General features: G+C 73.6%; 100 protein-coding genes, 1 tRNA gene and 1 pseudogene (1 of these 102 running past the window's edge). 78 read left to right on the top strand and 24 right to left on the bottom strand.

Annotated elements, in window-relative coordinates:
• Both J4557_RS32555 and J4557_RS32550 read left to right on the top strand, forming a co-directional pair.
• Positions 1-1733, top strand: partial view of an ABC transporter ATP-binding protein gene (locus J4557_RS32555; RefSeq protein ID WP_307800339.1) — the 3' portion only. The gene continues 253 nt to the left of window position 1, outside the view; the window shows 1733 of its 1986 coding nt (coding positions 254-1986); its start codon lies off the left edge, out of view; it ends in the stop codon at positions 1731-1733.
• The gene (locus J4557_RS32550) at positions 1730-2260 is read left to right on the top strand and encodes a S26 family signal peptidase (RefSeq protein ID WP_208270595.1); all 531 of its coding nucleotides are present in this window, start codon (positions 1730-1732) and stop codon (positions 2258-2260) included. The genes J4557_RS32555 and J4557_RS32550 overlap by 4 nt, the downstream gene beginning before the upstream one ends.
• On the opposite strand, the gene J4557_RS32545 is transcribed toward J4557_RS32550, so the two are convergent.
• Entirely contained in the window at positions 2223-2798 is a 576-nt protein-coding gene (locus tag J4557_RS32545) for a TetR/AcrR family transcriptional regulator (protein WP_208270594.1), read from the bottom strand. The two genes, J4557_RS32550 and J4557_RS32545, sit on opposite strands and share 38 nt — an antisense overlap.
• A 112-nt stretch (positions 2799-2910) precedes the next feature.
• On the opposite strand from J4557_RS32545, the gene J4557_RS32540 reads away from it, so the two are divergent.
• From J4557_RS32540 to J4557_RS32530, 3 genes are all read left to right on the top strand, one after another.
• Positions 2911-3375: a PaaI family thioesterase gene (locus tag J4557_RS32540; RefSeq protein ID WP_208270593.1), complete on the top strand. Its 465-nt coding sequence runs from the start codon at positions 2911-2913 to the stop codon at positions 3373-3375.
• A 32-nt stretch (positions 3376-3407) separates the two neighbouring features.
• Positions 3408-4073, top strand: coding sequence for an enoyl-CoA hydratase-related protein (locus tag J4557_RS32535; protein WP_208270592.1), 666 nt, complete (start codon positions 3408-3410; stop codon positions 4071-4073).
• Between the two features lie 115 nt (positions 4074-4188).
• Positions 4189-5238, top strand: coding sequence for an LLM class F420-dependent oxidoreductase (locus J4557_RS32530; RefSeq protein ID WP_208270591.1), 1050 nt, complete (start codon positions 4189-4191; stop codon positions 5236-5238).
• 80 nt (positions 5239-5318) lie between these two features.
• On the opposite strand, the gene J4557_RS32525 is transcribed toward J4557_RS32530, so the two are convergent.
• Positions 5319-6836, bottom strand: a complete 1518-nt coding sequence (locus tag J4557_RS32525) for a flavin monoamine oxidase family protein (protein WP_208270590.1) — start codon at positions 6834-6836, stop codon at positions 5319-5321.
• A gap of 170 nt (positions 6837-7006) precedes the next feature.
• Here J4557_RS32525 and J4557_RS32520 point away from each other — a divergent pair, with 170 nt between their 5' ends.
• The 6 genes from J4557_RS32520 (at position 7007) to J4557_RS32495 (ending at position 11873) form a co-directional block, all read left to right on the top strand.
• Positions 7007-8110: a M24 family metallopeptidase gene (locus J4557_RS32520; protein ID WP_243776681.1), complete on the top strand. Its 1104-nt coding sequence runs from the start codon at positions 7007-7009 to the stop codon at positions 8108-8110.
• Between the two features lie 42 nt (positions 8111-8152).
• Positions 8153-8710: an elongation factor P gene (gene efp, locus J4557_RS32515; protein WP_208270589.1), complete on the top strand. Its 558-nt coding sequence runs from the start codon at positions 8153-8155 to the stop codon at positions 8708-8710.
• Positions 8710-9126: a transcription antitermination factor NusB gene (gene nusB / locus J4557_RS32510; RefSeq protein ID WP_208270588.1), complete on the top strand. Its 417-nt coding sequence runs from the start codon at positions 8710-8712 to the stop codon at positions 9124-9126. The genes efp and nusB overlap by 1 nt, the downstream gene beginning before the upstream one ends.
• 58 nt (positions 9127-9184) lie before the next feature.
• Entirely contained in the window at positions 9185-9970 is a 786-nt protein-coding gene (locus J4557_RS32505; RefSeq protein ID WP_208270587.1) for a methyltransferase domain-containing protein, read from the top strand.
• A 100-nt stretch (positions 9971-10070) separates the two neighbouring features.
• Positions 10071-11336 (top strand): DNA polymerase IV, encoded by a 1266-nt coding sequence (locus J4557_RS32500; protein WP_208270586.1) that lies wholly within the window; start codon positions 10071-10073, stop codon positions 11334-11336.
• Positions 11337-11483: 147 nt separating this feature from the next.
• A complete protein-coding gene (locus J4557_RS32495) occupies positions 11484-11873 on the top strand; it encodes an SCO2097 family morphological protein (protein ID WP_208270585.1) in 390 nt (129 codons plus the stop codon).
• A gap of 44 nt (positions 11874-11917) precedes the next feature.
• Here the strand turns inward: J4557_RS32495 and J4557_RS32490 are convergent, their stop codons facing one another.
• The 3 genes from J4557_RS32490 to J4557_RS32480 are packed head-to-tail and all read right to left on the bottom strand — an operon-like array spanning position 11918 to position 16918.
• A complete protein-coding gene (locus J4557_RS32490; protein WP_243776680.1) occupies positions 11918-14395 on the bottom strand; it encodes a transglutaminaseTgpA domain-containing protein in 2478 nt (825 codons plus the stop codon).
• A complete protein-coding gene (locus tag J4557_RS32485) occupies positions 14392-15873 on the bottom strand; it encodes a DUF58 domain-containing protein (RefSeq protein WP_208270584.1) in 1482 nt (493 codons plus the stop codon). Before J4557_RS32485 ends, J4557_RS32490 begins: the two co-directional genes overlap by 4 nt.
• Before the next feature lie 4 nt (positions 15874-15877).
• Positions 15878-16918 (bottom strand): AAA family ATPase, encoded by a 1041-nt coding sequence (locus J4557_RS32480; protein ID WP_208270655.1) that lies wholly within the window; start codon positions 16916-16918, stop codon positions 15878-15880.
• A gap of 523 nt (positions 16919-17441) precedes the next feature.
• Between J4557_RS32480 and mraZ the strand changes: the two genes are divergently transcribed.
• From mraZ to J4557_RS32385, 19 genes are all read left to right on the top strand, one after another.
• Positions 17442-17873: a division/cell wall cluster transcriptional repressor MraZ gene (gene mraZ / locus J4557_RS32475; RefSeq protein WP_190868956.1), complete on the top strand. Its 432-nt coding sequence runs from the start codon at positions 17442-17444 to the stop codon at positions 17871-17873.
• Positions 17874-18159: 286 nt separating this feature from the next.
• Positions 18160-19101: a 16S rRNA (cytosine(1402)-N(4))-methyltransferase RsmH gene (gene rsmH / locus J4557_RS32470; RefSeq protein WP_372442557.1), complete on the top strand. Its 942-nt coding sequence runs from the start codon at positions 18160-18162 to the stop codon at positions 19099-19101.
• On the top strand, positions 19098-20024 hold the full coding sequence (ftsL, locus tag J4557_RS32465; protein WP_208270582.1) for a cell division protein FtsL: 927 nt from the start codon (positions 19098-19100) through the stop codon (positions 20022-20024). Before rsmH ends, ftsL begins: the two co-directional genes overlap by 4 nt.
• A gap of 619 nt (positions 20025-20643) precedes the next feature.
• On the top strand, positions 20644-22356 hold the full coding sequence (locus J4557_RS32460) for a peptidoglycan D,D-transpeptidase FtsI family protein (protein WP_486303372.1): 1713 nt from the start codon (positions 20644-20646) through the stop codon (positions 22354-22356).
• Positions 22357-22437: 81 nt separating this feature from the next.
• Positions 22438-23958, top strand: coding sequence for a UDP-N-acetylmuramoyl-L-alanyl-D-glutamate--2,6-diaminopimelate ligase (locus J4557_RS32455; RefSeq protein ID WP_208270580.1), 1521 nt, complete (start codon positions 22438-22440; stop codon positions 23956-23958).
• Between the two features lie 18 nt (positions 23959-23976).
• The gene (locus J4557_RS32450) at positions 23977-25371 is read left to right on the top strand and encodes a UDP-N-acetylmuramoyl-tripeptide--D-alanyl-D-alanine ligase (RefSeq protein WP_208270579.1); all 1395 of its coding nucleotides are present in this window, start codon (positions 23977-23979) and stop codon (positions 25369-25371) included.
• On the top strand, positions 25368-26426 hold the full coding sequence (gene mraY / locus J4557_RS32445; RefSeq protein WP_208270578.1) for a phospho-N-acetylmuramoyl-pentapeptide-transferase: 1059 nt from the start codon (positions 25368-25370) through the stop codon (positions 26424-26426). The genes J4557_RS32450 and mraY overlap by 4 nt, the downstream gene beginning before the upstream one ends.
• Positions 26408-27838 (top strand): UDP-N-acetylmuramoyl-L-alanine--D-glutamate ligase, encoded by a 1431-nt coding sequence (gene murD, locus J4557_RS32440; RefSeq protein WP_208270577.1) that lies wholly within the window; start codon positions 26408-26410, stop codon positions 27836-27838. The genes mraY and murD overlap by 19 nt, the downstream gene beginning before the upstream one ends.
• Positions 27835-29094, top strand: a complete 1260-nt coding sequence (gene ftsW / locus J4557_RS32435) for a putative lipid II flippase FtsW (protein WP_208270576.1) — start codon at positions 27835-27837, stop codon at positions 29092-29094. The genes murD and ftsW overlap by 4 nt, the downstream gene beginning before the upstream one ends.
• A 123-nt stretch (positions 29095-29217) precedes the next feature.
• Positions 29218-30312, top strand: coding sequence for an undecaprenyldiphospho-muramoylpentapeptide beta-N-acetylglucosaminyltransferase (gene murG, locus J4557_RS32430; protein WP_208270575.1), 1095 nt, complete (start codon positions 29218-29220; stop codon positions 30310-30312).
• A complete protein-coding gene (gene murC / locus J4557_RS32425; RefSeq protein WP_208270574.1) occupies positions 30309-31730 on the top strand; it encodes a UDP-N-acetylmuramate--L-alanine ligase in 1422 nt (473 codons plus the stop codon). Before murG ends, murC begins: the two co-directional genes overlap by 4 nt.
• Before the next feature lie 99 nt (positions 31731-31829).
• Entirely contained in the window at positions 31830-32588 is a 759-nt protein-coding gene (locus tag J4557_RS32420; protein ID WP_208270573.1) for a cell division protein FtsQ/DivIB, read from the top strand.
• Positions 32589-33039: 451 nt separating this feature from the next.
• The gene (ftsZ, locus tag J4557_RS32415) at positions 33040-34536 is read left to right on the top strand and encodes a cell division protein FtsZ (RefSeq protein WP_208270572.1); all 1497 of its coding nucleotides are present in this window, start codon (positions 33040-33042) and stop codon (positions 34534-34536) included.
• Positions 34533-35294, top strand: coding sequence for a peptidoglycan editing factor PgeF (pgeF, locus tag J4557_RS32410; RefSeq protein WP_208270571.1), 762 nt, complete (start codon positions 34533-34535; stop codon positions 35292-35294). Before ftsZ ends, pgeF begins: the two co-directional genes overlap by 4 nt.
• The gene (locus tag J4557_RS32405) at positions 35291-36022 is read left to right on the top strand and encodes a YggS family pyridoxal phosphate-dependent enzyme (RefSeq protein ID WP_208270570.1); all 732 of its coding nucleotides are present in this window, start codon (positions 35291-35293) and stop codon (positions 36020-36022) included. The genes pgeF and J4557_RS32405 overlap by 4 nt, the downstream gene beginning before the upstream one ends.
• A gap of 104 nt (positions 36023-36126) precedes the next feature.
• Positions 36127-36663, top strand: coding sequence for a cell division protein SepF (locus J4557_RS32400; RefSeq protein WP_190862283.1), 537 nt, complete (start codon positions 36127-36129; stop codon positions 36661-36663).
• 21 nt (positions 36664-36684) lie between these two features.
• Positions 36685-36969: a YggT family protein gene (locus tag J4557_RS32395; protein ID WP_151547235.1), complete on the top strand. Its 285-nt coding sequence runs from the start codon at positions 36685-36687 to the stop codon at positions 36967-36969.
• A 49-nt stretch (positions 36970-37018) separates the two neighbouring features.
• Complete coding sequence (locus J4557_RS32390; protein ID WP_208270569.1) at positions 37019-37951, top strand: DivIVA domain-containing protein; 933 nt, start codon at positions 37019-37021, stop codon at positions 37949-37951.
• Between the two features lie 139 nt (positions 37952-38090).
• The gene (locus tag J4557_RS32385) at positions 38091-39530 is read left to right on the top strand and encodes a hypothetical protein (protein WP_208270568.1); all 1440 of its coding nucleotides are present in this window, start codon (positions 38091-38093) and stop codon (positions 39528-39530) included.
• Between the two features lie 93 nt (positions 39531-39623).
• Here J4557_RS32385 and J4557_RS32380 read toward each other — a convergent pair whose 3' ends face one another.
• Both J4557_RS32380 and ileS read right to left on the bottom strand, forming a co-directional pair.
• Positions 39624-40403, bottom strand: a complete 780-nt coding sequence (locus J4557_RS32380) for a DUF1707 SHOCT-like domain-containing protein (protein WP_307800334.1) — start codon at positions 40401-40403, stop codon at positions 39624-39626.
• Positions 40404-40580: 177 nt separating this feature from the next.
• Complete coding sequence (gene ileS / locus J4557_RS32375; protein ID WP_208270567.1) at positions 40581-43757, bottom strand: isoleucine--tRNA ligase; 3177 nt, start codon at positions 43755-43757, stop codon at positions 40581-40583.
• 884 nt (positions 43758-44641) lie between these two features.
• On the opposite strand from ileS, the gene J4557_RS50010 reads away from it, so the two are divergent.
• The 3 genes from J4557_RS50010 (at position 44642) to J4557_RS32360 (ending at position 46691) form a co-directional block, all read left to right on the top strand.
• Positions 44642-45022: a TraR/DksA family transcriptional regulator gene (locus tag J4557_RS50010; protein WP_243776698.1), complete on the top strand. Its 381-nt coding sequence runs from the start codon at positions 44642-44644 to the stop codon at positions 45020-45022.
• 68 nt (positions 45023-45090) lie between these two features.
• Complete coding sequence (gene lspA, locus J4557_RS32365; RefSeq protein WP_307800333.1) at positions 45091-45756, top strand: signal peptidase II; 666 nt, start codon at positions 45091-45093, stop codon at positions 45754-45756.
• Complete coding sequence (locus tag J4557_RS32360) at positions 45756-46691, top strand: RluA family pseudouridine synthase (protein WP_208270565.1); 936 nt, start codon at positions 45756-45758, stop codon at positions 46689-46691. Before lspA ends, J4557_RS32360 begins: the two co-directional genes overlap by 1 nt.
• Positions 46692-46741: 50 nt before the next feature.
• On the opposite strand, the gene J4557_RS32355 is transcribed toward J4557_RS32360, so the two are convergent.
• Entirely contained in the window at positions 46742-47146 is a 405-nt protein-coding gene (locus J4557_RS32355; RefSeq protein WP_208270564.1) for a chorismate mutase, read from the bottom strand.
• A 475-nt stretch (positions 47147-47621) separates the two neighbouring features.
• Between J4557_RS32355 and dnaE the strand changes: the two genes are divergently transcribed.
• On the top strand, positions 47622-51152 hold the full coding sequence (dnaE, locus tag J4557_RS32350) for a DNA polymerase III subunit alpha (RefSeq protein ID WP_208270653.1): 3531 nt from the start codon (positions 47622-47624) through the stop codon (positions 51150-51152).
• 88 nt (positions 51153-51240) lie between these two features.
• On the opposite strand, the gene J4557_RS32345 is transcribed toward dnaE, so the two are convergent.
• A complete protein-coding gene (locus J4557_RS32345; protein WP_208270563.1) occupies positions 51241-51951 on the bottom strand; it encodes a DUF6882 domain-containing protein in 711 nt (236 codons plus the stop codon).
• A 141-nt stretch (positions 51952-52092) separates the two neighbouring features.
• On the opposite strand from J4557_RS32345, the gene J4557_RS32340 reads away from it, so the two are divergent.
• Positions 52093-52695, top strand: a complete 603-nt coding sequence (locus J4557_RS32340) for a hypothetical protein (protein WP_307800332.1) — start codon at positions 52093-52095, stop codon at positions 52693-52695.
• Here J4557_RS32340 and ybaK read toward each other — a convergent pair.
• The gene (ybaK, locus tag J4557_RS32335) at positions 52579-53091 is read right to left on the bottom strand and encodes a Cys-tRNA(Pro) deacylase (protein WP_208270562.1); all 513 of its coding nucleotides are present in this window, start codon (positions 53089-53091) and stop codon (positions 52579-52581) included. The two genes, J4557_RS32340 and ybaK, sit on opposite strands and share 117 nt — an antisense overlap.
• Positions 53092-53173: 82 nt before the next feature.
• Entirely contained in the window at positions 53174-53836 is a 663-nt protein-coding gene (locus J4557_RS32330; protein ID WP_208270561.1) for an LON peptidase substrate-binding domain-containing protein, read from the bottom strand.
• Between the two features lie 190 nt (positions 53837-54026).
• Here J4557_RS32330 and J4557_RS32325 point away from each other — a divergent pair, with 190 nt between their 5' ends.
• From J4557_RS32325 to J4557_RS32285, 9 genes are all read left to right on the top strand, one after another.
• On the top strand, positions 54027-54845 hold the full coding sequence (locus J4557_RS32325; RefSeq protein ID WP_208270560.1) for a PhzF family phenazine biosynthesis protein: 819 nt from the start codon (positions 54027-54029) through the stop codon (positions 54843-54845).
• A gap of 91 nt (positions 54846-54936) precedes the next feature.
• Positions 54937-56244, top strand: a complete 1308-nt coding sequence (gene hisD, locus J4557_RS32320) for a histidinol dehydrogenase (protein WP_208270559.1) — start codon at positions 54937-54939, stop codon at positions 56242-56244.
• Entirely contained in the window at positions 56241-57341 is a 1101-nt protein-coding gene (locus J4557_RS32315; protein ID WP_208270558.1) for a histidinol-phosphate transaminase, read from the top strand. Before hisD ends, J4557_RS32315 begins: the two co-directional genes overlap by 4 nt.
• Positions 57338-57931 (top strand): imidazoleglycerol-phosphate dehydratase HisB, encoded by a 594-nt coding sequence (gene hisB / locus J4557_RS32310; RefSeq protein ID WP_190862312.1) that lies wholly within the window; start codon positions 57338-57340, stop codon positions 57929-57931. Before J4557_RS32315 ends, hisB begins: the two co-directional genes overlap by 4 nt.
• Positions 57932-57933: 2 nt before the next feature.
• Positions 57934-58104, top strand: a complete 171-nt coding sequence (locus J4557_RS32305) for a CG2302 family histidine operon protein (protein ID WP_208270557.1) — start codon at positions 57934-57936, stop codon at positions 58102-58104.
• Positions 58101-58739, top strand: a complete 639-nt coding sequence (hisH, locus tag J4557_RS32300; RefSeq protein WP_208270556.1) for an imidazole glycerol phosphate synthase subunit HisH — start codon at positions 58101-58103, stop codon at positions 58737-58739. Before J4557_RS32305 ends, hisH begins: the two co-directional genes overlap by 4 nt.
• A gap of 52 nt (positions 58740-58791) precedes the next feature.
• Positions 58792-59547: a bifunctional 1-(5-phosphoribosyl)-5-((5-phosphoribosylamino)methylideneamino)imidazole-4-carboxamide isomerase/phosphoribosylanthranilate isomerase PriA gene (gene priA / locus J4557_RS32295; RefSeq protein WP_208270555.1), complete on the top strand. Its 756-nt coding sequence runs from the start codon at positions 58792-58794 to the stop codon at positions 59545-59547.
• Positions 59548-59563: 16 nt separating this feature from the next.
• Positions 59564-60340 carry an imidazole glycerol phosphate synthase subunit HisF gene (gene hisF / locus J4557_RS32290; protein WP_208270554.1) on the top strand — a complete coding sequence of 259 codons (777 nt, stop codon included), beginning with the start codon at positions 59564-59566 and terminating at the stop codon, positions 60338-60340.
• A 32-nt stretch (positions 60341-60372) separates the two neighbouring features.
• Complete coding sequence (locus tag J4557_RS32285; RefSeq protein WP_208270553.1) at positions 60373-61233, top strand: ATP-grasp domain-containing protein; 861 nt, start codon at positions 60373-60375, stop codon at positions 61231-61233.
• Between the two features lie 4 nt (positions 61234-61237).
• Here J4557_RS32285 and J4557_RS32280 read toward each other — a convergent pair whose 3' ends face one another.
• The gene (locus tag J4557_RS32280; RefSeq protein WP_208270552.1) at positions 61238-62941 is read right to left on the bottom strand and encodes a CocE/NonD family hydrolase; all 1704 of its coding nucleotides are present in this window, start codon (positions 62939-62941) and stop codon (positions 61238-61240) included.
• Positions 62942-63101: 160 nt separating this feature from the next.
• Here J4557_RS32280 and J4557_RS32275 point away from each other — a divergent pair, with 160 nt between their 5' ends.
• A complete protein-coding gene (locus J4557_RS32275) occupies positions 63102-63782 on the top strand; it encodes a hypothetical protein (RefSeq protein ID WP_208270551.1) in 681 nt (226 codons plus the stop codon).
• A 13-nt stretch (positions 63783-63795) separates the two neighbouring features.
• Here J4557_RS32275 and J4557_RS32270 read toward each other — a convergent pair whose 3' ends face one another.
• On the bottom strand, positions 63796-64950 hold the full coding sequence (locus J4557_RS32270; RefSeq protein WP_208270550.1) for an acyl-CoA dehydrogenase family protein: 1155 nt from the start codon (positions 64948-64950) through the stop codon (positions 63796-63798).
• A gap of 137 nt (positions 64951-65087) precedes the next feature.
• A complete protein-coding gene (locus J4557_RS32265) occupies positions 65088-66263 on the bottom strand; it encodes a winged helix DNA-binding domain-containing protein (protein WP_208270549.1) in 1176 nt (391 codons plus the stop codon).
• Positions 66264-66341: 78 nt separating this feature from the next.
• Here J4557_RS32265 and J4557_RS32260 point away from each other — a divergent pair, with 78 nt between their 5' ends.
• A complete protein-coding gene (locus J4557_RS32260; protein ID WP_208270548.1) occupies positions 66342-66914 on the top strand; it encodes a phosphorylase family protein in 573 nt (190 codons plus the stop codon).
• Positions 66915-66936: 22 nt separating this feature from the next.
• On the opposite strand, the gene J4557_RS32255 is transcribed toward J4557_RS32260, so the two are convergent.
• The 4 genes from J4557_RS32255 to J4557_RS32240 all read right to left on the bottom strand — a co-directional run bounded on the left by J4557_RS32255 (position 66937) and on the right by J4557_RS32240 (position 72705).
• Positions 66937-67386, bottom strand: coding sequence for a hypothetical protein (locus J4557_RS32255; RefSeq protein ID WP_208270547.1), 450 nt, complete (start codon positions 67384-67386; stop codon positions 66937-66939).
• 75 nt (positions 67387-67461) lie between these two features.
• Positions 67462-68715 (bottom strand): hypothetical protein, encoded by a 1254-nt coding sequence (locus J4557_RS32250; RefSeq protein ID WP_307800330.1) that lies wholly within the window; start codon positions 68713-68715, stop codon positions 67462-67464.
• A 415-nt stretch (positions 68716-69130) separates the two neighbouring features.
• On the bottom strand, positions 69131-70912 hold the full coding sequence (locus J4557_RS32245) for an ABC transporter ATP-binding protein (RefSeq protein ID WP_208270546.1): 1782 nt from the start codon (positions 70910-70912) through the stop codon (positions 69131-69133).
• Positions 70909-72705, bottom strand: a complete 1797-nt coding sequence (locus J4557_RS32240) for an ABC transporter ATP-binding protein (RefSeq protein ID WP_208270650.1) — start codon at positions 72703-72705, stop codon at positions 70909-70911. Before J4557_RS32240 ends, J4557_RS32245 begins: the two co-directional genes overlap by 4 nt.
• Positions 72706-72895: 190 nt before the next feature.
• On the opposite strand from J4557_RS32240, the gene J4557_RS32235 reads away from it, so the two are divergent.
• The 19 genes from J4557_RS32235 to J4557_RS32145 all read left to right on the top strand — a co-directional run bounded on the left by J4557_RS32235 (position 72896) and on the right by J4557_RS32145 (position 93634).
• Positions 72896-73576 carry a TIGR03085 family metal-binding protein gene (locus J4557_RS32235; protein ID WP_208270545.1) on the top strand — a complete coding sequence of 227 codons (681 nt, stop codon included), beginning with the start codon at positions 72896-72898 and terminating at the stop codon, positions 73574-73576.
• Between the two features lie 252 nt (positions 73577-73828).
• Positions 73829-74035 carry a cold-shock protein gene (locus J4557_RS32230; protein ID WP_018657218.1) on the top strand — a complete coding sequence of 69 codons (207 nt, stop codon included), beginning with the start codon at positions 73829-73831 and terminating at the stop codon, positions 74033-74035.
• Positions 74036-74151: 116 nt separating this feature from the next.
• On the top strand, positions 74152-74535 hold the full coding sequence (gene hisI / locus J4557_RS32225; protein WP_208270544.1) for a phosphoribosyl-AMP cyclohydrolase: 384 nt from the start codon (positions 74152-74154) through the stop codon (positions 74533-74535).
• Entirely contained in the window at positions 74532-75239 is a 708-nt protein-coding gene (locus J4557_RS32220) for a TIGR02234 family membrane protein (protein WP_208270543.1), read from the top strand. The genes hisI and J4557_RS32220 overlap by 4 nt, the downstream gene beginning before the upstream one ends.
• On the top strand, positions 75236-75895 hold the full coding sequence (locus tag J4557_RS32215; protein ID WP_208270542.1) for a response regulator transcription factor: 660 nt from the start codon (positions 75236-75238) through the stop codon (positions 75893-75895). The genes J4557_RS32220 and J4557_RS32215 overlap by 4 nt, the downstream gene beginning before the upstream one ends.
• 34 nt (positions 75896-75929) lie before the next feature.
• Positions 75930-76385: a DUF2752 domain-containing protein gene (locus J4557_RS32210; RefSeq protein ID WP_307800329.1), complete on the top strand. Its 456-nt coding sequence runs from the start codon at positions 75930-75932 to the stop codon at positions 76383-76385.
• Positions 76386-76519: 134 nt separating this feature from the next.
• Positions 76520-77326, top strand: a complete 807-nt coding sequence (trpC, locus tag J4557_RS32205) for an indole-3-glycerol phosphate synthase TrpC (RefSeq protein WP_208270541.1) — start codon at positions 76520-76522, stop codon at positions 77324-77326.
• Positions 77327-77459: 133 nt separating this feature from the next.
• A complete protein-coding gene (trpB, locus tag J4557_RS32200; RefSeq protein ID WP_208270540.1) occupies positions 77460-78692 on the top strand; it encodes a tryptophan synthase subunit beta in 1233 nt (410 codons plus the stop codon).
• Positions 78689-79501 (top strand): tryptophan synthase subunit alpha, encoded by an 813-nt coding sequence (gene trpA / locus J4557_RS32195; protein WP_208270539.1) that lies wholly within the window; start codon positions 78689-78691, stop codon positions 79499-79501. Before trpB ends, trpA begins: the two co-directional genes overlap by 4 nt.
• Positions 79502-79679: 178 nt before the next feature.
• Positions 79680-80168 carry a vitamin K epoxide reductase family protein gene (locus J4557_RS32190; RefSeq protein ID WP_208270538.1) on the top strand — a complete coding sequence of 163 codons (489 nt, stop codon included), beginning with the start codon at positions 79680-79682 and terminating at the stop codon, positions 80166-80168.
• A 57-nt stretch (positions 80169-80225) separates the two neighbouring features.
• Positions 80226-81005, top strand: a complete 780-nt coding sequence (locus tag J4557_RS32185) for a DsbA family protein (RefSeq protein WP_208270537.1) — start codon at positions 80226-80228, stop codon at positions 81003-81005.
• A gap of 113 nt (positions 81006-81118) precedes the next feature.
• Positions 81119-81931, top strand: coding sequence for a DsbA family protein (locus J4557_RS32180; RefSeq protein WP_307800328.1), 813 nt, complete (start codon positions 81119-81121; stop codon positions 81929-81931).
• Positions 81932-82037: 106 nt separating this feature from the next.
• Positions 82038-83516 (top strand): prolipoprotein diacylglyceryl transferase, encoded by a 1479-nt coding sequence (gene lgt, locus J4557_RS32175; protein ID WP_208270536.1) that lies wholly within the window; start codon positions 82038-82040, stop codon positions 83514-83516.
• 9 nt (positions 83517-83525) lie between these two features.
• Positions 83526-84263, top strand: a complete 738-nt coding sequence (locus J4557_RS32170) for a VIT1/CCC1 transporter family protein (protein WP_243776679.1) — start codon at positions 83526-83528, stop codon at positions 84261-84263.
• Positions 84264-84377: 114 nt separating this feature from the next.
• Positions 84378-85175, top strand: a complete 798-nt coding sequence (locus tag J4557_RS32165; protein WP_208270535.1) for a hypothetical protein — start codon at positions 84378-84380, stop codon at positions 85173-85175.
• 33 nt (positions 85176-85208) lie between these two features.
• Positions 85209-86561 (top strand): chromosomal replication initiator protein DnaA, encoded by a 1353-nt coding sequence (locus J4557_RS32160; RefSeq protein ID WP_208270534.1) that lies wholly within the window; start codon positions 85209-85211, stop codon positions 86559-86561.
• Between the two features lie 386 nt (positions 86562-86947).
• Positions 86948-91504 (top strand): glutamate synthase large subunit, encoded by a 4557-nt coding sequence (gene gltB, locus J4557_RS32155; RefSeq protein ID WP_208270533.1) that lies wholly within the window; start codon positions 86948-86950, stop codon positions 91502-91504.
• A 17-nt stretch (positions 91505-91521) separates the two neighbouring features.
• Positions 91522-92985: a glutamate synthase subunit beta gene (locus J4557_RS32150; RefSeq protein ID WP_208270532.1), complete on the top strand. Its 1464-nt coding sequence runs from the start codon at positions 91522-91524 to the stop codon at positions 92983-92985.
• A gap of 73 nt (positions 92986-93058) precedes the next feature.
• Positions 93059-93634, top strand: a complete 576-nt coding sequence (locus J4557_RS32145; RefSeq protein ID WP_208270531.1) for a GNAT family N-acetyltransferase — start codon at positions 93059-93061, stop codon at positions 93632-93634.
• A 41-nt stretch (positions 93635-93675) separates the two neighbouring features.
• Here the strand turns inward: J4557_RS32145 and J4557_RS32140 are convergent, their stop codons facing one another.
• A complete protein-coding gene (locus tag J4557_RS32140) occupies positions 93676-95103 on the bottom strand; it encodes a pyridoxal phosphate-dependent decarboxylase family protein (RefSeq protein WP_208270530.1) in 1428 nt (475 codons plus the stop codon).
• A 205-nt stretch (positions 95104-95308) separates the two neighbouring features.
• Between J4557_RS32140 and J4557_RS32135 the strand changes: the two genes are divergently transcribed.
• Positions 95309-96169 (top strand): hypothetical protein, encoded by an 861-nt coding sequence (locus tag J4557_RS32135; protein ID WP_208270529.1) that lies wholly within the window; start codon positions 95309-95311, stop codon positions 96167-96169.
• Positions 96170-96235: 66 nt separating this feature from the next.
• On the opposite strand, the gene J4557_RS51160 is transcribed toward J4557_RS32135, so the two are convergent.
• On the bottom strand, positions 96236-96943 hold the full coding sequence (locus J4557_RS51160; RefSeq protein WP_208270528.1) for a DUF6597 domain-containing transcriptional factor: 708 nt from the start codon (positions 96941-96943) through the stop codon (positions 96236-96238).
• A gap of 65 nt (positions 96944-97008) precedes the next feature.
• Here J4557_RS51160 and J4557_RS32125 point away from each other — a divergent pair, with 65 nt between their 5' ends.
• Both J4557_RS32125 and pyk read left to right on the top strand, forming a co-directional pair.
• The gene (locus J4557_RS32125; protein ID WP_208270527.1) at positions 97009-97563 is read left to right on the top strand and encodes a type 1 glutamine amidotransferase domain-containing protein; all 555 of its coding nucleotides are present in this window, start codon (positions 97009-97011) and stop codon (positions 97561-97563) included.
• Between the two features lie 108 nt (positions 97564-97671).
• A complete protein-coding gene (gene pyk / locus J4557_RS32120; RefSeq protein WP_208270526.1) occupies positions 97672-99090 on the top strand; it encodes a pyruvate kinase in 1419 nt (472 codons plus the stop codon).
• 116 nt (positions 99091-99206) lie between these two features.
• On the opposite strand, the gene J4557_RS32115 is transcribed toward pyk, so the two are convergent.
• Positions 99207-100061 carry a transcriptional regulator gene (locus J4557_RS32115; protein WP_208270525.1) on the bottom strand — a complete coding sequence of 285 codons (855 nt, stop codon included), beginning with the start codon at positions 100059-100061 and terminating at the stop codon, positions 99207-99209.
• A gap of 227 nt (positions 100062-100288) precedes the next feature.
• Positions 100289-100362 (bottom strand) — tRNA-Leu (locus tag J4557_RS32110).
• Positions 100363-100487: 125 nt separating this feature from the next.
• On the opposite strand from J4557_RS32110, the gene J4557_RS32105 reads away from it, so the two are divergent.
• The 6 genes from J4557_RS32105 to J4557_RS32080 all read left to right on the top strand — a co-directional run bounded on the left by J4557_RS32105 (position 100488) and on the right by J4557_RS32080 (position 106412).
• Positions 100488-101090 carry an ANTAR domain-containing response regulator gene (locus J4557_RS32105; protein WP_208270524.1) on the top strand — a complete coding sequence of 201 codons (603 nt, stop codon included), beginning with the start codon at positions 100488-100490 and terminating at the stop codon, positions 101088-101090.
• Positions 101091-101377: 287 nt separating this feature from the next.
• Complete coding sequence (locus tag J4557_RS32100) at positions 101378-102544, top strand: branched-chain amino acid ABC transporter substrate-binding protein (protein ID WP_243776678.1); 1167 nt, start codon at positions 101378-101380, stop codon at positions 102542-102544.
• A 95-nt stretch (positions 102545-102639) separates the two neighbouring features.
• On the top strand, positions 102640-103608 hold the full coding sequence (locus J4557_RS32095; RefSeq protein WP_190862396.1) for a branched-chain amino acid ABC transporter permease: 969 nt from the start codon (positions 102640-102642) through the stop codon (positions 103606-103608).
• Positions 103605-104762, top strand: coding sequence for a branched-chain amino acid ABC transporter permease (locus J4557_RS32090; RefSeq protein ID WP_208270523.1), 1158 nt, complete (start codon positions 103605-103607; stop codon positions 104760-104762). The genes J4557_RS32095 and J4557_RS32090 overlap by 4 nt, the downstream gene beginning before the upstream one ends.
• Positions 104759-105568 carry an ABC transporter ATP-binding protein gene (locus J4557_RS32085; RefSeq protein ID WP_208270522.1) on the top strand — a complete coding sequence of 270 codons (810 nt, stop codon included), beginning with the start codon at positions 104759-104761 and terminating at the stop codon, positions 105566-105568. Before J4557_RS32090 ends, J4557_RS32085 begins: the two co-directional genes overlap by 4 nt.
• Entirely contained in the window at positions 105558-106412 is an 855-nt protein-coding gene (locus J4557_RS32080; RefSeq protein WP_208270521.1) for an ABC transporter ATP-binding protein, read from the top strand. The genes J4557_RS32085 and J4557_RS32080 overlap by 11 nt, the downstream gene beginning before the upstream one ends.
• Positions 106413-106455: 43 nt before the next feature.
• Here J4557_RS32080 and J4557_RS32075 read toward each other — a convergent pair whose 3' ends face one another.
• Positions 106456-107013 (bottom strand): DUF4352 domain-containing protein, encoded by a 558-nt coding sequence (locus J4557_RS32075; protein WP_208270520.1) that lies wholly within the window; start codon positions 107011-107013, stop codon positions 106456-106458.
• 290 nt (positions 107014-107303) lie between these two features.
• Positions 107304-107687, bottom strand: coding sequence for a PaaI family thioesterase (locus tag J4557_RS32070; RefSeq protein WP_208270645.1), 384 nt, complete (start codon positions 107685-107687; stop codon positions 107304-107306).
• Positions 107688-107795: 108 nt separating this feature from the next.
• Here J4557_RS32070 and polA point away from each other — a divergent pair, with 108 nt between their 5' ends.
• From polA to J4557_RS32050, 4 genes and pseudogenes are all read left to right on the top strand, one after another.
• Entirely contained in the window at positions 107796-110486 is a 2691-nt protein-coding gene (polA, locus tag J4557_RS32065) for a DNA polymerase I (protein ID WP_208270519.1), read from the top strand.
• Between the two features lie 446 nt (positions 110487-110932).
• Positions 110933-112030: a polysaccharide deacetylase family protein gene (locus J4557_RS32060; RefSeq protein ID WP_307800327.1), complete on the top strand. Its 1098-nt coding sequence runs from the start codon at positions 110933-110935 to the stop codon at positions 112028-112030.
• A 244-nt stretch (positions 112031-112274) separates the two neighbouring features.
• On the top strand, positions 112275-113756 hold the full coding sequence (rpsA, locus tag J4557_RS32055; RefSeq protein WP_208270517.1) for a 30S ribosomal protein S1: 1482 nt from the start codon (positions 112275-112277) through the stop codon (positions 113754-113756).
• Positions 113757-114110: 354 nt separating this feature from the next.
• A pseudogene (locus J4557_RS32050) lies at positions 114111-115343 on the top strand (endonuclease/exonuclease/phosphatase family protein); the annotation flags it as partial.

Here is a 115343-nt window from a genome sequence, read left to right as displayed (position 1 = left end):
TGGGCATCGCGATGGCCTCGTCCTCGGCCGTCGCCGCCTACGCGCAGGGACGCGCCCGGCGCGCCGTCGGCCTGCTCTCGCAGGACCGGCTGTTCGGCGCGGTCAACCGGATGAACGGGCTGGCGCGCCTGGAGGAGCCGCGGTTCCACGACCGGCTGCGGCTGGCCCAGCAGTCCGCCGAGAACGCCCCGGACCAGCTCGTCCAGATGGGCCTGACGACCCTGCGCGGCTCCCTGGGCGTCACCGGGTTCCTGGGCACGCTGATCGCGATCAACCCGGTCATGGCGGGCGCCGCGCTCGCCGCCGCCGCGCCCGCGATGGCCGCCCACCTGGCGCTCGGCCGGCGGCGGGCGGGGATGCTGTGGCGGATCAGCCCCGGCCTGCGGCGCAAGCTCTTCTACCAGATGCTGCTGACCGACCTGCAGGCCGCCAAGGAGGTCCGCCTGTTCGGCCTGGGGGGATTCCTGCACGGCCGGATGCTCACCGAGCTGCGCGCCGCCAACGACGCCGAGGACCGGCTGGAGCGGGGCGTGGTGCGCGTCCAGGTCCTCCTCGCCGCCCTCGGCGCGCTGCTGGCCGCCGTCGGCCTCCTCTGGGCCGTGCACGCCGCGGCCCAGAAGACGATCAGCGTCGGCGACGTGTCGGTCTTCATCGGCGCCCTCGCCGGGCTCCAGTCCGGGCTCGGCTCGCTGGTGCAGGGCGTCGCGATGGGGCACCAGTCCGCCCTGGTCTTCCACCACTTCCTCACGGTGGTCGGGAGCGAGGACGACCTCGCCGCGCCCTCCCGGCCCCGCCGGCTCGCGCCGCTGGCCCACGCCATCGAACTGCGCGACGTCTGGTTCCGCTACAGCGAGGACGCGCCGTGGGTGCTGCGCGGCCTCGACCTGACGATCCCGCACGGCACCAGCCTGGCCGTGGTCGGGCTCAACGGCGCGGGCAAGAGCACGCTCGTCAAGCTGCTCTGCCGGTTCTACGACCCGCAGCGCGGCGCCGTCCTGTGGGACGGGGTGGACGTCCGCGACGTCCCCGTCGAGGAGCTGCGCCGGCGGATCGGGGCGGTGTTCCAGGACTACATGGACTACGACCTCACCGCCGCCGAGAACATCGGGCTCGGGGACCTGGAGGCGATCGACGACGCGGAGCGGATCCGCGCCGCCGCCGAACGCGCGGGCGTCCACGAGACCGTCGAGCGGCTGCCGGCCGGCTACGCGACGATGCTGAGCCGGCTGTTCCACGCCGGCGACGAGGAGGACGGCGACGGTGAGGCCGCGCGGGCGCACGGCGTCCACCTCTCCGGCGGGCAGTGGCAGCGCCTCGCGCTGGCGCGCGGGCTGATGCGCCGGGGCCGCGACCTGATGATCCTGGACGAGCCCAGCTCCGGCCTCGACGCCGAGGCCGAGGCGGCGGTGCACGACCGGCTGCGGGAACTGCGCGCGGGCTCCACCAGCGTCCTGGTCTCCCACCGGCTGAGCGCCGTCCGCCGCGCGGACCGGATCGTCGTCGTGCAGGACGGCCGGATCCTGGAGAGCGGCGACCACGCCTCCCTCATCGCGTCGCCGGACGGGGTCTACGCCACGCTCTTCGGCCGGCAGGCGGAGGGCTACCGGGAGGACCCGGCGCCCGAGCCCGGCGACGGCGGGCCGCCGCCGGGCGAGAGCGGTGCGGCGACGGGCGAGAGCGGTGCGGCCATGGGCGAGAGCGGTGCGGCGCCGACCACGGTGGCCGCCGGATGAGCCAGGCCGCGGGCTGGGCCGTCGCCGCGGCCCTGGCGGCCGGGGCGGTGGTCGGGGCCGTGCTGGCGGCCCGGCTGCTGCTGTCCACCGTCACCGTCCGGGGCGGCAGCATGACCCCGACCCTGGAGCACGGCGACGTGCTGCTGGTGCTGCGCCACCGCCGCAGGGCCCGGCCCGGCCGGATCGTGGTCGTCCAGCGGCCCGACCGGCGCACGGGGTGGGACGGGCCGCCCGACCCGTCCGGTGCCGGCGGGTGGTACGTCAAGCGGGTCGTCGCGGCGGCCGGCGACCCGGTCCCGGCCTGGGTGCCGGGGGACGGGTCCGGCCGCGTCCCGCCGGGCATGCTGGTGCTGCGCGGCGACCACCCCCGCTCGGAGGACTCCAAGCAGTGGGGCCCGTGCCCGGCGGACCGGATGTACGGGGTGGTGCTGATGCGGCTGCGCGCCGCGGGCGGGCGGGCCGCCGCCCCGCCGGCGCCCGTGCCGGGAGCTAGTCGTCCTGGACGGCGTTCCTCGTCATCTCCTTGAGCTCGGTGACGACGTCGTCGAGGGGCGCGACGTCGCGGTGGGCGCGGCAGAGGATCGTGGCGCCCTCGACCGCGGCGACGATGAGGCGGGCGAGGCGCGCGGCGCGGTCGTCGGGGACGCCGGCGTTGCCGAGGCCGGTGGCGAGGGTGTCCTGCCAGCGGTCGAACGCGGCCGCGGCGGCGGAGGCCAGCTGCGGGGCGTCGTCGTGGCTCTCCACGGTGACGGCGACGACGGGGCAGCCGGCCCGGAACTCGCTCTTGATCAGCACCTGCCGCCACCAGCCGACGAAGGCGTCCACGGCGGACGCGGCGTCGCCGCCCTCGGTGGCGGCGAGGATGCCCGCGTTGAGGAACTCGCCGGCGTAGCGGACGGCCTCCTCGGCGAGCTGCGCCTTGCCGTCGGGGAAGTGGTGGTAGATCGACCCGCGCGGCGCGCCGCTGTGCGCGATGACGTCGCGGAACCCGGTGCCGCTGTAGCCGCGCTCGCGGAAGAGGTAGGCCGCGCTGCGCACCATGCGTTCCCGGCTGTCGGTGCCCATGTACCGATTATGACATTCATCATAAGCTTCTCGCATTGACCATGACGACCGTCATAGCCCACGGTGCTTATGACGGACGTCATACCGGGCGTCACGGGGAGGGAGCGGAGCGATGGCGGGCACGGCGACCACGCCGACGACGGCGGGCCTCGAGCAGCTGAAGGCCCTGATCAACAAGGGCGCCGAGGAGGGGTACGGCATCGGCGCGCTGCTCGGCATGGCGGCGGAGGAGCTGGAGCCGGGGCGGGTCGTCTTCTCGCTCGCGCCGCGCACCGATTTCAGCAACCCGCTCGGCACCGTGCACGGCGGCGTGCTGTCCACGCTGCTGGACTCGGCGATGGGCTGCGCGGTGCACACCTCGCTGCCCGAGGGCGCCGGCTACACGACGCTGGAGCTGAAGGTCAACTTCGTCCGCGCGGTCCCGCTGGAGGGTGGCAGGCTGACCTGCGAGGGAACGACGGTCCATGTCGGACGGAAGATCGCGACCGCCGAGGGGCGGATCGCGGACCAGGACGGCAGGCTCGTCGCGCACGGCACCACGACCTGCATGATCTTCCCGCCGGCTACCGACCAGTAGGGTCTGCTCAGGCACCGACGAAGGAGACCAGCGTGATCGACCTGCGGCGCGACGGCGACGTCCACATCCTGCGCTTCGACGACGGCGAGAACCGGTTCGGCCCCGACTTCCTCAGCGCCGTCGAGGCCGCGCTCGACACGGTCGAGAAGGCCGAGGGTCCCCGGGCCCTGGTCACCACCGGGACCGGCAAGTTCTACTCCAACGGCCTCGACCTCGAGTGGCTGGGCGCCCACAGCGACCAGTTCGAGTCCTATCTGAGCCGCATCCACGCCCTGTACGCGCGGCTGCTGGAACTGCCGATGCCCACGGTCGCCGCCGTCAACGGGCACGCGTTCGCGGGCGGCGGCATGCTGGCCCTCGCCCACGACTTCGCCGTCATGCGCTCCGACCGGGGCTACTTCTGCCTGCCCGAGGTCGACCTGGGCATGACGTTCACGCCGGGGATGAACGCGCTGATCGGCGCGCGGCTCCCCGGGCGCACCGCGCACGAGGCGATGACCACGGGCCGCCGGTACGACGCCGAGCAGGCGATGGCGGCCGGGATCGTCCAGCGGACGGCGGACGAGGCGGGCGTGCTGCCCGCGGCGCTGGAGCTGGCCGGGTCGCTGGCCGGCAAGGACGGCCGGGTGGTCGGCAAGATCCGCGCGGACCTGTACCGGCCCGTGCTGGAGGCCCTGCGCGGCCCGGCGCTCGGCTAGCACGGCACCGGGCCCGGCGGGGCGGTCCCGCGGCGGCGGGCCCTCGCCCGGGCGGGCGGCGCGGAGTAGGTTACGTTCGACTGGAATCTGATTCGGTTTAGGAAGGGACGCCCGGATGCGCATCGGGATGGGGCTCAACTACGCGGGCAGCGGGTTCAAGGACACCGTCGAGGAGCTGGCCGACTTCGAGAAGGCCGGCCTCGACATCGTCTACGTGCCGGAGGCCTACAGCTTCGACGCGGTCAGCCAGATGGGGTACATCGCGGCCAAGACCGAGCGGCTGGAGATCGGCTCCGGCATCCTGAACATCTACTCCCGCACGCCCACCGCGATCGCGCAGACCGCCGCCGGCCTGGACTACGTCTCCGACGGCCGCTTCACGCTCGGCATCGGCGCGTCCGGCCCGCAGGTCATCGAGGGCTTCCACGGCGTCCCCTACACCGCGCCCCTCGGCCGCACCCGCGAGATCATCGAGATCTGCCGCAAGGTGTGGCGGCGCGAGCGCGTCCAGCACGAGGGCAAGCACTACACGCTGCCGCTGCCCCCCGAGCGGGGCACCGGCCTCGGCAAGGCGCTCAAGCTCATCAACCACCCGGTGCGCGCCGAGATCCCGATCATGGTCGCCGCGATCGGCCCGAAGAACGTCGAGCTCACCGCCGAGATCGCCGACGGCTGGGAGCCGATCTTCTACATGCCGGAGAAGGCCGCCGACGTCTGGGGCGCCTCGCTCGCCGCCGGCAGGGCCAAGCGCGACCCGTCCCTCGGCGAGCTGGACGTCGTCGGCCAGGCCGCGCTCGCCATCGGCGACGACGTGCAGGGCTTCCTGGAGTTCGGCCGCCCGATGGCCGCGCTCTACATCGGCGGCATGGGCGCCAAGGGCAAGAACTTCTACAACGACCTCGCCCGCCGGTACGGCTTCGAGAAGGAGGCCGAGGAGATCCAGGACCTCTACCTCGACGGCAAGAAGGACGAGGCCGCCGCGAAGGTCCCGCAGGAGCTGCTGGAGAAGATGTCGCTGATCGGCTCCGAGGGCCACGTCCGCGAGCGGCTCGCCGCGATGAAGGAGTCCGGCATCACCACGCTGAACGTGTCGCCGATCGCCGGCGACCACAAGGGCCGCATCGCCCTCATCGAGAAGGTCAAGCAGATGGCCGCCGACCTCTGACCCCTCCGTTGGCCCGCGGCGGGCCGTCGTCGTGCGCGCCGCCGTGACGACGGCCCACCGCGGGTCAACGTGCTCGGCGGTCAGAGGGAGGCGTCGACCTCCCTGGCGACGCGCTCGCCGGAGCGGACCGCGCCGTCCATGTAGCCGGTCCAGTAGTCGGACGTCTCCGTGCCCGCCCAGTGGATCGGCCCGCACGGCGCCCGCAGCGCCTCGCCGAAGCCGGTGAGGACGCCGGGCGGTGCGATGCCGACCGGCCCGCCGCCGCTCCACGTCTCGTTGTCCCAGCGCTGGAACGCCGTCCGCACCGGGCTCTTGGCCTTGTCGCCGAAGAAGGTCGCGAACGAGGCGAGGCCCGCGGCCCGCACCTCGTCCTCCGAGGCGCCGTCCAGCCTGCGGATGTTGGCCTGGTTCATGAAGCCCATCATGATCCCGCGCGACCCGTCCGGCGGGCTGTTGTCGAACGTCGCGTCGATCGCCCCGCTGTCGGAGACGGCCTGCCCGGTCAGGCCGTCCGCGCGCCAGAACGGGGTGTCGTAGACGGCGACGAACTTGCAGACCGAGCCCATCGGGTAGCGCTGCATCAGCTGCGCGCGGCTCGCGGGCAGCGCCGGCGAGAAGGCGATCTTCCCGGCGATGGCCGGGGACATCGCGACGACGGCCCGCTTGGCCGTCACCGTGAGCCCGTCGGCCGCGACGGTGACGCCGCCGCCGTCCGTGGAGATCGACCGGACCGGCGTGTCGTAGTGGACGATGTCGCCGAGCTTGGCGGCCAGCCGGACGGGGACCTCCTGCGACCCGCCGACGAACCGGGACTCCTGCCCGCCGCCCTTCGTGTCGATGAGGCGGTCGACCGAGCCGGGGTTGCCCTCGTTGCCCGCCGACGCGATGTAGTTCAGGACGTACAGCAGCGACACGTCCTGCGAGCGCACCGACATCGTCGAGCTGATGAACTCGTCCATCAGGAACCGCGCGCCGCTGCTCAGCGAGTTGGACCGGGACCAGGTGTAGAAGGTCTGCGCGTCCCACTCCTCGGCCTTGGCGGCCTTCCACGGCTGCCCGACCGGGACGTCCTTGGCCATGCCGCCGAGCTTGAGCAGCGCCACCTCGAGGTCGACCACGCCCCAGTCGGGCGGGACCGCTCCCAGGACGCCGTCGGTGGCGTACAGGGACCGCTTGCCGTCGCGGTAGTAGACGTTCTGGCCGGTGTTGTAGGTCGGGTACGTGGCGACGCCCATGTCCTTGGCGAGCGCGGCGATGCGGTCCTGGGTCGGGCCGATGAACTCGGCGCCGCCCTCGCTGGTGGTGCCGTCGCCGAGCGGCATGCCGTACACGCGGCCTCCGGGCCGCTCGCGGGCCTCCAGGACGATCACGGACCGCCCGGCGGCGACCAGGTCGCGGGCGGCGGCGAGGCCGGACAGGCCGGCGCCGACGACCACCACGTCGGCGGCGGCGTTCTGGGCGGCGGGGGCGGCGGGGGCGGTGGCGGGCCGGGTGACGGTCCGCGCGGCGGCGGCGGGCGCCGCGGCGGCGGAGACCACGGCTCCGGCGGCGGTGAGCGCGCCCGTTCCGAGCAATCTGCGGCGGCTGACTCGGGTCAAGGGGAATCCCTCCAGGGACGTCCGGTGCGGGGGGACGGGGCGGGATGGAACGATCACTCGCGCGGCAACCTAGGCCACCCCCGGCCCGGAAGTCGAGTGATTCTCATGTTCTGTGACCGCGTCGAGACGGGCCGCGCGACCCGGGGACCGCGTGCTCTAGAGTCCTGCCCATGGGGGATGCGCACATGGACGGGACGCACGAGGACGGGCGCGCGGCGCGGCGCCGTCGGCTGGCCGCGCTCGTCGCCGAGGCGGGCGCCGACGCGATCCTCGTCACCAGGCTCGTCAACGTCCGCTACCTCACCGGCCTCGACAGCTCCAACGCCGCGCTGCTCGTCCCGGCCGACGGCCCCGCGGTGCTCGCCACCGACGGCCGGTACGCCGGCACGGCCGCCGAGGTCTGCCCCGAACTGGAGACCCTCGTCGAGCGGCGGACCGCCGAGGCGCTCACCACCCGCGCGGCCGCCTCCGGCCACCGCGTCCTCGGCTTCGAACCGCACGGCCTCACCGTCGAGCGGCACGCCGGGCTCGCCGAGGCCGCCGACATCCCGCTGCGCCCGCTCGGCCACCTCGTCGAGGACCTGCGCCGGGTCAAGGACGAGGAGGAGATCGGCCTGCTGCGGGAGGCGTGCGCCATCACCGACCGCGCCTTCGAGTCCGTCCTCCCGGAGATCCGCGCCGGCGTCACCGAGCGCGCGGTCGCGATCGCCCTCGAACGCGCCATGGTCGACTTCGGCGCCGAGGGCCCCGCGTTCGACTCCATCGTCGCGTCCGGGCCGAACGGCGCCGTGCCGCACCACCGCCCCGGCGGCCGCGAGCTGCAGCCCGGCGACCTCGTCACCCTCGACTTCGGCGCGCGCTACGGCGGCTACCACGCCGACATGACCCGCACCGTCGCGGTCGGCGAACCCGCCGGCTGGCAGCGCGACCTGTACGACCTGGTCCTGCGCGCGCAGCTCGCCTCGATCGCCGCCGCCCGCCCCGGCGCCGAGACCAGGGACGTCGACGCCGCCGCGCGCGGCCTCATCGAGGACGCCGGCCACGGCGAGGCGTTCACCCACGGGCTCGGGCACGGTGTCGGCCTGGAGATCCACGAGGCACCGCTCATGGGGTACGACAGGACCGGTAAGCTGATGGATCGAGTTCCGATCACCGCGGAGCCGGGGGTGTACCTGGCGGGCCGGGGCGGAGTCCGCATCGAGGACACCTTGGTCGTCCGCCCGGGCGGCCCGGAGCTCCTCACCACAACGACGAAGGACCTGCTCGTACTCTGACGTCCGATCAGCGAGCGGGCCCGCGACCGGGAGAACAACGCAGTGGCGACGACGAACGACCTCAAGAACGGCATGACGCTGAACCTCGACGGCCAGCTGTGGACCGTCCAGGAGTTCCAGCACGTCAAGCCCGGCAAGGGCGGCGCGTTCGTCCGCACCAAGCTCAAGAACGTGCTGTCGGGCAAGGTCGTCGACAAGACCTTCAACGCCGGCACCAAGGTCGACGTGGCGAGCGTGGACAAGCGCGAGATGCAGTACCTCTACCGCGAGGGCGAGGACTTCATCTTCATGGACACCGAGACCTACGACCAGCCGCGCATCCCCGCGGCCACGGTGGGCGACGCCGCGAACTACCTGCTGCCCGAGCAGAACGCCGTGATCGCGTTCAACAACGAGAACCCGCTCTACGTCGAGCTGCCCGCCGCCGTGGTGCTGGAGATCACCGAGACCGAGCCGGGCCTGCAGGGCGACCGCTCCACCGGCGGCAGCAAGCCCGCCACGCTGGAGACCGGCGCGCAGATCCAGGTGCCGCTGTTCATCACCACCGGCGAGAAGGTCAAGGTCGACACCCGCTCCGGCGAGTACCTCGGCCGCGGCTGATGAGCGCACGGACCAAGGCCCGCAAGCTCGCCCTCGACATCCTCTTCGCGGCGGAGCTGCGCGAGGAGCAGCCGACGGCGGTGCTGGCGGCGCGGGGCCGTCCGAACCAGGACGAGCTCTCGGAGTACCCGCACGCGGTGCGGCTGATCGAGGGCGTCCAGGAGCACCGGGAGCGGATCGACGAGCTGATCGCCACCTACGCGACCGGCTGGACGCTGGAGCGGATGCCGGTCGTCGACCGCAACATCCTGCGGATGGGCGCGTACGAGCTGCTGTGGGTGGAGGACGTCCCGGACGGCGTCGCGGTGAGCGAGGCGGTCGGCCTCGCGACCGAGCTGTCCACCGACGAGTCGCCGCGGTTCGTCAACGGCCTCCTGTCCCGCCTTCAGCAGCTCAAGCCCTCCCTTTCGCTCTGACGGGCGAATGGCCGCCTGGCGCCCGCCCGACTGCGGCGGGCGGCTAGGGTGGGCGGGGATGAACGACGTTAGCGGAGCGGCCGTGGCCGGCCGGCAACAGAAGCGGGTGCGCGGGAGCAGCCGCGTGCGCAGCGCGGTCCTGTGGGACGCGCTGCGCACCGTCCTCGACCGCATCGCCCCCGAGGCCGGCCGGAGCGACGTCGTGGACGTGGGCGGCGGCACCGGCGGGTTCGCGGTGCCGCTCGCCGAGCTCGGCCACCGGGTCACGGTCGTGGACGCCAACCCGGACGCGCTGGCCGCGCTGGAGCGCCGCGCCGCCGAGTCCGGGGTGCGGGTCAGGGCCGTCCAGGGCGACGCGGTCGACCTGCCGGACCTGCTGGGCGCCGGCGCCGCCGACCTGGTGCTGTGCCACAGCGTGCTGGAGTACGTCGACGACCCCGGCGCGGCGATGGCCGCGCTGACCGCCGCCGTCCGCCCGGGCGGGTCGGTGAGCGTGCTGGTGGCCGGGCAGGTCGCCGCCGCGCTGCACCGCGCCCTGTCCGGCCACTTCGACGACGCGCGCCGGGTGCTGACGGACGTGTCCGGGCGGTGGGGCGAGGGCGACCGGATGCCCCGCCGGTTCACCCGGGAGACGCTGTCGGCGCTGGTGCGCGGCGCGGGCCTGCGGGTCGCCGAGCTGCACGGCGTGCGGATCTTCGCCGACCTGGTGCCGAGCGGGATGCTGGACGGCGACGCCGACTCCGCGGAGGCGCTGATCGCGCTGGAGTCCGTCGCGGCGGTGCACCCCGTGCTGCGCGACCTGGCCGCGCAGCTGCACCTGGTGGCCGACAAGCCGGCCGGGTAGACCACGTGAGCGGAGCGAACCAGCGAGCACAGCGGCGGAGCCCGCGCATGGCCGAGCCGCCGGGCGGGGCAGGCTCCGAGCCGCCGGGCGGGGAGGCCGCGTGAGCCGCAAGCAGCAGCTGCACCGGCCCGGTCCGCAGCCGGGACCGCCCGCCGACGACACCGGCTGCTCGATCCTGCACGTGGACATGGATGCGTTCTTCGTCAGCGTCGAGCTGCTGGAGCGGCCGGAGCTGCGGGGCCGCCCGGTGGTGGTGGGCGGCGCGGGGCCGCGCGGCGTGGTGTCCGCGGCGTCGTACGAGGCCCGGAAGTTCGGCGTGCACTCGGCGATGCCGATGTCGCGGGCGCGGCGGCTGTGCCCGCAGGCGGTGGTGCTGCCGGTCAGCCACGGCAAGTACGGGCGGGTCTCGGAGGCGGTCTTCGAGATCTTCCGCTCGGTCACGCCGCTGGTGGAGGGCCTGTCGCTGGACGAGGCGTTCCTGGACGTGGCGGGCGCGGGCCGGCGCCTCGGGCGCCCGGCGGAGATCGCCCGGATGATCCGCGAGCAGGTCCGGGCGCAGCAGGGCATCACCTGCTCGGTCGGCGTCGCGAGCACCAAGTTCGTCGCCAAGCTCGCCTCGACCCGCTGCAAGCCGGACGGCCTGCTCGTCGTCCCCGCCGACGGCGTCGAGGACTTCCTGCACCCGCTGCCCGTCGCGTCCCTGTGGGGCGTGGGGGAGCGGACGGAGCAGACGCTGACCCGGCTCGGGCTACGCACGGTCGGGCAGCTCGCGCGGATCCCCGTGACGACGCTCCAGCGCGAGCTGGGCAACGCGATGGGCGCGCACCTGCACGAGCTGGCGTGGGGCCGTGACCCGCGCGAGGTCGTCCCGCACACGCCCGACAAGAGCATCGGCGCGGAGGAGACGTTCGACACCGACGTCGACGACCCGGAGGTGATCCGCCGGGAGCTGCTGCGGCTGGCCGAGAAGGTCGGCGCGCGGCTGCGCGCGTCGGGGAACGCGGGACGCACGGTGAGCGTCAAACTCCGGATGGCGAACTTCAAGACGATCACCCGGGCGCGGACGCTCCGCGAGCCCACCGATCTCGCCCGTGTGATCTATGTCACAGCCTGCGAGCTCTATGAGGGGGCCGGGCTGGAACGGGTACGACTCCGTCTGGTCGGGGTGCGGGTCGAGAACCTGTGCCCCGCCGGCGAGGCCCCCCGTCAGCTCGCCTTCGACGAGCCGGAACGCGGCTGGCGCGAGGCCGAGCGCGCGATGGACCAGGTGGCGAACCGGTTCGGCCGCGGTGCCGTCCGGCCCGCCGCCCTGGTCGAGCGCGCGCACGACGGTGACGCACGCGACGGCAGGGACGGGAGACGATGAGAGAAGGCGGTGAGCTGACCGGTATGGGGCCCTGGACCCGCCGTTCGCTTTCGTACGCCGGTGAGTGCTCGTATTCTGGGCATATCACCGTTGACGTTCCCGTCCCGCATCGGATACCCCGCCGCGGGGCTGTCGTTGGGAGGCGCCGTGCCGCTGTCTGAGCACGAACAGCGCATGCTCGAGCAGATCGAGCAGGCGCTGTACGCCGAGGATCCGAAGTTCGCGCACGCCGTCCGGTCGACCAACCCTCAGGTGCACTACAAGCGCCGCATCATCAAGGCCGCCCTCGGGTTCGTCCTCGGTGTCTGCGCGCTGATGGCCGGGCTCGTCATCAACGCCGGGACCGCGACCATCGCGGTCAGCGTGGCGGGCTTCCTGCTCATGGTGGTCTGCTGCGTATGGGCCCTCACGAGCTGGAAGCGGATGGCCGGCATCGGGAACGAGCCCGCGCGGCGCGGCCGCCAGGCCCGCCCCGCGAAGGCCGGCTTCATGGAGCGCATGGAGGAGCGCTGGCGCCGCCGCACCGAGGGCGAGTGAACCGGCCCGACCACGCCTGAACGGCGCCGCGGGCCTGCGAGGCCCTAGCGGCGCCGCATGCGGTTGGGGAGATCGTTGAGCCGGTCCGCCAGGTCGGCCGCGCGGGTGCCGGTGCCGAGCACCGCGGACCGCGCCTGCGCCATCGCCGACGGCGGGAAGACCCGGGCCCGCCAGCGGGCCCGGCGGCCCACGGACGCGGCGAACGCCGCGCGGACGGTCCGCACGTCGGCGCGCAGCCGCTCGGGCGGCTCCGCGGCCCGGGTCCGCGCGTAGCGGGCCAGCTCCTCGGCGCGGGCGATGCGGCCGAGCGCCTCCGCCGGCACCGGGTCCAGTTCCAGCAGCTCGCCGAGCCGCCGCGCCGCCGCGCGCGGCGAGTCGCTCGGCCGCCACTCCAGCCCGTGGTCGAGGGCGTCGGCGCGCATCTCCCGCCACGCCGCGTGCGCGGCGCCGCCCCCGTCGGGGACGCCGCCGGGCGCGCCGCCGCGGCCGTCCGGCCGGGGATCCTCACCGCGCCCGCGCGGCCGCGGTGACAGCGCGGCCCAGCGGCGCCGCCGGGTCAGCGCCCGCAGCACCATCGGGACCGCGAGGAGCAGCAGCACGAGCACCCCGCCCGCGATCCACGGCGCGGCCGACATCCCGCCGTTCCCGGAGTCCCGCTGCGCGAGCCCGCCCTGCGGGCCGGTGTCGTTGCGGTGCGGCGCGGCCTGCGGCGAGGCGGACGACCGGTCCGGCCCCGAGGTCGCCGACGGGGTCGGCAGCGCGTCGTCGCCCTGGCGACCGCCGCCGCCCGCCGGCTGGCTGTAGGCCGGCGTCACCGCCGTGCCCTGCCCGGCCGGGCCGGCGGGCGTCGGCTCGAACCGCACCCACCCCGACCCCTCGAAGTACAGTTCGGGCCACGCGTGCGCGTCCCGCGACCGCACCACCCACGTCCCCGGCTGCGTCTCCGTGCCGGAGGTGTAGCCCATCGCGACGCGCGACGGGATGCCGAGGATCCGCGCCATCAGCGCCATCGACGCGGCGAACTGCTCGCAGTACCCGCGCTTGCTGCGCAGCAGGAAGTCGACGAGGTCGTTGCCGTGCTGCGGCGCCGGCGTCGACAGGTCGTAGGTGAACCCGCCGGTCAGGGTGAACCAGCGCTGCAGCTTCACCGCCTGCGCCCGCGCGGTCGCCGCGCCCGCCGTCACGTTCTGCGCGAGCGTCCTGACCTGCTGCGGGATGTTCTTCGGGACGGCGGTGTAGTGGGAGACGACGTCCGCCGGGTACCCGACGGCGGCGGACAGGTCCGCCGCGTCCGGGTCGGCGCGCAGGCTCTTGACGGTGTAGGTGCGGCCGCCGGCCGAGTCGCTCAGCGAGTAGATCATCAGCGACTGCCGGTGCACCCGCCAGTCGCCCTTGATCGACACCCGGGTCGGCGCGTACGGCACCGGCAGGAAGGTCATGTCGCGGACGTCGCCGCTCACCCTCACCTGGGTCGTCACCTCGTGCACCGGGGCGATGCTCAGCCCGGGCGGCGGCGGCAGCGTCCGCCCCGACAGCCGGTCCGCGGCGCTGCTGCTCAGCCGGCTGTAGGTCCACCGGTCGCCGTCGAACCGGTCGAGGGCGTACAGGCGCAGGTAGTCCGGGCCGTCCGGGTCGTCGGTCCGGTAGGTGAGGACGATCGAGTCGTCCAGCCGGGTCAGCTCCCGCTTCAGGCTGACGAGCGGGTCCGGCGTCGTGACCGTCTGGGTGCCGCCCTGGCCGCGGCCGCCGCCGCCCATGCCGAACACGCCGCGCGGGTGGACGCCCGGGATCGCCATCGGCAGCAGCACCGCGATCGCCACCGAGCCGACCGCGATCCGCCGCCCGCTCGCCGCCCGCCGGCCGCCGTCGGTGTGGACGCGCTGGCCGCCCGGCGGCTCCGCTCCGGCCAGCGGCAGCTCCCCGCCGTGCCGGTGGACGGTGACCGCCCGGCCCCAGCCGCCGACCTGCTCGCGGGCGTCCGCCATCAGCAGGCCGAGGAAGCCGAGCGCGCCGACGCCGAACGCCAGCCATCCGACGCCGTCCTGGCGGACCGCCGCGGGCACGCTGTACATCGCCAGCAGCGGCAGCCCGGCCGGCGCCGCCCGGCGCAGCCGCACCGCCAGCAGGTCGACCAGCACGGCGACGACGCCGACCCCGGCCGCGACCAGCAGCCCGATCCCGGACACCAGCGGCACCGGCGCCGCGTACCGGTTCGCGGCGTTCCAGCCGTCCCCGGCCAGGTCGACGAGGTGCGACAGCGAACCCGGCGACGGGACGAACCCGAGCCACGCCTCGCCCGCCGCGTACGCCGCGGTCAGGTACAGCAGCAGCGCCGCCAGCCCGAACAGCGGGTCCAGCACCGCCGGCAGCCGCAGCCGGCGCGCGAGGAGCCCGCCGCAGGCCGCCGCCAGCACCGCGGCGACGCCGGTCCAGAACCATCTGCCGCTGGCGAACAGCGGGTACAGGCCGATCGAGCAGGCCAGCGTCGCGACCGCGGCCACGACCGTCATCCGGATCCTCATGCCGCGCCTCCGGTGGCGTCCGCCGCCTCGTCCTTCTTCCCGTCCTCTCCCGCGTCCTCTCCCGCGCCGGCGTCCGCGGGCGTCCCGCCGGGCTCGTCCCGTCCGGCGGCGCCGCGCGGGGCGGAGCCGCCCTGACCGGCCGCCGACCACGCCTCGGCCAGATCGGCCGCGGACCGGACGACCAGCACCCGCCATCCCCCCGCGCGCAGCAGCCCGGCGGCGGCCTCCGGCGCCAGCGGCGCGTCGTCCGCGTCCCCGGAGCGCGGCTCCGGGGCCCGCCCGCCCGCACTGCGCGCCCCCGGCACCCGCGGCCGGGCGATCCGCGCGCGGTGGCCGGTCTCGGACGCGCCGTTCCGGCCGGCGGGGGAGGCGTCGAGCAGCACCGCGAGCCGGGAGCCCGCGCCGCGGCGCGTCGCCGCGACCCGGTGCGCCTCCTCGGCGGTCAGCGCGCCGAACACCGCCGTGACGAGCCCGTCGCCCTCCCGGCCCTGCCCGGGCGCGCCGCCCAGCGCCGCGAGGCCGGGCGTCAGCGACGCGCCCTTGGACCGCCGCGCCACCGCCAGCGCCTCCAGCAGCAGCCCCTCGAACGCCCCGTCGAACGACGCCGCCGCCGACAGCGCCTCGCCCTCGTCGGTCACGAACCGCAGGTTCATCCCCGTCCGGCCGAGATGCACCCCGATCGACGCGGCGACCGACACGGCCTGCTCGAACGAGCCGCCCGGGCCGTCGCCCCAGTGCGCGCTGCGCCGGGTGTCCAGGAACAGCGTCCCGCTGCTCTGGAAGTGCTGCTCCTCGCGCCGCACCATCAGCTCGCCGTGCCGGGCCGTCGACCGCCAGTGCACCCGCCGCAGGTCGTCGCCGTGCCGGTACTCGCGCGGCGCGACGTCGTCCTCGCCCGCCGCCGACACCGCGCGGGCCAGGCTCTCGCCGCCGCCGCCCCACGCGCCGCTCAGCCGGGTCGCGGGCAGCGGCACGATCGCCGGGGTGACGGTGAGGGTGTCGGCCATGCTGAACGAGCGGACCAGCTCCACCATCCCGAACGGGTCGGCCAGCCGGACTGTCAGCGGCCCCACCCGGAAGCGGCCGCGCACGTCGGACCGGATCCGGTAGCCGAGCTCCCGCGAGCCCTGCGACTCGATCCGGTCCAGCACGAACCGCGCCCGCCCGCCGAGCGCGTACGGCACCCGGTCCTCCACCAGCAGCAGCCCGCTCGGCAGCCGCGACACGTTCTCCAGCCGCAGGTCGACGCGGGTCTCGTGGCCGACCGGCAGCCGCGGCGGCTCCAGCCGCCGCGCGCACGCCAGCCGGTAGCGGGTCCGCGACACCGCCAGCGTCGACAGCAGCGGCAGCACCAGCACCAGGATCCCGGCGCGCAGCAGGTCCCGCTCGCCGAGCACGAACGCGCACACGATGGCCGTCGCGCCGGCGGCCACGAAGGACCGCCCGCGCGTGGTCAGCCCGGCCAGCGCCCGCCTCAACCGGTCACTTCCCGGGTGAGGGCACCGGCAGGCGGCGCACCAGGTCGGCGACCACCTGCTCGGGGCGCCGCCGCTCCACCTGCGCCTCCGCGGTCGGCAGCAGCCGGTGCGCCAGGACCGGGACGGCCAGCTCCTGCACGTCGTCCGGCAGCACGTAGTCGCGCTCGTCGAGCGCCGCGTACGCCCGCGCCGCCCGGACCAGGTGAAGGGTGGCGCGGGGGGAGGCGCCGAGCCGCAGCTCCGGGTGCTTGCGGGTCGCGGTGACCAGGTCGATCGCGTACTGCCGCACCGATGAAGCGACGTGCTGGCGCCGGACCACCTCGATCAGGTCGCGGACGTCGGAGGCGTGCGCGACCGGGGTGAGCCGGTCCAGCGGCGACGACCCGCCGTGCGCGTCGAGCATCTCCAGCTCGGCCGCCGGGTCGGGGTACCCCATCGAGATCCGCGCGGTGAACCGGTCGCGCTGCGCCTCCGGCAGCGGGTAGGTGCCCTCCATCTCGACGGGGTTCTGCGTGGAGATCACCATGAACGGGGGCTCCAGCGCGTAGGTGGTGCCGTCGACCGTGACCTGGCGCTCCTCCATGCACTCCAGCAGCGCCGACTGCGTCTTCGGCGACGCCCGGTTGATCTCGTCGCCGACCACGATGTTGGCGAACACCGGGCCCGGCTTGAACTCGAACTCGCGCAGCTCCTGGTTGTAGGCGCTGACCCCCGTGATGTCGCTGGGCAGCAGGTCCGGCGTGAACTGCACCCGCCGCACCGAGCAGTCGACCGAGCGGGCGAGGGCCTTGGCCAGCATCGTCTTGCCGACGCCGGGCACGTCCTCGATCAGCAGGTGCCCCTCGGCGAGCAGCACGGTCAGCGCCAGCCGCACCGCCTTCGGCTTGCCCTCGATCACCGACTCGACGGCGTCCCGGATCCGGTCGGCGATCCGCGCGAGGGCGGCCAGGTCGCGGGCGGAGCCCTCGCGTCCCGCCGGCCCCTCCGCCCCGCCGCCCGCGCTGCCGGGCCGGGCGGGGCGCGATGCCGGGGGGTCGGTCTCCATGAACGACTCGCCGTGCGTGCCTACTGCCACCAAACCCTCCTCAGCCGTCCGGCCGCGTGGTGTTCTCGAAGGCCCCTGACGGAGCCCGCCCCCCGGGACCGGGGGCCCGTCTCCTCGCGACCGGTGCGGCGCCCTGTGCGCCCGCCCAACCGACAGTACGTCGTCGGAGGGCCCGCCGCGATGTTCATGTGGAACGCGAGCCCATTGTGCTCCACAGGGATCACCACCACAGCCCCACCGCGCCCACCACTTCCCCCCACCCGCCCTTCCAACCCCTCCCGCGCGCCCTCTCCGCGGCCCCCTGGAGGCGGCGCGGCGGAACCGTTCCGGCGGGACCCCGCGGCGGACGGCTCGCAGGGGGCGCCCGCCGCCCCCCACTCTGCCCCACCCCGTCTGACCTGCGGATTTCTCGACGATCTTCCTGCGTGAGAGGCGTTTTCCTTGTTGACGGTGGGGAAGAGTGGAGTAGAGTGGGGCGCCGTGGGGAGCAGTAGCGCCTCATGCGGCGCGGGAGGTGGGGCCGGTGTTCCTCGGCACCCATTCACCGCGCCTCGACGACAAGGGACGACTGTTCCTGCCGGCGAAGTACCGCGAGGAGCTGTCGGGGGGATTGGTGATCACGAAGGGCCAGGAACGCTGCCTGTACGTCTTCCCCATGGCGGAGTTCCAGCGCATCACCGAGGCTCTGCGTGCCGCGCCGGTCACCGAGAAGGCGGTCCGCGCCTACAGCCGGGTCTTCTTCGCCAGCGCCTCCGACGAGGTCCCCGACAAGCAGGGCCGCGTCACGATCCCGCCGCCGCTGCGCGCCTACGCGGGGCTCACCCGCGACTGCGCGGTCATCGGCGCCAACACGCGTCTGGAGATCTGGGACGCCCAGGCCTGGGAGTCCTACCTCGAGCAGGAGGAGCAGGCGTTCTCCGACGTCTCGGAGGAGGTGTTGCCAGGGATCCTCTAGACGACCCGTCGGTCCGTTGACCGGCACCGGCCCACGTTCGGCCAGGTCTCCAGCCGCTCTCCGAGCCAGCTGGCGCAGCTTCCCCGGCGCCAGACGGCGACCCCCCGCGGTAACGCGGTGATCTTCCTCAGGGCAGCGGATGGGGACCTGGCCGGGCGAGGCCGCCGCCGGGGGCGGAAAGGTCCGGACCGGCGATGCCACACAGTCCGCGAGCGAGGTGGCAGTACCAGGGGGGTGAACCATGGACGTGGGAGACCACGCGGCCGAGGCCGGTCACGTACCGGTCATGCTCGGTCGCGTTCTGGAACTCCTCGCCCCCGCCGTGGCCGCGGCCCGCGACGCCGGGCGCGCGCCCCGCTACCTCGACGCCACCCTCGGCATGGGCGGCCACGCCGAGGCCATGCTCCGGGCCCACCCGGACCTGCGGCTCATCGGCCTCGACCGCGACACCACCGCGCTGGAGCGCTCCGCGCGCCGGCTCGCCCCCTTCGGCGACCGGGTCGTCCTGGAGCACGCCGTCTACGACGAGATCCCCGGCGTCCTCGCGCGGCTCGGCGTCCCGTCCGTGGACGCCGTGCTGTTCGACCTCGGCGTCTCCTCCCCGCAGCTCGACGAGGCCGACCGCGGCTTCGCCTACTCCTACGACGCGCCCCTCGACATGCGGATGGACCGCACCCAGACGCTCACCGCGGCGGAGGTCGTCAACGGCTACCCGCCCGCCGAGCTCGCCCGCATCCTGCGCGAGTACGGCGAGGAGCGGTTCGCCCAGCGCATCGCCGCGGCGATCGTCCGCGAGCGCGAGCGCGCCCCGCTCGACTCCACCAGGCGGCTCGCCGACCTGGTCCGCACCTCCATCCCGGCCGCGACCCGGCGCACCGGCGGCAACCCGGCCAAACGGACGTTCCAGGCGCTGCGCATCGAGGTGAACGGCGAGCTGGACATCTGGCGGCGGGCGCTGCCCGCCGCCCTGGACGCGCTCCCGGTCGGCGGCCGGGTCGCCGTCCTCAGCTACCACTCGCTGGAGGACCGCATCACCAAGCGGGTCCTCGCCGCCGAGGCGGCCGACACCACCCCGCCGGAGCTGCCCGTCCCGCTGCCCGAGCACGAGCCGAGGTTCCGGCTCCTGACGCGCGGGGCCGAGCTGGCGTCCGACGAGGAGACCACGACCAACCCAAGGGCCGGATCGGTGCGGATGCGCGCCGCCGAGCGGGTCCGGGAGGCGACATGACGACGACGAGCCGACGCCCGCCGGCCACCGCGCCCGCCAGGAACGCGCCGAAGAAGGCCGCGCCCGGTAGGAGGAGGCCCGACCCGGACCGCCCGGAGGACGACGCCACGGGCCGCGCCGCCGCGCCGCCGCGCCGCCCGGCGAAGGGCACGGCGGCCAAGAGCCCCGCGAAGAGCCCGGCGAAGAGTCCCGAGAAGAGCCAGGGGAAGGGCGCGCGGGCCGCGACCGCCCCGGTCAAGGGCCGGCCGCGCAAGGGCGCCCCGCCCGAGCCCGCCGCGCCGAAGCGGGCGCCGGCGAGGAAGGCCCCGCCGAAGGAGGAGCCGGGCGGCAAGGCGCGGGCGGAGGGCCGGGCGCGCCGCGAGTCCCGGCCGGTCCGGCGCTCGGCCGCCGTCCCGCCGCGCGCCCCGTTCGTGCTGCTCATCATCGCGCTGCTCGGCGGCGCCCTGGTGAGCCTGCTGCTGCTCAACACCGTCCTGGCCAAGGACGCCTTCACGCTGAGCAAGCTGGAGCAGCAGAACAAGGAGCTCGACCAGCAGGGCCAGGAGCTCCAGGCGCAGAACGAGGAGGAGAACTCCCCGCAGAACCTCGCGCGGAAGGCCGAGGCGCAGGGGATGGTCCAGAACAAGTACCCGCGGTTCTACTTCCCCGGCACCGGCAGGACGAGCGCCGGGGGGCTGCGGCCCGTTCCGGAGGCGGCCACCGCTTCGGCCGGCGCCGCGGCCGTCCTCGGCGTGCCCGGCACGGTGGTGCCCGGCGACGGCGTCCCGGAGCCGTCCGGCGCGAACGGCTCCGGCGGCCCGGCGCGCAACGGCTCCGCGCAGGGGAACGGCTCGCCGCAGGGCAACGGCTCGCCGCAGGGCGGCACGGCGGCGCGAGGGACCGGGGCCGCGCACGGCGCCGGGACGGGGAGCGGCCGGCCGTGACGCGGGGCAGCGGCCATGACGGTGCCGGCGCCGAGGGGCGGGGGACGCGGTGACGAAGGGACCGGGACGCGGGGCCGCGGGGCCGCCGCCCGGCCGGAAACGCGGTCCCCGGGGCTCGGCGGGGGACGACAAGAGCGGCCCGGGCGCGGCGCGCGCGTCCGGGCGTCAGACGGGGAACCCGCCGGCGGGACGGGCGGACGCGGCGGGACGGCCGGGCAAGAAGGGCGGTCCCGCCGCCCGCCGCCCCGCCCGTGGCGGCACGGTCCCGCAGCCGCGCAAGGGGACCGGTAAGAAGGACGCGGAGAAGAAGCCGGCCGGCAAGGGCGCGACCGCCAGGAGCGCCTCCGGCAAGGCGACCTCCGGAAAGGCAACCGCGGGCAAGGCGACCACGGGCAAGGGCGGCTCCGGGAGGACCGGTTCCGGAAGGGGCGGGGCGTCCGCGAAGAGCCGGACGGCCGCGTTCCGCACGACCGCGCCCACCGCGCGGCCGGGCGGCCCGTCCCGGACGGGCGGGACGCGCCGCGACGGACCCCGCGGGCCGCGCCCCGGCGGCGGCTCCGGGCGCCGCCCGCCGCGGCCCCCGCGCCGCCCGCGCGTCCCCTTCCACCGCCGCGACCCGATGAAGCGCCTGAACGCCGGGCTGCTGGTCGTGGCGTTCGTGCTGTCGCTGTTCGCGGGGCGCCTCGTCCAGCTCCAGACGATCGAGTCCGGCAAGTACAGCGAGCAGGCGATGGACCAGCGGCTGCGGAAGCTGAAGCTGCCCGCCGTCCGCGGCGCGATCACCGACGCGCAGGGCCGGCCGCTCGCCATGACGGTGGAGGCCCGCGCGATCACCGCCGACCCGTACGTCATCAAGCCGGAGAAGCGGCAGGCGATCGTCAACGCGCTCGCCCCGACCCTCGGGCTGGACCCGGACGCGGTGCTGAAGGCGATCAGCAAGAAGGGCACCCAGTTCGTCTACCTGGCGCACGGCGTCACCCCGGACCAGGCGCGCCTCATCACGTCCTGGAACTTCCAGGGCATCGGGACTCTGCCGGAATATCGCCGCGATTATCCCAACGGTTCGCTGGGCGCGGGCGTCATAGGTTTCGTGAACGGTGCGGGACAGGGCGCCGCCGGCCTTGAGAGCACGCAGAACGCCGTGCTGTCCGGCAAGGACGGCTGGCAGCGCGTGGAGATCAGCCTCGAGGGCCAGCACATCCCCATGGGCGAGGACCAGAAGCAGCCGCCCGTGCCCGGCCGCGGCGTCCGCCTCACCCTCCAGCGGGACCTCCAGTTCGAGGCGCAGGAGGAGATCGAGAAGCAGGTCAAGGCCACCGGCGCGCGCAGCGGCACCGCCATCGTGATGGACCCGCGCACCGGGAGGCTGCTGGCGATGGCGTCGGCGCCCGGCTACGACCCGAACCACGTCACCAAGGGCGACCGCGACGTGTGGGGCAGCCCGGTGGTGCAGGACGCCTACGAGCCGGGCAGCACCGGCAAGGTCGTCACCGCGGCGGCCGTCATGGAGCACGGCGGGGTCACCCCGCAGACGCCCTTCAGCGTCCCCGACAGGATCCGCAAGTACAACGTGGTGTTCCACGACTCCGAGCCGCACGGCGTGGAGAACCTGACGTTCGCCGGGGTGCTGGCCAAGTCGAGCAACGTCGGCACCATCCTCGCCAGCCAGACCATCACCGAGGAGCGGCTCTACCAGACGCTGCGGGACTTCGGGTTCGGCCAGAAGACCGGCCTGCCGCTGCCGGGGGAGACGGCGGGGCTGCTCAACCCGCCGTCGAAGTGGTCGGGCACCGACCGCTACCCGATCGCGTTCGGGCAGACGGTGTCGGTCAACGCCGTGCAGATGGCGAGCGTCTACGCGACCATCGCCAACGGCGGCGTCCGCGTCGCGCCGAACCTGATCGCCGGGACGGTCGGCGCGAACGACAGGTTCACCCCGGCGCCCGCGCCGGAGCAGAAGCGGGTGATCAGCGAGGGCACGGCACGGCAGATCAGCGACATGCTGGAGGGCGTCACCACGCCCGAGGGCACCGCGCCGAAAGCGCAGATCAAGGGCTACCGGGTCGCGGGCAAGACCGGCACGGCGCAGCGCTTCGACGCGGGCTGCGGATGCTACAAGGGGTACACGGCGTCGTTCGCCGGGTTCGCGCCCGCCGACGACCCGCGGCTCGTCGTACAGGTCGTCCTGCAGGATCCCAAGCGGGGCAGCCACTATGGTGGCGACGTCGCCGCGCCCGTGTTCCGCGACGTGATGAGCTTCGCGCTGCAGTCCGAGAAGATCCCGCCGACGGGGAGCAAATCGCCGATCATCAAGATCTACGCCCGAGACTGACCGCAGCGAGTACCCTCACTCGCCGTGAGTCCACCATCCGTTCACCAGCGTTCCCGTCCCACCGGCACCGAAAGAACCGCCATGCGTCCGACCACCACTCAGGCCCGTCCGCTGGACGGGCTCGCGGCGACTCTCGGGATCGGACGGGGCGACTGGAGGGACACGGAGGTCACCGGGATCACGCACGACTCGCGGGCGGTGCGGCCCGGCGACGTGTACGCGGCGCTGCCCGGCGCCCGCACCCACGGCGCCGCGTTCTCCGCGCAGGCCGCCGAGGCGGGCGCGGTCGCGATCCTCACCGACGCCGCGGGCCGGGACCGGGCCGCCGCGACCGGCCTGCCCGTCCTGGTGGTCGCGGACGCGCGGGCGCGGCTCGGCGACGCGGCCGCCTGGGTGTACGGGGAGCCGGGACGCGACATCACGCTCATCGGCGTCACCGGCACCAGCGGCAAGAGCACCACGGCGTTCCTGGTCGAGGCCGGGCTGCACGCCGCGGGCATCACGACCGGGCTGGTCGGCGGCGTGGAGATCCGGGTCGCCGACGAGCGGGTGCCGAGCGCGCTGACCACCCCCGAGGCGACGGACCTGCACGCTCTGCTGGCGATGATGCGCGAGCGCGGCGTCGGCGCCGCGGCGATGGAGGTGTCGAGCCACGCGCTCGTGCAGGGGCGGGTCGGCGGCGCGCACTACGAGGTCGCCGTCTTCACCAACCTGTCCCAGGACCACCTGGACTACCACCCGACCATGCAGGACTACTTCCTGGCGAAGGCCCGGCTGTTCACGCCGGAGTACGCGCGGATCGGCGTGGTGAACCTCGACGACCACTACGGCCGCGAGCTGCTGGGGATCGCCTCGATCCCGATGACGACGTTCTCGGCGTCCGGCGACCCGGCGGCGGACTGGCGGGCCGAGGACGTGCGGGTGGGCGCGGACGGCAGCGTGTTCCGCGTCGTCGGGCCGGGCGGCGTCGAGGCCGACGCCTCGGTGCGGCTCGCCGGGCCGTTCAACGTCGCCAACGCGCTCGCCGCGATCGTCGCGCTGGTCGAGGCGGGGCTGGGGCTGCCCGCGGCGGTGCGCGGCGTCGCGTCGCTGGAGGGCGTCCCCGGACGGCTGGAGCGGATCGACGAGGGCCAGGACTTCGTCGCGCTCGTCGACTACTCGCACAAGCCCGGCGCCGTCGAGGCGGTGCTGACCGCGCTGCGCCCCGTCACCGAGGGGTCCCTCGCGGTGGTGCTCGGCTGCGGCGGCGACCGCGACCGCGGCAAGCGCCCGCTGATGGGCGAGGCGGCGGCGCGGCTGGCCGACATGGCGTATTTCACCAACGACAACCCGCGGTCCGAAGATCCGCTCGCCATCCTCGCCGCTATGGTCGAGGGCGGGCTCAAGGTGCCGCAGCGGCACCGGGCGCACATCGTCGTGGAACCCGACCGCGCCGCCGCCATCGCACTGGCGGTCGGCCGGGCGCGCCGCGGCGACGTCCTCGTCGTCGCGGGCAAGGGCCACGAGCAGGGCCAGTACGCGGCCGGCGAGGTGCAGCCGTTCGACGACCGCGAGGTCGTCCGGGAGGCGCTGCGGCGTGCCGCGCCTCGGGAAGAGAAGTAGAGGGGACGGGACGCAGGCGTGATCCCACTTCCGCTGTCGACGATCGCGGAGATCACGGGGGGCACCGTTGACGGGGCGCCCCCGGACGCCGTGGCCGGCGGCCCCGTGGTCATCGACTCCCGCGCGGTGGAGCCCGGGGCGCTGTTCGCGGCGTTCAAGGGCGAGCACGCGGACGGGCACGACTACGCCGCCGCCGCGCTCGCGGCCGGGGCGGCCGCGGTGCTGGCGCAGCGCCCGGTGGGCGGCCCGGCCGTGCTGGTCGACGACGTGAAGGAGGCGCTCGGCCGGCTCGCGCGGGGCGTCCTGGAGCGGCTGCCGGACACGACGGTCGTCGCGGTCACCGGGTCGGCGGGCAAGACCTCCACCAAGGACCTGATCGCGCAGCTCGTCGGGCGGGCGGGGCCGACGGTGTGGCCGCCGGGCTCGTTCAACAACGAGATCGGGCTGCCGCTGACGGTGCTGCGCGCCGGCGCCGAGACGCGGTACCTGGTGCTGGAGATGGGCGCCCGCGGCGTCGGCCACATCGCCTACCTGACCGGGATCGCGCGTCCCGACGTCGGCGTGGTGCTGAACGTCGGCACCGCGCACATGGGCGAGTTCGGCAGCCGCGAGGCGATCGCGCGGGCCAAGGGCGAGATGGTCGAGGCGCTGCGCCCGGACGGCACCGCCGTGCTCAACGCCGACGACCCCCTGGTGAGCGCCATGGCGTCGCGCACCGCCGGGGAGGTCGTGACGTTCGGCCGGTCGGACGGCGCGGCCGTCCGCGCGGTGGACGAGGCGCTCGACGAGCAGGGCCGCGCCCGGTTCACGCTGGTGACGCCGGAGGGCTCGGCGCCGGTCGCGCTGCGGCTGTACGGTTCGCACGCGGTCGCGAACGCGCTGGCGGCCGCCGCGGCGGCGCGCGCCGCCGGGCTGCCGGTCGACGAGATCGCCGCGGGGCTGTCGGAGGCGGAGCCGGCCAGCCGGTGGCGGATGGAGGTCACCGAGCGGGCCGACGGGGTGACGGTGGTCAACGACGCCTACAACGCCAACCCCGACTCGACGCGGGCCGCGATCGACGTGCTCGCGCACATGGCCCGCGGCCGGCGCGCGTACGCGGTACTGGGTGAAATGGCCGAACTGGGAGGTTCGTCCGCCGCAGAACATGCCAGGATCGGGCGGCACGCCGCGCGCAGCGGGCTGGACGGCCTCGTCGTCGTCGGCGCGAACGCGGCGGCGATGGCCGAAGGTGCCGCGGAGGTGGCGTCATGGACGGGAGAGTGCGTGCAGGTGGATGACGTCGGCGCGGCGGTGGCCGCGCTCAGCGAGCGGCTCGCGCCGCGGGACGTCGTGCTGGTGAAGGGGTCCCGGGTGGCCGGGCTGGAACGGGTCGCCGAGGCGCTGCTGGCGCCGGACGGGCGGGCCGGTCGATGACCAACATCATCATCGCGGCCGGGTTCGCGCTGGTGTTCGTCATGGTGGGCACCCCCGTGTGGATCCGGATCGTCAACCGGCTCGGCTACGGCCAGATGATCCGGGACGAGGGCCCCGAGGCCCACCTCACCAAGCGCGGCACCCCGACCATGGGCGGCACCGTCTTCATCGTCGGGTCGCTCGTGGGATACGCGCTCGCGCACCTGGTCACCGGAGAGGCCCCGACGATCTCCGGCGTGCTGGTGCTGTTCCTGATGACGGGCCTGGGGTTCGTCGGCTTCGTCGACGACTTCATCAAGGTGTTCAAGCAGCGCAGCCTCGGCCTGCGCAGCGGCGCCAAGATGCTCGGCATCATCCTCGTCGGGGTGGTCTTCGCGGTCGCCTCGCTGAACTTCCCCAACGGCTACGACATCACCCCCGCCGACCCCCACCTGTCCTTCCTGCGCGACTTCGGCCCCTCGATCGGCCCCTACCTGTTCGTCGTCTGGGCACTGCTGCTGATCGCGGCGATGTCGAACGGCGTGAACCTCACCGACGGCCTGGACGGCCTCGCCGCCGGCCCCGCCGGCATGGTGCTGGCCGCCTACGTGATCATCGGCAACTGGCAGCTGCGCAACTCCTGCATGGCCTCGCTCGTCCCCAACTGCTACAACGTCCGCGACCCCCTGGACCTCGCGGTCGTGGCCGCGGCCGTGCTCGGCGGCGTGTTCGGCTTCCTGTGGTGGAACGCCCCCCCGGCGAAGATCTTCATGGGCGACACCGGCTCGCTGGCCCTCGGCGGCGTGCTGGTCGGCCTCGCGATCCTCACCCGCACCCAGTTCCTGCTGGCCATCCTCTGCGGCCTGATCGTGATGATCACCCTCTCGGTGATCATCCAGGTCGGCGGCTTCAAGATGACCAAGAAACGGGTGTTCAAGATGGCTCCGCTGCAGCACCACTTCGAGCTGTCCGGCTGGGCCGAGACCACCATCGTCGTGCGGTTCTGGCTGATGTCGGCGCTGTTCGTCGCGATGGGGCTCGGCATCTTCTACCTGGAATGGATGCCCAAGAAGTGACAGTGAGTCCCTGGGACGGCCTCGCCGTCTGCGTCGCCGGGCTCGGCGTGTCCGGACGGGCCGCCGCACGCGTGCTCGCCGCGCGGGGCGCCCGCGTCACGGCCGTCGACGCGCGCGACGGCGACGAGCAGCGCGCGCAGGCCGCCGAGCTGGAGGACCGCGGCGTCGCGGTCCGGCTCGGCGACGGCGAGACCCTCCCGGAGGGCACCGGCCTGGTCGTCACCTCGCCGGGATGGAAGCCGGACGCGCCGCTGCTCGCGGCGGCCGCCGCGGCCGGCGTCGAGATCATCGGCGAGGTGGAGCTGGCCTGGCGGCTGCGGCCGGAGGGCGCCGCGCCGTGGCTGGCCATCACCGGCACCGACGGCAAGACGACCGTCGTCCGGATGCTGGCGTGCATGCTGACGGCGGCGGGGCACAAGGCCCTCGCCGTCGGGAACGTCGGGACGCCGATCGTCGAGGCCGTCGCCGAGCCCTACGACGTGCTGGCGGTGGAGCTGTCGAGCTACCAGCTGCACTGGTCGAGCTCGCTGGCGCCGCTGGCGGCGACCGTGCTGAACATCGCGCCCGACCATCTCGACTGGCACGGCTCCATGGACGCCTACGTCGGCGCCAAGGCGAAGATCTTCGCGCCGGGCACCGTCGCGGTCTACAACGCCGACGACGACACCTCCACGGCGCTCGCCGAGCGCGCCGAGGGCGTCGAGCGGCGCGCCGGGTTCACGCTGCGGGTGCCGCGCCCCGGCGAGCTCGGCGTCGTCGAGGAGCTGCTGGTCGACCGCGCCTTCACCGCCGACCCGGCGGCCGAGGCCGCCGAACTCGCCGCGCTGGCGGACGTCCGCCCGTTCGCGCCGCACAACGTCGCCAACGCGCTCGCGGCGGCCGGGCTGGCGCGGGCCTTCGGGGTGCCGCCCGAGGCCGTCCGGGAGGGGCTGCGCTCGTTCGTGCCCGACCCGCACCGCATCCAGCACGTCGCCGACGTCGGCGGCGTCGCCTACGTCAACGACTCCAAGGCGACCCAGCCGCACGCGGCCGCCGCGTCCCTGGCCGCCTACGAGTCCATCGTGTGGATCGCCGGCGGGCTCCTCAAGGGCCTGGACGTCGACGACCTGGTGCGCACCTGCGCCGGCCGGCTGCGCGGCGTCGTGCTGATGGGCCGCGACCGGCACCGGATCGCCGAGGCACTCGTGCGACACGCCGCCGATGTCCCGGTCGTCGACGTCGCCGACACCGACACTGGGGCCATGGACCGCGTCGTCACCGAAGCAGCCGGGCTCGCCCGTCCCGGCGACACCGTGCTGCTCGCCCCCGTCGGGGCCTCCTTCGACATGTTCGCCAACTACCCCGCCCGCGGCGAGGCGTTCATCGCCGCGGTGGAACGCCTCGCCGCCGCCGGAGACCCGCAGGCGTCATGACCACCGCCGTACCGGCCGAAGAGGAACGGACGCGCCGGGCGGGCCCGCGCGAGCAGGTGGTCGCCGCGGTCGGGCTGCTCGACCGCCCCCTCACCTCCTACTACCTGGTGCTGAGCTGCTCGGTGATGCTGCTGGCGCTCGGCCTGACCATGGTGCTGTCGGCGTCGTCGGTCAAGCAGCTGCAGGAGACCGGGTCCGCCTACACGCTGTTCCAGAAGCAGGCCGTGTGGATGGTGATCGGGCTGCCGCTGATGTGGATGGCGTCCCGGCTGCCGGTGCGGACGTTCCGCGCGCTGGCCTACCCGCTGCTGCTGCTGTCGATCGTCGCGCTGGCGATGGTGCTGGTCCCCGGCCTCGGCCGCAGCGCGGGCGGCGCCACCCGCTGGATCGACCTCGGGCCCGTCCAGATCCAGCCGTCGGAGCCCGCCAAGCTCGCGCTGGTGCTGTGGGGCGCCGACCTGCTGGCCCGCAAGGAGCGGCTCGGCCAGCTCACCGAGTGGCGGCCGCTGCTGGTGCCGCTGCTGCCCGGCGCGGGGGTGCTGGTGCTGCTGGTGATGCTCGGCAACGACCTCGGCACCACCCTCGTCCTGCTGACCATCTTCCTGGCGCTGCTGTGGGTGGTCGGCGCGCCGGGACGGCTGTTCGTCGGCATCGCCGGCCTGGTCTGCCTGCTGGTGTCGATCCTGATCATCGTCGAGCCGTACCGGATGCAGCGGCTCACCGGCTTCCTCGACCCGGCCGGCAACCGGTTGACCAGCAACTACCAGGGCATCCAGGGGTTGTTCGCGGTCGCCTCCGGGGGGCTGTTCGGCACCGGGCTCGGGGAGGGGCGCGCCAAGTGGGACTACCTGCCGCACGCCGAGACCGACTTCATCTTCGCGATCGTCGGCGAGGAGTTCGGGCTGGTCGGCACCCTCGTCGTGCTCGGCCTGTTCGGCCTGCTGGCCTACGCGGGGCTGCGCATCGCCCGCCGCGTGAAGGACCCGTTCACCCGGCTCGCCGCCGCCGGCGCGACCGCCTGGCTGGTCGTCCAGGCCATCGTCAACATCGGCGCCGTGATCGGGGTGCTGCCGATCACCGGCATCCCGCTTCCGCTGGTCTCCTACGGCGGCTCCGCGCTCATTCCGACCCTGATCGCGCTCGGGATGCTGCTGGCGTTCGCCAAACGCGAGCCCGGCGCGCGGCAAGCACTGTCCGCACGCGGCCCCGGACCGGTCGTGAGGGCTCTAAGCTGGCTGGGACTGGCACGGCGCTGAAATCCCCCCGCCGGGGTGCCGGCGACCCGGCGTCCGCCACCCGCACGCGCCGAGTGCGGGACGGACGGCACGCGAGCGGACGGCACCCGACACGTCGAACACGCTGAGGAGTTGTCAACGAGCATGAGGGTTGTCCTGGCCGGCGGCGGCACCGCCGGACACATCGAGCCCGCCCTGGCTCTCGCCGACGCGCTGCGCCGCAACGACCCCAACACGGGGATCGTCTGCCTCGGCACCGAGCGGGGCCTGGAGACCCGGCTGGTCCCGCAGCGCGGCTACGAGCTCGCGCTGATCCCGCCGGTCCCGCTGCCGCGCACGCTGACCCCGCAGCTGCTGTCGGTCCCGGGACGGCTGCGCGGCGCGATCAACGCGGCGGCGAACGTCCTCGACCAGGCCAGGGCCGACATCCTGGTCGGGTTCGGCGGCTACGTCGCGACCCCCGGCTACCTGGCCGCGCGCAAGCGCAAGGTCCCGATCATCGTGCACGAGGCCAATCCGAAGCCGGGCCTGGCCAACAAGCTCGGCGCCCGCTTCACCGACCACGTCGCGGTCTCGCACCAGGACTCGCCGCTCCCGAACGCCACCTTCGTCGGCATCCCGCTGCGCCGCGAGATCGCGTCCCTGGACCGGCTGGCGATGGGCGACAAGGCCCGCTCCTACTTCGGCCTGCTGCCCGACCTGCCGACCCTGCTGATCTTCGGCGGGTCGCAGGGCGCCCGCTCCCTCAACCAGGCCGCGGTGGCCGCCGCGCCGTACTTCCGGCAGGCCGGCATCCAGGTGCTGCACATCGTCGGGCCGAAGAACACCGAGGAGCCGGAGCCGGCGCAGGGCGGCCCGCAGTACGTCACCATCCCGTACTGCGACCGGATGGACCTGGCCTACGCCGCCGCCGACATGGCGATGTGCCGGGCCGGCGCGATGACCTGCGCGGAGCTGGCCGCGGTCGCGCTCCCCGCGGTGTACGTGCCGCTGCCGATCGGCAACGGCGAGCAGCGGCTGAACGCCGAGCCGATCGTCGCGGCGGGCGGCGGCATGCTGGTGGACAACGCCGAGCTGTCGCCGGACTGGATCGCCCGGAACCTGCTGCCGGTGCTGGCCGACCCGGGCCGGGTCGCGCACATGTCCGAGGCGGCCGGGCGGATGGGCCGCCGGGACGCCGACGTCGCGCTGGCCCGGATGGTGTACGACGTGGTCCGCGCGGCGGGCGCCGCCCGATGAGCCTGATCGACCCGGGCGAGGTCGTCCCGGCCGGCGAGCTCGGCCGGGTCCACTTCATCGCCATCGGCGGGGCCGGGATGTCCGGCATCGCGCGGATCATGCTGCGCCGCGGCATCGCCGTGTCCGGCAGCGATGCGCGCGACTCCGAGCTGCTCGGCCAGCTCGGCGACCTCGGCGCGAAGGTGTTCGTCGGGCACGACGCCGCGCACGTCGGCGACGCCGACACGGTCGTGGTGTCCACGGCGATCCGCGAGGCCAACCCCGAGCTGGTCGCCGCCCGCGAGCGCGGGCTGCGGGTGCTGCACCGCTCGGCGGCGCTCGCCTCGCTGATGGAGGGGCGGCGCGCCGTCGCCGTCGCGGGGACGCACGGCAAGACCACCACGACGTCGATGCTGACGGTCGCGCTGCAGCACGCGGGCGCCGACCCGTCCTACTGCATCGGCGGTCAGCTCGTCACCACGGGGCTCGGCGCCGACGAGGGCACGGGGGACGTGTTCGTCGCCGAGGCCGACGAGAGCGACGGCTCGTTCCTCATGTACACGCCGCACATCGCGGTCGTCACCAACGTCGAGGCCGACCACCTCGACAACTACGGCGGCTTCGAGATGGTGAAGGAGAACTTCGCCCGGTTCGTCGACCGGATCGAGCCGGGCGGGACGCTCGTCGCCGGCGCCGACGACCCGGTCGCCATGGAGCTGGCCGAGCACGCGCGGGCGCGGGGGCTGACCGTCCGGACGTACGGGGAGGCGGACGGCGCCGACCTGCGGGTGACCGGGTTCACCCCGCGCGGCCTCGGCTCCCGCTTCCGGATCGAGGGCGCCGGCGAGGTGGCGCTCGGCGTCCCGGGCCGGCACAACGCGCTCAACGCCGCGGCGGTCGTCGCGGTCGCGCAGGCGCTCGGGGTCGACGGCGCGGCGGTGCGGGAGGGGCTCGCCGCGTTCGGCGGCGCCATGCGGCGGCTGGAGCGCAAGGGCGAGGCGGGCGGCGTCGAGGTGTTCGACAGCTACGCCCACCATCCGACCGAGCTGACCGCCGACCTTGAGGCCACTCGCGACTACCTGGGGGAGAAGGCCGCGTCCGGCGGCGCCCCGGGGCGCATCGTCGCGGTGTTCCAGCCGCACCTGTACAGCCGCACCCGGTTCTTCGCCGCGGAGTTCGGCGCCGCGCTCGGCATGGCCGACGTCGCGGTCGTGCTGGACGTCTACGGCGCCCGCGAGGACCCGGAGCCCGGCGTGACGGGCGCGCTCGTCGCCGACGCCGTCCCGGCCGGGACCGAGACCGTCTACGCGCCCGTCCGGGACGAGGTCCCCGGCCTGGCCGCCTCGCTCGCCCGCCCCGGCGACGTGGTGATCACGCTGGGCGCGGGCGACGTGACCGCGCTCGGCCCGCTGGTGCTGGAGCGGCTCGCGTCCCGCTGACGAGCGGGCCGGGCCGCCGCCGGGGGACACGCCGCCGGGGGACACGCCGCCGCGCGGGCGTTCGGCGCCGCGCGGCCCGATCACTGTCAAGCTGGGGTCATGACCGAGGCGCGGACGGACCAACCGGAGAGCGGGACCGGGGACCCGGCCGGACCGGAGCCCGCCGCCGACCGGCCCCGCGGGGGCCGCTGGAAAGTGATCTTCGTCGCGCTGCTGGTGCTCGGCGCCCTGGCCGCGGTCGGCTGGGTGCTGCTCGGCTCGAAGCTGCTGGTGGTGCGGCACGTGGAGGTGAGCGGCGCCGCGCTCGCGCCGCGCGACCGGATCGCCGCCGCCGCCGGGATCCGCCTCGGCGTCCCGATGGCCCGGCTGGACACCGGGGAGGTCAGGGCGCGGGTGGAGCGGCTCCGCGAGGTGGAGTCCGCCGAGGTCAGGCGGGACTGGCCCGCGACGGTCCGGATCGTCGTCCGGGAGCGCGTCCCGGTGGCGGTGCTGGAGCGCGGCGGCCGCTACGAGCGCCTCGACCGGCACGGGGTGACCGTGGCGGACGGGGTGTCGCGCCCGGCCGGGCTCCCGGAGCTGACCGTCTCCTCGCCCGGGCCGTCGGACCCGGCGACGCTCGCGGCCCTCAAGGTGCTCACCGGGCTGCCGGACCGGCTGCGCGGCCGGGTCGCGGAGGTGGAGGCGGCCGATCCCGGGTCGGTGGAGCTGCGCATGAAGGGCGGGCTGACGGTGACGTGGGGCCCGCCGGAGCGTGCGGCGGAGAAGATCCGGCTGCTGGACTCGGTGGAGCGCACCGCGTCGGGGCGGTCCCTGCACGCCGTCGACGTCAGCTCGCCGGAGGTCCTGATCACGCGGTGATCCGCTGGTCGGGGCGGCCGAAAGTCGAGCCGTTCGGCTCCGGTGCGTGTGTCGGGGCGATTCCGGGCGGCCGATGGGGCACGCTGGAACGGTCGGCCGGAGTTCGGCCGGCCGGGACGGACCGGAGGGCGGGCGGCGGTGCACTGAGCGGCAGGCGGCGGACACGTCCGTCGCCAACCAGGGCAAACCCGTGCCCAGTGCGACACGCCGGTGGAGTTCGGGGGAGGTTAGTTGACCCTGGCGGTAAGGCCGCCCTACTGTCCGTATCAGTCCTCAGGTTGACATAACTGTAAGCCTCAAGTTGAGGGTGAGGGTTGAGGGTGGATCGGATCGACGGTCGGTTCCGCCCACGGCCCGCGCAGAAAAAGCGCACAGGTCAGGAAACTCCGCGGCGGACGGTCGGCAGACCGGACCGGCGGGTCGGATAGAGCGAGCGGAAAGGCCCCTCGTCGTGGCAGCACCGCAGAACTACCTCGCGGTCATCAAGGTCGTCGGTATCGGCGGCGGCGGCGTCAACGCCGTCAACCGGATGATCGAGGAGGGACTCAAGGGCGTCGAGTTCATCGCGATCAACACGGACGCCCAGGCGCTGCTGATGAGTGACGCCGACGTGAAGCTGGACGTGGGCCGCGAGCTCACCCGGGGCCTCGGCGCCGGAGCGAACCCGGACGTCGGCCGCAAGGCCGCCGAGGACCACCGGGAGGAGATCGAGGAGGTCCTCAAGGGGGCCGACATGGTCTTCGTCACCGCCGGAGAGGGCGGCGGCACCGGCACCGGCGGCGCGCCCGTGGTCGCCAACATCGCCCGGTCGCTCGGCGCCCTGACGATCGGCGTGGTCACCCGCCCGTTCAGCTTCGAGGGCAAGCGCCGCGCGATGCAGGCCGAGGCCGGCATCGAGACGCTGCGCGACGAGGTCGACACCCTCATCGTGATCCCCAACGACCGGCTGCTGTCGATCTCCGACCGGCAGGTCAGCGTGCTGGACGCGTTCAAGGCCGCCGACCAGGTGCTCCTGTCCGGTGTCCAGGGCATCACCGACCTGATCACCACCCCGGGCCTGATCAACCTGGACTTCGCCGACGTCAAGTCCGTCATGTCCGGCGCCGGCTCGGCGCTGATGGGCATCGGCTCGGCGCGCGGCGACGACCGCAGCGTCGCCGCCGCGGAGATGGCGATCTCCAGCCCGCTGCTGGAGGCCAGCATCGACGGCGCGCACGGCGTGCTGCTGTCCATCTCCGGCGGCTCCGACCTCGGCCTGTTCGAGATCAACGAGGCGGCGCAGCTCGTCTCGAACGCGGCGGCCCCGGACGCCAACATCATCTTCGGCGCGGTCATCGACGACGCGCTCGGCGACGAGGTGCGGGTCACCGTGATCGCGGCGGGGTTCGACGAGGGACGCCCTGCCCGGCCGGCCCCTGAGCCGGAGACCAAGCGCGCCGCCCCGCCGCCCCGCCCGGTGCCGCCGCCCGCCGCGCCGCCGGCGCCGTCCAATCCGATCCCGAGCCGGGTCGGCCGGTCCGACACCGGTCCGCAGCCCGCGCCGCAGCAGTCGGTCGCGCAGGCCGCCGCCGCGCCGCAGCAGTCCACGCCGCTCGCCGCGCCCGTCCCGGCGCCCGCGCCCCGGCCCGAGGCCGAGCGCTCCCCGGGACCGGCCGGCGACGACCGGGCCGGCGGCCGCGGCGGATCGCCTCCCGGCGACCCGTCCCGTTCCGAGCCCGCCCGCGCCGAGTCGCAGCCGTCCTCCCCGCCGGCGCAGCACGCCGACCGCGACCAGGGCTCCGCCGACTCCGGCTCGCGCGCCCCCGCGCCGCGCCCGTCCGCCGAGTCGTCCCCCTCGCGGGTCCACGCCGGTGAGAACGACGGTGGCCCGGCCCCCGCCGGGGGACGCCGCCGTCCGGTCGTGTTCGACGAGGACGACGACCTCGACGTGCCCGACTTCCTGAAGTGATCACCACCGTCGCCCTGGGCGACGGCGTCGGCGCCGCCTTCACCGGGCGGTCCGGCGGCGTGAGCACGGCCCCCTACGACTCCCTCAACCTCGGCGGAGCGGTCGGCGACGACCCGGCCGCCGTCACCGCCAACCGGCGGCGCGCCGCCGCCGAGCTCGGCGTCGACCCCGCGCGCACCGTCTGGATGCGGCAGGTGCACGGCGCCGACGTCGCGTTCGTCACCGCCCCCGCCGACGCCGGCGACCACGGCCCGGTCGACGCGATCGTCACCACCGTCCCCGGCCTGGTCCTCGCGGTGCTCGTCGCCGACTGCGCCCCCGTCCTGCTGGCCGACCCCGCCGCGGGCGTGGCCGGCGCGGCCCACTCCGGCCGGCCCGGCACCGCCGCCGGCGTCGTCCCCGCGCTGGTGAAGGCGATGTGCGAGCGCGGCGCCGACCCCGCCCGCATCCGCGCCGCGATCGGCCCCGCCGCGTGCGGCGGCTGCTACGAGGTGCCCGCGGAGATGCGCGACGAGGTCGCCGCCGTGGTGCCCGCCGCGCACGCGACGACCGCCAAGGGCACCCCGGGCCTCGACATCCGCGCCGGGATCGCCGCGCAGCTCGCGGCGAGCGGGGTGGACGACGTCCGTATCGATCCGCGCTGCACCATCGAGGCCCCCGGCCTCTTCTCCTACCGCCGCGACGGCCGCACCGGCCGGTTCGCCGGATTCGTCTGGCTCGAGGACGAAGGTCGCCCCTCCTGGCGAGGTGGCGCGTGACCTCCGGTGGGACGAGCGGCGCTCCGCGCCCGGACGAGCGGCGCGCGGAGATCGCCGAGAGCCTCGGGGAGGTCCGCGGCCGGATCGCCGCCGCCTGCGCCGCCGCCGGGCGCGACCCCGCCGAGCTCACCCTGATCGCGGTGACCAAGACCTTCCCCGCCTCGGACGTGCGGCTGCTGGCCGGACTCGGCCTCACCGAGGTCGGCGAGAACCGCGACCAGGAGGCGCGGCCGAAGGCGGCCGAATGCGCCGACCTCCCGCTCACCTGGCACTTCGTCGGCCGGCTCCAGACCAACAAGGCGCGCGCGGTCGCGTCCTACGCCGACGTCGTGCACTCGGTCGACCGGTCCCGGCTGGTCACCGCGCTGTCGGACGCCGCCGCCCGGTCCGGCCGCACGTTGCGCTGCCTCGTCCAGGTCTCGCTCGACGAGGCCGAGCACCGCGGCGGCGCCGCCCCGGCCGAGGTCCCCGCGCTCGCCGACGCGATCGCCGCGGCCGAGGGCCTGGAGCTGGGCGGGCTGATGGCCGTCGCGCCGCTCGGCGCCGACCCGCTGCCCGCCTTCGAGCGGCTCGCCGCCGTCGCGGCGCGATTGCGGCGGAACCATCCGGACGCCCGGATCGTCTCTGCGGGCATGAGCGGTGATCTGGAGCAGGCGATCGCGTGCGGCGCGACACACCTGCGGATCGGTACGGCGTTGCTCGGCGGCCGACGGGCAATCGTCAGGTAATGTCCCGGGAGTGGTACCTGCCGGAACGCGGGCCCACGTAGACGGATCGGTCCAGCGGTGCCGGAGGCGCCGGGGTGCCGCGGCCACAGGACACGGAGGGGCGTATGGCCAGCGCGATGCGCAAGATGGCGGTCTACCTCGGCCTGGTGGAGGACGACCGCTACGACGACAAGTACGGCGACGAGTACGACTACGAGCCCTACGACGACGAGACCGACCCCGGTCAGGGGCGCCGTCGCGAGGACGAATCCGGCGGTCAGCTTACCCGAGCCGAGGAGACCGCGGACCGGGAACGCGATCATCACGCGGTGTCACCGCCCGAGCGACGCTCCGTGGCTCTCTACGAGTCCGGTACCACCGACCTTGCGCGCATCACTACGCTGCACCCTAGGACCTACAACGAGGCGAGGACCATCGGGGAGCACTTCCGTGAGGGCACACCGGTGATCATGAATCTGACCGAGATGGTCGACAGCGACGCCAAACGGCTCGTCGACTTCGCGGCGGGTCTCGTGTTCGGCCTGCACGGGAGCATCGAGCGTGTTACGAACAAGGTGTTCCTCCTCTCACCGGCCAACGTGGAGGTGACCGCGGAGGACAAGGCCCGGATGGCAGAACGAGGGTTCTTCAACCAAAGCTGACAGCCACATGCGAGAGTGTCCGTGAACATCGTTGGACAGGTGCTGACGTACCTCCTGTACATCTTCCTGCTGTTCCTGATCGGCAGGCTGATCCTGGAGGTGCTGCAGTCGTTCGCCAGGCAGTGGCGTCCCAGAGGGGTGGTGCTCGTGATCGCCGAGGCGACCTACACCATCACCGATCCGCCGCTGAAGCTGCTGAGGCGTTTCATCCCTCCCATACGGCTGGGTAACGTGGCGCTGGACCTCAGTTTCACCTTCCTCATCTTTGTGGTGTGGGTCTTGATCATCTTCGTGCAGAGGCTCTGATCGGATACCGTCCTTTGGGACAGACTCCAAGCGCGCCAAGGAGACGAACATGCCGCTGACACCCGCCGATGTGCGGAACAAGCAGTTCAGTACCACCAGGCTGAGGCCGGGGTACGACGAGGAGGAGGTGGACGCCTTCCTCGACGAGGTCGAGGCCGAGCTCGACCGCCTCATCCAGGAGAACGAGGAGCTGCGGGCCAAGCTCGCCGAGTGCCTCCGTGGCAAGGTCCCCGCCATGGCCGCCCCCATCGTGGAGCCCAAGCCGGACGTTCAGAAGATCCCGGAGCCTCCCCGCCCCGAGCCGCAGCCGCAGCCCGAGCCGGAGCCCGTCCCCCTCGGCCTCGGCATGGCGCCGGCGCCCACGGGCGAGGACAACATGGACACCGCCGCGCGCGTGCTGGCGCTGGCGCAGCAGACCGCCGACCAGGCGATCGCCGACGCCCGCCGCGAGGCCGACGAGACGCTCGGCCGCGCCCGCCGCGAGGCCGAGGAGATCCTCGGCAAGGCCCGCCGGCAGGCCGACCAGATCGTCAGCGAGGCCCGGTCCCGCGCCGAGGCCCTCGACCGCGACGCCCAGGAGCGCCACCGCCAGGTCATGGGCTCGCTCGTGCAGCAGCGCGAGGAGCTCGAGCGCGAGGTCGACAACCTGCGCGCCTTCGAGCGCGAGTACCGCAGCCGCCTGAAGGTCTACCTGGAGGGCCAGCTGCGCGACCTGGAGGCCGGCAGCACCGAGACCGGCGCGTTCGCCGCCGTCCCGGGCGCGGCGCCCTCGATGGCGCAGCCGCCGGCGCCGCAGCCCGCGCCGCAGCCGGGCCCGCAGAACCCGCTGCCGCACGGCGAGAACCGCAACGGCGGAGCCGGCTCCAACCCCGCCGGGCCGACCTTCCCGTCGCCCGCCGAGCACACCCAGCAGGTGCAGCACTCGGCGACCGGCGCGTTCCACTCCGGCGGCGGTGACAACCCGCCGCACGAGAGGCGCTGACGCGGGCACCGCAGGCGATAGTGTCGTTCCGATCGCCGCGCCGAGGATGGCATCGCCGCCGTCCCGGCGGCGTCGGCGTGACACCTGGGCCTGAAGGGCGGCCCGGAGCCGAGCGGTCCGAACGAGGGGGAGAGACCCTGTGATCATCCTGAGTGGCGTTCTCGTGGTGGCGGCGATCGCCCTGCTGGTTGCGGGAATCGTCGCCGGCAACGGAGACAGCGCACAGGTCTTCGGCCTGGACGCGCTGGTGGTGATCTACATCTCGATCGCCGTCAGCATCGTCTCCGCGCTGTGCCTGGCCATCGGGGTGTTCCTGCGCCGCAAGGAGCTCTTCGGCACCGGGGCCCCCAGCACGCCGGCCAGGAAGGGCAGGAAGGCCAAGCGCCCGCGGCCGGCTCCGCCGGTGCCCGCGGCCAAGAGCGCGTCCGGCGCCCCCGCGGCGACCCGGCCGGCCCTGGACGCCCCGGCCGATCCCGACGACGAGGTCGAGATCCCCGTTCAGCCCGTCGACGTGCCCGACGACGCCCTGGTGTTCGTCGTGCGCGGACGGAAGCGCTACCACCTCGACACGTGCCGGCAGCTCGCCGGGCGCGACACCGAGGAGCTCACCTACGCCGAGGCCAAGGAGGAGGGGTTCAGCCCCTGCACCGCCTGCATGCCCGACACCGCACTGGCGGCGCGCGCCGCGGCGTCGGGACCCGGGTCACCTGACCCGGGCAGGACGGTCGCGGACGGCCCCGACCTCACCAAGCCCGGCATGGAGCGCTCCGCGGCCGGTTCGGAGGGCGGCCTGGCGGGGCTGGCCAAGCCCGCGCACGCCGCTCCCTCCGCACCGCACCCCGCGCCCGCGGCCTTCGGCCCGACGACGGAGATCCCCCGCGTCCCGGAGCCGGGCGGGCCCGAGCACGACCGCCCGTCGGCCGGGCGCCACGAGGAGGCGCCGTCCGGCCGCGTGCCGTCCGCCTGGTCGTCCTCGCCCGCCGATCCCGACCCGGAGCCGGAGAGCGCCCCCGCCTCGTTCCGCAGCCCCGCCGGGCCGACGCTGACGGACATCCCCGTCGCCGGCCTGCCACCGCGGGAGCCCGAGCCGGCCGAGGAGCCCGCCGGCGAGGCGCAGGCGGCCGAGACGCCCGAGCCGCCGGCGCGTGAGCCGGAGCCGGAGCGGGAGGTCGCCCACGAGGACGAGAGGCCCGCCGCGGCCGGATCCGGGCCGACCGACGTGACCACCGACTTCGGCTCCGACCCGCTCAACCTGGGCGAGGCGGCCGCTCCGCGTCCCCGCGACGCCGACGACGCGGCCGTCCCGGCTCCGGCCGAGCCCGCCGCGGACGAGCAGCCCGCCGACGACGACTTCGACGAGCCCGCCGAGCCAGCCGAGACCGCGGACGCCGACGACGACGGCCCGCAGGTCCGCATCCTCAGCGGCACGAAGCGCTACCACCGCACCGACTGCGCGCTCATCGAGGACATCGGCGACGAGGCGGACGACCTGGAGGCGCTGTCGCGCGCCGAGGCCAAGGCCCGCGGCTGCACCCCGTGCCTCGTCTGCCAGCCCGACCGGGAGCACGCGCGGGACTGACGTCCCGGCACCTTCCCGCGCCCGCCGCGAGACGGGCCCGCCCGGCGGCGTGGCCGCCGTCCGGTGCCCGCCCCCGTCGTCCGGGGGCGGGCGTCAGCGGTGGCGGCGGCGTTCGGCGCGGAGCTCGCGGAGGCGGTCGCGGCGCTCGTCGCGGCGGCGGTGCACGTCCGAGTGGCGCTCCAGCATCCGCTCGTGGTGCTCCTCCATCCGCTCCAGGTGCCGCCGGTGGCGTTCCAGGTGCCGGTCGCGCCGGGAGGGCCGCTCGCCGGCCTCGCGGCGGTGCACGTTGATCCCGCCGAAGATCACCATGCCGGTGAGCCTGATCAGCGGCGCGTCCGGGTCGGTGACGTCGTCGGGCAGGTCGGCGCCGCCGAACACCATCGCGGCGGAGCTGGTCACCCGCACGCCGGGCGGCACCGTGATGTCGATGCCGCCGAAGAGGCAGCTGACGTTCACGGTGACCTCGCCCTGGCTCAGGACGGCCTGGCGGAAGTCCAGGTCGACGCCGCCGAACACGCACGAGACGTTGGTGGTCGGCTCGACGAGCCAGCGTCCCCGGCGGGTCACCCCGCTGAAGACCGCCACGAGGTTGGGCGACTGCGGGACGGGCGGCGGCAGCGGCGCCTCGTCCTTGTGCAGCCGCACCTTGGGCCGCGGCGCCTGCTCGGACGGCAGGTCGGCGAGGAGCGGGTCGAGGTCGGCGTAGGTCTTGGCCCGGTAGACGGCGTCGATGCGCTCGGCGTGCTCCTCCGGCGTGATGCGCCCCTCCGCGAGGGCCTCGCGCAGACGGTCGGCGACCTGGTCGCGGTCGGCGTCCGAGGCGCGCATGCGCGCGGGGGAACCGGGCTCGGAGGGCTGCTCGGGAAGGTTCACGGGACCATCATCGCAAACGCGACAACCCAAACGCGATGTGTCGCGAAAACGCGCGACGGCCGGCGGGCCGTTTCCCCGGGCGGCTTCGGCGGAGCCGGGGAAACGCCCGCCGGCCGTGACGGGAGTTCCAGGAGCACGGCCCCCTGGCGCGGCCTTCCGACCGCGCCAGGGGATCCGCTAGGATTTGCGGAGCCAGTACGTCAGGCCGAGCTCGTCGTCCCGGCCCGCGGTGAGACCCTCGGGGCGGCCTTCGGTGACGGACGTGGCGAGGACCTCGGCGCCGACCTCGTCGCCGTGGGCGCGCAGCGCCTCGGCGAGGTCGTCTCCAGCGGCCTGCCACCACAGCTCGATGCGGTCGGTGACGTCCAGCCCGGCGGCCTTGCGGGCCTCCTGGACGAGCCGGACGGCCTCCCGGACGAGCCCGGCGCGGCGCAGCTCGGCGGTGACGGTGAGGTCGAGGGCGATGGTCTCGCCCGCGGCGCTCTCCACGGCCCAGCCGCTGCGCGGCCGTTCGGTGACGATGACGTCGCCGGGGGACAGGCTCACCGCGCCGACGCCCTCGGCGTCGACCTCGGCGGCGCCGGTGTCGCGCAGCGCGTGCACGAGCGCGGCGGGGTCGGCGGAGGTGACGGCCTTGGCGACCTTGGGGGTGTCCTTGGCGTACCGCTTGCCGAGCTCCCGGAAGTTCGGCTTGACCTCGTACTCGACGAGGTCGCCGCCGATCGAGGACAGCTCCTCGAACGCCTGGACGTTCAGCTCCTCGGCGATCTGGGCGCGCAGCTGCTCGGGCAGCCCCGCCCACCCGGCGGCGCCGACGAGGGCGCGGCCGAGCGGCTGGCGGGTGCGGACGCCGCTGGCGGCGCGCGCGGACCGGCCGAGCTCGACCAGCCGCCGGACGAGCGCCATCTGGGCGCCGAGGTCGGCGTCGAGGAGGTCCTCGTCCACGGTGGGCCAGTCGGCGAGGTGCACCGACTCGGGGCCGCCCTCGGGCCGGATGACGTCCCACACGTGGTCGGTGATGAACGGCACCATCGGCGCCATCAGCCGGGTGAGGGTCTCCAGGCACTCGTAGAGCGTCGCGAACGCCGCGGCGCCCTCGGCCGTCTCGGGGCCCTCCCAGAAGCGGCGGCGGGACCGCCGGACGTACCAGTTGGACAGGTCGTCGACGAACTCGGCGAGGCGGCGCCCGGCCCGGGCGGTGTCGAACTGCTCCAGCGACGCGTCCACCTCCCGGACGGTGCGGTGCAGCTCGGCGAGCGCCCAGCGGTCCAGCAGGGGGCGGTCGGCGGGCGCGGGGGCCTCACCGAGCCGGTCCGGCGTCCACGCCTTCCCCTGCGCCTGCGCCGCGTTCGCGTACAGGACGAAGAAGGAGGCGGTGTTCCAGTAGGTCAGCAGGACCTTGCGGACGATCTCCTCCAGGGGGCCGGGGCCGACCCGGCGGGACGCCCACGGCAGGCCGCTGGCGAGCATGAACCAGCGCACCGCGTCGGCGCCGTGCTGGTCCATCAGCGGGATGGGCCGCAGCACGTTGCCGAGGTGCTTGCTCATCTTCCGGCCGTCCTCGGCGAGGATCAGCCCCAGGCACAGGACGTTCTCGTAGGACGACCGGTCGAACACCAGCGTCCCGATGGCCATCAGGGAGTAGAACCAGCCGCGGGTCTGGTCCTGCGCCTCGCAGATGTACTGGGCGGGGTAGGCGTTCTCGAAGACGTCGTTGTTGCGGTGCGGCGCACCCCACTGGGCGAACGGCATGGAGCCCGAGTCGTACCAGGCGTCGATGACGTCCGGGACGCGGCGGGCCTCGGTGCCGCACTGCGGGCACGGGAACGTGACGTCGTCGACGTAGGGGCGGTGCGGGTCGAGCGAGGACATGTCGCTCCCGGCCAGCTCGCCCAGTTCCTTGAGGGAGCCGACGCAGGTGATGTGGTCCTCGTCGGCGCCGCACACCCACAGCGGCAGGGGCGTGCCCCAGTAGCGGCTGCGGGACAGCGACCAGTCGACGTTGTTGCGCAGCCACTCGCCGTACCGGCCCGTCTTGACGGTCTCGGGGAACCAGTTCGTCTTCTCGTTCTCCTCGAGCAGCCGGTCCTTGATCTGCGTGGTGCGGATGTACCAGGCGGGGAGCGCGTAGTACAGCAGGGGCGTGTGGCAGCGCCAGCAGTGCGGGTAGCTGTGCTCGAAGTGGCCGCCGCGGTAGAGCAGCCCGCGCGCGCGCAGGTCGTCGGTGAGCGGCTCGTCGGCGTCCTTGAAGAACTTGTTCCCGACGAGGGGCACCTCGCGCAGGAAGCGGCCGTCCGGCCCGATCGGGTTGACGATCGGCATGCCGTAGTTCTTGCAGACGGTCATGTCGTCCGCGCCGAACGCGGGCGCCTGGTGGACGAGCCCGGTGCCGTCCTCGACGGTCACGTAGTCGCCGAGCACGACGTAGTGCGCGTCCGGGATGTCGACGAGCTCGAACGGCCGCCGGTAGGTGGTGCGCTCCAGCTCGCGGCCCTGGTAGGTCGCGAGGCGCTCGGCCCCCTCGCCGAGGACCTGGTCGACGAGCGGCTCGGCCACCACGAGGATCTCGTCCGACCCGGCGGGGCGGGCGGCGACGTAGGTGACGTCCGGGTGGACGGCCACGGCGGTGTTGGACACCAGCGTCCACGGCGTCGTCGTCCAGATCAGCAGCGCGGCGCCCATCTCGGCGAGGGGACCGGACGTGACGGGCATCCGCACGTACACCGACGGGCTCGACACCGTCTCGTACCCGCCGGGCTGGCCCAGCTCGTGGTCGGACAGGCCCGTGCCGCAGCGCGGGCAGTACGGGGTGATGCGGAAGTCGCGGAACAGCAGGCCCTTGTCGAAGACCTGCTTCAGGGACCACCAGACGGCCTCGACGTACTCGGGGTCCATCGTCCGGTACGCCTGGTCGGTGTTGACCCAGTACCCCATGCGCTCGGTCATCTCTTCGAACGCGTCCACGTGGCGCAGGACCGATTCGCGGCAGCGGTCGTTGAACTCCGCGACGCCGTACTCCTCGATGTCCTTCTTGCCGGTGAGGCCGAGCTCCTTCTCCACGGCGACCTCGACGGGCAGGCCGTGGCAGTCCCAGCCGGCCTTCCGGGGGACGTGGTAGCCCTTCATGGTCTTGAAGCGCGGGAAGATGTCCTTGAACACGCGCGCCTCGACGTGGTGGACGCCGGGCATGCCGTTCGCGGTGGGCGGGCCCTCGTAGAAGACCCAGGGGGTCCCGGACGCGGTGCGCTCCAGGGACCGCTCGAAGACCTTGCTCTCCCGCCAGCGGCGCAGCATGTCCCGCTCCATGGCGGGCAGATCGACCTGCGCGGGCAGCGGCCGGAAACTACGGCTCACTTCGAGGGACCTCCGGATCGACGCGTGAACCTGCACGTGGACCGGAGGGACGAGACGCCTGCCCGGACCGGCCGAGCGGGGACCCGCGGTACCACCCTCCTTGACCGCGCGGCCCGGTCGCCCGGACATGCGCGGCCCGCTTCGTTCGAGTCTCGGCTGCCGGGTCTACTGGGCCTCGGACGGGGGACGCCCGGGACGGTTCTTCCGGCGGCTCCGGGGTGATCAGGCCGCCGGGCTCGCCCCCGGGCTCGCACCGTCCCCGGGTCGCTCATGGCCGCGTTCGGCGGCAGGTGTCCCCATCAGCGCCTGCCACAAGACTGCTGCCCCGACTCTAACGCACGCGGCCACCGTCCTCTTCCCGCCGGCCCGTCCCGCGGGGGCTCGCCGGTGCCTGACCCCGGTGATGAGCTTCCTTTGCGATCTCCTGCTATTCAGTGGAGTTTCCTTGTGAGCGGGCCCCGGGCATAAGCGGTCGGTAACCGACCCAGGGTGTTTACCCGGCCCGCGAAAGGGGACTTATGCTGCCCGCACTGCCTGTCGAGGCGATCAGCGCTGAGGAGGCCACCATGGCCGGCGCGGGAAAGGGCACGGTGCCCTCCGGGGAGACGGTGCCGTCCGGCGAGACGGGGTCCTCCGCGAGGACGGCGCCCGCCGGCAAGAAGGGCCGGAGCGCGCGGCAGGGCTCGGCGAAGGCGCCCGCGGCCGAGAAGCCGGGGGGGACGGCGGCCGCGGCCAGGTCCGCCGGCGGCTCCCGGGCGGCCAAGCCCGCGGCCAAGCCCACCGCCAAGCCCACCGCCAAGCGCGCCGCGGGGAAGGCCCCGGCGGGTTCTGGCAAGGCCGCCGGGACGGGCGGGGGCAAGGCAGTCGCGGCGAAGGCCGCGGACCTGCCCGTCCGCGCGGGCGAGGGGCACTGGACGGCCGAGGAGCTCGCCGAGGTGCGGGCCGGCCTGGAGGAGCAGATCGTCACGCTGCGCGAGGAGATCGCGGCGTCCGCGGTGCAGATCGCCGAGGGCGACATCAGCGAGGGCGCCGGCGACGACCAGGCCGACGCGGGCGCCAAGACCTACGAGCGCGAGCACGAGCTGGCGCTCGCATACAATTCACAGGACCTTCTGGCCCAGATCGAGCGGGCCGTCCAGCGAATGGAAGCCGGCACGTACGGGATCTGCGAGTCGTGCGTCGAACCGATCGGCAAGGCGCGCCTCCAGGTCTTCCCGCGTGCGACCCTGTGTGTGACATGCAAACAACGCGAGGAACGTCGCTGAGCGACCAAACGAACCCTGACGGAGGGGCCGGGGAATCCACGGGATCTCCCCGGCCGCGCCGCGTCGGCGTGCTGATCGCCGTGGCCCTGGCCGCGCTCGCCGCCGACATCGTGTCCAAGACCATCGTGGTGGCCACGCTGCAGGACCGGGCGCCGGTCCGGCTGCTCGGCGGGCTGCTCACGCTGCGCGAGACCCGCAACAGCGGTGCAGCGTTCTCGATCGGCACCGGCTACACGATCGTCTTCACCGTGATCGCCTGCGGCGTGGTGGTGGCGATCCTGCGGACGGCCCGCAACCTGCGCAGCCTGCCCTGGGCGGTCTGCCTGGGGCTGCTGCTCGGCGGCGCGATCGGCAACCTGCTCGACCGGCTGTTCCGTGCCCCGGCCCCGCTGAAGGGCCACGTCGTCGACTGGATCGAGTTCCCGCACTACCCGGTGTTCAACCTGGCGGACTCGGCCATCGTCTGCGGCGGCGTGCTGGCCGTCGTCCTCGCGGCGCGCGGCCTCCAGATCGACGGGACGCGCCTGACCGGCAAGGACGGCGACGGCGACGGGGACGGGGAGCCGGACGGGCCCTCCGCCGAGCCGCCCGCCGTCGAGGAGCCCCCCGCGGCGAGGGACGCGAAGGCGCCCGAGGCCGCGCCGCGCGACGGCGGCGAAGCGCCCGCGCAGGACGGCACCGCCTCCCCGGCGGGCGGGGACGAGGACGTCCCGGCGCGCGAGGAGAAGCCCTGATGGGCGGTGAGGCGCGCAGCCTCCACGTGCCGGACGGACTGGAGGGCGAGCGGGTCGACGCCGCGCTGGCCCGGCTGTTCGGGCTGTCGCGGGGCGGGGCCGCCGACATCATCGCCGCCGGCGACGTCCTGCTGGACGGCCGGGAGGTGGCGACCAAGTCCGAGCGGGTGCAGGCCGGCGCCTGGCTGGAGGTGACGCTGCCGCCGCCCCCGGCGCCGCCCGCGGCGGTCGCCGAGCCCGTGCGCGGCATGGGGATCCTCTACGAGGACGACGACATCGTCGTGGTGAACAAGCCGGTCGGGGTGGCCGCCCATCCGACGACCGGCTGGACGGGCCCGACCGTCCTCGGCGGGCTCCTCGGCGCCGGGCACACGATCGCGACCAGCGGCGCGTCCGAGCGGCAGGGGATCGTCCACCGGCTGGACGCCAACACCACCGGAGCGATGGTGGTGGCCAAGAGCGAGGTCGCCTACTCGCGGCTCAAGCGGGCGTTCAAGGAGCGCCGCATCGACAAGCGCTACCAGGCGCTCGTGCAGGGCCACCCGGACCCGTTCCGCGGGACGGTGGACGCGCCGATCGACCGGCACCCGTCGGGCGACGGCCGGTTCGCGGTCGTGGCGGGCGGCAAGCCGTCGGTGACGCACTACGACACGGTGGAGGCGTTCCGCGCCGCCACGCTGCTGGACATCGACCTGGAGACGGGCCGGACGCACCAGATCCGCGTGCACATGTCGGCGATCCGGCATCCCTGCGCGGGCGACATGGCCTACGGCGCCGACCCGACCCTCGCCGAGCGGCTCGGCCTGCGCCGGCAGTGGCTGCACGCCGTCCGGCTGGGCTTCGAGCACCCGACGCGGGGCGACTGGGTGCAGTTCGAGAGCCCGTACCCCGACGACCTGGCCCGCGCCCTGGAGATCGTCTCCGACGAGTCCTGACCGGCGGCCCGGGGCGCGCTCCCGGCGCGCCCCGGCCCCGCGGTCGGCGGTCAGCGGTCGGCCGCGGCCAGGCCGGCCTCGATGACCGCGCTCATGATCTTCGCGAGGCGGTCGCGGCCGAGGGAGGGGGCGTGCTCGGCCATCGCGTCGACGATCGCGCGCTCCCGGTCCGGGTCGCGGCCCGCGAACCCGCCGACGGGCTTGAGCCGCTGGACGAGGGCGGCGACGGCGGCGCGGCGCTCCAAAAGCACCGCCAGCGCCGCGTCCAGCCCGTCGATCGCCGCGCGCGCCTCCGCCACCGTCGCCAGGTCCTCGACGGACGGCAGCGGCACGCGCAGCAGCGGGGCGGCCGCCTCGGCGGGCGCGCCGGACGGCCCGCGGGCCGGGCAGGACGGCACGGAGGCGTCAGGGGCGTCGGGGGCGTCGCCGGTGGCGTCGATGACCTGGTCGTGCATGTCGGTCTCCCTTCTCGCGGCGGCCGCGCCGCGCAGGGGGTTCCGTGCCCGGGGCCGCGTCCAATGCGAAAGGCGGAGCCCGAGTGGGTCTCCGCCTTGGCCGGCTCCGGGGTCGTCGCTCAGGTCGTCGTGCCGACCGGCTCGCCCGGAGCCGGCCGCGTAAACCCGAAATGGCGACGTTCCACGCGACGATGATACGGCGGGACGCCCCGCGCCGGTCAAATCCCGGACCTCCGTCTCGCGTCCCGAGACGGCTCCGAAGGGGTGGGGCGGGCGTCGCCCCGGGTGCCGGACGTGACGCGGGAGACGGTGGGCGAGTCGGGGAGCGGACGGCCCCCGGACGGGGTTAGGCTCTCAGGACCGCGTCATCCCGGCGACCGCCGGGGCGGCGTTCTTCCCCCGGGACCGATACCGCGACCACGTGCGGGCCACGCACGTGGGCGGTCGCATGCGAGCATCAGGAGGCGCAGCGGGCATGGCCGACTCTTTCGTTCACCTGCATGTTCATACCGAGTACTCCATGCTCGACGGAGCCGCCCGGTTGAAGCAGATGTTCGAGGAGGTCGGGCGGCAGAAGATGCCGGCGATCGCGATGACCGACCACGGCAACATGCACGGGGCCTACGACTTCCACAAGCAGGCCACCGCCGTCGGCGTCACCCCGATCATCGGCATCGAGGCGTACATGGCGCCCGAGTCCCGCTTCCACAAGAAGAAGGTCCAGTGGGGCGAGCCGAGCCAGAAGCGCGACGACGTCTCCGGCGGCGGCCTGATCAACCACATGACGCTGTGGGCGCGGAACAAGGCCGGCCTGCACAACCTGTTCAAGCTGTCGAGCCGCGCCTACACCGAGGGCTTCGTCTTCAAGTACGCGCGGATGGACGAGGAGCTGCTCGCCGAGCACGCCGAGGGCGTGATGGGCACGACCGGCTGCCCGTCCGGCAAGATCCAGACCCGGCTGCGGCTCGGCCAGTTCGACGAGGCGCTCAAGGCCGCCGCGACCTTCCAGGACATCCTCGGCAAGGACAACTACTTCCTCGAGCTGATGGACCACGGGCTGGACATCGAGCGCCGCGTCCGCGACGGCCTCATCGAGATCAGCAAGAGGCTGAACATCCCGCCGCTCGTCACCAACGACTCGCACTACACCCACGAGTCCGAGGCGACCGCCCACGACGCGCTGCTGTGCGTGCAGGTCGGCAAGCAGCTCGCCGACCCCGACCGGTTCCGGTTCGACGGGTCCGGCTACTACCTCAAGACCGCCGACGAGATGCGCGGCATCGACTCGTCGGACATCTGGGCCGAGGGCTGCCGCAACACGCTGCTGCTCGCCGAGAAGGTCGACCCCGCCGGGATGTTCGAGCACCGCGACCTCAGCCCGCGCTTCCCCGTCCCCGAGGGGGAGACCGAGGAGAGCTGGTTCCGCAAGGAGGTCTGGAAGGGCCTGGAGCGGCGCTTCCCCGACGGCCTGCCCGAGGGGTACAAGGAGCAGGCCGAGTACGAGATGGGCGTCATCCTCGGCAAGGGGTACCCGTCCTACTTCCTCGTCGTCGCCGACTTCATCATGTGGGCCAAGGAGAACGGCATCCTGGTCGGGCCGGGACGAGGGTCCGCGGCGGGCTCGCTGATCGCGTACGCGATGGGCATCACCGACCTCGACCCGATCCCGCACGGGCTGATCTTCGAGCGGTTCCTGAACCCCGAGCGCGCGTCCATGCCCGACATCGACATCGACTTCCCTGAAGACCGGCGCGCCGAGGTCATCAAGTACACGACCGAGAAGTGGGGCGCCGACAAGGTCTCCTTCATCGCCACGTTCGGCACCATCAAGGCGAAGGCCGCCATCAAGGACGCCGGCCGCGTGCTCGGCTTCCCGTACGCGCTCGGCGACCGGATCTCCAAGGCGTTCCCGCCCGCCGTCATGGGCAAGGACATCCCGCTGTCGGGCATCTTCGACGAGAAGCACCCGCGCTACGGCGAGGCCGGCGAGCTGCGCAAGCTGTACCAGGAAGAGACCGACGTCAAGCAGATCATGGATCTGGCGCAGGGCCTGGAGGGGCTGATCCGGCAGACCGGCGTGCACGCCGCCGGGATCATCATGTCCGGTGAGACGATCACCGACCACGTGCCGATCATGCGCCGGGACGCCGACGGGGCGATCATCACGCAGTTCGACTACCCGACCTGCGAGACGCTCGGCCTGCTGAAGATGGACTTCCTGGGCCTGCGGAACCTGACGATCATCGACGACGCGCTCAAGGGGATCAAGAAGAACAAGGGCGTCGACGTCGACCTGCTCTCGCTCCCGCTGGACGACCAGCCGACCTACGACCTGCTCGCGCGCGGCGACACCCTCGGGGTGTTCCAGTTCGACGGCGGCCCGATGCGCTCGCTGCTGCGGCTGATGAAGCCGGACAACTTCGAGGACATCTCCGCCGTCGGCGCGCTGTACCGGCCGGGCCCGATGGGCGCGAACTCCCACACCAACTACGCGCTGCGCAAGAACGGCCAGCAGGAGATCACCCCGATCCACCCGGAGCTGGAGGAGCCGCTCAAGGAGATCCTCGACACGACCTACGGCCTGATCGTCTACCAGGAGCAGGTCATGGCGATCGCGCAGAAGGTGGCGGGCTACACGCTCGGCAAGGCGGACCTGCTCCGCCGCGTCATGGGCAAGAAGAAGAAGGCCGAGCTGGACGCCCAGTACGTCGGGTTCGAGAAGGGCATGCTCGACAACGGCTTCTCGAAGGAGGCCGTCAAGACGCTGTGGGACATCCTCGTCCCGTTCTCCGACTACGCCTTCAACAAGGCCCACTCCGCCGCGTACGGCCTGGTCTCCTACTGGACCGCCTACCTCAAGGCGAACTACCCGGCCGAGTACATGGCAGGCCTGCTGACGTCCGTCGGCGACGACAAGGACAAGAGCGCCCTGTACCTGTCGGAGTGCCGCCGGATGGGGCTGAAGGTCCTGCCGCCGGACGTCAACACCTCCGAGGCCGACTTCACCCCGCTCGGCGACACCGAGATCCGCTTCGGCCTGTCGGCGGTCCGCAACGTCGGCCACAACGTGGTGGACGGGATCGTCGCGGCCCGCAAGGAGAAGGGCGCCTACACCGACTTCAACGACTTCCTCAACAAGGTCCCGTCGCAGGTCTGCAACAAGCGGGTCGTGGAGTCGCTGATCAAGGCGGGTGCGTTCGACGAGCTCGGGCACCAGCGCAAGGCGCTGCTGATGGTGCACGAGCAGGCGATCGACTCGGTCATCGACATCAAGCGCAAGGAGGCCGTCGGGCAGGACTCGCTGTTCGGCGCGCTGGAGGACGAGAGCGGCGAGGACGCGTTCGCCGTCGCGATCCCCGAGGGCGAGGAGTGGGACAAGACCACCCTGCTGGCCTTCGAGCGGGAGATGCTCGGCCTGTACGTCTCCGACCACCCGCTGCTGGGCGTCGAGCACATCCTGGAGCGGGAGGCCGACTGCACGATCGCGGTGCTGAACGGCGGCGAGCGGCCGGACGGGCAGATCGTCGTCGTCGCGGGGCTGCTGTCGGGCCTGCAGCGCAAGGTCACCAAGCAGGGCAACTCGTGGGCGATGTTCCAGCTGGAGGACCTCGGCGGCTCCATCGAGGTGCTGTGCTTCCCGTCGTCCTACCAGCTGTGCTCCACGCTGCTCGCCGAGGACGCGATCCTCATCGTCAAGGGCAAGCTGGACCGCCGCGAGGACGTCGCGAAGATCATCGCGATGGAGGTCACCCAGCCGGACCTGACCATCACCGAGGGCACCGGCCCGCTGGCGGTGACGCTGCCGCTCGGCCGCTGCACGCCGCCGACCGTGTCGCGGCTGAAGGAGGTGCTGATCACCCATCCGGGGACGTCGGAGGTGCACCTGCACCTGCAGAACGGGCCGCGCACCACGGTCGTCCGGCTGGACGACCGGCTGCGCGTCGCCCCGTCGCCGGCGCTGATGGGGGATCTGAAGCAGCTCCTCGGGCCGTCCTGCCTCGGCTAGCCGCCGCCCGCCCCCTCCCGCTGCGGGGAGGGGGCCTCGGGCGCGGTGTCCGGTAGCGGCCGGTTCGCCGGCCCCCGCCGCCGGGCGATCAGCCGCGGAGCGCGGCGGGCGCCGCGTGCGCGAGGTCGGCCTGCCAGTCGACGAAGCGGCCGAGGCCGTCGAACAGCGCGCGGGCGCCGCCGCCGGGCAGCCGCATCTCGGTCAGCTCGTCGGTCTGCCGGTAGGCGATCCGGTGGTGCGACAGCAGCCCGGCGAGGGTGAGCCGCGGCTCGTGCGGGAACAGGCTCGTCGCCCCGTTCAGCAGCCGCGGGACCGGGATCGGGTCCCAGCCGGCCGCCGGCACCTGCGGGTCGTCGACGTGCAGGTAGGCCGAGCCGCCGTCGTAGCCGGCCCCGATGTAGCCGGCGCCGCGCAGCACCCCGCCCGCCGCCATCGCGATCAGCTCGCCGCCGTGCCCGGCCGGGCCGTCGTACCAGGACAGGTCGACCTCGGGCGTGGTGAACTCGGTGATGCCGAGCCGCTCGCCGAGCGCGCGGATCGCCAGCGTCGGGACGACCGCGGGATGGGCGTCGCCGAACTGCGGGTTCGCCCACCCCCACAGCCAGGTGCGCTCGCGCGCGGCGTAGGAGCCGAGCAGCGAGACGCGGACGGTCACGCCGCCGCTGGCGTAGGTGCGGGCGGTGAGGTCGGCGCTCCAGTCCTCGCGCGGGAGGAACTCGGCGAGCGTCTCCTGCTGCTGCAGGACGACGGCCGCCAGGGCGGCGCCGAGGCGTTCGAACGCGGGACTGAATCCGGACATGTCGGGCACATTATCCCAGTAACCGGGGCGGTCGCGGGCGTGAATCGAGACGGGAATGGGACACCATTCGATTGTCGATCGGCTGACCAGGGCAGGCTAGGCTTTCGCTGTCAGAGGACACTTCCATGAGGAGCGTACGCAGTGCGGCGACCGACCGGCAGGCAGTTGACGACCTGGCTGGTCACCACCGCCATCGTGACGCCGTTCGGGCCGCTCGCGGGGCTGCTGTGGGCGAACACCATCCCCAAGGTCACATATGTGATCATCCAAGGTGAGCCGCTGATCGCCGATCCGGAAGGCGAGGGCCCGGTCGGGATCGACGGCAGGTTCGCCCTCATCGGACTGGCGGCGGGCCTGCTCTGCGGCATCGCCGCCTACGCCGCGCGCGGCCGCCGCAACGACATCGCGCTGATCCTCGGCATCGCCGCCGGCGGCGTGGCCGCGTCGCTGCTGGCCTGGAAGACCGGGCACCTGGTCGGGCTCGGCCACTTCGACGACGTCGTCCGGCACGGCCGCGACGGCGACACCGTCACCGGCATCGCCGACCTGCGCGCCAAGGGCGTGCTGGTGTTCTGGCCGGTGGCCGCGGTCGCCGCGTACGGGCTGCTGGAGGTGCTCGTCCGCCGGCTACCCCCGGGAGATCGCGGCGACGGTGGCGCCGGTGAGGGCGACGAGGTCGGCGGGGACGAGCTCGATCTGGAGTCCGCGCCGACCGGCCGAGACGTAGACGGTCGCGAGGGCTGACACCGACGCGTCGATCATCGTCGGCAGCCGGCGCCGCTGCCCGAGCGGGCTGATCCCGCCGACCACGTAGCCGGTGGCGCGCTCGGCGTCGCGCGGGTGCGCCATCGCCGCCTTCTTCCCGCCCGCCGCCGCGGCCAGCGCCTTCAGGTCCAGCGACCCCGACACCGGGACGACCCCGACGGTCAGCCGCCCGTCCACCTCCGCCACCAGCGTCTTGAAGATCCGGTCGTGCGGGACGCCGAGCGCGTCGGCCGCCGCCGCGCCGTAGGACTCGGCGTCCGGAGCCGGCTCGTAGGAGTGCACGGTGAACTCGATTCCGGCCCTGGCGGCGGCGACCGTGGCGGGCGTGCCCTGGCCGCCCGCCTTCCCGCCCCCTGCTCCTGCCCGCTTGCTCATGGGGGACAGTCTGCCGTGATCTTCGGCCCGGCGCGCGGCCGGTCCGTGTCCCGCCGAGGGGACGGCCCTTCGGACTCCCCGGTCAGTTCAGGGTGAACGAGCCGTCGAGGAACTGGCCGGCCGGGATCATCGGCAGCGAGTCCAGGATCCGGTTCTCCCGGACCAGCAGCTCGCGCTCGGCCGCGAGCCGCAGCGCCGCGTCCTCGCACTCCAGCAGCCGCTGCTTCTCGTGGCCGTCGAGCACGACCGACGCCGCGATCAGGTAGGACAGGGCGACCGGGTCGTCCGGCAGGGCCGGATCGTCGACCGGGCCGCCGCCGGCGGCCGACAGCCGCTCCCGGTAGAGCCGGAACAGCCGCCGCACCCGCCGGGCGGCGGGCCCGGGGTCGGCGCCGGGGTGCTCCGGGAGGAACTCCACCTCGCCCTGAAGGTAGGGGCGGGACCGGTCCAGCTCCTTGACCCGGAAGCGGCGCGTCCCGGTGGTCACGACGTCGTAGCGGCCGTCCGGGTGGCGCCGCGTCTCGCGCAGCTCGGCCAGGCAGCCGACCCCGGACAGGCGGTGCGCCGCGTCCTCGCCGACCTCATGGCCGAGCTCGATGCCGACCACGCCGAAGCCGCGCGGCTCGGGCCGTTCGAGCAGGTCGCCGATGAGCAGCCGGTACCGCTCCTCGAACAGGTGCAGCGGGAGCACCAGGCCGGGGAACAGCACGGTGCCCAGCGGGAACAGCGGGAGCCGCTCGGTCATGTCGCCTCTTTCCCGCGCCGGCCGGGGACGCCCTCGACGCCAGCGTACGCCGGTGTCGATGATCTTGGTAAGGGGTGATTTTTCACAGTGTGAAGCGTGTGTCACGCTCTCGTCCAGTCCGGGGCGGCCGGGCCACTTCCGTCCGATTGGCCGTGCCGCCCCCGCGGGCGCCGCGGGTAGCGTCGGCGGCATGAGGATCCTCGTCGTGGACGCCTTCGCCGACCGCCCGTTCGCCGGGAACCCCGCCGGGGTGTGCCTGCTGGACGCGCCCGCCGACGCCGCGTGGATGCAGCGGGTCGCGGCCGAGATGAGGCACTCCGAGACCGCGTTCGTCCGCCCCGCCGACGAGCCCGGCGCGGACTTCGAGCTGCGCTGGTTCACGCCGCTGGTCGAGGTGGCGCTCTGCGGGCACGCCACCATGGGCGCCGCCCACGCCCTCTACGACACCGGGACGGTCCCGGCCGACCGCCCGATCCGGTTCCGGACGCTGAAGAGCGGCGTGCTCACCGTCACCCGCGACGCGGACGGCGGGCTGGCGATGGACTTCCCGTCCTGCCCGCCCGAGCCCGTCGCGCCCCCGCCGGGGCTGGCCGAGGCGCTCGGCGCCGAGATCGGCTGGACGGGCCGCAACGTCCAGGACGACCTTCTCGTCGAGCTCGCCGACGAGAGGACAGTGCGCGGGCTGGCGCCCGACATGGCGGCGCTCGGGAGGATCGACGGGCGCGGCGCGATCGTCACCGCCCGCGCCGCCGGCGACCCGGCCGGCGGGCACGACTTCGTGTCCCGGTTCTTCGGCGCCCGGATCCTGCTCGGCGACGGCGAGGACCCGGTGACCGGGTCGGCGCACTGCGCGCTCGCCCCGTTCTGGTCGGAGCGGCTCGGCCGGGACGCGCTGACCGGCTACCAGGCGTCCGAGCGCGGCGGCCTCGTCCGCACCGCGCTGCGCGGCGACCGCGTGATCGTCTCCGGCGCGGCCGTCACCGTGCTGGACGGGACGCTGCGGGTGTGACCCGCGGCACGTCCACGGACGCGGGCGACACGGGCGTCTCGGCACGTGAGACGGTGCGCGGGGGACCGGGGGCACTCCGTAGACTGGGCACGTGATTTCCCGTATCGACCTGCGCGGCTCGCTCCCGGGCGACCCGCGCTCCGTGCTGCCCCGCGCCGAACTCGACGTCGAGGCCGCCCTGGACAAGGTGCGGCCGATCTGCGAGGACGTGCGCCATAGGGGCTCGCAGGCGGTACGGGAGCACACGAAGGCGCTCGACGGGGTCGAGCTGGAGAGCGTCCGGGTCCCGGTCAGGGCCGTCCACCAGGCCCTCGCGGGGCTCGACGCCGCCGTCCGCGAGGCGCTGGAGGAGAGCATCCGCCGCGCCCGCGCCGTGCACCGCGACCAGCGCCGCACCGACACGACCACGCGGGTCGTGCCCGGCGGCACCGTCACCGAGCGGTGGATCCCGGTCGGCCGCGTCGGCCTGTACGTGCCCGGCGGCCGCGCCGTGTACCCGTCCAGCGTGGTGATGAACGTCGTCCCGGCGCAGGAGGCCGGCGTCGGCTCCCTCGCCGTGACCTCGCCCGCGCAGAAGGAGTTCGGCGGCCTGCCGCACCCGACGATCCTGGCGGCGTGCGCGCTGCTCGGCGTCGAGGAGGTGTACGCCGCCGGCGGCGCCCAGGCGATCGCGATGTTCGCCTACGGCACCGACGAGTGCCCCCGCGCCGACCTCGTCACCGGCCCCGGCAACGTCTACGTCGCCGCCGCGAAGCGGCTGCTCAAGGGCGTGATCGGCATCGACGCCGAGGCGGGCCCGACCGAGATCGCGATCCTCGCCGACGACACCGCCGACCCGGTGGACGTCGCCGCCGACCTGATCAGCCAGGCCGAGCACGACGTGCTCGCCGCCGCCGTGCTGGTCACCGACTCGGTACGGCTCGCCGACGAGGTCGAGCGGGAGCTGAAGGCCCAGGTCGCGCGCACCAAGCACACCGAGCGGATCACCGAGGCGCTCGCCGGGCGGCAGTCCGGCATCGTGCTCGTGGACGGGATCGACGACGGCCTGAGGGTCGTCGACGCCTACGCCGCCGAGCACCTGGAGATCCACACCGCCGACGCGCCCGCCGTCGCCGCCCGCGTCCGCAACGCCGGCGCGATCTTCGTGGGCCGGTTCGCGCCGGTGTCGCTCGGCGACTACCTCGCCGGGTCCAACCACGTGCTGCCGACCGGCGGATGCGCGTGCCACTCGTCCGGGCTGTCGGTGCAGACGTTCCTGCGCGGCGTCCATGTCGTGGAGTACGACCGCGACGCCCTCGCCCAGGCCACCGGGCGCGTCGTCGCGCTCGCCGAGGCCGAGGACCTGCCCGCGCACGGCGCGGCGCTCAAGGCACGCTTCGACTGGGAGATCCCTTCGTGACTTCGCTGAACGACCTGCCGCTGCGGGACGACCTGCGCGGCCGGGAGCCCTATGGCGCGCCGCAGCTGGACGTCCCGTACGCGCTGAACACCAACGAGAACCCCTACCCCCCGTCCGAGCGGCTGGTGAAGGCGCTCGGCGAGGCCGTGATGGACGTCGCCGGGTCGCTGAACCGCTACCCCGACCGCGACGCCGTCGCGCTCCGCACCGATCTCGCCGCCTTCCTGAACACCGACACGCCCGGCATCGGCCTCACCGCGGAGCGGGTGTGGGCGGCGAACGGCTCCAACGAGATCATCCAGCAGATCCTGCAGGCGTTCGGCGGGACGGGCCGCACCGCGCTCGGCTTCGAGCCGTCCTACTCGATGCACCCGATCATCACCGGGGTGTCCGGGACCCGCTGGATCGACGCGTTCCGCGACGAGGACTTCGGCCTGGAGCCGGCCCGCGCGATCGCGGCCGTCGAGGAGCACCGGCCCGACATCGTGTTCCTCACCTCGCCGAACAACCCGACCGGCACCGCGCTGCCGCTGGAGGCCATCGAGGCCGTCCTGGAGGCCGCGCCCGGCATGGTCGTCGTCGACGAGGCCTACGGCGAGTTCCGCCGGGCGGGCACGCCGTCGGCGCTGACGCTGCTGGACGGCCGTCCCCGGCTGATCGTCACCCGGACGATGTCCAAGGCGTTCGCGATGGCGGGCACCCGGCTCGGCTACCTGGCCGCCGACCCCGCCGTGATCGAGGCGCTGCTGCTGGTCCGGCTGCCCTACCACCTGTCGGCCGTCACCCAGGCGGTGGCGCGCACCGCCCTCGCGCACGGCGAGGAGCTGCTCGGCACCGTCGAGGCGCTGCGCCGCGAGCGCGACGGCCTCGTCGGCTGGCTGCGCGCCGAGGGGCTCCGGGTGGCCGACTCCGACGCCAACTTCGTGCTGTTCGGGACGTTCCCGGACCGCCGGAGGATCTGGGAGGCGCTGCTGGAGCGCGGTGTGCTGATCCGCGAGGTCGGCCCGCCCGAGTGGCTGCGGGTGAGCGTCGGCACCCCCGAGGAGACGGCCGCCTTCCGCGCCGCCCTCAAGGACGTACTGAAGGAGAGCTCGTGACGCGCAAGGGACGGGTCGAGCGCGGGACCAAGGAGACGCAGGTCCTCGTCGAGATCGACCTGGACGGGACCGGTCAGGTCGACGTGGCGACCGGGGTGGGGTTCTTCGACCACATGCTGGCGCAGCTCGGCAAGCACGGATCGTTCGACCTGACCGTCAAGACGGCCGGCGACCTGCACATCGACAGCCACCACACGATCGAGGACACCGCGATCGCGCTCGGCCAGGCGTTCCGCGAGGCGCTCGGCGACAAGGCCGGCATCCGCCGCTTCGCCGACGCCTCCATCCCGCTGGACGAGGCGCTCGCCCAGGTCACCGTGGACGTGTCGGGCCGTCCCTACCTGGTGCACGTGGAGCCGGAGGGCATGGCCCCGATGATCGGCCCCGAGTACGACACCACGATGACCCGGCACGTCTTCGAGTCGTTCGTGTCGAACGCCCAGGTGGCGCTGCACGTCCACGTGCCGTACGGGCGCAACGCCCACCACATCGTCGAGGCGCAGTTCAAGGCGCTGGCGCGCGCGCTGCGCGACGCGGTGGCGTTCGACCCGAAGGTGCACGGCATCCCGTCCACCAAGGGAGCGCTGTAGCCGTGGACATCGGCGGACTGCACTTCACGTTCTTCAACGTCGCGGTCTTCGCGGTCGCGGTGTTCCTGCTCGCCGGCGTCTACAGCTTCCTCAAGCAGGGCCTGAAGGGCGCGGCGCTCATCGTGCTGTGCCTGTCGGGGCTGGCGTTCGCCGGGGGAGTGATGTGGCTGTGAACCCGAAGGTCGTCGTGCTCGACTACGGGTCGGGCAACCTGCGCTCGGCCGAGCGCGCCGTCGCCCGCGCGGGCGCGGACGTCACCGTCACCGCCGACTGGGACGCGGCGCTCGCCGCCGACGGCCTGGTCGTGCCGGGTGTCGGCGCGTTCGCGGCCTGCATGCAGGGCCTGCGGGCGGTGCGCGGCGAGCAGATCATCGGCCGCCGGCTCGCCGGGGGCCGGCCGGTCCTCGGCATCTGCGTCGGCATGCAGATCCTGTTCTCCAAGGGCATCGAGCACGGCGTCACCACCGAGGGCTGCGACGAGTGGCCCGGCACGGTCGACGGGCTGGAGGCGCCGGTCGTCCCGCACATGGGCTGGAACACCGTGGACGTCCCGGACGGCTCCGTCCTGTTCGAGGGGCTGGCGGACGCCCGGTTCTACTTCGTGCACTCCTACGCGGCGCGCCGCTGGGAGCTGGAGCCCGACCCGACCGGCACCATCGAGCCGCCGCTGGTCACCTGGGCCGAGCACGGCGACCGGTTCGTCGCGGCGGTCGAGAACGGCCCGCTGTGCGCGACCCAGTTCCACCCGGAGAAGTCCGGCGACGCGGGGGCGCGGCTCCTGCGCAACTGGCTGTCCACCCTCTCCTGACCGCCCCGGCGCCCGCGCCGGGGACGCTCACCTGTATCGATAGGGTTTCCGCATGACTCTGACGCTCCTTCCCGCCGTTGACGTCGCCGACGGCCAGGCGGTCCGCCTGGTGCAGGGCGAGGCCGGCACCGAGACCTCCTACGGCGCGCCGCTCGACGCCGCGCTGGCCTGGCAGGACGCGGGTGCGGAGTGGATCCATCTGGTCGACCTGGACGCGGCGTTCGGGCGCGGCTCCAACCGGGAGCTGCTCGCCGAGGTGACCGGGCGGCTGGACGTGAAGGTGGAGCTGTCGGGCGGCATCCGCGACGACGCGTCGCTGGAGGCGGCGCTGTCGACCGGCTGCGCGCGGGTGAACATCGGCACCGCCGCGCTGGAGAACCCGGAGTGGTGCCGCAAGATCATCGCTTCGCACGGCGACAGGATCGCGGTCGGCCTGGACGTGCGCGGCACGACGCTCGCCGCCCGCGGCTGGACCCGCGAGGGCGGCGACCTGTGGGAGGTCCTCGCCCGGCTGGAGGCGGACGGCTGCCCCCGCTACGTCGTCACCGACGTCACCAAGGACGGCACGCTCCGCGGCCCCAACACCGAGCTGCTGCGCGAGGTCTGCTCCCGCACCGACAAGCCCGTCGTCGCGTCCGGCGGCGTCTCGTCCCTCGACGACCTGCGCGAACTCGCCAAGCTGGTGGAGGTCGGCCCGGGAGGTCGGTCGGGGTCGGTTGGTCGGGGCGGACTCGAGGGCGCGATCGTGGGCAAGGCGCTGTACGCGCAGGCGTTCACGCTGGAAGAGGCCCTGGAGGCCGTGAGATGAGCGGGGAGGCCGCGAAGTGACCGTCGCCGTACGGGTCATCCCGTGCCTGGACGTCGACGCCGGGCGCGTCGTCAAGGGCGTCAACTTCCAGAACCTGCGGGACGCCGGCGACCCCGTCGAGCTGGCCCGCCGCTACGACGCCGAGGGCGCCGACGAGCTGACGTTCCTCGACATCACCGCGTCCAGCGGGGACCGCTCCACCACCTACGACGTGGTGCGCCGCACCGCCGAGCAGGTGTTCATCCCGCTGACGGTCGGCGGCGGCGTCCGCACCGTCGACGACGTCGACCGGCTGCTGCGCGCGGGCGCCGACAAGGTGTCGATCAACACCGCGGCGATCGCGCGGCCGGAGTTCCTGCGGGAGGCCGCGCACCGGTTCGGGTCGCAGTGCGTCGTGCTGTCGGTGGACGCCCGCCGCACCGCGCCCGCCGAGCGGCAGGGCACCCCGTCCGGGTTCGAGGTGACGACGCACGGCGGCCGCAAGGGCACCGGCATCGACGCCGTCGAGTGGGCCCGCCGCGGCCAGGAGCTCGGCGTCGGCGAGATCCTGCTGAACTCGATGGACGCCGACGGCACCAAGGCCGGCTTCGACCTGGAGATGCTGCGCCGCGTCCGGGAGGCCGTGACCGTGCCCGTCATCGCCAGCGGCGGCGCGGGCGCCGTGGAGCACTTCGCACCCGCCGTCGCCGCCGGCGCCGACGCGGTGCTCGCCGCCAGCGTCTTCCACTTCGGCGAGATGACGATCTCCGAGGTGAAGGACGCGCTGCGCGCCGCGGGCGAACCCGTCCGCTGACCCACCCCCCGCCCGCGAGAAGGACCCCCCCGTTGACCGCCTCACCCCTGTGCGCCCTCGCCACCTGCGCCCGCCTTCCCGAGGGCAGCGACGACGCGCGGATGCTCGCCGCCGCCCTCACCGGCCTCGGCGTCGCCGCCGACATCGCCGTCTGGGACGACCCGGACGTCGACTGGTCCCGCTACGACCTCGTCGTCGTCCGGTCCACCTGGGACTACACCGACCGCCGCGACGAGTTCCTGGCCTGGGCGGAGAGCCTCCCGCGCGTCCTCAACCCGGCGGACGTGCTGCGCTGGAACACCGACAAGCGCTACCTGCGCGACCTGGAGGCCGCGGGCGTCCCGGTCGTCCCGACCCGCTGGGACCCCGACGGCATCCCCGCCGACTGGCCCGAGTACGTGCTGAAGCCGTCGGTGTCGTCCGGGTCCCGCGACACGGCCCGCTGGGGCCCGGGCGAGGAGGACGCCGCCCGCGCCCACCTGCGCGCCCTGCGGGACGCCGGCCGCACGGTGATGCTCCAGCCGTACCTGGAGGCCGTCGACACCGCGGGCGAGACCGCCCTGGTCTTCCTCGGCGGCGAGTACAGCCACGCGGGCCGCAAGGCGCGCGTCCTCAACCCCGGCGCCGGCATCGAGGGCCTCGCCGGCCTCGGCGAGGCCCGCGGCAAGGTCACCGCCGCCACCGCGACCGACGCCGAGCTCGACCTCGCCCACCGCGTCCTCGACGCCGTCCCGGGCGGCCGCGACCTGCTCTACGCCCGCGTCGACCTGATCCCGGGCCCCGGCGGCGACCCGCTCCTGATCGAGCTGGAGCTCACGGAGCCCGCCCTCTACCTCGAGCACGCCCCCGGCAGCGACGACCGCTTCGCCAAGGCCGTCGCGGCCCGGCTGTGACGGCCTAGCCGGGCTCCTCCTCGGGGGCGGGCACCGCGGACTCCGGGGAACGGCCGGTGATCGGCAGGATGATCGCGGACGGGTGGTCCGGGTCGTGGAAGACCTCCTGGTCCGCCGGGACCATGCGGCGGGCGGTGGCGAGCGGCTCGCCGGTGCCCGGGTTCGCCGCGACCTTCGGGTGGGCGCCGCTGGTCACGTGCACGCGGACGCGGTGCCCGCGCGCGAAGCGGTGCCCGGCCGGCCACAGGTCGACCGCGATGCGGCGCACGCCGGCCGTGCCGACCGGCTTCTCGGCGAACGCCGGGAGCCGCAGCCCGCCCTCGCACACGTTCCGGGACGTCCCGTCCGGGGCGACGTCGCAGAGCCGGACGACGAAGTCGGTGTGCTCGCGGTCGGACCGGACGAACAGGTCGGCGCCGACCGGGCCGATCACGTCGAGCGGCTCGGTGAGCGGCGGCGAGGTGAACGCCAGCACGTCCGGGCGGCGCTCCAGGCGGCGGTTGTCGACGGGGCGGGAGCTGCCGAGCAGGGTCGGGCCGCCGAGCGCGGGCGTCGGGTCGCCCGGGTCGAACCGGTACCCGCTCGGTTCGGACGGGCGCGGGCCGTCGGGCCCGAGGCCGCGGCCGGGGTGCAGGTGCCAGCGCTCCTGCCGGGTGCCGGGCGGCGGCCAGTCGGCGTAGTGCCGCCACTCGCGGGCGCCGGTCACGTACAGCCGGACGGGGTCGGCGCGCAGCCCGGACGGGTCGCCGCGCAGGTGCGCGCGGAACCAGGCGAGCGTCTCGCGGAACGACACCAGCCCGTGCCGGGCGTCGGTGTGCCACCAGGGGCCGATGGTGAGGTACGGGCGGTGCCCGGCCGAGCGCAGCGCCAGGTAGTCCCTGATCTCCCACGGCAGGAACACGTCGTACCAGCCGCCGAGCAGGGTGACGGGCGCCTCGACCTCGCCGACGGTGCCGCTGAAGTCGCGGCCGTCCCAGTAGCCCGCGTCCGTGCCGTGGTTGGTGAGCAGGTCCTGGTAGAACCGCATCTGCCGGCCGCCGGTCGCCACGTCCAGCTCGGCGAGGGGGCGGCCGGACCGGGCGGCGCGGACGGCGCGGCGGCGCGACAGCAGCGACGCGGTCAGCAGCCCGAACGGCTGCTGCTGCCGGTGGGTGAGATCGGTCCAGGTGAGCGTGGACTCCAGCGCGAACGACCCGCCGACGTAGGCGGCGTCCCGGAACGACGACGCGGTGATCTGCAGCGACATCGCCTTCAGCTCCGGTCCGGCCTCGGCGGCGATCGCCCAGGCGGAGTAGCCGAGGTAGCTGGCGCCGTAGGTCGCGAACGTCCCGCCGAACCACGGCTGCTCCTTCAGCCACGCGACGGTGGCGAGGCCGTCTTCGCGTTCGTCGCCGAGCGGGTCGAACTCGCCCCCGGAACCGAACGTCCCGCGCGCGCTCTGCACGACCAGCTGGAATCCGAACGGCACGAACGGGAGGCCGTTGGCCAGTGCGGCGGGGCCGCGCCGACCGTAGGGGGTGCGCACGAGGATGGTGGGCGGCCGCCGCACCCCGAGCGGGACGTAGCGGTCGGCGAGCAGCGTCACGCCGTCCGGCATCGTCGCCGGCAGGTCCCGCTCGACGGTGTACCGCGGCAGCGGCGAGCGGGGCAGCCCGCGCGGGCGGCGCAGGCGGATCGGCGGGGCCGGCAGGCGGTCCCTGAGGGCCATGCGACCTCCCACGGTTGCTACTGCTTAGTAAGGTAACCGCTCGCGCCCGGCCGACACCTCGGTGCCCTCGCCAAGTCCCTGACGTGCGGGTCCGCGGTCTGGAAGGGTGGCGGCACGAGACGGTGACGTTCGGATCGGGGGAACCGGGATGTGGCCGCGAGTGAACGCTCCGGAGGGGCCTGCGCCGCCCGCCCCGGCCTGGAGCACGCCGCCCGTCCGTCCCGCCGCGGGCTGGTACGCGGTGCCGGTCGCGCTGCTGGTGCTGGCCGCCGCGGGCCTGTTCACCACGCTCGCGCTGGCGCGCGGCGGTGCCGGGGCCGGGGGCGGGCCCGCCGTGACGGGCGACGCGGCGGCCGGCGTCCCCGTGCGGCTGACGGCGGGCCGCACCTACTTCCTCTACGTGCGGCGGGACGGCACGGCGCCGTTCGGCTGCGCCGTCGAGCAGAACGGCGGGCCCGGCGGGCACGGAGGCGTGCAGGGCGGTGTTCAGGGCGGTGTGCAGGGCGGTGTGCGGGGCGGGGAGCCCGGCCGCGAGCACGGCCGCGTCCGGCTGACCCGCAAGAACTCCTGGAGCGCGGCGAACCGGCCGGGCTACCGCTACACCGCCTCCCTGACGGCGCGGGTGACCGGGGCGGCCGTGCTGACCTGCCGGGGCACCGACGGGCCGCTGCTGGTGGCGCCGGACGGCACCGCCGGCTTCTACACCGGCCTGGCGTTCCTCGCGGTGCTCGCCGCCTGCGTCGCCGCCGCGGCCGGGTTCGTCCTCACGCTGACCCGCCGCAGCCGCGCCGACCAGCGGGCGCGGCTCGGCGCCCCGGACCGGCCGGAGCGGCGGGCGTGACGGGCCGGACGGGTCAGCAGGCGTAGCCGGCGTCGCGGGCGAGGTGGCGGCCGATCACCATCCGCTGGACCTGGTTGGCGCCCTCGAAGATCTGCATCACCTTCGCCTCCCGCATGTACCGCTCCACCGGATGGTCGCGGGTGTAGCCGTCGCCGCCCAGCACCTGCACCGCGTCCGCCGTCACCCGCATCGCCGCGTCGGTCGCGGCGAGCTTGGCGATGGACGCCTGCCGCGCGAACGGCAGCCCCCGGTCCTTGCGCCGGGCGGCCTCCAGGTAGCCGGCGCGGGCCGTCTCCACGGCGGCGGCCATGTCGGCGAGCAGGAACGCGATCCCCTGGTTCGCGATGACCGGGCGGCCGAACTGGCCGCGCCCCGCCGCGTACCGGACGGCGTGGTCCAGCGCGCCCTGGGCGAGGCCGACGGCGCACGCGGCGATGCCGAGCCGCCCGGCGTCCAGCGCCGCCGCCGCGATCGGGTATCCGCAGCCCTCGTCGGAGATGCGCCAGTCCTCGGGCACCCACGCGCCGTCGAAGTGCAGCCGCGCCGTGGTGGACGCGGTGAGGGCCATCTTCCGCTCGGGCGGCCCGAACTCCAGGCCGTCCATGCGGCCCTCCACGAGGAAGCAGGTCAGGCCGCCCGGGTCGCCGGTCGCGCGGGCGAACAGCACGTAGAAGTCGGCCTCGCCGCCGTGCGTGATCCACGTCTTGGTGCCGGTGATCCGGTAGCCGTCGCCGTCCGGGACCGCGAGCGTGCTGAGCCCCGCCGCGTCCGGCCCCGCGTGCTCCTCCGCCAGCGCGTACCCGCCGAGCAGGTCGCCCTCCAGCAGCTCGGGCAGCTGCTTGCGCTGCACGTCGGTGCCGCAGGCGTACAGCGGGAAGCACGACAGCGTGTGCACGCTGACGCCGACCGCGACCGACGCCCACACCGCGGCGATCTCCTCCAGCACCTGCAGGTACACCTCGTAGGGCTGTCCGCCGCCGCCGAGGTCGGGCGGGTAGGGCAGGCCGAGCAGCCCGGCTCTGCCCAGCATCCGGAAGATCTCGCGCGGGAAGGCACCGGCCTCCTCGGCGGGCGCGGCGCGCGGCGCCAGCTCACGGCGGGCGATGTCACGGGCGAGCGCGACCACGTCCGCCGCCTCGGGCGAGGGGAGCATGCGATCTGCGGGCATGCCCCACATCATGGCTGATCAGAGCCCTGGTCGCGGGCAGAGCGGAAATGGTCTCCGCTTTGTTCGGTTTGGTTCCGGGAACAAAAGCGCCCGAGCGTGGTCAACCTTCCGCGCGCGCGAGGCCCGCCGGCCAGTGGTCAGGCGGTGAGCTCCTTCTCCAGCGGCGTGCGGAACCGGGGCGTCGGCCGGACGTCGCCGTACCAGGCGGCGATCCGCTCGGCCTCCCGCGCGACGGCCTTCTCCGCGTCCGCGCCGGCGTCCTCCAGCAGCCGGACGGCGATCTCGCCGTCCTTGCGCTGCGCCCAGCCGCCGACGATCCGCCCGTCCCACCAGACGGACGGGCCGATGTTGCCGCTCCGGTCGAACAGCAGCGGGCCGTGGCCGCCGAGGAACCAGCCGCGCTCCTGCCAGCCCATCGGGGTGGCGTCGAGCGCGGGCAGCAGCGCCGCCGACGGCTCCGCCGGGGGAGCGGCCTCCAGATCGTCGGCGAGGACGATCCCGGTCGCGCCGCCGAGGTCGACCTCCACCGTGTCGACGAGGGCGAGGGCCTTGCCGACCTCCCCGGCCGTCCAGCCCGTCCACCACTTGAGGTCGGCGACGGGCGCCGGGCCGAACGCGCGCAGCCACCGCCGCACGACCTCGGCGCGCGCCTCGTCCACCGGCACCTCCGGGACGCCGCCGGGCAGCCACGTCTCGATCGGCGCCCACCGGTACTGGCTGCTGGTCCAGCCGCCGTTCGGGCGGCCCCGCACGATGAGCCCCTCGCAGCCGAGCGTCACCAGCACCCAGGTCGTCACGCCCGTCGGCCGCGAGTACGCCTTGCCGGGCGCGGGGTCGACCTGGGTGCGCAGCTCCGGCACCTGCGCGCTCAGCTGCGCGCCGGTCGCCTCGCCACGCGCCAGCAGCGCCCGGTGCGTCGCGTCCTCCACCCGGCGGAACCAGGCCGGGACGTCCGTGATGTCGCTGCCGCGCTCGATCATGGCCCCGTACCGGCGGCGCTGCTTGGCGGCGAGCGCGGACGCGGTGGACGCCTGCAGGGCCGGGACGAGGTCGACGGGCGCGACGAACATCGTCCGGCGCATCGCCAGCATCCGCAGGAGCGTCCGGTCCTCGTAGAGGGCGCGCTCCACGTCGGCCGGCCCGGCCGTGTCGCTGCGGGCCGCGACGGACAGGAACACCGTGGCCGGGTCGGTGGCGTGCAGCACCACCAACGACCGGACGACCTCCGTGACGTCGTCGGTGCGGGCCTCCGCGGCCAGCCGGTGCCTGCGGACGAGCCTGGCCCGCCGCTCCGCCGTGCTGATCGAACGCATGAACGAATCATAGGGGCGCGCACCGCCCGGCGCACCAGGGAGCTGGATCTCCCGCCCCGCCCGTGCTGCACTGGGCGGATGACCGGTGACGAGGCGCCCGGCCTGGTCGTGTGCGCGGCGCTGCGGCTGGAGGCCCGCGCGGTGCGGCGCGGGCTCGTCCGCGCGCCCGCCCTGGTCGTCGGCTACCGAGCGCGGCACGCCGCCCGGCTGCCCGGCTGCCGGGCCGTCGCCGTCGTCGGGTTCGGCGGCGCGCTCGACGACGGGCTCGCCCCCGGCGACGTGGTGGTGGCGGACGAGATCCGCGGCGGCGGCAAGCCCGTGCCCTGCCCCGGCGCGCGGACGCTGGCCGCCGCGCTCGCCGGGGACGGCCTGCGCGCGCACGTCGGGCCGCTCGTCACCGCGGACCGGATCGTCCGCGGGGCGGAGCGGCGGATGTGGGCGGCGGACGGCTCCCGCGTCGTCGACATGGAGTCGGCGCGCGTCGCCGCGGCGCTCCCGGACGGCGTCCCGGTCGCGGCGCTCCGCGTCGTCGTCGACGGCCCCGGGCACCCGCTGCTGCGGCCCGGCACCGTCACCCGCGGCCTGGCCGCCCGGCGCGTCCTCGCGCGCACCGGCCCCGCCCTGGAACGGTGGGCCGCGGCGCTCGCCTGACCGGCGCCCCGCCGGGCCCGCGTCAGGAGTGGCTCATCCCGTGCATCTCGCCGGACAGGATGTGCCCGCCCAGGTCCTTGCGGAGCGACTGCAGGGTGGCGGGGGTGCTCACCGCCACCCAGCGCGTCCCCACCAGGTACGTCCCGCCCCACGGCTTCGCCTCGTTCAGCCACGATGTCATGTCCTGGTCGCTGTCGAAGCTGACCAGCACGTACTGGCCCCGCGAGTTCCGGCAGTTGCCCTGCTGCAACTGCTGCGCCTTCCGGCGGCCGACGAGGCTGCAGCCCGTCCGCGCGGCCAGCTCGTCGAGGTTCGCCGGCGCGGCGGCCCGGTCGCCGTCGCCGGACCCGCCGGACTTCCCGGCGGCGCTGCAGCCGGCCGCCAGCGGCAGCGCCAGCACGGCGGCGACCGCCAGCGCCAGGCCGGCGCGGGAGACCCCCGCCGCACGTCCGAGGTGATGCGTAAGGCCCATGGCCCGTCCTCCCGGGGTGAGATGCGCGGTACGACGGGCGGTACGCGCGCAGGCCCGGAAGGGTTCAGACGGCGCTCAGGCGGCGAGGCGGGCGCCCGCCGCCGCCCGCACGCCGGAGTCCTCGGCGCCGTCGTGGTGCAGCCGCTGCAGCCGGATGCGGGTCTCGTGGGTCAGCGGCGCGAACCGGGCGGCCTCCGCGCGGACGCCCTCCTGGCAGTCCCAGAGGCCCTCGATGGTGTACGACTCGGCGGTGTGCGGCGCGGTACGGGTCAAAGCGGTCACGATACGGGGTCTCAGGAAAGCGTAGGGTGATTCGGTCCAAGCGGTCTTCAGCAGCGGGACGGCCTCGCCGGCGCGGAGCCTGCCGAGACCCTCGATCGGTCCCGCGGCGGCCTGCCACTCCCGCTTCTCCAACGCATCGCGCAACTCCTCCATCAGCAGCGGCACGTCCTGCCTGGTCCCGTATCTCGCCAGCATGCTGATCCCCATGAACGCGCACCCCCCGCGTTCGGCGGCCCACGCCCGCGCCCACGGCAGCGCCTCCGGCCCGTACTCCCGCAGCGCCCGGCACACCGCCCCACCGAACCTGCTCGGCCGCTGCGGCAGCAGCTCCTCCGCCAGATCCAGCAGCGCCGGCGTCCGCCGCCGCCCCAACTCGAAGATCGCCGCGATGGCCCCGTCGTCCCGCCGCCGCGCCAGCTCCAGCAACTCCGCGTCCGTCCGCTCCGCCCCGCCCGGCACCGCGCCGACCGGCCGCCGCGGCCGCCCCGCCTCCCGCCGCCGCGCCAGCGCCTCGGCTATCCGCGGCTGCCGCGCCGCCCAGCTCTCCAGCACCGGATTCGCACCACCCGCCACCAGCGACCCGATGTCCCCGTCGTCGCACCGCGCCGCCACCAGCTCGTCCAGCCCCTCCGCCAACCGCGGATCGCCCAGCTCCACCAGCTCGTCCAGCGCGTCGAACCAGTGCGCGCCCTCCTCGGCGTACCGCCGCAGCGGCACCGCCGCCTCCCGCCGGCTCAACCGCACCAGATGCCCCAGCACCTCCAACGCCAGCCGCACCCGCCACTCGTCGCCGTCCGCATGGTCGGACGGGTCGGCGAGATGCTCCGCGACCGGCCACACCGGCAACTCCAGATCCACCATCAACCGGGCGTAGTACAGCCCTCTCGCCTCACATTGCCGGTCCCACCGCGGATCCCTGCGGATGCAGTCATAGACGTACTCGCCCGCGCCGGGCCTGTCCGCCGCGCGCCGCGCGGCCCTACCGAGCCCCCGCTGCAGTTGACCCCGCAGCGTGCCCGCCGATTCCAACACGACCTCGTTGCTCACCCCAGCAGAATGCGCACCGGAACAGATAACGGGCAAGTGCTTTAGCTGTGTTTTCCCAGGGGGTGGTGTCTTCCCAGGGGGGCGACCCCCTGGAACCCCCGTCACGACGGGTGGGCTGTTTCCCCGCTCCGCTGGCGCTCCGCGGCGAAACAGCCCACCCGTCGTCGGGCATGCCCGCTGCGCTCGCTGGCGCTCGCTCCGCGTGCCTGCCCGTGGCGGTGGCTGGGCTTCAACCTGCTGGGGCAGGGGTTCGACCCGCCGGGCCGGGGTCGCCATGCCCGGCCCGGGCTCGACCTGCCGACGGGGGGCGACCTGCCGGGCCGGGGCTCGTCCCCCCGGCCGGGGCTCAGCCTGCCGGGGCCGGGTTTTGACGCGCCGGCCAGGGGTTCAGGTTGTCCGGGCGCCGATCCGGGGGTCACATGTTGCGTTGGGCTATCCAGGAGGCGTGGAGGTCGGCGTAGACGCCGGGGAGGGCCACCAGCTCGGCGTGGGGGCCGCGCTGGACGATGCGGCCCGCGTCGAAGACGATCACCTCGTCGGCGGCCTCGGCGGTGGACATCCGGTGCGCGATGGAGATCGCGGTGCGGCCGCGGGTCGCGCCGTCCAGGGCCCGCTGGATGCGGACCTCGGTGGCCGGGTCGACCGCGGAGGTCGCCTCGTCCAGGACGAGCAGGTCCGGGTCGGCGATGTAGGCGCGGGCCAGCGCGACGAGCTGCCGCTCGCCCGCCGACAGGGACTCGCCGCGCTGCCCGACGGGGGTGTCCAGGCCCTGGGGGAGCCCGTCGAGCCAGTCGGCGAGGCCCAGCTCCGCCATGGCGAGGACGAGGTCCTCGTCGGTGGCGTCCGGGCGGCCGTAGCGGATGTTGTCGGCGAGGGACGCGTCGAACAGGAACCCGTCCTGCGGGACCATGACGATCCGCTCGCGCAGCGAGGAGAACCGGACGCGGTCCAGCGGCACGCCGTCGACGAGGACGCGTCCCGACACCGGGTCCATGAGGCGGGTGAGGAGCTTGGCGAACGTCGTCTTGCCCGACCCCGTCTGCCCGACGATCGCGACGCGGCTGCGCGGCGCGATCGTCGCGTTCACGTCGTGGAGGACGGGCGGGCCGCCCGGGTAGGCGAACCCGACGGACTCGAACCGCACCTCGATCGGGCCGCGCGGCAGGGTCTCGCCGGCGTCGCCGGGGTCGGCGACGTCCGGGACGGTGTCGAGGACGCCCAGCACCCGGCGCCAGCCGGCGATGGCGTTCTGGGCGTCGTTGAGGACCTCCGTCGCCGTCTGCATGGGGCTGACGAACAGGGTGACCAGGAACAGGAACGCGACCAGCTCCCCGGCGGTCAGGTGGCCGCCGATGCCGAGCAGCGTCCCGGCGACGACCACGCCGGCGGTCGCGATGGCCGCGACCAGCTCGCTCACCGGGAACGTCAGCGCCACCATCGCCTGGGCGCGCGTCTGCGTGCTGCGGAACGCGTCGACGGTGTCGTCGACGCGGCGCCCGGTGCGCTCCTCGGAGGCGTGCGCGCGGATGACCGCCGCGCCCACCACCGACTCGCTCACCGCGGCGAGCAGGTCGCCCATGCGCTCGCGCACCTGCATGTACCGGGCGGACACGACCCGCTGGAAGCGGCGCAGCGCGAACGCCAGCGGCAGGAACGCCGCCCACACCAGCAGCGCGAGCTGCCACGAGTAGACGAGCATCAGCACGCTCGCGACGAGCAGCTGCCCGATCGACACGATGAACATCAGCCCGCCGGACTGCATGAAGTTGCTGATCTGGTCGACGTCCGTGGTCACCCGCGACACCAGCGAGCCGCGCCGCTCCCCGCTCTGCGTCAGCATCGACAGGTCGTGGACGTGCCGGAACGCCCTGACGCGCAGCCCCGCGAGGCCGCCCTCGGACGTCTTGTACAGCCGGACGTTCATCGCGTACGCGCACAGGGCCGTGAGGAGCACGGCGACGGCGCACAGCAGCACCGCCGAGCGGATGAAGGCGATGTCGGGGCCGCCGGCCCGGTCCAGGCCCTTGTCCATGGTCTGCTGCACGGCGATCGGCACGACCACCCGGCCCGCGGTGGACAGCAGCGCCAGCACCAGCGTCCCCGCGAGCCCGGCGCGGAACTCGGGGCTGAGCCGCAGGCCGCGCCGCAGGGTGCTGAGGCCGCCCTCGGTGGCCGCCGCCTCGTCGATGACCGTCACGCCAGGGCCTCCTCGCCGCCGTCGAGCGCTTCCTGTTCCGCTTCCGCCCGCTCGTAGGCGTTGACGAGGTCGCGGTACCCCTCGGACGTCTCCAGCAGCTCCGCGTGGGCGCCGCGCCCGGTGACCCGGCCGTGGTCGAGGTAGACGACCTCGTCGGCCAGCGCGATCGTGGCCTTGCGGTAGGCGACGACCACGACGGTCGCGCCGCCCCCGCCGTCGTCGCGCAGGGACTGGGCCTCCCGCAGGCTGTGCAGGATGCGCGCCTCCACCTGCGGGTCGACGCTGGACGTCGCGTCGTCCAGGACGAGCAGCCGCGGGCGCCGCACCAGCGCGCGCGCCAGCGCGAGCCGCTGCCGCTGGCCGCCGGACAGGGACGCGCCGCGCTCGCCCACCCGGGTGTCGAGCCCGTCGGGGAGCGCGGCGACGAACCCGTCGGCCTGCGCGAGCCGCAGCGCCTCCCAGACGCGCTCGTCGGGGACGTCCAGGCCGAGTGTCACGTTCCCGCGGACGGTGTCGTCGAACAGGAACGTCTGCTGCGGGACGAGCGCGGCGGTCTCCGCGACGCCGCCCCTGCGGACGTCCCGCAGGTCCACGCCGTCCAGGAGGACCGAGCCGTCGGCCGGGTCGACCAGCCGGACCAGAAGCGAGGTGAGGGTGGACTTGCCGGACCCGGTCGGCCCGACGATCGCGACGGTCCGGCCGGGGGAGGTGGTGAACGACACGTCGTGCAGGACCTCGCGGTCGCCGTCGGCGCCCTCGTAGGAGAACCGGACGTCGCGGACCTCCAGGGCGGCGGCCTTGTCCTCGCCGAGCGCCGCGTCGCCGAACGGCAGCGACCCCGTCGCGTCCAGCACGCCGCGGACCCGCTCCCAGCCGACGACGCTGCGCGGCACCTCCGCCAGCACCCAGCCGAGCGCCCGGATCGGCCACGACAGCAGCGTGAACAGGTAGGCGACGTGCACCAGGTCGCCGGCCGTCATCGCGCCGGACTCCAGCCGCAGCGACCCGATCAGCAGGACGGCGAGCACGCCGAGGTTCGGCAGCGCCTCCAGCACGGGGTCGAACAGGCCGCGGATCCGCCCGACCGCGATGTTGGCGTCGCGCAGCTCGTGCGCCCGCTCCCGGAACCGCTCGGTCTCCGACTCCTCGCGGCCGAGGGTCTTGACGACCAGGCCGCCCTCGAAGCTCTCGTGCGCGACCTCGCTGACCTCGGCGCGCAGCTGCTGCGCGCGGGTCGCGACGGGCGCGAGCCGGCGCTGGTACACGATGTTGATCAGCGCGATCGCCGGGAAGATCAGGAAGCCGACGGCGGCGACCGCGACGTCGGTGAGCAGGATCGACACGGCCGCGATCAGCAGCATGAACACCACGCCGACGGCCATCGGCAGCGGCGCGATCGGCGCCCACACCGCCTCGACGTCGGCGTTGGCGTTCGACAGCAGCTGCCCGGTCGGGTGCCGGTGGTGCCAGGCGAGCGGCAGCCGCAGGTACTGCCGGGTCACCGACCGCCGGTAGGCGGCCTGCATCCGGTACTGCATCAGGCCCGCGTAGAAGCGCCGGCCCGCGACGCCGAGCGCCTTCAGCAGCGCGACCCCGACGATCGCCGCCGCCGCGCCGGACAGCGCCCCGGCCGTGGTGCGCCCCTCCCGGAACGCCGGGAGGACGACGGTCTGGGTCGCCCAGCCGAGCACCTGGGCGGTTCCCACGGTCATCGCCGCGTACACCGCGCTGGCGATCACCGAGACGGTGAACACCCGCGGCTCGGCACGGACGGCGACCTGCAGCACCCGCATTCCCTCGCGGAGGACATGGGGGGACACGCGTCTGGACGCAGGCGGCACGGTTACTCCTCGATCACGGCACGGCGACCCGGGGTCATGCCCCCTGCGTGTGGGGATGGGGGATTTCGCGGGCCTGACTAGTCCCTACCATGCGCCCCCGACGCTTATTCCCGAGCCGGCTCCCGCGGCCTACGATCATCCAATGAGCACGCCCGAGGACGGACCCGTCCGGCGCGAGCGCGGCCTGCTGGCCGGCGCCCTGGCCGAGGCGGGCGCCGACGCGCCCACCCGGTGCGGCGGGTGGGACGCCCGCGACCTGGCCGCGCACCTGGTCGTCCGGGAGGGGCGGCCGGACGCCGCGCCCGGAATACTGCTGCCTCCGCTGGCCTTCTACACCGAGCGCGTCCGGCGCCGCACCGCGCGGGCCGTCCCGTTCGACCGCCTGGTGGAACGGTTTCGGCAGGGTCCGCCGAAGTTCTCGCCGTACGCGGTTCCGGGCGTGGACAAAATCGCCAACGGTGTCGAGTTCTTTGTTCACCATGAGGACATCCGCCGGGCCGGGCCGGACTGGGAGCCCAGGGACCTGTCCGGTGAACTCGAGGAACTTCTCTGGAGACGGATAAAAATTGCCCGCTTTGTCCTAAGAAAAGTTCACGTCGAGGTAACGCTGGTGCGACCCGACGGACGGAGCGTCCGGGTCTCCGGCGGAGCGCGCGGACGGGGCCGGAGCGGGCGCGGCGGCGGCTCCGGGCCCGTGCGGGTGCACGGGCCCGTGGGGGAACTGGTCCTGTGGGCGCTCGGCCGTACCGACGTCGCGAAGGTCCGCCTCACGGGGCCCACGGACTCTGTCAAGACCCTGACGGAGTCCGGTTGGAGTCTTTAACGGGCAGGTAACGGCAAGGTTCGCTGAGAGGCGAAACGCAAGCCTTCCCGCTCCTGCGTTTTGCGCGGAACCGGTGATACGGTGGTGCGGTCGGTTGCAGTCGTGGTTCTCGATCGTTTGTCCAGACGCCCGCGGACTGATGGCAGCGGGCGTTTTGGCTTTTCCGGGACCGTACCGGGGGCGAGAGCGTTCCGCAGCGACCGCGCCGGGCCCGCGAGGTGTGGGCCCGTGTTTTGCCGCAAGGAGAAAGACATGCCCCAGCAGGGCACCGTGAAGTGGTTCAACGCCGAGAAGGGCTTCGGCTTCATCGCCGTGGACGGCGGCGGGCCGGACGTCTTCGTGCACTACTCGGCGATCCAGTCCTCCGGGTACCGCACGCTGGACGAGAACCAGCGCGTCCAGTTCGAGGTGACGCAGGGTAACCGGGGTCCCCAGGCCGACCAGGTCGTCCCCCTGTAAGACCCGCAGTCGTACGTCTGGGCCCGGTCTCCCCGGCAGGGGAGGGCGGGCCCTTTCGTGTCCGGCGGCGCGGGGGCCGTCACGGGTACCGGGAACCACCCGGCACAATGGACGTCATGTCCGTTCCCTCGTCCAATCTGGACCCCAAGATCGCCGAGCGGCTGAAGCGCGACGCCAGCGGCCTGGTGCCCGCGATCGCCCAGCAGTACGACACCGGCGAGGTGCTCATGCTCGGCTGGATGGACGACGAGGCGCTGCACCGCACCCTCACCACCGGCCGCTGCACCTACTGGTCGCGCAGCCGCCGGGAGTACTGGGTGAAGGGCGAGACCTCCGGCCACCAGCAGTGGGTCAAGTCCGTCGCGCTCGACTGCGACGCCGACGCGATCCTGGTCAAGGTGGACCAGGTCGGCGCGGCCTGCCACACCGGCGACCGCACCTGCTGGGACGCCGACGTGCTCGACGCCGTGGTCGGGGAACGCCCTGACGCGAGCTCATGACCCCCGGGCGTGAGCGCGGCCTCACCGCGCTGCTGTGCGCCGCCGGCGCGGGGCTGGTCCTGCTCGCCGGCGGCCGCCCCTGGGCCACCGTCAAGGCCGAGGACGCCATCACGCCGTTCTCCCAGCACCTGACCGGCCACGACCTCGGCGGCACCGCGACCGCGCTCGCCTGGGCCGGCCTCGCCGGGCTCGCCGCCCTGTTCGCCACGCGCGGCCGCGTCCGGTCCGGCGTCGGCGCCCTCATCGCCCTGTTCGGCGCCGGCGTCGTCTACGGCTCCGTCGCCGCGGTCCAGCGCGCTCACGTGCTGTCGGTCGCCGGGGACAGGAGCGCCCTGCTGAAGATCGGCGCGCACCCCGCGCTGGCCGTGAACCTGTGGTGGATGGCGTCGGTCACCGGAGGCGTCCTCCTCGTCGCCGGCGGCCTGGTCGCGGCGGCCCGCGGCGCCCGCTGGCCGGGGATGTCCGCCCGCTACGAACGGGACGGCGCCCCCGCGTCCCGCCCCGCCCCCCGGAAGGACGCCGCGTCCGGCGCCCCGGAGCAGGACCCGTCCGCGCTCTGGAAGTCCCTCGACCGCGGCGAGGACCCGACCGCCCGCGACGCGGCCCGGGAGCCGTCCGGCGCGAAGTCCGAGGGCCCGGCCGCCGGGGAACGGGACGGCCGCGAGGCCGGTGACCCCACCGCGCCCCGGAACGGCCGCCCGTGACCGCCGACGGCCTGGTCCTGGTCGCCGAGCACGATCCCGCCGTCGCCGAACTGCAGCGCCGCTACCTGGCCCGCGAGGGCTACGAGGTGCGGATCGAGGCCGACCCGGGCCGCGCGCCCGCCGCCGCCGAACGCGCCCGCCCCGACGTCGTCGTCCTCGACCTGTCCACCAGCGCGCTGCCCGCCGACCTGTACCGCCGCGTCGCCGAGGCGGCCCTCCCCGCGCCCGTCGTGGCCGTCACCGGCCCCCTCGACCCGGCGATCGCCCGCCACCTCGGCGAGCACCGCGTGGACCGCCCGTTCGGGCCCCGGGTGCTGGTCGCCGCCGTCGTCGACGCGCTGCGCCGCCGCGGCCCCCTGCCCGTCCCCGGGCCGCTGCGCGCCGGCCCCGTCGCCCTCGACCCCGACCGCCGCACCGCCGCCGTGGGCGACCGCCGCGTCGCGCTCACCGTCACCGAGTTCGACCTCCTCGCGTTCCTCATGGCCAACCCCGGCCGCGTCTTCACCCGCGAGCAGCTCCTCGACGCCGCCTGGGGCCCCGGCGCCGGCGCGGGCAGCCGCACCGTCGACGTCCACGTCGCCCAGCTCCGCGCCAAGCTCGGCCACGACAACCCCATCCGCACCGTCCGCGGCGTGGGGTACGTGCTCGACGCGTAGCGGAGTTCCGGCGGGGCGGCCTTATGGTGGGGGCGTGAGCCGTCCCGCCGTCCACGCGCATCCCCATCCGGCGGGTGGGGGCGAGCGCAAGAGCCCGGTGCGCGCGCTGGTTCCGCACGGGATCGTCCTGGCCGGGGCCGCCGCGGCGACGGTGCTGGTCGCGGTCGTCGACCCGAACCGGCCCGGCCACTACCCCACGTGCCCGTTCCTCGCCATGACCGGCTACTACTGCCCGGGCTGCGGCGCGATGCGGCTGGTCAACGCGCTCGCGCACGGGCACGTCGGCACCGCGTTCGGGTTCAACCCGCTGCTGTTCCTGCTGCTGCCCGTCCTCGGCTACCTGTACGTCCGCTGGACGGTGCTGAGCGTCCAGGGCCGGCCGATGTGGTCGGCGCTGTTCCGGCCGGTCGCGGTGTACTCCTTCGTCGGCGTCGTGGCCGTCTACTGGATCGTGCGGAACCTGCCGTTCGCGCACGCCCTGGCGCCCTGACCCGCGGGCGGCGCCGCGGACCGCCGGACCGCCGCGCCCCGCGGGCGTCCCCGGACCCCTCCCGGGTGCGAGGACCGTCGGCGGGGGCGGCTACGATCGGTGCACGGATCGACCTGAAATAGGGGGCCTACCACTTGAGCGTCTTGGACGAGATCATCGACGGCGTCCGGGCCGATCTCGCCGAACGGCAGCGGGAGGTGCCGCTCGGCGCGCTGAAGGAGAAGGCCGCCGCCGCCCCGGCCCCCCGCGACGCGCTCGGCGCGCTGCGCGGGCCCGGCGTCTCGGTCATCGCCGAGGTCAAGCGCAGCAGCCCGTCCAAGGGCGCGCTCGCCGCGATCGCCGACCCCGCCGCCCTCGCCCGCGACTACGAGGCCGGCGGCGCGAAGGTGATCAGCGTGCTGACCGAGCGGCGCCGCTTCGGCGGCAGCCTGCAGGACCTCGCGGACGTCCGCGCCAACGTCGACGTCTCCGTCCTGCGCAAGGACTTCATCGTCACCTCCTACCAGCTGTGGGAGGCGCGCGCGTACGGCGCCGACATGGCGCTGCTGATCGTCGCCGCGCTGGAGCAGGACGCGCTGGTGTCGCTGGTCGAGCGGGCCGAGTCGATCGGGCTGCTCCCGCTCGTCGAGGTGCACACCGAGGAGGAGGCCGCCCGCGCGGTGGACGCGGGCGCCAAGGTCATCGGCGTGAACGCGCGCGACCTGCGCACCCTGAAGGTCGACCGGGGCGTCTTCGCCCGCGTCGCGCCCGCGATCCCCAAGCCCGCCGTGAAGATCGCCGAGTCCGGCGTGCGGGGCCCGCACGACCTGCTCGCCTACGCCTCCAGCGGCGCGGACGCGGTGCTCGTGGGGGAGAGCCTGGTCATCGGGCGCGACCCGCGGACCGCGGTCGCCGACCTGGTCGCGGCCGGCGCGCACCCGGCGCTGCGGCAGAGCGGCTGACCGGTGCCGACGGGAACTCGGTAGGCTACGGTCATGCCCGCAGAGCCGCTCCACGAGCGATGGCGGGGCCTCGCCGCATCTCGCTGAGACTGTCCGACGCAGGCCCCTTACGCATGACAGGACGCGTTTTCCCATGACCATCGACAGTGCGGCGCGCGCTGCCGCCGTGCCCGACGCCACCGGCCATTTCGGCCGCTTCGGCGGGCGGTTCGCCCCCGAGGCGCTGATGGCGGCCCTGGACGAGCTGACCCGCGAGTTCGAGACCGCCAAGAAGGACCCGGCCTTCACCGCCGAGCTGGACGACCTGCTCGCCAACTACGCGGGCCGGCCGAGCCTGCTGACCGAGGCGAAGCGGTTCGCCGAGCACGCGGGCGGCGCCCGCGTGCTGCTGAAGCGCGAGGACCTCAACCACACCGGCTCCCACAAGATCAACAATGTGCTCGGGCAGGCGCTGCTCACCCGGCGGATGGGCAAGACCCGGGTGATCGCCGAGACCGGCGCCGGCCAGCACGGCGTCGCCACCGCCACCGCCGCGGCCCTGCTCGGCCTCGACTGCACCGTCTACATGGGCGAGGTCGACACCGAGCGGCAGGCCCTCAACGTCGCGCGGATGCGGATGCTCGGCGCCGAGGTCGTCCCGGTGCGGACCGGCAGCCGCACCCTCAAGGACGCCTGCAACGAGGCGTTCCGCGACTGGGTCGCGAGCGTGGAGGACACGCACTACTGCATCGGCTCGGTGATGGGCCCGCACCCGTTCCCGATGATGGTCCGCGACTTCCAGCGGATCATCGGCGTGGAGGCGCGGCGGCAGTGCCTCGAGCTGACCGGCGCCCTGCCGGACGCGGTCGTCGCGTGCGTCGGCGGCGGCTCCAACGCCATCGGCATGTTCCACGCCTTCGTCCCGGACGAGTCCGTCCGGCTGTACGGGTTCGAGGCGGGCGGCGACGGCGTCGCGTCCGGCAGGCACGCCGCGACGCTCGTCGGCGGCTCCCTCGGCGTCATCCACGGCATGCGCACCTACCTGCTGCAGGACGACGACGGCCAGACCCTCGAGACCCACTCGATCTCCGCGGGCCTCGACTATCCCGGCGTCGGCCCGGAGCACTCCTGGCTGCACGACTCCGGCCGCGCCGAGTACCGCGAGATCACCGACGCCGAGGCGATGGAGGCGTTCTCGCTGCTGTGCCGCACCGAGGGCATCATCCCGGCGATCGAGTCGGCGCACGCGCTGGCCGGCGCGATCAAGGTCGGCAGGGAGCTGGGCCCGGACGCCACGATCGCGGTGTGCCTGTCCGGCCGCGGCGACAAGGACATGCACACGGCCGCGTCCTTCTTCGGCCTGATGCCCGAGGGGGAGGCGCAGTGACCGTCAAGGACGCCTACGACAAGGCCAGGGCCGAGAACCGCGCCGCGCTCGTCGGCTACCTGCCGGCCGGCTTCCCGACCTTCGACGGCGCGATCGAGGCCGCGAAGACCATGGTCGACGCCGGCTGCGACGTCATCGAGATCGGGCTGCCCTACACCGACCCGATGATGGACGGCCCCACCATCCAGGACGCCGTCCACCGGGCGCTCTCCGGGGGCGTCCGCGTCGCCGACGTGTTCCGCACCGTCGAGGCCGTCGCCGCCACCGGCGTCCCGACGCTGGTCATGACGTACTGGAACCCCGTCGACCGGCACGGCGTCGGCGCGTTCGCCCGCGACCTCGCGAGCGCCGGCGGCGCCGGGCTGATCACCCCCGACCTCACGCCCGAGGAGGGCGGCGAGTGGCTCGAGGCCGCCGACGAGCACGGCCTCGACCGGGTGTTCCTCGTCGCGCTCAGTTCCACCGACGCGCGCATCGAGGCCATCACCGCGCAGTGCCGCGGGTTCGTCTACGCGGCGTCCCTGATGGGCGTCACCGGCGCCCGCAACGCCGTCGACACCGGCGCGCCGCGGCTCGTCGAGCGCACCCGGGAGATCATCGGCCGGTCCGGCCGGGACCTGCCGGTCGGGCTCGGGCTCGGCGTCGGCAACGGCGCGCAGGCCGCCGAGGTCGCCGGCTTCGCCGACGGCGTGATCGTCGGCTCGGCGTTCATCCGGCGGCTGCTGGACGCCCCGGACCTCGCCACCGGCCTCGCCGGCGTCCGCGCCCTCACCGGGGAACTGGCCGAGGGCGTCCGCAAGGGCCGCTGAACCGCCCGCCGGAGAACGATCGTCGAGAACGTCCGCGGAAACGGGGCCGTCCCGTTTCCGCGGACGTTCTTGCGCGTTCCGGGAACTCCCCGTCACCGCCGTCCGGTTCATGCTTGAGACGGCCTCGCGCTCCCGTAAGGTGTTTTCGCCGGCGGAGGCCGTTCCGGAAGGATCCACGATGACGCAAGAGATGACGGCGCGGGAACGCGCGACGGCGGCGGCGCCCGTCCCGGCCGCGTGGTACCAGGCCCTCGCCTGGCTGCTGACCCTCGCCGGGCTCGGCATCTCCGTCTACCTGACGATCACGCACTACGACCAGGGCGCGCTGGTGTGCTCGGCCACCAGCACGGTGGACTGCCACGCGGTCACCACCAGCGAGTACTCCGAGCTCCTCGGCATCCCCATGCCGCTGTTCGGGCTCGCGTTCTTCGTCGGGTTCGGGGCGCTGATCACCCCCTGGGCGCTGCGCTCGCCGTGGCCGCAGCTGCGCTGGGCGCGGCTCGCGGCGGTGTCGGTGGGCGTGCTCTTCGTCGTCTACCTGGTGACGGTCGAGCTGGCGGTGCTGCACAAGATCTGCCTGTGGTGCAGCGGGGTCCACGCCATCACTATCCTGCTCTTCGTTCTCGTTCTGTTCGACGAGTTCCGGCGGATCGGTCAGGTCGACTAGTCCCGCCGGACCCGCGCCGCACGCCAGCACGCGCGGCCCCCATTCCTAGGAGTCCCAATGAGCAAGGCCGCACGGGAGCGGTCCGCGAGAGAGCGCCTGGCCGCCGAGCGGCGGCGGCAGGCGGCGCGGGCCAAGCAGCGGCGGCTGCTGTCCATCGTCCTCGGGTCGGTGGTCGCGGTTGCGGTGATCGTGGTGGCGACCGTCCTCGTCATCGACCACAAGAACAAGAGCGGCCGCGCCGAGGTCCACAAGGGCGCGCTGGCCCCCCTCAGCCGCCAGGCCGACGGCTCGATCGTGATGGCGAAGGCCGGCGTCACCAAGCCGGAGCTGGAGATCTTCGAGGACTTCCAGTGCCCGAACTGCAAGCAGTTCGAGAAGAACACCGGCTCGACCGTCGAGCAGCTCGCCGCCGAGGGCAAGGTGAAGGTCGTCTACCGGCCGTTCCACCTGTTCGGCAACAGCCCCGACCCGGTCAAGACGAACTCGCTGCGCTCCGCCGAGGCCGCGCTGTGCGTTCCCGCCGACAAGTGGATCTCCTACCACGACGCGCTGTTCCGCTTCCAGCCGGCCGAGGGCACGAAGGGCTTCTCGCCGAAGGACCTGGCCAAGTGGGGCAAGGACATCGGGATCTCCGACCCGAACTTCGAGAAGTGCGTCAAGGACGAGCAGAAGAAGTCCCAGGTCGACGCGATGACCAACTACGCGCTGCAGACCCGCGGGGTCGACAGCACGCCGACGGTCTTCCTCGACGGGCGCAAGCTCGACAGCAACGTCGTCTTCACCCCCGACGGTCTGAAGGCCACGGTCACCGCGGCCGCCGGCGCGGCCGGGAAGTGACCCTCCGCCGCCCCGTCCGCCGCCCGAACCGCTGAACCCTCCGTGCGGCTTCACCGCGCGGAACGCCCCTCCCCACTACGCTCGGTCGTGCTCGGTAACATATCGTCACGGCCGTGGGGGGATCGATGAGCAAGCCCGACAGGGAGCGTTCCGCGCGGGACCGGCTCGCGGAGGAGCGGCGGCGGACGGAGGCGCGGCAGCGGCGCAGGCGGCTGCTCGTGGTCGTGCTGGGCGCGGTGGCGGCGGCGGCCGTCGTGGTCGTCATCGTCGTGGTGGTGGTGGGGACCAACGGGGGCGGCGGCCCGTCCGCCGTGAAGTACACCGGGCCGATCGCGCCCGCGACCCGGCAGCAGGACGGGTCGGTCGCCATGGCGAACCCGGGCGTCACCACGCCCGTCCTGGACGTCTTCGAGGACTTCCAGTGCCCGGCCTGCAAGGCGATGGAGGCCCGCGTCGGCGGCACGATGAAGAAGCTCGCCGCCGAGGGCAGGGTGAAGGTCGTCTACCGGCCGTTCCAGCTGTTCCAGCAGGACCCGCTGATGTCCAACTCGCGGCGCGCCGCCAACGCCGCCGCCTGCATGCCCGCCGACCACTGGGTGAAGTACCACGACAAGCTGTACGACGAGCAGCCGCCCGAGGGCGACAAGGGCTTCGCCAACGCCGACCTGATCAAGTGGGCGGGGCGGCTCGGCGTCACCGACCCCTCGTTCGCCGCGTGCGTGAACGGCGCGCAGAAGATCGGCCAGGTCGACCAGGCCACCGCCTACGCCGGCAAGGCGGGCGTGACCGCGACCCCGTACCTCGCGCTGAACGGCAGGCAGCTCGGGAACGACGCCCTGGCCTCCCCGGACGCCCTGCAGAAGACCATCGCCAAGGCGGGCTCCGGCACCCCGCGGTCCGCCGGGGAGGCCCCGGGGCAGGGCTGAGAGGCGCCCCGCATGGTCTCGTACCGGTGTCCGTAGCGCGGCGATCGGCTGTCGGTGACGCGGACGTTTCCGTCGCATGCCGCCGGAGGCGGTAACGTCAACGGTCATGCACCCGGTCGCCTTCATCCCGAGCCCTTCGCAGGGCGTCTGGCACCTCGGACCCATTCCGCTCCGTGCCTACGCGATCATGATCATTCTCGGTATCGTCGTCGCGGTCTGGGTCGGCGAGCGACGCTGGGCGGCCAAGGGCGGCGCCCCCGGCACGATCATCGACGTGGCCGTGTGGGCGGTGCCGTTCGGCCTGGTCGGCGGGCGCCTCTACCACGTGATCACCGACGCGCAGCGGTACTTCGGCAGCGGCGGCGACCCGGTCCGGGCCCTGGAGATCTGGAAGGGCGGCCTCGGGATCTGGGGCGCCATCGCGCTCGGCGCGGTCGGCGCGTACATCGGCTGCCGGCGGCGCGGCATCTCGATCCTCGCGCTCGCCGACGCCTGCGCGCCCGGGATCGTCCTCGCGCAGGCGATCGGCCGCTGGGGCAACTACTGGAACCAGGAGCTGTACGGCAAGCCGCTGCACACGTTCTGGGCCCTGAAGATCGACCCGAGCCACCGCCCGACGCTCGGCGACGGCCCCGCCCTGGACCCGAAGTACGAGAACATCGGCACCTACCACCCGACGTTCCTGTACGAGTCGCTGTGGTGCATCGGCGTCGCGATCCTGATCGTCTGGGCCGACCGCCGCTACAAGCTCACCCACGGCCGGGCGTTCGCGCTGTACGTCGCCGCCTACACGGTGGGACGCGGCTGGATCGAGGCGCTGCGCATCGACGACGCGCACCACTTCCTCGGCCTGCGGCTGAACGACTACACCTCGATCGTGGTGTTCCTCTGCGCCGCCGCCTACCTGTACCTGGCGCGCAACAAGACCGGCCCCGAGGCCGTCGTCGGGCACGCACCGGGGGCCGTGGCACCTGCCGGTGACGCGGGTGACGCCGGTGACGCCGGGTCCGCCGCGGCGGACGTGCCGACCGACGACGCGCCCGCGAAGGACGAGCCGCCGAAGGACGCGCCCGCCGAGGACGAGCCGGCGGAGGACGAGCGGGTCCAGGACGCCGCCGAGGACGGGGACCCGAAGGCCGAGGACGCCGCCGGGACGGCGGACGACGCGGCCCCGGGTGCGGCCGAGGAGACCACCGGACGGCAGTCCGAGGAGTCCGCGCCCGAGACGGCCGGGCTCCCGGAGGCCGAGTCCGCGTCCGCTGAGGACAGGACGGCGGAGCGGGAGGCCGCGGACGGGTCCGCGGAGGCCGCGGACGCCGCGCAGCCCGCCGATGAGGCCCCGGCGGACACGGCCGGGACCCCCGAGCCGGAGCCGGCCCCCGAGGCGGCGGAGGAGCCCGCTGAGGGCCCGGAGGCGGCGGCGGAGCCCCTGCCGGAACCCGCGCCGGAACCGGACCCGGACCCGGAGCCCGAACCGGGCCCCGGCGTCGCGGCCACCGCCGTGAGCGGGGAGAATGGAACGGACGGTGCCGCCGACGCTTCCGAGCGGGTAGGGCAGGGAGAGCCCGTCAAGGACGGGAAGTAGGAAGACACGATGTCCGGTACGGGGGAGATGACCGGGGAGAAGACCGGCCAGACGCCGGAACTGCACCACCAGCACCGCGACGTCAACGGCGGCTGGCTGCGGCCCGCGGTGTTCGGCGCGATGGACGGGCTGGTCTCCAACTTCGCGCTGATCGCGGGGATCGCGGGCGGCCGCCAGGACCCGAAGATCGTGCTGCTGGCGGGCCTCGCGGGCCTGGCGGCGGGCGCGTTCTCGATGGCGGCGGGGGAGTACATCTCCGTCGCGTCCCAGTCGGAGCTGGCGCTCGCCGAGATCGAGATCGAGCGGCTGGAGCTGGCCCGCAACCCGGTGGCCGAGCAGCGCGAGCTGGCCGGGGTGTTCGAGGCCCGCGGGGTCGATGCGGAGACCGCCGCGGAGGTGGCGCGGCAGCTGTCGCGCAACCCCGAGGGGGCCCTGGAGGTGCACTCCAGGGAGGAGCTCGGGGTGTCCCCGGGGGACCTGCCGTCGCCGCTGCTGGCGGCGGGCTCGTCCTTCCTGTCGTTCGCGGTCGGGGCGCTGCTGCCGGTGCTGCCGTACCTGCTGGGCGCGTCCTCGCTGTGGCCGGCGGCCGCGGTGGCGGCGCTGGGGCTGTTCGCCGCCGGCGCGCTGGTGTCGCGGGTCACGACGCGGGCGTGGTGGTTCGGCGGGGCGCGCCAGCTGCTGTTCGGCGCGGCGGCCGCCGGGATCACCTACGGCGTCGGCGCGCTCATCGGCACCACCGGGCTGTGACCTCGGCGGGCCCGGCGCGGTGCGAGCGCCCGCGGGCCGCCGGCCGCACAACAAATGCGGATGAATCGCCCTTTTGGGCGCGGCGGGTGCGGCCGGACCGCTAAGCTCCGGGGCGTGATCGAGGCCCGTGACACTGGTTCCCCCGCGGCCGGAAGCGACGGCGCGGGGAAGGACTTCTGGCCGGAGGACAAGCCCCGCCGGAACCTTCCGAACCGCAAGCTGCTGTACGGAGGGGCGGCCGCCGTGGTCGCCGTCATCGTGATCGCGGTCGTCGCCGTGGTCGCGCTCGGCGGCGGCGACGGCGACGGCAAGCCCGCCGAGAAGGCGATGCCGACCGCCTACACGCCCGACTTCAGCGGCGACGGGTTCGCGAAGATCGCCCAGCGTACCGCCGACAACCGGCCGATCACGCAGGGCGAGGCGTTCTCGGCGGACTCCAAGACCCTCAAGCAGGGCAAGTACACGCTGACGCTCGCCGCCTCCGACCTGACCTCCGACTGCAAGAGCGCCAGCTGGGGCGCGCGGCTGCAGAGCGATCTCGCCAAGTACGGCTGCTCCCAGGTGGTCCGCGCCGCCTACGTGAGCCCGGACAAGAAGTACGTCGGCCAGTTCATGGTCGTGAACCTGGCGAGCCAGGACGGCTCCGCGCAGGTGCTGCGCGACCTCGACCGGGCGACCGGCGCGGGATGGCTGACGCCCCTGCAGCCGAAGGACGTCGCGACGTTCGGGCCGGGGTTCACCGCCGCCTACGCCAGCGTCTACGGGCACTACGCCATGGTGACGTGGGTGGAGCGCGCGGGCGGGGCGCGCCCCGACTCGCTCAACGAGATGATCGACGTCAGCCTGGTCGTCGAGAACGCCGGGGACTTCCTCTACCAGCGGCTCGACCTGGCCGGGAACGGGGCGTCGTAACGTGCGCCCCGGTCCGCAGTAGTCTCCGCCGCCGTGGAACCCGATGACCGCGGCCGCGGTGGCGGCCGCCCGAGGCGCGCGCCGGCGAGCCGCTCCGGCCGCCGGCAGCCCGCCCCTCGCAGGGGCCAGGGCCGGACGGGCGGTCCCCGCCGGATCGGCTCGCCGCGCGACGGCGCGGCCCGGCAGGAACGTTCCGGAGGCCGCCGCCGGGGCGGCGCCCAGGGCCACGCCGGTCCTCCCGGACAGCCCCCCGCGGACCAGCCCTATGCGGACGAGGGGTACGCGGACCAGGGGTACACGGATCAGCCCTACGCGGATCAGCCGTATGCAGACCCGGCCTACGCGGATCAGCCCTACACGGATCCGGCCTACGCGCAGCAAGCGTCCTACGAGGAACCGCCCTACGAGGAGCAGGGCTACCCCGTGGACGGCCCCTACCAGGGAGATCCCGCCTCCCAGGACGTCCCCTACGGCGCCCCGCCGCCCGTCCAGGACGAGACGCCGGACGCCCCGCCCAGAGCTCGCAGGCCCAAGAAGGCCCGGCGGTCCGGCGGGGCCGGGATGCCGCGCCGCCGGGGCGCGGCGGGCGGGAAAAGCACGGCCGGACGGAAGAGCACGGCGGGCGGGAAGGGCGCTCCCGGCGCGAAGCCGTACTTCGCGGCCGCCGCGGGCCTCGCGGTGCTGGTGGTGATCGGGCTGATCGCGGCCGTGGCGCTGGGCGGGGGCGATGACGGCGGCAAGGGCGACGGCGGTGCCGGCGGCGCCCCGGGCAGGCCGGCGGGCACGGCGGCGGGCAACGGCAGCTCGCCCGAGTCCTACTCGAGTTCGCCGTCGTCCTCCGCGTACGCGGGCATCGCGTCCCGCAAGACCGACGCCAAGCCGCTGACCAGCGGGGAGGCGTTCCCGTCGTCGTCGGCGAAGCTGTCGGTGGACGGCACGAAGCTCCGGCTCACGATGCAGGCCAAGAAGCTCGACGGCAACTGCACCGCCGCGGTGTGGGGGCAGTCGGTGGCCGCCGACCTGGCGCGCGGCGGCTGCACGCAGGCCGCGCGGGACATCTACGCCGACGCCCGCCATGGGTACGGGCTGGCCGTCGCGGTGTTCAACCTGGCGTCCTCGGCGGACGCCGACCGGTTCGTCGGCCTGCTGGACCACACGCTCGGCGGCGGGTTCGTGGTGCCGCTGCCGGCGCCCGCGCCGCTGGACCGGTTCGGGCAGGGCTTCGGAATGGCCCGGGGCCTGGCGATGGGCCACTACGCCGTGGTGTCGTGGGCGCAGCGCCTGGACGGCAAGGGCGACGCGTCGGACGGCAACCTGCTGTCGCTGCTGATCGAGGGCGGGAAGGCGCCGTCGGTGCTGGGCCGCGCCGCCGCCGCGTCCCACTGAGCGGCCCGGGCGGGCGCGGCCGTCCCGTCGACCGGACGGCGCCGTCCCGCTGAGCGGGAGCCGCCGCGGCCCCGCCGGGCGGGCCCGGGAAGCATCCGGATACCCGCGCGTGTTTCAGCCGTGTTGCGTTCTCCGCTCCGTAAACCTCGCCGCCCGGTGATGATCCTCACCAGGTCAGGGCGTTATGCAACTTTCAGGACCCGGTAGCCTGGTCTAAACCACTCGGAGATGACGCGCAGCCGATCGCCCCGGAGAAGTTTCGCGATCTGGTCCAGTCGGGCATGATCCCGGCAGTGATGTAATGTCATCTCACCGCAGCAGGGCCAACGTCGTCCCGGACTGCACTGACACGAAGCAGTGACACACCGACGACGACGGGAGGGTTGATGGCTGCTGCTGCCCTCACACCGGGCCGCCCCGGACCCCAGGGGCTCTACGACCCGGCGAACGAGCACGACGCCTGCGGCGTCGGCATGGTGGCCGACCTGCACGGCCGCAAGAGCCACGACATCGTCCAGAACGCCCTGACCGTCCTGAAGAACCTGGACCATCGCGGGGCCGTGGGCGCGGAGCCGGACGACGGCGACGGCGTCGGCATCCTCGTCCAGATACCGGACGCGTTCTTCCGCGAGGAGTGCGGCTTCGCGCTGCCCGAGGCCGGCGCCTACGCGGCCGGCCTCGCGTTCCTGCCCGCGGACGCCGAGGAGCGCGCCGCCGCGGTCGCGCACATCGAGACGCTGTGCGCCGAGGAGCACCTCACGGTGCTCGGCTGGCGCGAGCTCCCGCGCGACCCCGCGTTCACCGGCCCGGCCGCCCGCCGGGTCATGCCGCACTTCGCGCAGCTGTTCGTCGCGCCCGCCGCCGGCGGCCCGCACGCGGGCAAGACCGGCCTGGAGCTGGACCGCGCCGTGTTCTGCATGCGCGAGCGCGCCGAGCAGGACGTCCGGGTGTACTTCCCGAGCCTGTCCAGCCGCACGATCGTCTACAAGGGAATGCTGACGACCCCGCAGCTGGAGCCGTTCTTCCCCGACCTGTCGGACCGCCGGTTCAGCAGCGCGATCGCGCTGGTGCACTCGCGGTTCTCGACCAACACGTTCCCGGCGTGGGAGCTGGCGCACCCGTACCGGTTCATCGCGCACAACGGCGAGATCAACACCGTCCGGGGCAACCGGAACTGGATGCGGGCCCGCGAGGCGCTGCTGAAGTCCGACCTGATCCCCGGCGACATCTCCCGGATCTTCCCGGTGATCGACATCGAGGCGTCCGACACCGCCTCGTTCGACGAGTGCCTGGAGCTGCTGCACCTCGGCGGCCGGTCGCTGCCGCACGCGGTGCTGATGATGATCCCGGAGGCGTGGGAGAACCACGCCGAGATGGACGCCGAGCGCCGCGCGTTCTACGAGTTCCACTCCACCCTGATGGAGGCGTGGGACGGCCCCGCCAGCGTCAGCTTCACCGACGGCACCGTCGTCGGCGCGGTCCTGGACCGCAACGGGCTGCGCCCCGGCCGCTACTGGGTGACCGACGACGGCCTGGTGGTGCTGGCCAGCGAGGCCGGCGTGCTCGACATCCCGGCGGACAAGGTGGTCCGCAAGGGCCGCCTGCAGCCCGGCAAGATCTTCCTGGTCGACACCGAGGCCGGGCGGATCGTCGAGGACGACGAGGTCAAGGCGGAGCTGGCCGCCGAGCACCCGTACGGGCAGTGGCTGCACGAGGGCCTGGTCCGGTTCGAGGAGCTGCCGCAGCGCGAGCGGGAGATCCCGACGCACGACACCCTCGTCAAGCGGCAGCAGACCTTCGGGTACACCCTGGAGGAGCAGCGGATCATCCTCGGCCCGATGGCGCGGACCGGCGCCGAGCCGATCGGCTCGATGGGCACCGACACCCCGATCGCGGTGCTGTCGGAGCGCCCGCGCCTGCTGTTCGACTACTTCAAGCAGCTGTTCGCGCAGGTCACGAACCCGCCGCTGGACGCCATCCGCGAGGAGCTCGTCACCTCGCTGCAGTCCACGCTCGGCCCGGAGGGCAACCTCCTGGAGCCCGGCCCGGACTCGTGCCGGCGGCTCGTGCTGCCCACCCCGATCCTGGACAACGACGAGCTCTCCAAGATCATCCACATCGACGACGAGGGGTCCCTGCCGCACCTGCACGCCCACGTCGTGCACGGCCTGTACGACGTCGCCGGCGGCGGCGAGGCCCTGGAGGCCCGCCTCGAGGAGATCAACTCCGAGGTGAGCCGGGCCATCGAGGCCGGCGCGCGGATCATCGTGCTGTCGGACCGCGGCGCCGACTCGGCCCGCGCCGCGATCCCGGCGCTGCTGCTCACCGGCTCCGTCCACCACCACCTGATCCGGGAGAAGACCCGGACCAAGGTCGGCCTGGTGGTCGAGACCGGCGAGGCCCGCGAGTGCCACCACATGGCGCTGCTCATCGGGTACGGCGCGTCCGCGATCAACCCGTACCTGGCGATCGAGACCGTCGAGGACATGGTCCGCGGCGGCGGCCTGCCGGGCGTCGAGGCCGGCAAGGCCGTGCGGAACCTGGTGAAGGCGTACGGCAAGGGCGTCCTGAAGATCATGTCGAAGATGGGCGTGTCCACGGTCGCGTCCTACACCGGCGCGCAGATCTTCGAGGCGATCGGGCTCGGCGAGCGGGTCGTGTCCCGCTGCTTCACCGGCACCACGTCCCGGCTCGGCGGCGTCGGCTTCGACGTGCTGGCCCGGGAGGTCGCCGAGCGGCACACCCGCGCCTACCCGCCGGGCGGGAACGAGGCCGCGCACCGCACGCTGGAGATCGGCGGCGAGTACCAGTGGCGCCGCGAGGGCGAGCCGCACCTGTTCAACCCGGACACGGTGTTCAAGCTGCAGCACGCCACCCGCACCCGCCGCTACGAGATCTTCAAGGAGTACACCTCCAAGGTCGACTCGCAGTCGCAGAAGCTGATGACCCTGCGCGGGCTGTTCAAGCTCAAGGAGGGCGCGCGGCCGCCGGTGCCGATCGAGGAGGTCGAACCGGTAGCGGAGATCGTCAAGCGGTTCTCCACCGGCGCGATGTCGTACGGCTCCATCTCCGCGGAGGCGCACGAGACCCTCGCGATCGCGATGAACCGGCTGGGCGGCAAGTCCAACACCGGCGAGGGCGGCGAGGACCCGGTCCGGTTCACCCCGGACGCCAACGGCGACCTGCGCCGCAGCGCGATCAAGCAGGTCGCGTCCGGCCGGTTCGGCGTGACGTCGGAGTACCTCACCAACGCCGACGACATCCAGATCAAGATGGCGCAGGGCGCCAAGCCCGGCGAGGGCGGGCAGCTGCCCGGCCACAAGGTGTACCCGTGGATCGCCAAGACCCGGCACTCCACGCCCGGCGTCGGCCTCATCTCGCCGCCGCCGCACCACGACATCTACTCGATCGAGGACCTCGCCCAGCTCATCCACGACCTGAAGAACGCCAACCCGGCGGCGCGCGTGCACGTCAAGCTCGTCGCCGAGGTCGGGGTCGGCACGGTCGCGGCCGGCGTCTCCAAGGCGCACGCCGACGTGGTGCTGATCTCCGGGCACGACGGCGGCACCGGCGCGTCCCCGCTGACCTCGCTGAAGCACGCCGGCGCGCCCTGGGAGCTCGGCCTCGCCGAGACCCAGCAGACGCTGATGCTGAACGGCCTGCGCGACCGCATCGTCGTGCAGACCGACGGGCAGATGAAGACCGGCCGGGACGTCGTCATCGCGGCGCTCCTCGGCGCCGAGGAGTACGGCTTCGCGACCGCGCCGCTGGTGGTGTCGGGCTGCATCATGATGCGGGTCTGCCACCTCGACACCTGCCCGGTCGGCGTCGCCACCCAGAACCCGGTGCTGCGCGAGCGGTTCTCCGGCAAGCCGGAGTTCGTGGTGAACTTCTTCGAGTTCATCGCCGAGGAGGTCCGCGAGTACCTCGCCGCCCTCGGGTTCCGGACGCTGGACGAGGCGATCGGGCACGTCGAGATGATCGACACCCGGGAGGCCGTCGAGCACTGGAAGGCGTCCGGGCTGGACCTGGCGCCGGTGCTGCACGCGCCCGAGACCCCGTACGGGGACGCGCCGCGCCGCGTCGCCGCGCAGGACCACGGGCTGGAGAAGGCGCTCGACAACACCCTCATCCAGCTCGCCGAGGGTGCCCTCGCGTTCGGCGACAAGGTCACCCTCGACCTGCCGATCCGCAACGTCAACCGGACGGTCGGCACCATGCTCGGCCACGAGGTGACCAAGAAGTGGGGCGGCGCGGGCCTGCCCGACGACACCGTCGACGTCACCTTCACCGGCTCCGCGGGCAACTCGTTCGGCGCGTTCGTCCCGCGCGGCATCACGCTGCGGCTGGTCGGCGACGCCAACGACTACGTCGGCAAGGGCCTGTCCGGCGGGCGGCTGACGCTGCGTCCCCCGGCGGACGCCGCGTTCGCCGCCGAGGAGCAGATCATCGGCGGCAACGTGATCCTGTACGGCGCCACCTCGGGCGAGCTGTTCGCCCGCGGCGTCGTCGGGGAGCGGTTCTGCGTCCGCAATTCCGGCGCCACCGCCGTCGTCGAGGGCGTCGGCGACCACGCCTGCGAGTACATGACCGGCGGCCGCGCCGTCATCATCGGCCGCACCGGACGCAACATCGCGGCCGGAATGTCCGGTGGCATCGCCTACGTTCTGGATCTGGTGGCCGACCGCGTCAACCGCGAGATGGTCGACCTGGAACCGCTGAACGAGGACGACGAGGCGTTCGTCAAGGGCCTGGTCGAGCGGCACCTCGCCGAGACCGGCTCGGCGGTCGCCGAGCGGCTGCTGGCGGACTGGGACGCCGCCGCGACCCGCTTCACCAAGATCATGCCGCGCGACTACCGGCGCGTCCTGGAGGCGATGGCCGAGGCCGAGGCGCAGGGACGCGACGTCGACGAGGCCGTCATGGCCGCGGCCCAGGGCTGAGAGAGGGGGATTCCCACATGGCTGACCCGAAGGGTTTCCTGACCGTCCAGCGGGAGCTCCCGAAGCGCCGCCCGGTGGACGTCCGGATCAAGAGCTGGTCGGAGGTCTACGAGAGCTTCGGCCACGACCGGCTGGAGAAGCAGGCGAGCCGCTGCATGGACTGCGGCATCCCGTTCTGCCACCAGGGCTGCCCGCTCGGCAACCTCATCCCCGAGTGGAACGACCTCGTCTACCGCAAGGACTGGCACGAGGCCATCGAGCGGCTCCACGCCACCAACAACTTCCCGGAGTTCACCGGGAGGCTGTGCCCCGCCCCGTGCGAGAGCGCCTGCGTCCTCGGCATCAACCAGGACCCGGTCGCCATCAAGCGGGTCGAGGTCGAGATCATCGACCGGGCGTTCGCCGAGGGCTGGGTGCGGCCGCAGCCGCCCGCGGTGAAGACCGGCAAGAAGGTCGCCGTGGTCGGCTCCGGCCCGTCCGGGCTCGCCGCCGCCCAGCAGCTCACCCGCGCCGGGCACGACGTCACCGTGTACGAGCGCGCCGACCGCGTCGGCGGGCTGCTGCGGTACGGCATCCCCGAGTTCAAGATGGAGAAGCGGCACCTCGACCGGCGCCTCGCCCAGATGCGCGCCGAGGGCACCTCCTTCAAGACCTCGGTGAACGTCGGCGTCGACATCACCGCCGCCGAGCTGCGCGAGCGCTACGACGCGGTCGTGCTCGCCGGCGGCGCCACCGTCTGGCGCGACCTGCCCATCCCCGGGCGGGAGCTCAAGGGCGTCCACCAGGCGATGGAGTACCTGCCGCCGTCCAACAAGGTGCAGGAGGGCGACTTCGACAAGTCCCCGATCGACGCCGCGGGCAAGCACGTCGTCGTGATCGGCGGCGGCGACACCGGCGCCGACTGCATCGGCACCGCGATCCGGCAGGGCGCCGCCTCGGTCACCCAGCTGGAGATCATGCCGCGGCCGCCGGAGGAGCGCACCGGCGCGCAGCCGTGGCCGACGTACCCGATGCTGTTCAAGATGGAGAGCGCCCACGAGGAGCTCGCCGACATGGGCGGCGACCGGCTGTACGCGGTGTCCACCACCGAGTTCGTCGGCGACGGGGACGGCAACGTCCAGGCGCTGCGGATCGTCGAGGTCGGCGGGCCCGACACCGGCTTCAAGCCGGTCGAGGGCAGCGAGCGGGAGATCCCGGCGCAGCTCGTCACCCTCGCGATGGGCTTCATCGGCCCGCAGCGCGAGGGCCTGCTGGACCAGCTCGGCGTCGAGCTGGACCAGCGCGGCAACGTCGTCCGCGACCGCGACTACCGGACCTCGGTGGACGGGGTGTACGCGGCCGGCGACATGGGCCGCGGCCAGTCCCTGATCGTCTGGGCGATCGCCGAGGGACGCGCCGCCGCGCACGGCGTGGACCGGTTCCTCACCGGCCACACCGCCCTGCCCTACCCGATTCCGCCCACGGCGCGACCGATAGCCTGATCCGCGAACATTCGCCCGCCGTGCCTCCGGTGTCCGCCGGAGGCGCGGCGGCGTCGCGCGTACGGGGGTTCCCATGCCGACCCGGCAGATCGAGGTCACCGACTGGCACCTGGAGCAGCTCGGCCCCGCCGAGCTGCGGCCCGCGCGGGTGCCCGACGTCCCCGTCGCCATCGCCCGCGCCGAGCTGCCCAGCCCCGAGCTGAGCCGCTACCTGTACACCGCGGTCGGCGGCGACCACTACTGGACGGACCGGCTCGCCTGGACCTACGACCAGTGGCTCAACTGGCTGTCGCGGCCCGGCGTGGAGACCTGGGTCGCGCACGTCCGCGGCACCCCCGCCGGCTACGCCGAGCTCGACCCGCAGCCCGACGGCCTCGTCGAGATCACCTGCTTCGGGCTGCTGCCCGCCTTCACCGGCCAGGGGATCGGCGGCCACCTGCTCAGCGTCGCCGCCGCCCGCGCCTGGGACCTCGCCACCCGCTGGGACGACCGCAAGCCCACCCGCCGGGTCCGGCTCACCACCAGCTCCAACGACCATCCCGCCGCGCTGAAGAACTACCAGGCCCGCGGCTTCCGCGTCTACGACGTCACCGTCGCCACCGGCACCTTCGACCACACCCCGCCGGGCCCCTGGCCAGGCGCCCGCTGACCCGGACGGACCGGCCGCCGGGCGCCCGGCGGGGGTCACGGTCACGGCGCCAGCGTCACCGCCAGCTCCCGCAGCACCTCCACCAGGAGCTCCACGTCCGCCTCCGTGGTCCGCCAGTTCAACGGCGCCGGCCGGAACACCGTCATCCCCTGGTACCGGCTCGTTCCCGCATAGACGCGGCCGTCCGCGAGCAGCGCCTCGCCCAGCCTCGCGTTCAGCTCGTCCAGCCGCTCCTCGGGGACGCCCGCCGGACGGTACCGGAAGCACACCACGCACAGCTGAACGGGCGCCAGGAGCTCCATGTCCGGCGCCGCCTCCACCAGCGACCCCAGATGCGCGGCCACGTCCAGATGCCGCTCCACCATCGCCCGGTAGCCGTCCCGCCCGTACGCCCGCAGCGTCGCCCAGATCGGCAGCGCCCGCGCCCGCCGCGACGACTCCGGCCCCAGCATGTTGTAGTTGATCCGGTCGCCGTCCTCCTCCGGCAGGTACGCCGCGCCCCACGCCCCGAACGCCCGGCCCAGCGCCGACGGGTCGCGCACGAACGAGAACCCGCTCTCGTACGGCACGTTCAGCCACTTGTGCCCGTCCGCCGTCACCGAGTCCGCCCGCTCCACGCCCCGCGCCAGACCCGCCGTCCGCGGCGACAGCGCCGCGAACATCCCGAACGCCCCGTCCACGTGCAGCCACGCCCCGTGCCGCTCCGCCAGGTCCGCCAGCTCTGCGACCGGGTCGGAGTCGCCCGCGTTCACCTCCCCGAGATTCGCCACGATCACCGCCCGGCCGCCCGCCTCCGCCAGCGCCGCGTCCATCGCCGCGAGATCCACCCGGCCCGCGTCGTCGCGGGCGAAGACCCGCAGCGTGTCCCGCCCGCAGCCGAGGATCTGCAGCGCCTTGCGCGTGCTGACGTGCACCAGCCCGCTGCTGAACACCGGCATCGCCGGCAGCCCCGCCAGGCCCTGCGACGCCGCGTCCACCCCGTGCAGGTCCGCCCACCACTGCCGCGCGCACGCCAGCCCCGTCACATGCGCCAGCGTCGCGCTCGGCGTCAGCACCCCGCCGAACGACGCCGGCAGCCCGAACAGCTCCTTCAGCCAGCGCAGCACCACCGTCTCCGCCCGCGCCGCCAGCGGCGACGTCAGCCACAGCCCCGCCGCCTGGTCCAGCAGCGACGCCGCCCAGTCGCCCGCCATCGCCGCCGGCGTCGACCCGCCCACCACGAAATGGAAGAACCGCGGACCGGACGAGTGCGTCGCCGCCGCCGTCCCCACCCGCACCAGCCGCCCGACCGCCGCCGGCGACCCGTCGCCCCGCTCCGGCAGCGGCCCGTCCAGCTCGTCCAGCAGGACGTCCATCGCCCGGTCGTGCACCGGACGCTCCGCCAGCCCGTCCAGGTACGGCCCGGCCGCCTCCGCGACCAGCCCCAGCGCGGCGGCCGCCATGTCACGTTCGTCCAGAGGATCGCTCATCGCCCCAGCAGACCACACGAACCACCCGATTGATCACGGCAATCCGGATCAATCCCCCTTGTGAGGAACGCACGGGTCCGCTACGGTCCCGCCCCGTCCCCGCACGGGACGCGGGGGCCCGGTCGCCCACCGCTGGGGCGGCCGGGCCCACCGTGTCCGAATCCTGCAAGACCGGCCGCACCCCCACCCCCTACGGTCAGGGCCCATGCGAACGCTCCACACCACCGACCTCGCCCGCGCCCGCGAGTTCATGCGGCTCAACGCCCGCGTCATCGACCGCCGCCGCTTCGACCTCCACTTCCACGGCGCCCCCGCCGCACCCCTCCTCGCCGCCCTCGCCGCCTACGAGAACCCCGACGGCGGCTACGGCCACGCCCTCGAACCCGACCTGCGCGGCGAGGCCAGCCAGCCCGTCCCCGCCCAGCACGCCCTCGACGTCCTCCACCAGGCCGGCGCCGACGACCACCCCGCCGTCGACCGCATCGCCGCCCACCTCACCGCCCTCACCACCCCGGACGGGGGAGTGCCCTTCGTGCTGCCCACCGTCCACGACGCCCCCCACGCCCCCTGGTGGCGAACCCCCGACGACCCGCCCGCCGCGATCAACCCCACCGCCGCCCTCGCCGGCCGGCTCCACCGCGCCGGGTCCCGCCACCCCTGGCTCGACACCGCCACCGCCTTCTGCTGGCGCCACCTCGACGACCCGCCCGCCGACCCCGGCCCCTACGACGTCCTCGCCCTGCTCGCCTTCCTCGACCACGTCCCCGACCGCGCCCGCGCCGAGGCCGCCTTCGCGCGCCTGCGCGACATCTTCGCCGACCGCGCCCGCAGCGACCACCACGACCCCCTCGACTTCGCCCCCGCACCCGGCGGATACGGCCACCGCCTCTTCGGCGACGCCGCCGTCGACGCCGCGCTCGACGCCCTCATCGACGCCCAGGACGAGGACGGCGGCTGGGACGTCCGCTTCCTCATCTGGACCCCCGCCACCCGCCCCGAATGGCGCGGATTCGTCACCGTCGAACGCCTCATGACCCTGCGCGCCTACGGCCGCCTCAAACCCTGACCCTTGCCCCCCGGCCCGGGCGGGCGCCCTGACCCGGGCGAAGCCCCGGCACCCGGCGGCGCCCCCTCACAGCAGGGCCCGGACGGGCACCCCCGCCAGCACCCGCACCTCGTTCGCGAGATGCGGCTGGTCGGCGTAACCCGCCGCCTGCGCCACGTCCGCCAGCGCCATCCCCGAGCGCGCCAACCCCAGCGCCCGCTGGAACCGCAGCACCCGCTGCAGCGTCTTCGGCCCGTACCCGAACGCCGCCAGCGAACGCCGCCGCAACTGCCGCTCACCCAGCCCCACCGCGTCCGCCACCTCGCGCACCGACCCGCCGGCGAGCCCCGCCACCACCACCGGGACCAGCGGGTCCACCGGCTCCGCCAGCGCCGCCCGCGCCCGCACCCCCGCCACCAGCACGGCACGCCGCCCCTCCGGCGATCCCGCCCCGGCCACCGCGTCCGCCAGCTCGTCCGCCGCCCCGCCCCACAGATCCCGCAGCGGCGCCCGCCCGTCACGCACCGCGTCCGCCGGCACCCCCAGCACCGGCGGCGCCGCCCCCGGCCCGAACCGCACCGCCGCCATCTCCGCCCCCGGGCGCACCGCCGCCGGCATCGGACCCGTGTCCGGACCCGCCACATGGATCCCGTCCGCCGACCAGATCAGGTCCACGCACCCGTCCGGCACCACCCGCTGCACGAACGGCTCCGCGCCCGCCGGCAGCGCGGCCGTCCATGAGCAGACCAGCCCCGCCCCGCGCTCGGGGACCTCGCGATAGCCCGTGGGGTTCATCACTCCTGCATACCACCCGCCTCCCCGGGCAGGGGACGCGGAGAACCGAAAGGGAGGAACAGAACATGCCGTCCGATCTCCAGGGCAAGACCATCGCCTTCCTCTGCGCCCCCGAAGGCACCGAGCAGGTCGAGCTCACCGAACCGTGGAAGGCCGTCGAGCAGGCCGGCGCCACCCCCCGCCTCGTCTCCACCCAGTCCGGCCGCCTCCAGGCCTTCGACCACCTCGACAAGGCCGACACCTTCCCCGTCGACACCACCGTGGACGTCTCCGACCACACCGAGTTCGACGGCCTCCTGCTGCCCGGCGGCGTCGCCAACCCCGACTTCCTCCGCACGCAGCCCAAGGCCGTCGCGTTCGCCAAGTCGTTCTTCGACGCCGGCAAGCCCGTCGCCGTCATCTGCCACGCGTCGTGGACGCTCATCGAGGCCGACGCCGTCCGGGGCCGCACCCTGACGTCCTGGCCCAGCCTCCGGACGGACCTGCGCAACGCCGGCGCGACGTGGGTCGACGAAGAGGTCCAGATCTGCGAGGACGGCCCCAACGTGCTCGTCAGCAGCCGCAAACCCGGCGATCTCAAGGCCTTCTGCCAGGCCGCCGTCGACGCCTTCGCCCGGTGACCCCAGGGACCATGGTCTAGACCTCTGACCTAGACCATTCGGTGAACCTTGGGCGACCGCATCCTGCACGAATATCCGTACCAACGGGTAACTAAGTACGGTTGTGACGTGACCCGTCGAGCGAAGATAGTCAGCACCATCGGTCCCGCCTGCTCCAGCACGGAGCAGATCCACGCCCTCGTCGAAGCCGGCATCGACGTCGCCCGGCTCAACATGAGCCACGGCGAGCACGCCGTCCACGAAGAGGTCTACCACCGGCTCAGAGCGGCCGCCGAGGCCACCGGACGCGGCGTCGGCATCCTGGCGGACCTCCAGGGCCCCAAGATCCGCATCGGGCGGTTCCCGGACGGCCCCGTCCGCCTCACGCTCGGCGACGAGTTCACCATCACCACCGAGGACGTCCCCGGCACCCGCCGCGAGGTCTCCACCACCTACCAGGGCCTGCCGGGCGACGTCGGCCCCGGCGACACCGTCCTCATCGACGACGGCCGCGTCGCCCTCGAGGTCACCTCCGTCGACGGCCCCCGCGTCCGCACCACCGTCACCGTCGGCGGCATGGTCTCCGACAACAAGGGCCTCAACCTGCCCGGCGTCCCCGTCAGCGTCCCCGCCCTCACCGAGAAGGACGAGACCGACCTCCGCTGGGCCCTGCGCCTCGGCGTCGACCTCGTCGCCCTCTCCTTCGTCCGCACCCCCGCCGACGCCGACATCTGCTACCAGATCATGGAGGAGGAGGGCGTCCGCGTCCCCCTCATCGGCAAGATCGAGAAGCCGCAGGCCGTCGAGCTCCTCCCCGAGATCGTCGCCGCCTTCGACGGCATCATGGTCGCCCGCGGCGACCTCGGCGTCGAACTCCCCCTCGAACAGGTCCCGATGGTCCAGAAGCGCGCCATCGAGCTCTGCCGCGAGAAGGCCCGCCCCGTCATCGTCGCCACCCAGATGCTCGAATCCATGATCTCCGCGCCGCGCCCCACCCGCGCCGAGACCTCCGACGTCGCCAACGCCGTCTTCGAGGGCGCCGACGCCGTCATGCTCTCCGGCGAGACCAGCGTCGGCCAGTACCCCATCGAGTCCGTCCGCACCATGAGCCGCATCGTGGAGACCGCCGAGCAGGCCACCCTGCACGCCACCCACACCCTGCAGCGCATGCCCGAGACCGTCGGCGGCGCCATCGCCCGCGCCGCCGCCGAGGTCGGCGCGATCGTCGGCGCCGAGGCCCTCGCCGCCTTCACCATGTCCGGCGAGACCGCCCGCCGCCTGTCCCGCTACCGCTCGCCGATCCCCCTGCTCGCCTTCACCTCGGTCCCCGCCGTCCGGGGACGGCTCGCGCACGTCTGGGGCGTCGAGACCTTCATCGTCCCGCAGGTCGACCACACCGACGCCATGTTCCGCCAGGTCGAGCAGGCCCTCCTCGAACTCGGCCGCTGCCAGAAGGGCGACAAGGTCGTCGTCGTCGCCGGCTCGCCCCCCGGCACCCCCGGCTCCACCAACGCCCTCCAGGTCCTCAACATCGGCGAGAGCCACTGACCCGGCGCCGACCGGCCGCCGACCCGCGAGGGCCGGCCCGGCCGGCCGCGCGCCGGCCCGGGCGTTGATCACCGGCGGGTCTCATTTCCACGACGCTCCGGAAACCCCGCCAACCCTCAGTACTCGGCTCCCACGAACTCATCCAACCGAGCCACCGCCTCCCGCCTGGCCACCGAGATGTCGGTGGCGTTCATCTGCTTCCACGCGATCCCGAGCCGATCGAGCGCGTCGGTGAAGAGCCGCTGGATGTCCACCGAGACGTTCGTGAAGTTGTAGCGCGGATACTCGTACCAGCGGTCTCCGTCCTTGAGCGGCCTCCGCACCCGGTTCACGAACCTGCACCCGTCCGAGTGGATCAGCCCGCGCAGGAACTCCTGCGCGTACCGGTCGACGATCTCCTTCTGCCAGCCCGCCAGAGTGATCGCGCGCTCGTGCTTCCTGCCCGCTCCGTGCTGGGGAAAGAGGCATGGCCAGTGCTTGGAGTGGCTGTCGACCTCCACGCAGCCGACCTTGCGGATGATCCTCACCTTGTTCGCCGGGCGGACGGCCCGAACGGCCTTCACACACAACTCGATGAGGCCCGGCCAGGCGTTCGCGCAGGCGATCCGCATGGCCCACACGTTCTTGCGAGGGTCCCCGACGGGACTGATGCACCCGTCCCCGAGATAAAGGCCGAGCAGGTAGGCGTAGCTTCGGCAATCGAGGGGGGTGCTGAAGCACCGAGGGCAGTCACGTTTGATACGGCCGTCGTGTTCGTCACGCCCGTCGCGCCCCGCGAGATCCAGGCCCGGTTCGGCGGGTGGGCCGCCTTTCGGCGGCGAAGCCCGCTTCGCCTGTCCGGTGATTCCGCACCTGGTGCGCCAGCGGCGGAGGGTTGTCACGCTGATCCTCCACTCGGCGGCGATTTCTTGGTTCGTCTTGCCGGCGACCGAAAGCCGGCGCCTCCACTCACCGTGCTGTTCTGTGTTCACAGGGTGATGTTCTCCTTGAGGTCTGACAAAACAAGGAGAACAAGGAGACGGGGTGCAGCATGCGATCGGGGCAGCCCTGATTGCTGAGACTCATCGGCCGGGGGCTCTTCAAGCTCCCCGCGGCATACACCCGATACGAAAGCGGCAAAACGGTGAGGTGCACCGCGCGGGGGCAGGACCCGTAGGCAGAAGGCCTTGGAGGGGGAGGAGTCCCTTATGGCAGGAAGTGCCCCGAGTGGGATTCGAACCCACACTTGATGGTGTTTGAGACCATGGCCTCTGCCGGTTGGGCTATCGGGGCTTTACTTTTTCCGGCACAAATTGGACGGGTAAGCGCCGGTGCTCCGCCTCAGGTGATGGAGGGGCGACGGGGACCAGGGTAGCGGGTTCGGTAGGCTCGTGCGCGTGGAGAGCGCTCGGCGAGTTGTGATCGCGGAAGACGAGGCCCTGATCCGGCTGGACCTGAAGGAGATGCTTCAGGAGGACGGCTACGAGGTCGTGGGCGAGGCCGGGGACGGGGAGACCGCGGTCCGGCTGGCCGGCGAGCTCAAGCCCGACCTGGTGATCCTGGACGTGAAGATGCCCGTCCTGGACGGCATCTCGGCGGCGGAGCGGATCTCGGCGGACCGGATCGCGCCGGTGGTGATCCTGACGGCGTTCTCCCAGCGCGAGCTCGTCCAGCGGGCCACGGAGGCGGGCGCGATGGCCTACCTCGTCAAGCCGTTCGCCAAGACCGACCTCGCGCCCGCCATCGAGATGGCGGTGAGCCGGTACACCGAGCTGCGGGCGCTGGAGGCCGAGGTAGCCGGGCTGCACGAGCGGCTGGAGACCCGCAAGGTGGTGGACCGGGCGAAGGGGCTGCTCCAGGAGGCGAACGGCTGGTCCGAGCCCGAGGCGTTCCGGTGGATCCAGAAGACCTCGATGGACCGCAGGCTCACCATGAGGGCCGTCGCGGAGGCCGTGGTGGCGGGTGCCGCCGGCACCGCGGGCGGTACCGCGAACGGCGGGGGCGAGCCCTCCGCGGGCTGACCGCCTGCCCTGTCATCCGGCGCGTTGTCAAGGTCCAATGCGCCCGTGCCGGACCGGCCATGGTCGGCACGCTCCGTAATCGTGCCTGGCAAAACGGGGGAACCGATGGGCACGGGGGCGTAACGAACCAATAACCCTTCGATCCGGGGGTGCTGATCTGGGTCGGGTCCACGGTGTACGACATAGCTGGTCCCCGAGTGACCGATATCTCCTCCTGGGAGCGGTCGGCGTCGGGGCATGACTCGTACCCGATCCGGTGCGGATCCGGATGTGAAAGGTTGGGCACCTTGCGGCGCAACAGGATGAGGGTGACCGGCGCGATCGCGCTGGGAGCGGCGATGGCGCTGGGCGCCGCCGCGTGCGGCTCGGGAGACAGCGGCGGGGGCAAGGATCTGACGATCGCCTACATCGGTGTCCAGACCGGCGACAACTCCCCTGAGCTCGGGATCAACATCTCCAACGGGGTGAAGCTGGCGATCGACCAGTACAACGCCACGAACCCCAAGAAGAAGGTCAAGTTCAAGATCTACGACACCAAGGGCGACCCGGCCGTCGCGCCAGGCCAGGTCCAGAAGGCGATCGACGACGACGTCACCGCGGTCGTCGGTCCGGTGTTCTCCGGCGAGTCCAAGGCCACGGTGCCGAGCCTGGAGGAGGCGGAGATCCCGAACATCTCCCCCTCGGCCACCTCCACCGCGCTCGGCAAGAACGGCTGGAAGTTCTGGCACCGGCTGATCTCGAACGACGACGCGCAGGGCCAGGTCGACGGCGACTTCATCGTGAAGACGCTGGGCGCCAAGAAGGTCTTCGTGATCGACGACAACCAGGAGTACAGCGTCGGCCTGGCCGACAAGGTGTTCTCCACGGTGCAGGCGCAGGGCGTCGCGCCGCAGCGCGACAAGATCGACCCGAAGGCGACCGACTACTCCAGCACCGTCAACAAGGTGAAGGCGGCCAAGCCGGACGCGATCTTCTTCGGCGGGTACTACAACGGCGGCGACAAGCTGCTCAAGCAGCTCCGCGACGGCGGCGTGACCGCCAAGTTCGTCTCCGACGACGGCGCGCTCGACCAGAAGCTGGTCGACGGCGCCGGCGCGAAGCAGGCCGAGGGCGCGCTGGTCTCGTGCGCGTGCCAGTCGATCAACCCGACGGCCGACAACCCGGCCGTCGCGAAGTTCATCAACGACTACAAGGCCGCGTTCCACAAGGACCAGGGCACGTACTCGGCCGAGGGCTACGACGCCACGATCGCGATCCTGGACGCCTTCAAGGCGGGCAAGACCACGACCAAGGACGTCAACGACTACCTCAAGACGGTGAACTTCCAGGGCGTGTCGAAGCCGGTCAAGTTCGAGGCGAACGGCGAGATCCAGGTGAAGACCATCTACATGTTCCAGGTGGTCGACGGGAAGCTGAAGTTCCTCGGCGACGCCTCCAAGGTCAAGCCCGAGTGAGCTAGGCCCGCCACGACGCAGGACGGACGCCGGTCCTCCGGCGCGGGGCGGGAGCGCCACAGCGCTCCCGCCCCCTCTTTCTTGAGGAACCCTCTGTGCTCCACGACTTCACATCCCAGTTCTGGGCGAACACGGTCGACGGGCTGACCGTCGGTTCGATCTACGCGCTGGTCGCGCTCGGCTACACGATGGTCTACGGCGTGCTCCGGCTCATCAACTTCGCCCACTCCGAAATCTTCATGATCGGCACGTTCGGCGGGCTGACCCTGATCCAGGTGGTCGGCTTCGACAACGGCCCCTACACCGGCATCGCCCTGGTGGGCGTGCTGCTGGCGTGCCTGGTGGCGTCGATGGTCGCCTCGGGCGGGGCGGCGCTGCTGCTGGAGCTGGTCGCCTACCGGCCGCTGCGCCGCAAGGGGGCGTCGCGGCTGGCGGCGCTGATCTCGGCGATCGGCGCGTCGCTGTTCCTGCAGGAGCTGTTCGCGACGACCGTGATCCCGCACTTCTTCGGGCACGGCGGCGGTCGCGACCCGATCCACGTGCCGGACCTGCTGAAGAAGGAGACGCTGTTCTCGATCGGTTCGGGGGACGTCCGCAACGACAAGCTGCTGATCTTCGTGGCGGCGATCGTGATGATGGTCGTCCTGGACCGGTTCGTGAACGCCTCCAAGCTCGGCCGCGGCATCCGGGCGACCGCGCAGGACCCCGAGACGGCGGTGCTGCTCGGGGTGAACATCGACCGGGTCGTCGTCGTGACCTTCGTGGTCGGCGGGCTGATGGCGGGGGCGGCGGGCTTCTTCTTCGCGCTGCTCTACCAGCAGACGATGTTCAACATCGGGTTCATCCTCGGCATCAAGGCGTTCACGGCCGCGGTGCTCGGCGGCATCGGGAACCTGCGCGGCGCCCTCGTCGGCGGGTTCACGCTGGGGCTCATCGAGAACTACGGTGGCTCCATCTTCGGCTCCGAGTGGAAGGACGTCATCGCGTTCACGCTTCTCGTGGTCATCCTCCTGTTCCGTCCCACCGGCATCCTCGGTGAGTCCCTCCAGCAGGCGCGCGCATGAGCGACAACACGAACAAGACAGCGAACACGGCGGGGTGGCGCGGTGCGTTCACCGGCCCCCTGGAGGCCGCCCGGACGCACTGGGACCGGGCACCGGGGTGGGAGCGCTGGGCGGTCTACGTCCTGCTGATCGTCGGTGCGCTGTTCCTGCCGTACGAGGGGCTGGCGCCGGTGATGTCGCCGGAGTCGGCGTGGTCCACGATCCTGTTCTATCCGATCGGGATCTACGTGCTGCTCGCGCTGGGCCTGAACGTGGTGATCGGGTACGCCGGCATGCTCGACCTCGGGTACGTGGCGTTCTGGGCGATCGGCGCGTACACGATGGCGACGATGGCGGTGAAGCACGGGATCGGGTTCTGGCCGCTGCTGCCGTGCGGGATCGTGCTGGCGGCGGTGTCCGGGGTGATCCTGGGTGCGCCGACGCTGCGGTTGCGCGGTGACTACCTGGCGATCGTGACGCTCGGCTTCGGGGAGATCGTCCGGAAGGTCGCGGAGAACACGAACTGGCTGGGCGGGACGCGAGGGATCAACAACATCCCGCATCCGCCGAGCCACGAGGGCGTGTGGTTCGCCGGGGTGGACCTGTTCACGTACAAGATCAGGGACGCGCGGCCGTACTACTACCTGCTGGTCGCGGTGATCGTGCTGGTGGTGATCTTCTCCAAGCGGCTGGAGGCCAGCCGGATCGGTCGGTCGTGGACGGCGATCCGGGAGGACGAGGACGCGGCCGAGATCATGGGCGTGCCGACGTTCAAGTTCAAGCTGCTGTCGTTCGCGACCGGTGCCGCGATCGGCGGTTCGGCGGGCGTGGTGTTCGCGGCGAAGACGAGTTACGTGGCGCCGGCGAACTTCCCGTTCCTGCTGTCGGCGACGATCCTGGCCGCGGTGGTGCTGGGCGGTGCGGGCAACATCCCGGGCGTGATCGTCGGGGCGTTCCTGGTGGCGTGGCTGCCGGAGCGGTTCCGCGGTCTGGCCGACTACCGCGACCTGGCGTTCGGCGCGATCCTCGTGGCGATGATGATCTTCCGTCCGGAGGGGCTGATCCCGTCGAGACAGCGCAAGGCCGAGATGGCCGAGGGCGGCGGAGGAATGGGCCATTTGGGCGCCGAGATCGACACGTCGTCCGGTTCGGAGGCCGAGGTGGGGAGCAGATGAGCGAGGTGTCCGGGGCCGCGGGCGGCAAGACCGGCGGTCCCCTGCTCGAGCTGTCGCAGGTGACGATGCGGTTCGGTGGCGTCGTCGCGCTGAACGCGGTCGACCTGGCGGTGCGCGAGGGCGAGATCTTCGCGCTGATCGGGCCGAACGGCGCGGGCAAGACGACGGTGTTCAACACGGTGACCGGGGTGTACCGGCCGACGTCGGGTGAGATCAGGTTCGCGGGGAGCAGGCTGAACGGCCTCAAGCGGTACCAGGTCACGAAGCGGGGCGTCGCGCGGACGTTCCAGAACATCCGGCTGTTCCCGAACATGACGGCGGAGCAGAACGTGCAGGTGGGCGCGGACGCGCACCACAACGCCGGGCTGATCAGCGTGACGTTCGGGCTGCCCCGGCACCGGCGGGCCGAGCGCGAGGGCAAGGCGCTGGCGCGGGAGCTGCTGGACTTCGTCGGGGTGTCGCAACGCACGCACGACATGGCGAAGAACCTGCCGTACGGCGACCAGCGGCGGCTGGAGATCGCGCGGGCGCTGGCGACGGATCCGAAGCTGCTGCTGCTGGACGAGCCGGCCGCCGGGATGAACCCGGCGGAGAAGAACGCGCTGATGGAGCTGATCCGCAAGATCCGCGACAGCGGCCGGACCGTGCTGCTGATCGAGCACGACATGGGCCTGGTGATGGGGATCAGCGACCGCGTCGCGGTGCTGGACTTCGGACAGAAGATCGCCGACGGGCTGCCCGCCGAGGTGCAGAGCGACCCGAAGGTGATCGAGGCGTACCTGGGGGCTCCGGCCGATGCTTCTTGAACTGAGGGACGTGCACGTCCACTACGGCAAGATCGAGGCGCTCAAGGGCGTGTCGCTGCAGGTGGACGAGGGTGAGATCGTCTCGCTGATCGGCGGGAACGGCGCGGGGAAGACCACCACGCTGAAGACGATCTCTGGGCTGCGGTCCTGCTCGTCGGGGTCGGTGTTCTTCGACGGCGCCGACATCGGGTCGATGCCGGGGCACAAGCGGGTGCTGGCGGGCATCGGGCAGGCGCCGGAGGGCCGGGGGATCTTCCCGGGCATGTCGGTGCACGAGAACCTGCTGATGGGCGCGTACGCCCGCAAGGACGACCACTCCAAGGAGCTGGCGGAGGCGTACGAGCTGTTCCCGCGGCTGGCGGAGCGGCGGACGCAGGCGGCGGGCACGATGTCGGGCGGTGAGCAGCAGATGCTGGCGATCGGCCGGGCGCTGCTGTCGAAGCCGAAGGTGCTGCTGCTGGACGAGCCGTCGATGGGGCTGGCGCCGATGCTGGTGCAGCAGATCTTCTCGATCATCGAGGAGATCAACCGGCGCGGGACGACGATCCTGCTGGTGGAGCAGAACGCGCAGCAGGCGCTGCGGCTGGCGGATCGCGCGTACGTGCTGGAGACGGGCCGGATCGTGCGGTCGGCGCCGGCGTCGGAGCTGCTGGACGACCCGCAGGTGCGGGCGGCGTATCTGGGCGGCGACGTCGGCGGCGATCCCGGTGCGGCGGCGGGCGAGGACGGTGCGGTGGCGCTGGGCAAGGCCGCGCCGGGCGAGCCCGGGGCCGGCGGGACGAAGGCCGACGGGCCGGCCGCGGAGCCGGAGCCGGACGGCGCGGAGGCGCCCGACGGCAAGTAGAAGGCCCGGACGTTTCGACACGACCCCGGGGCGGGGCCGCCGTTCACCGCAACGGCAGTTCCGCTCCGGGGTCGTGCTGTAGCGGGACGCCGAGGTCGTCGGTGGGGGAGGAGTAGAGCCGCAGCGCCCTGATCCGCGCGTCCTTCGGGATGTCGTACATCAGGTCGAACTCGAGGCGGTCGTGGGAGCCGAGCTCGATGTCGGTGGGCTGGCGCTTGACCCGCATCGCGTTCACGTCGGGCGGGTAGGCGCCGCGCGAGGTGACGAGCAGCTGCCGGTCGAGGTCGATCTTGTGGAAGGTCGCGTAGCGGTTCTCGGCGATCATGCGGACGCGGGCGAAGCCGCCGAGCCGGGACGGCAGGTCGGCGTGGCTGCCGGTGATGGTGGTGAGGCCGGAGCTGAGGCCGATCGCGGCGAACGCGATCCGCCCGTCGGTCACCTCGCGGTAGCGGAGGGCGTGCTCGCCGTCGCGGAGGGGGCGGGCGGGGACGCGGTAGCGGGCGTCGTCGTGGCCGCCGCAGGCGGACGCCAGCGGGAGGAGCGGGGCGAGGAGCAGGAGGGCCGCGGCGGCGCGCGGGCGTCCTGCCGGTAGGGGCCGCATGATCCGCACGGTAGGGCGGCGTCTCCGGCGCTCGCCAGATCGCGGGGCGTCCTGGGACCGTCTCGTGATCTGCGCCGTGCCGCGGGGCGGCCCGGAGATGTGCCGGGCCTGGGATCACCTTTGGGGCCGTACGGCCCTCGCGGGCGCGTGCGTTGTCTACTCGGTGATCCCAGGCCGTTCCGATCCACGCTACAGACCCCGGCCGGTCGATCGCAAAGAAAGCCGCGGATCGGACGCGGGGCGGCGCGGCGTCCCCCGAGGGGGCGCGGCCCCCGCCCGGCCTCGCCGGGTCAGGAGGCGGGCGCGTCGCGGAGCATGCAGGTGAGGCGGGCGGTGCACACCCGCCGGTCCTGCTCGTCGGTGATGACGATGTCGTAGGTGGCGAGGGTCCGGCCGCCGTGGGCGCGGGTGGCGACGCCCGTGACGAACCCGTCCGTCGCGGACCGGTGGTGGGTGGCGTTGATCTCGATGCCGACGGCGATGCGGCCCGGCCCGGCGTGCATCGCCGACCCGGCGGACCCGAGGGTCTCGGCGAGCACGCAGGACGCGCCGCCGTGCAGCAGCCCGTACGGCTGGGTGTTGCCCTTGACCGGCATGCGGCCGACGACCCGTTCGGCGGACACCTCCAGATACTCCACGCCCATCGCCTTGGCCAGGTCGCCGCGGGACTCCATCCCCTCACCGGAAAGGATCTGCGCGGCCAGGTCGTCCCGGCTCAGGCCGTCGGTGTCGCTCACTTACGCCTCCACGAAACTGTCGTACGCGCAGACTAGAGTCCTGGTGTGGCGAACGAACCAGCGACCCCTGACAAGCGTGACCGGCTCCTCCTGCTCGACGGGCATTCCCTGGCCTACCGCGCGTTCTTCGCGCTGCCGGTGGAGAACTTCTCCACCACCGACGGGCAGCCGACGAACGCGGTGTACGGCTTCACCTCGATGCTCATCAACGTCCTGCGCGACGAGCAGCCCACCCACATCGCGGTGGCGTTCGACCGCAGCGAGCCGACGTTCCGGCACGAGCAGTACGTGGAGTACAAGGCGGGGCGGCAGAAGACGCCCGACGAGTTCCGCAGCCAGGTCAGCCTGATCTTCGAGGTGCTGGACGCGCTGCGCATCCCGCGGATGTCGGTCGCGGGGTTCGAGGCCGACGACATCATCGCCACGCTGTCGGTGCAGGCCACCGAGGCCGGGCTGGACACCCTCGTCGTCACCGGCGACCGGGACGCGTTCCAGCTCGTCAACGAGCACGTCACGATCCTGTACCCGGTCAAGGGCGTGTCGGAGCTGGCCCGGATGGACCCGGCCGCGGTCGAGGCCAAGTACGGGGTGCCGCCCGAGCGGTACCGCGAGCTGGCCGCGCTGGTCGGGGAGAGCAGCGACAACCTGCCGGGCGTGCCCGGCGTCGGCCCGAAGACCGCCGCGAAGTGGCTGACCAAGTACGGCGACCTCGACACCCTCGTCGCCAAGGTCGACGAGATCAAGGGCAAGGCCGGCGACAACCTGCGCGAGCACCTCGCCGGGGTGCTGCGCAACCAGCAGATCAACAAGCTCGACACCGACGTGGGGCTGGAGTTGACGCCGCCGCAGCTGACGATGGGGCAGTGGGACCGCGACGAGATCCACACCCTGTTCGACTCGCTGCAGTTCCGGGTGCTGCGGGAGCGGCTGTACTCCTCGCTGTCCGCGGCGGAGCCGGAGGCCGACGAGGGCTTCGAGGTGGAGGTCGACGCGCTGGAGCCGGGCGGGCTCGGCGCCTGGCTGGACGCCAACGGCGGCACCCGGCTCGGCGTCGCCGTCACCGGCTCCTGGGGGCGCGGCACCGGCGAGGTCACCGCGCTCGCGCTGGCGTCCAAGGACGGGCCCGCCGTCCACCTCGACCCGGCGGAGCTGATCGAGGACGACGAGCGCGCGCTGGCCGCGTTCCTCGCCGACCCGTCCCGCCCCAAGGCGATCCACGAGGCGAAGGGCCCGATGCTGGCGCTCGCCGCGCGCGGCATCAGGCTCGACGGCGTCACCAGCGACACCGCGCTGGCCGCCTACCTGGCGCTGCCGGGGCAGCGCACGTTCGACCTCGCCGACCTCGTCCTGCGCTACCTGCACCGGGAGCTGCGCAGCGAGACCGAGGACTCCGGGCAGCTCACCCTGGACGGGTCGGGCGAGGAGGAGGCCGCCGAGGCGCTCGCCGTCCGCGCCCGCGCCGTGACCGAGCTGGCCGACGTCCTCGACGGCGACCTGGAGAAGCGGGGCGCGACGCGGCTCCTGCACGAGGTGGAGCTGCCGCTCGTCCGGGTGCTGGCCGACATGGAGCGCGCGGGCATCGCCGTCGACGCCGACCACCTCGCCGGCCTGTCGGCGTCGCTCGGCGGCCAGGTGAAGGAGCAGGAGCAGCAGGCCCACGCCGCCGTCGGGCACGAGTTCAACCTCGGCTCGCCCAAGCAGGTGCAGCAGGTGCTGTTCGACGAGCTGAACCTGCCGAAGACCAAGCGCACCAAGACCGGCTACACCACCGACTCCGAGGCCCTCACCACGCTGCTGGAGAAGGACGGCCACCCGGTCCTGGAGCACATCCTGCGCTGGCGCGAGGTCGCCAAGCTGAAGAGCATCGTCGACTCGCTCATCCCGATGGCCGACGACGCGGGCCGCATCCACACCACGTTCAACCAGATGATCGCCGCGACCGGCCGGCTGTCGTCCACCGACCCCAACCTGCAGAACATCCCGATCCGCACCGCCGAGGGCCGGCAGATCCGGGAGGCGTTCGTCGTCGGCGGCGGGTACGAGTCGCTGCTGACCGCCGACTACTCCCAGATCGAGCTGCGGATCATGGCGCACCTGTCGGAGGACGAGGCGCTGCTGGAGGCGTTCGGCAGCGGCGCCGACTTCCACACCATCACCGCGTCCCGCGTGTTCGGGCTGCCGTCCGAGCAGATCGACTCCGAGCTGCGCGCCCGCATCAAGGCGATGAACTACGGCCTGGCGTACGGGCTGTCGGCGTACGGGCTGTCGCAGCAGCTGCGGATCTCCCCGGACGAGGCGCGGGGCCTGATGGAGGAGTACTTCCAGCAGTTCGGCGGCGTCCGCGACTACCTGCGCGACATCGTCGCCAAGGCCCGCCAGGACGGCTACACCGAGACCATCCTCGGCCGCCGCCGCTACCTGCCCGACCTCAACTCCGACAACCGGCAGCGCCGCGAGATGGCCGAGCGGATGGCGCTGAACGCGCCCATCCAGGGGTCGGCCGCCGACATCATCAAGGTCGCGAGCCTGAACGTCGACCGCGCCCTGCGCGAGGCTGGCCTGGACTCCCGGATGCTGCTGCAGGTCCACGACGAGCTGGTGTTCGAGGTCGCCGCTGGCGAGCTCGACGAGCTGAAGGCCCTCGTCAGCGACCAGATGGCCGGTGCCTACGCCCTCCGCGCGCCCCTGAGCGTCTCCATGGGCACCGGCCGCACCTGGCAGGACGCGGCGCACTGATGCGATCACGGTCCAGAGGGCTCGCCTGGCGGCTCGCCCGCTGACCGTGCTCGGGCGAGCGCGAACTCGCTTCGCGAGCTTCCCGGTGGGGCTCGCGTCCGGCATCGCCCCACCGGTCGGACAACGCGCTCGCGTGCGGGCTGAGCGCAGCGGCTGAGGCCGACTCGTCCGGTTCGAGTGCCCCGCGTCCTTGGTGGCGCGGGGCATTTTCTCATGCCCGCGCTCGGGGCTGCGCGGGCGGGGTGTCCGGGTTTACCAGGGGGTTTCGCACTTGGTGCGATGCGGGGCGGCACTGGAGTGGTCTGTGGAGATCATTCGGGTACGCCGGTCGGTGTCCGTTGATGTCCGGGGGGTCGTACGCTGTCCCCCTGGTCCTGTTCGGGTCTACCGGCGGGGGAATCGTGCCTCTCCTTCACAAGATCGCTGGAGTTGTGGTCGTCTGCGCCGTGATCCTGGGGCTGACGTTGCCAGGGGAGCGGCGCGGGCGCGGCGAGGGCGCCGCGGCGGCGCAGGCCGGGGCGACCGCGCGGGCCGCGCGCGACGACCGGCCGGCCGAGGCGGCCAAGCCGTCCGGGCCCCCGCCGCCCGGGGAGGCGGCGGCGTCCCCGAGCGCGTCGGCGAGCGCGCCGGAGCCCGTCCGGCTCGCGGCGGCGACGCCCGCGGCGGTGCAGGCGAAGGCCGACGAGCTGGGCCAGATCCCGGTGCTGATGTACCACCGGATCATGGTCAAGCCGCAGCAGTCGCTGGACCGCTCGACCACGGAGCTGCACGACGAGCTGACGCGGCTCGCCAAGGACGGCTACGTGCCGATCACCGCGGCGCAGTTCGTCAGCGGGCGGATCGACGTCCCGGCCGGCAGGCACCCCGTCGTGCTGACCTTCGACGACAGCACTCCCGGGCACTTCGGGCTGGACCCGCAGGGCAACCCGAAGCCCGACACGGCGGTGGGCGTCATCGAGCAGGTGGCGCGGGAGAACCCGGGATTCCGCCCGACGGCGACGTTCTACCTGAACAAGGACCTGTTTGGGATGAGCGGCGTGCAGGCCGCCGCGGGCCTGAAGTGGCTCACCCAGCACGGGTACGAGGTCGCCAACCACACCCTGTCGCACCCCGACCTGTCGCACCTGTCCGAGGACCAGGTGCACAAGGAGATCGGCGGCATGGAGGACGAGATCGTCAAGCTGACCGGGGTGCACACGACGACGTTCGCCTACCCGTTCGGGGTCGCCCCGCGCAAGCCGGCGTGGGCGGAGAGGAAGGACGGCTCGTACGCCTTCCAGGGGATCTTCCTGGCGGGCTGGCGGCCGTCGGTGTCGCCGTTCGACGCGAAGTTCGACCGGTGGGCGATCGACCGGGTGCGGTCCGAGGGCAAGATCAAAGAGGACGACTGCAAGCAGTTCTGCTCGACGGCCTGGCTCGACTACCTGGACAAGCACCCCGATGAGCGGTACACATCCGACGGCGACCCGAACACGGTGACGTTTCCCAATATGCTCGAGGACCGGCTGGGCAAGCCGTACCGGGCCTGGGCGCGGGTCTACTGATGCGCGCGGGACGCCGGCGCTCCCACCGGATTGACCAGGCGCGCCGCGTCCCATATTCTGATCGCTGCGCTGTGGGCCTGCGCGCGCTTCGGACGGAGCAGGCTCGCGCTCGGTCAGGTCGGCGACATCGGTTCGGTTCACTGACGCGGTCAGCACCGCGTTCCTTCCGGTTCTCGGCAGGGCGGACGGCCCTCCGCGCACAACCCATAACGACTTCCATGTCCGTACCGGAGCCAGCCGACACATGACGAGTAGCACCGAGGCCACCTCGACCACCCCGCAGGTAGCGGTCAACGACATCGGGTCCGAGGAAGCCTTCCTCGCGGCGATCGATGAGACCATCAAGTACTTCAACGACGGCGACATCGTCGAAGGCACCGTCGTCAAGGTCGATCGTGACGAGGTCCTCCTCGACATCGGCTACAAGACCGAGGGCGTCATCCCCTCGCGCGAGCTGTCCATCAAGCACGACGTCGACCCCAACGAGGTCGTCACCGTCGGCGATCACGTCGAGGCCCTCGTCCTCCAGAAGGAGGACAAGGAAGGCCGGCTGATCCTGTCCAAGAAGCGCGCCCAGTACGAGCGCGCCTGGGGCACGATCGAGAAGATCAAGGACGAGGACGGCATCGTCACCGGCACGGTCATCGAGGTCGTCAAGGGCGGTCTCATCCTCGACATCGGCCTGCGGGGCTTCCTGCCCGCGTCGCTGGTCGAGATGCGCCGGGTCCGCGACCTGCAGCCGTACGTCGGCCGCGAGCTCGAGGCGAAGATCATCGAGCTGGACAAGAACCGCAACAACGTGGTCCTGTCCCGCCGCGCCTGGCTGGAGCAGACGCAGAGCGAGGTCCGCCAGACCTTCCTCAACACCCTGCAGAAGGGCCAGGTCCGCAAGGGCGTCGTCTCCTCGATCGTCAACTTCGGCGCGTTCGTCGACCTCGGCGGCGTCGACGGCCTGGTGCACGTCTCCGAGCTGTCCTGGAAGCACATCGACCACCCGTCCGAGGTCGTCGAGGTCGGCCAGGAGGTCACGGTCGAGGTCCTGGACGTCGACATGGAGCGCGAGCGCGTCTCCCTGTCGCTCAAGGCGACCCAGGAAGACCCGTGGCAGCAGTTCGCCCGCACCCACCAGATCGGCCAGGTCGTGCCGGGCCGCGTCACCAAGCTGGTGCCGTTCGGCGCGTTCGTCCGCGTCGAGGAGGGCATCGAGGGCCTGGTGCACATCTCCGAGCTGGCCGAGCGCCACGTGGAGATCCCCGAGCAGGTCGTCCAGGTCGGCGACGAGATCTTCGTGAAGATCATCGACATCGACCTCGACCGGCGGCGGATCAGCCTGTCGCTCAAGCAGGCCAACGAGGGCGCGGCCAGCATGGAGGAAGAGGACTTCGACCCCACGCTGTACGGCATGCCCGCGGAGTACGACGAGCAGGGCAACTACAAGTACCCCGAGGGCTTCGACGCCGAGACCGGCGAGTGGCTCGAGGGCTTCGACGAGCAGCGCGAGACCTGGGAGCGGCAGTACGCCGAGGCGCGCACCCGCTTCGACGCCCACCGCAAGCAGATCGAGGAGGCCCGCAAGGCCGAGGCGGAGGCCGAGACCGGCCCCGCGACCGGCGGCGGTGGCGAGACCTCCTACTCCGGCGGCGGGGAGAGCGAGTCGGGCGGTGGCGCGCTGGCCACCGACGAGGCGCTCGCCGCGCTGCGGGAGAAGCTGTCCGGCGGCCAGTGACCCGTCACTGACCCCGTACTGAACGGCGGCGGCCGAGAGGCCGTCACGACCACGGCCGGAGCGCGATCCCTGGATCGCCTCCGGCCGTGGCCGATTTCCGCCCGCGGACCCCGCGGCCCCGCCCGCAGCCCGGCGGCTTGGTTCTCGGTCCTTGCGGTTTCGCCCGCGGGGCCTTGCCGGAGCGGCCCGTCGCGTCCGCCCCGGCCCGTATGATCGTCCGGTGGTGTGATCGGTTCCGCTCCCGGCGGGTTTCGCCCGCGAAGCGCCCGCCGGGGCCGTAGAGTCCGCAGGGGCCGCGCAGTGCCGCGCCGCCACCCCCGTAGGTCCGCTCGTCCCCCGGGAGCACTCGTTCAATTGGCCAGCACAGAAGTAGGCACGAAGATCGGCGGCCCGGCGGCGCAGGGGCCGTCCATCGTCCCGCAGGGGCCCGCCCGGCTGACGCTCATCGCGATCACGGTCGCGGTGCTCGCGCAGACCCTGCGCTTCTCGCTTCCCCAGCTCGACCACTTCGCCGACGACGCCGGCACCGGCGTGGCCGCGATCGCCGTGCTGGCGGTCTACCTCGCCGGGTTCGCCGCGCCGCTGGTGCGCCGCGCCGCCGGGCCGAGCGGGCTCCTGCTGGCCGGCGTCGGCGGCCTGTTCGCCGTCCGGCTGCTCGCCCAGGCGATCGGCCCGCAGACCTGGCTGGCGTTCGTCGGCACCGCCATCGGCATGATCGCGGTCGCGGCGCTGTTCGAGGGGGCGCGCGGGCTGTCCGGCGTCGGGTTCGCCACCGCGACCGTCGCGGGCCTGTCCGCCGACACCGCGGTCCGGATGTGCTTCGCCACCTGGGACCCGGTGTGGCGGAACGGGATCGGGCCGTGGGCGGCGTGCCTGGCGTTCGTGGCGCTCGGCGCCGCCGCCCTCTACCGGGAGCTGTCGTCCGGGCCGGTGACGGCGCCGGGCCTGTCCTGGCGGGACGCGATGGGCGCCGCCGCGTTCGGGCCGTTCCTCGCGCTGCAGGTGCTGGTGCTGGCCAGCCCCGCGTTCGTCGCCTCGTCCGGCTGGCAGTCGCTGACCGGCGCGCACATCGCGATCGTCGTCGGGCAGGGCCTCGCGCTGGCGTTCCTGGCGTCCGGGCTCGCCGTCCGCGCCGTCCCCGGCGGGGTCTGCGTGCTCGGCGGCACCGTCCTCGGCGTCGGCGCAGGCGCGGTCGCCGGGACGTACGCCGTCACCGGCATCGAGGTGGTGCCGATCGTGGTCCTCGGGCAGGTGCTGTCGGCATGGCTGCTGGCGGTGGCGTGCCGGGCGCCGCTGCGCCGCGCCGGTACCGGCGGGCCGGTCTGGCGGATCGACGTGGGCGCCGCGCTCGGCGGCTTCCTGATCCTCGTCCTCCTCGTCCCGTACCAGGTGAGCGCGCTGTCGCCGCTGCCGTTCCCGAACAACCTCCTGCCGGGCGTCGCGGGCATCGCCCTCGGCGGGCTCGCGGCCGCCGCGGCGGCCCGCGGCGGCCCGCTGCCCGCGCGCGCCCCGCTGCGGGATCGGAAGAGCGGAGTGGAGGAGAGGGGGGGAGGTGGGGAGAGGTGGCTCGGGGGGGGGGGGGACGCT

Origin of the sequence: Actinomadura nitritigenes, from assembly GCF_017573545.1 — a bacterium.
Taxonomy (GTDB): domain Bacteria; phylum Actinomycetota; class Actinomycetes; order Streptosporangiales; family Streptosporangiaceae; genus Spirillospora; species Spirillospora nitritigenes.
The sequence above is the reverse complement of the archived record's forward strand: the minus strand, read 5'-3'. Positions and strand labels throughout refer to the sequence as shown.

What these genes read in the sequence shown, in the direction of transcription:
- J4557_RS32505 (WP_208270587.1), top strand. Translation starts at nt 9,185, where the DNA reads ATGAACGACGTTAGCGGAGCGGCCGTGGCCGGCCGGCAACAGAAGCGG.
- J4557_RS32550 (WP_208270595.1), top strand. Translation starts at nt 1,730, where the DNA reads ATGAGCCAGGCCGCGGGCTGGGCCGTCGCCGCGGCCCTGGCGGCCGGG.
- J4557_RS32345 (WP_208270563.1), bottom strand. Translation starts at nt 51,951, where the DNA reads ATGTCCGGATTCAGTCCCGCGTTCGAACGCCTCGGCGCCGCCCTGGCG.
- J4557_RS32255 (WP_208270547.1), bottom strand. Translation starts at nt 67,386, where the DNA reads ATGGGCCTTACGCATCACCTCGGACGTGCGGCGGGGGTCTCCCGCGCC.
- J4557_RS32265 (WP_208270549.1), bottom strand. Translation starts at nt 66,263, where the DNA reads ATGCGTTCGATCAGCACGGCGGAGCGGCGGGCCAGGCTCGTCCGCAGG.
- J4557_RS32480 (WP_208270655.1), bottom strand. Translation starts at nt 16,918, where the DNA reads ATGGAGACCGACCCCCCGGCATCGCGCCCCGCCCGGCCCGGCAGCGCG.
- J4557_RS32280 (WP_208270552.1), bottom strand. Translation starts at nt 62,941, where the DNA reads ATGGCCCTCAGGGACCGCCTGCCGGCCCCGCCGATCCGCCTGCGCCGC.
- J4557_RS32530 (WP_208270591.1), top strand. Translation starts at nt 4,189, where the DNA reads ATGCGCATCGGGATGGGGCTCAACTACGCGGGCAGCGGGTTCAAGGAC.
- ybaK (WP_208270562.1), bottom strand. Translation starts at nt 53,091, where the DNA reads ATGAGCAAGCGGGCAGGAGCAGGGGGCGGGAAGGCGGGCGGCCAGGGC.
- J4557_RS32125 (WP_208270527.1), top strand. Translation starts at nt 97,009, where the DNA reads ATGCCGTCCGATCTCCAGGGCAAGACCATCGCCTTCCTCTGCGCCCCC.
- murG (WP_208270575.1), top strand. Translation starts at nt 29,218, where the DNA reads ATGAGGGTTGTCCTGGCCGGCGGCGGCACCGCCGGACACATCGAGCCC.
- J4557_RS32080 (WP_208270521.1), top strand. Translation starts at nt 105,558, where the DNA reads ATGCTTCTTGAACTGAGGGACGTGCACGTCCACTACGGCAAGATCGAG.
- J4557_RS32355 (WP_208270564.1), bottom strand. Translation starts at nt 47,146, where the DNA reads ATGCACGACCAGGTCATCGACGCCACCGGCGACGCCCCCGACGCCCCT.
- J4557_RS32140 (WP_208270530.1), bottom strand. Translation starts at nt 95,103, where the DNA reads ATGAGCGATCCTCTGGACGAACGTGACATGGCGGCCGCCGCGCTGGGG.
- mraY (WP_208270578.1), top strand. Translation starts at nt 25,368, where the DNA reads ATGACCAACATCATCATCGCGGCCGGGTTCGCGCTGGTGTTCGTCATG.
- J4557_RS32330 (WP_208270561.1), bottom strand. Translation starts at nt 53,836, where the DNA reads ATGACCGAGCGGCTCCCGCTGTTCCCGCTGGGCACCGTGCTGTTCCCC.
- J4557_RS32135 (WP_208270529.1), top strand. Translation starts at nt 95,309, where the DNA reads ATGCGAACGCTCCACACCACCGACCTCGCCCGCGCCCGCGAGTTCATG.
- rpsA (WP_208270517.1), top strand. Translation starts at nt 112,275, where the DNA reads ATGACGAGTAGCACCGAGGCCACCTCGACCACCCCGCAGGTAGCGGTC.
- J4557_RS32240 (WP_208270650.1), bottom strand. Translation starts at nt 72,705, where the DNA reads ATGCGGGTGCTGCAGGTCGCCGTCCGTGCCGAGCCGCGGGTGTTCACC.
- J4557_RS32520 (WP_243776681.1), top strand. Translation starts at nt 7,007, where the DNA reads ATGGGGGATGCGCACATGGACGGGACGCACGAGGACGGGCGCGCGGCG.
- ftsW (WP_208270576.1), top strand. Translation starts at nt 27,835, where the DNA reads ATGACCACCGCCGTACCGGCCGAAGAGGAACGGACGCGCCGGGCGGGC.
- J4557_RS32070 (WP_208270645.1), bottom strand. Translation starts at nt 107,687, where the DNA reads ATGGAGTCCCGCGGCGACCTGGCCAAGGCGATGGGCGTGGAGTATCTG.
- nusB (WP_208270588.1), top strand. Translation starts at nt 8,710, where the DNA reads ATGAGCGCACGGACCAAGGCCCGCAAGCTCGCCCTCGACATCCTCTTC.
- J4557_RS32420 (WP_208270573.1), top strand. Translation starts at nt 31,830, where the DNA reads ATGACCGAGGCGCGGACGGACCAACCGGAGAGCGGGACCGGGGACCCG.
- J4557_RS32170 (WP_243776679.1), top strand. Translation starts at nt 83,526, where the DNA reads ATGTCCGGTACGGGGGAGATGACCGGGGAGAAGACCGGCCAGACGCCG.
- dnaE (WP_208270653.1), top strand. Translation starts at nt 47,622, where the DNA reads ATGGCCGACTCTTTCGTTCACCTGCATGTTCATACCGAGTACTCCATG.
- J4557_RS32490 (WP_243776680.1), bottom strand. Translation starts at nt 14,395, where the DNA reads ATGAGGATCCGGATGACGGTCGTGGCCGCGGTCGCGACGCTGGCCTGC.
- J4557_RS32540 (WP_208270593.1), top strand. Translation starts at nt 2,911, where the DNA reads ATGGCGGGCACGGCGACCACGCCGACGACGGCGGGCCTCGAGCAGCTG.
- rsmH (WP_372442557.1), top strand. Translation starts at nt 18,160, where the DNA reads ATGCTCGGTCGCGTTCTGGAACTCCTCGCCCCCGCCGTGGCCGCGGCC.
- J4557_RS32455 (WP_208270580.1), top strand. Translation starts at nt 22,438, where the DNA reads ATGCGTCCGACCACCACTCAGGCCCGTCCGCTGGACGGGCTCGCGGCG.
- lgt (WP_208270536.1), top strand. Translation starts at nt 82,038, where the DNA reads ATGCACCCGGTCGCCTTCATCCCGAGCCCTTCGCAGGGCGTCTGGCAC.
- hisI (WP_208270544.1), top strand. Translation starts at nt 74,152, where the DNA reads ATGTCCGTTCCCTCGTCCAATCTGGACCCCAAGATCGCCGAGCGGCTG.
- J4557_RS32185 (WP_208270537.1), top strand. Translation starts at nt 80,226, where the DNA reads ATGAGCAAGGCCGCACGGGAGCGGTCCGCGAGAGAGCGCCTGGCCGCC.
- gltB (WP_208270533.1), top strand. Translation starts at nt 86,948, where the DNA reads ATGGCTGCTGCTGCCCTCACACCGGGCCGCCCCGGACCCCAGGGGCTC.
- J4557_RS32230 (WP_018657218.1), top strand. Translation starts at nt 73,829, where the DNA reads ATGCCCCAGCAGGGCACCGTGAAGTGGTTCAACGCCGAGAAGGGCTTC.
- J4557_RS32220 (WP_208270543.1), top strand. Translation starts at nt 74,532, where the DNA reads ATGACCCCCGGGCGTGAGCGCGGCCTCACCGCGCTGCTGTGCGCCGCC.
- J4557_RS32090 (WP_208270523.1), top strand. Translation starts at nt 103,605, where the DNA reads ATGAGCGACAACACGAACAAGACAGCGAACACGGCGGGGTGGCGCGGT.
- murD (WP_208270577.1), top strand. Translation starts at nt 26,408, where the DNA reads ATGGATGCCCAAGAAGTGACAGTGAGTCCCTGGGACGGCCTCGCCGTC.
- trpB (WP_208270540.1), top strand. Translation starts at nt 77,460, where the DNA reads ATGACCATCGACAGTGCGGCGCGCGCTGCCGCCGTGCCCGACGCCACC.
- priA (WP_208270555.1), top strand. Translation starts at nt 58,792, where the DNA reads ATGACTCTGACGCTCCTTCCCGCCGTTGACGTCGCCGACGGCCAGGCG.
- J4557_RS32190 (WP_208270538.1), top strand. Translation starts at nt 79,680, where the DNA reads ATGACGCAAGAGATGACGGCGCGGGAACGCGCGACGGCGGCGGCGCCC.
- J4557_RS32360 (WP_208270565.1), top strand. Translation starts at nt 45,756, where the DNA reads ATGGGCGGTGAGGCGCGCAGCCTCCACGTGCCGGACGGACTGGAGGGC.
- J4557_RS32085 (WP_208270522.1), top strand. Translation starts at nt 104,759, where the DNA reads ATGAGCGAGGTGTCCGGGGCCGCGGGCGGCAAGACCGGCGGTCCCCTG.
- J4557_RS32400 (WP_190862283.1), top strand. Translation starts at nt 36,127, where the DNA reads ATGGCCAGCGCGATGCGCAAGATGGCGGTCTACCTCGGCCTGGTGGAG.
- J4557_RS32460 (WP_486303372.1), top strand. Translation starts at nt 20,644, where the DNA reads ATGAAGCGCCTGAACGCCGGGCTGCTGGTCGTGGCGTTCGTGCTGTCG.
- J4557_RS51160 (WP_208270528.1), bottom strand. Translation starts at nt 96,943, where the DNA reads ATGAACCCCACGGGCTATCGCGAGGTCCCCGAGCGCGGGGCGGGGCTG.
- J4557_RS32545 (WP_208270594.1), bottom strand. Translation starts at nt 2,798, where the DNA reads ATGGGCACCGACAGCCGGGAACGCATGGTGCGCAGCGCGGCCTACCTC.
- J4557_RS32260 (WP_208270548.1), top strand. Translation starts at nt 66,342, where the DNA reads ATGACCGGTGACGAGGCGCCCGGCCTGGTCGTGTGCGCGGCGCTGCGG.
- murC (WP_208270574.1), top strand. Translation starts at nt 30,309, where the DNA reads ATGAGCCTGATCGACCCGGGCGAGGTCGTCCCGGCCGGCGAGCTCGGC.
- J4557_RS32270 (WP_208270550.1), bottom strand. Translation starts at nt 64,950, where the DNA reads ATGCCCGCAGATCGCATGCTCCCCTCGCCCGAGGCGGCGGACGTGGTC.
- J4557_RS32235 (WP_208270545.1), top strand. Translation starts at nt 72,896, where the DNA reads ATGAGCACGCCCGAGGACGGACCCGTCCGGCGCGAGCGCGGCCTGCTG.
- ftsL (WP_208270582.1), top strand. Translation starts at nt 19,098, where the DNA reads ATGACGACGACGAGCCGACGCCCGCCGGCCACCGCGCCCGCCAGGAAC.
- J4557_RS32075 (WP_208270520.1), bottom strand. Translation starts at nt 107,013, where the DNA reads ATGCGGCCCCTACCGGCAGGACGCCCGCGCGCCGCCGCGGCCCTCCTG.
- J4557_RS32390 (WP_208270569.1), top strand. Translation starts at nt 37,019, where the DNA reads ATGCCGCTGACACCCGCCGATGTGCGGAACAAGCAGTTCAGTACCACC.
- J4557_RS32150 (WP_208270532.1), top strand. Translation starts at nt 91,522, where the DNA reads ATGGCTGACCCGAAGGGTTTCCTGACCGTCCAGCGGGAGCTCCCGAAG.
- J4557_RS32325 (WP_208270560.1), top strand. Translation starts at nt 54,027, where the DNA reads ATGAGGATCCTCGTCGTGGACGCCTTCGCCGACCGCCCGTTCGCCGGG.
- J4557_RS32145 (WP_208270531.1), top strand. Translation starts at nt 93,059, where the DNA reads ATGCCGACCCGGCAGATCGAGGTCACCGACTGGCACCTGGAGCAGCTC.